This window comes from Aeromonas sp. FDAARGOS 1403 (assembly GCF_019047325.1).
In the GTDB taxonomy this organism is placed as follows: domain Bacteria; phylum Pseudomonadota; class Gammaproteobacteria; order Enterobacterales; family Aeromonadaceae; genus Aeromonas; species Aeromonas dhakensis.
Map to the genome: position 1 here is coordinate 3,276,619 of NZ_CP077249.1, position 115,343 is coordinate 3,391,961.

Annotated in this window: 93 protein-coding genes (1 of these 93 running past the window's edge); 55 read left to right on the forward strand and 38 right to left on the reverse strand. The window is 60.4% G+C overall.

The window, feature by feature from the left end:
- From I6L33_RS15345 to I6L33_RS15360, 4 genes are all read left to right on the forward strand, one after another.
- Positions 1-353, forward strand: the 3' portion of a protein-coding gene (locus I6L33_RS15345) for a YbaN family protein (protein WP_024941757.1). The gene continues 25 nt to the left of window position 1, outside the view; 353 of the gene's 378 nt are visible here — the last part of the coding sequence; its start codon lies off the left edge, out of view; its stop codon occupies positions 351-353.
- Positions 354-484: 131 nt separating this feature from the next.
- Positions 485-1,030 carry an adenine phosphoribosyltransferase gene (gene apt / locus I6L33_RS15350; RefSeq protein ID WP_005301034.1) on the forward strand — a complete coding sequence of 182 codons (546 nt, stop codon included), beginning with the start codon at positions 485-487 and terminating at the stop codon, positions 1,028-1,030.
- A gap of 184 nt (positions 1,031-1,214) precedes the next feature.
- Positions 1,215-3,761 (forward strand): DNA polymerase III subunit gamma/tau, encoded by a 2,547-nt coding sequence (dnaX, locus tag I6L33_RS15355; protein ID WP_216972854.1) that lies wholly within the window; start codon positions 1,215-1,217, stop codon positions 3,759-3,761.
- A 113-nt stretch (positions 3,762-3,874) separates the two neighbouring features.
- A complete protein-coding gene (locus tag I6L33_RS15360; RefSeq protein ID WP_005301028.1) occupies positions 3,875-4,204 on the forward strand; it encodes a YbaB/EbfC family nucleoid-associated protein in 330 nt (109 codons plus the stop codon).
- Positions 4,205-4,687: 483 nt separating this feature from the next.
- Here the strand turns inward: I6L33_RS15360 and katG are convergent, their stop codons facing one another.
- The 3 genes from katG to I6L33_RS15375 all read right to left on the reverse strand — a co-directional run bounded on the left by katG (position 4,688) and on the right by I6L33_RS15375 (position 11,270).
- Positions 4,688-6,874: a catalase/peroxidase HPI gene (katG, locus tag I6L33_RS15365; protein WP_216972855.1), complete on the reverse strand. Its 2,187-nt coding sequence runs from the start codon at positions 6,872-6,874 to the stop codon at positions 4,688-4,690.
- A gap of 801 nt (positions 6,875-7,675) precedes the next feature.
- Positions 7,676-9,364: a glycosyltransferase family 39 protein gene (locus I6L33_RS15370; protein WP_216972856.1), complete on the reverse strand. Its 1,689-nt coding sequence runs from the start codon at positions 9,362-9,364 to the stop codon at positions 7,676-7,678.
- A gap of 583 nt (positions 9,365-9,947) precedes the next feature.
- A complete protein-coding gene (locus I6L33_RS15375; protein WP_216972857.1) occupies positions 9,948-11,270 on the reverse strand; it encodes a YjiH family protein in 1,323 nt (440 codons plus the stop codon).
- A gap of 591 nt (positions 11,271-11,861) precedes the next feature.
- Between I6L33_RS15375 and I6L33_RS15380 the strand changes: the two genes are divergently transcribed.
- The 7 genes from I6L33_RS15380 (at position 11,862) to I6L33_RS15410 (ending at position 23,253) form a co-directional block, all read left to right on the forward strand.
- Positions 11,862-12,932: a transcriptional regulator gene (locus I6L33_RS15380; protein WP_005301015.1), complete on the forward strand. Its 1,071-nt coding sequence runs from the start codon at positions 11,862-11,864 to the stop codon at positions 12,930-12,932.
- A gap of 84 nt (positions 12,933-13,016) precedes the next feature.
- Positions 13,017-13,439, forward strand: a complete 423-nt coding sequence (locus I6L33_RS15385; protein WP_005301012.1) for a CBS domain-containing protein — start codon at positions 13,017-13,019, stop codon at positions 13,437-13,439.
- Positions 13,440-13,655: 216 nt separating this feature from the next.
- Positions 13,656-17,570 carry an ATP-dependent RNA helicase HrpA gene (gene hrpA, locus I6L33_RS15390; protein ID WP_216972858.1) on the forward strand — a complete coding sequence of 1,305 codons (3,915 nt, stop codon included), beginning with the start codon at positions 13,656-13,658 and terminating at the stop codon, positions 17,568-17,570.
- 63 nt (positions 17,571-17,633) lie between these two features.
- A complete protein-coding gene (locus I6L33_RS15395; RefSeq protein WP_216972859.1) occupies positions 17,634-18,485 on the forward strand; it encodes a hypothetical protein in 852 nt (283 codons plus the stop codon).
- Between the two features lie 106 nt (positions 18,486-18,591).
- Complete coding sequence (gene rplY, locus I6L33_RS15400) at positions 18,592-18,879, forward strand: 50S ribosomal protein L25 (protein WP_005301003.1); 288 nt, start codon at positions 18,592-18,594, stop codon at positions 18,877-18,879.
- A gap of 205 nt (positions 18,880-19,084) precedes the next feature.
- Positions 19,085-22,255 carry a response regulator gene (locus I6L33_RS15405; protein WP_216972860.1) on the forward strand — a complete coding sequence of 1,057 codons (3,171 nt, stop codon included), beginning with the start codon at positions 19,085-19,087 and terminating at the stop codon, positions 22,253-22,255.
- Positions 22,252-23,253, forward strand: coding sequence for an HD domain-containing phosphohydrolase (locus I6L33_RS15410; RefSeq protein ID WP_010633956.1), 1,002 nt, complete (start codon positions 22,252-22,254; stop codon positions 23,251-23,253). Before I6L33_RS15405 ends, I6L33_RS15410 begins: the two co-directional genes overlap by 4 nt.
- On the opposite strand, the gene I6L33_RS15415 is transcribed toward I6L33_RS15410, so the two are convergent.
- The 4 genes from I6L33_RS15415 to I6L33_RS15430 all read right to left on the reverse strand — a co-directional run bounded on the left by I6L33_RS15415 (position 23,243) and on the right by I6L33_RS15430 (position 27,620).
- Positions 23,243-23,887 carry an MBL fold metallo-hydrolase gene (locus I6L33_RS15415; RefSeq protein ID WP_216972861.1) on the reverse strand — a complete coding sequence of 215 codons (645 nt, stop codon included), beginning with the start codon at positions 23,885-23,887 and terminating at the stop codon, positions 23,243-23,245. The two genes, I6L33_RS15410 and I6L33_RS15415, sit on opposite strands and share 11 nt — an antisense overlap.
- 25 nt (positions 23,888-23,912) lie before the next feature.
- Positions 23,913-25,013 (reverse strand): tRNA 2-selenouridine(34) synthase MnmH, encoded by a 1,101-nt coding sequence (mnmH, locus tag I6L33_RS15420; RefSeq protein WP_017784306.1) that lies wholly within the window; start codon positions 25,011-25,013, stop codon positions 23,913-23,915.
- Positions 25,010-26,047, reverse strand: coding sequence for a selenide, water dikinase SelD (selD, locus tag I6L33_RS15425; protein ID WP_216972862.1), 1,038 nt, complete (start codon positions 26,045-26,047; stop codon positions 25,010-25,012). Before selD ends, mnmH begins: the two co-directional genes overlap by 4 nt.
- Positions 26,048-26,435: 388 nt before the next feature.
- Positions 26,436-27,620: an acyltransferase gene (locus tag I6L33_RS15430; protein ID WP_216972863.1), complete on the reverse strand. Its 1,185-nt coding sequence runs from the start codon at positions 27,618-27,620 to the stop codon at positions 26,436-26,438.
- A 254-nt stretch (positions 27,621-27,874) separates the two neighbouring features.
- Here I6L33_RS15430 and I6L33_RS15435 point away from each other — a divergent pair, with 254 nt between their 5' ends.
- Complete coding sequence (locus I6L33_RS15435; protein WP_213343406.1) at positions 27,875-28,519, forward strand: glutathione S-transferase family protein; 645 nt, start codon at positions 27,875-27,877, stop codon at positions 28,517-28,519.
- A 472-nt stretch (positions 28,520-28,991) separates the two neighbouring features.
- Here I6L33_RS15435 and I6L33_RS15440 read toward each other — a convergent pair whose 3' ends face one another.
- The gene (locus tag I6L33_RS15440) at positions 28,992-30,185 is read right to left on the reverse strand and encodes a class I SAM-dependent methyltransferase (protein ID WP_216972864.1); all 1,194 of its coding nucleotides are present in this window, start codon (positions 30,183-30,185) and stop codon (positions 28,992-28,994) included.
- Positions 30,186-30,532: 347 nt separating this feature from the next.
- Here I6L33_RS15440 and I6L33_RS22140 point away from each other — a divergent pair, with 347 nt between their 5' ends.
- Entirely contained in the window at positions 30,533-32,047 is a 1,515-nt protein-coding gene (locus I6L33_RS22140; RefSeq protein ID WP_216972865.1) for a flagellin, read from the forward strand.
- Between the two features lie 146 nt (positions 32,048-32,193).
- Here I6L33_RS22140 and I6L33_RS15450 read toward each other — a convergent pair whose 3' ends face one another.
- Entirely contained in the window at positions 32,194-33,624 is a 1,431-nt protein-coding gene (locus I6L33_RS15450; protein ID WP_213343409.1) for a methyl-accepting chemotaxis protein, read from the reverse strand.
- Positions 33,625-33,709: 85 nt separating this feature from the next.
- Between I6L33_RS15450 and I6L33_RS15455 the strand changes: the two genes are divergently transcribed.
- The gene (locus I6L33_RS15455) at positions 33,710-33,982 is read left to right on the forward strand and encodes an acylphosphatase (protein WP_005300975.1); all 273 of its coding nucleotides are present in this window, start codon (positions 33,710-33,712) and stop codon (positions 33,980-33,982) included.
- 89 nt (positions 33,983-34,071) lie between these two features.
- Here I6L33_RS15455 and I6L33_RS15460 read toward each other — a convergent pair whose 3' ends face one another.
- On the reverse strand, positions 34,072-34,707 hold the full coding sequence (locus tag I6L33_RS15460) for a glutathione S-transferase family protein (protein WP_010633965.1): 636 nt from the start codon (positions 34,705-34,707) through the stop codon (positions 34,072-34,074).
- Positions 34,708-34,904: 197 nt separating this feature from the next.
- Positions 34,905-36,938, reverse strand: coding sequence for a methionine--tRNA ligase (gene metG, locus I6L33_RS15465; RefSeq protein ID WP_201885018.1), 2,034 nt, complete (start codon positions 36,936-36,938; stop codon positions 34,905-34,907).
- Between the two features lie 186 nt (positions 36,939-37,124).
- Here metG and apbC point away from each other — a divergent pair, with 186 nt between their 5' ends.
- The 4 genes from apbC (at position 37,125) to I6L33_RS15485 (ending at position 41,476) form a co-directional block, all read left to right on the forward strand.
- Positions 37,125-38,207 carry an iron-sulfur cluster carrier protein ApbC gene (gene apbC, locus I6L33_RS15470; protein ID WP_216972866.1) on the forward strand — a complete coding sequence of 361 codons (1,083 nt, stop codon included), beginning with the start codon at positions 37,125-37,127 and terminating at the stop codon, positions 38,205-38,207.
- Between the two features lie 110 nt (positions 38,208-38,317).
- Complete coding sequence (gene udk / locus I6L33_RS15475) at positions 38,318-38,962, forward strand: uridine kinase (protein WP_005300963.1); 645 nt, start codon at positions 38,318-38,320, stop codon at positions 38,960-38,962.
- A gap of 63 nt (positions 38,963-39,025) precedes the next feature.
- Positions 39,026-39,607 (forward strand): dCTP deaminase, encoded by a 582-nt coding sequence (gene dcd, locus I6L33_RS15480; protein WP_005300960.1) that lies wholly within the window; start codon positions 39,026-39,028, stop codon positions 39,605-39,607.
- Positions 39,608-40,006: 399 nt separating this feature from the next.
- Positions 40,007-41,476, forward strand: a complete 1,470-nt coding sequence (locus tag I6L33_RS15485) for an inorganic phosphate transporter (RefSeq protein WP_216972867.1) — start codon at positions 40,007-40,009, stop codon at positions 41,474-41,476.
- Between the two features lie 731 nt (positions 41,477-42,207).
- On the opposite strand, the gene rne is transcribed toward I6L33_RS15485, so the two are convergent.
- Positions 42,208-45,315 carry a ribonuclease E gene (gene rne, locus I6L33_RS15490; RefSeq protein ID WP_216972868.1) on the reverse strand — a complete coding sequence of 1,036 codons (3,108 nt, stop codon included), beginning with the start codon at positions 45,313-45,315 and terminating at the stop codon, positions 42,208-42,210.
- A gap of 411 nt (positions 45,316-45,726) precedes the next feature.
- Here rne and rluC point away from each other — a divergent pair, with 411 nt between their 5' ends.
- The gene (gene rluC / locus I6L33_RS15495; protein WP_201880576.1) at positions 45,727-46,671 is read left to right on the forward strand and encodes a 23S rRNA pseudouridine(955/2504/2580) synthase RluC; all 945 of its coding nucleotides are present in this window, start codon (positions 45,727-45,729) and stop codon (positions 46,669-46,671) included.
- The gene (locus I6L33_RS15500; RefSeq protein ID WP_017782845.1) at positions 46,671-47,318 is read left to right on the forward strand and encodes an HAD family hydrolase; all 648 of its coding nucleotides are present in this window, start codon (positions 46,671-46,673) and stop codon (positions 47,316-47,318) included. Before rluC ends, I6L33_RS15500 begins: the two co-directional genes overlap by 1 nt.
- A 72-nt stretch (positions 47,319-47,390) precedes the next feature.
- Here I6L33_RS15500 and I6L33_RS15505 read toward each other — a convergent pair whose 3' ends face one another.
- Complete coding sequence (locus tag I6L33_RS15505) at positions 47,391-47,972, reverse strand: nucleoside triphosphate pyrophosphatase (protein ID WP_026141059.1); 582 nt, start codon at positions 47,970-47,972, stop codon at positions 47,391-47,393.
- Between the two features lie 246 nt (positions 47,973-48,218).
- Here I6L33_RS15505 and I6L33_RS15510 point away from each other — a divergent pair, with 246 nt between their 5' ends.
- From I6L33_RS15510 to I6L33_RS15585, 16 genes are all read left to right on the forward strand, one after another.
- The gene (locus I6L33_RS15510) at positions 48,219-48,884 is read left to right on the forward strand and encodes an START domain-containing protein (protein WP_043170170.1); all 666 of its coding nucleotides are present in this window, start codon (positions 48,219-48,221) and stop codon (positions 48,882-48,884) included.
- 250 nt (positions 48,885-49,134) lie between these two features.
- Positions 49,135-49,656 carry a 23S rRNA accumulation protein YceD gene (gene yceD, locus I6L33_RS15515; protein ID WP_010633974.1) on the forward strand — a complete coding sequence of 174 codons (522 nt, stop codon included), beginning with the start codon at positions 49,135-49,137 and terminating at the stop codon, positions 49,654-49,656.
- Between the two features lie 19 nt (positions 49,657-49,675).
- Positions 49,676-49,843 carry a 50S ribosomal protein L32 gene (gene rpmF / locus I6L33_RS15520; protein ID WP_005300935.1) on the forward strand — a complete coding sequence of 56 codons (168 nt, stop codon included), beginning with the start codon at positions 49,676-49,678 and terminating at the stop codon, positions 49,841-49,843.
- Positions 49,844-49,852: 9 nt separating this feature from the next.
- Positions 49,853-50,872, forward strand: coding sequence for a phosphate acyltransferase PlsX (plsX, locus tag I6L33_RS15525; RefSeq protein ID WP_017764487.1), 1,020 nt, complete (start codon positions 49,853-49,855; stop codon positions 50,870-50,872).
- A 7-nt stretch (positions 50,873-50,879) separates the two neighbouring features.
- The gene (locus I6L33_RS15530) at positions 50,880-51,839 is read left to right on the forward strand and encodes a beta-ketoacyl-ACP synthase III (protein ID WP_216972869.1); all 960 of its coding nucleotides are present in this window, start codon (positions 50,880-50,882) and stop codon (positions 51,837-51,839) included.
- 69 nt (positions 51,840-51,908) lie between these two features.
- Positions 51,909-52,844, forward strand: coding sequence for an ACP S-malonyltransferase (gene fabD / locus I6L33_RS15535; RefSeq protein ID WP_216972870.1), 936 nt, complete (start codon positions 51,909-51,911; stop codon positions 52,842-52,844).
- A gap of 13 nt (positions 52,845-52,857) precedes the next feature.
- A complete protein-coding gene (gene fabG / locus I6L33_RS15540; protein WP_005300916.1) occupies positions 52,858-53,592 on the forward strand; it encodes a 3-oxoacyl-ACP reductase FabG in 735 nt (244 codons plus the stop codon).
- A 157-nt stretch (positions 53,593-53,749) separates the two neighbouring features.
- A complete protein-coding gene (acpP, locus tag I6L33_RS15545; protein WP_005300909.1) occupies positions 53,750-53,986 on the forward strand; it encodes an acyl carrier protein in 237 nt (78 codons plus the stop codon).
- A gap of 82 nt (positions 53,987-54,068) precedes the next feature.
- Positions 54,069-55,310 carry a beta-ketoacyl-ACP synthase II gene (gene fabF, locus I6L33_RS15550; RefSeq protein ID WP_005300897.1) on the forward strand — a complete coding sequence of 414 codons (1,242 nt, stop codon included), beginning with the start codon at positions 54,069-54,071 and terminating at the stop codon, positions 55,308-55,310.
- A 19-nt stretch (positions 55,311-55,329) separates the two neighbouring features.
- Entirely contained in the window at positions 55,330-56,184 is an 855-nt protein-coding gene (gene pabC, locus I6L33_RS15555; protein WP_017785362.1) for an aminodeoxychorismate lyase, read from the forward strand.
- A complete protein-coding gene (mltG, locus tag I6L33_RS15560; RefSeq protein WP_005300892.1) occupies positions 56,174-57,175 on the forward strand; it encodes an endolytic transglycosylase MltG in 1,002 nt (333 codons plus the stop codon). The genes pabC and mltG overlap by 11 nt, the downstream gene beginning before the upstream one ends.
- Positions 57,175-57,816 carry a dTMP kinase gene (tmk, locus tag I6L33_RS15565; RefSeq protein WP_216972871.1) on the forward strand — a complete coding sequence of 214 codons (642 nt, stop codon included), beginning with the start codon at positions 57,175-57,177 and terminating at the stop codon, positions 57,814-57,816. The genes mltG and tmk overlap by 1 nt, the downstream gene beginning before the upstream one ends.
- The gene (holB, locus tag I6L33_RS15570; RefSeq protein WP_215269037.1) at positions 57,801-58,748 is read left to right on the forward strand and encodes a DNA polymerase III subunit delta'; all 948 of its coding nucleotides are present in this window, start codon (positions 57,801-57,803) and stop codon (positions 58,746-58,748) included. The genes tmk and holB overlap by 16 nt, the downstream gene beginning before the upstream one ends.
- Positions 58,749-58,765: 17 nt before the next feature.
- Positions 58,766-59,545, forward strand: coding sequence for a TatD family hydrolase (locus I6L33_RS15575; RefSeq protein WP_216972872.1), 780 nt, complete (start codon positions 58,766-58,768; stop codon positions 59,543-59,545).
- 308 nt (positions 59,546-59,853) lie between these two features.
- Positions 59,854-60,882 (forward strand): site-specific integrase, encoded by a 1,029-nt coding sequence (locus I6L33_RS15580; RefSeq protein WP_254204939.1) that lies wholly within the window; start codon positions 59,854-59,856, stop codon positions 60,880-60,882.
- Between the two features lie 180 nt (positions 60,883-61,062).
- Positions 61,063-61,344: a RepB family protein gene (locus I6L33_RS15585; RefSeq protein ID WP_099359436.1), complete on the forward strand. Its 282-nt coding sequence runs from the start codon at positions 61,063-61,065 to the stop codon at positions 61,342-61,344.
- Positions 61,345-61,560: 216 nt separating this feature from the next.
- Here the strand turns inward: I6L33_RS15585 and rsmF are convergent, their stop codons facing one another.
- The 4 genes from rsmF to I6L33_RS15605 all read right to left on the reverse strand — a co-directional run bounded on the left by rsmF (position 61,561) and on the right by I6L33_RS15605 (position 66,958).
- Positions 61,561-62,988: a 16S rRNA (cytosine(1407)-C(5))-methyltransferase RsmF gene (gene rsmF / locus I6L33_RS15590; protein ID WP_216972874.1), complete on the reverse strand. Its 1,428-nt coding sequence runs from the start codon at positions 62,986-62,988 to the stop codon at positions 61,561-61,563.
- A 130-nt stretch (positions 62,989-63,118) separates the two neighbouring features.
- Positions 63,119-65,671, reverse strand: coding sequence for an MlaD family protein (locus I6L33_RS15595; RefSeq protein WP_216972875.1), 2,553 nt, complete (start codon positions 65,669-65,671; stop codon positions 63,119-63,121).
- 68 nt (positions 65,672-65,739) lie between these two features.
- Positions 65,740-66,348: a paraquat-inducible protein A gene (locus I6L33_RS15600; protein WP_010633988.1), complete on the reverse strand. Its 609-nt coding sequence runs from the start codon at positions 66,346-66,348 to the stop codon at positions 65,740-65,742.
- Positions 66,326-66,958, reverse strand: coding sequence for a paraquat-inducible protein A (locus I6L33_RS15605; RefSeq protein ID WP_010633989.1), 633 nt, complete (start codon positions 66,956-66,958; stop codon positions 66,326-66,328). The genes I6L33_RS15600 and I6L33_RS15605 overlap by 23 nt, the downstream gene beginning before the upstream one ends.
- Positions 66,959-67,106: 148 nt before the next feature.
- Here I6L33_RS15605 and prpB point away from each other — a divergent pair, with 148 nt between their 5' ends.
- The 3 genes from prpB to I6L33_RS15620 all read left to right on the forward strand — a co-directional run bounded on the left by prpB (position 67,107) and on the right by I6L33_RS15620 (position 70,705).
- The gene (gene prpB, locus I6L33_RS15610) at positions 67,107-67,994 is read left to right on the forward strand and encodes a methylisocitrate lyase (protein WP_042051807.1); all 888 of its coding nucleotides are present in this window, start codon (positions 67,107-67,109) and stop codon (positions 67,992-67,994) included.
- Positions 67,995-68,002: 8 nt separating this feature from the next.
- Positions 68,003-69,130, forward strand: coding sequence for a 2-methylcitrate synthase (gene prpC, locus I6L33_RS15615; RefSeq protein WP_216972876.1), 1,128 nt, complete (start codon positions 68,003-68,005; stop codon positions 69,128-69,130).
- Positions 69,131-69,259: 129 nt separating this feature from the next.
- Complete coding sequence (locus I6L33_RS15620) at positions 69,260-70,705, forward strand: bifunctional 2-methylcitrate dehydratase/aconitate hydratase (RefSeq protein WP_216972877.1); 1,446 nt, start codon at positions 69,260-69,262, stop codon at positions 70,703-70,705.
- Between the two features lie 90 nt (positions 70,706-70,795).
- On the opposite strand, the gene I6L33_RS15625 is transcribed toward I6L33_RS15620, so the two are convergent.
- Entirely contained in the window at positions 70,796-71,539 is a 744-nt protein-coding gene (locus I6L33_RS15625; RefSeq protein WP_216972878.1) for a hypothetical protein, read from the reverse strand.
- Between the two features lie 211 nt (positions 71,540-71,750).
- Here I6L33_RS15625 and I6L33_RS15630 point away from each other — a divergent pair, with 211 nt between their 5' ends.
- Positions 71,751-72,128: a polyhydroxyalkanoic acid system family protein gene (locus I6L33_RS15630; protein ID WP_201880543.1), complete on the forward strand. Its 378-nt coding sequence runs from the start codon at positions 71,751-71,753 to the stop codon at positions 72,126-72,128.
- A 292-nt stretch (positions 72,129-72,420) separates the two neighbouring features.
- Positions 72,421-73,845, forward strand: a complete 1,425-nt coding sequence (locus I6L33_RS15635) for a wax ester/triacylglycerol synthase family O-acyltransferase (RefSeq protein WP_010633994.1) — start codon at positions 72,421-72,423, stop codon at positions 73,843-73,845.
- A gap of 66 nt (positions 73,846-73,911) precedes the next feature.
- Here the strand turns inward: I6L33_RS15635 and I6L33_RS15640 are convergent, their stop codons facing one another.
- The 4 genes from I6L33_RS15640 to I6L33_RS15655 form a co-directional block, all read right to left on the reverse strand.
- The gene (locus tag I6L33_RS15640) at positions 73,912-74,709 is read right to left on the reverse strand and encodes a hypothetical protein (RefSeq protein ID WP_216972879.1); all 798 of its coding nucleotides are present in this window, start codon (positions 74,707-74,709) and stop codon (positions 73,912-73,914) included.
- Between the two features lie 43 nt (positions 74,710-74,752).
- Complete coding sequence (locus I6L33_RS15645) at positions 74,753-75,403, reverse strand: TetR/AcrR family transcriptional regulator (protein WP_095592768.1); 651 nt, start codon at positions 75,401-75,403, stop codon at positions 74,753-74,755.
- A gap of 1 nt (position 75,404) precedes the next feature.
- Entirely contained in the window at positions 75,405-76,589 is a 1,185-nt protein-coding gene (locus I6L33_RS15650) for a patatin-like phospholipase family protein (RefSeq protein WP_216972880.1), read from the reverse strand.
- A gap of 82 nt (positions 76,590-76,671) precedes the next feature.
- Positions 76,672-77,256, reverse strand: coding sequence for a phasin family protein (locus I6L33_RS15655; RefSeq protein ID WP_206220059.1), 585 nt, complete (start codon positions 77,254-77,256; stop codon positions 76,672-76,674).
- A 248-nt stretch (positions 77,257-77,504) separates the two neighbouring features.
- On the opposite strand from I6L33_RS15655, the gene I6L33_RS15660 reads away from it, so the two are divergent.
- The gene (locus I6L33_RS15660; RefSeq protein WP_216972881.1) at positions 77,505-79,475 is read left to right on the forward strand and encodes an SDR family oxidoreductase; all 1,971 of its coding nucleotides are present in this window, start codon (positions 77,505-77,507) and stop codon (positions 79,473-79,475) included.
- Positions 79,476-79,524: 49 nt separating this feature from the next.
- Here I6L33_RS15660 and I6L33_RS15665 read toward each other — a convergent pair whose 3' ends face one another.
- On the reverse strand, positions 79,525-80,421 hold the full coding sequence (locus I6L33_RS15665) for a triacylglycerol lipase (protein WP_216972882.1): 897 nt from the start codon (positions 80,419-80,421) through the stop codon (positions 79,525-79,527).
- 169 nt (positions 80,422-80,590) lie between these two features.
- Here I6L33_RS15665 and I6L33_RS15670 point away from each other — a divergent pair, with 169 nt between their 5' ends.
- The 4 genes from I6L33_RS15670 to fabA all read left to right on the forward strand — a co-directional run bounded on the left by I6L33_RS15670 (position 80,591) and on the right by fabA (position 85,310).
- A complete protein-coding gene (locus I6L33_RS15670) occupies positions 80,591-80,905 on the forward strand; it encodes a YebG family protein (protein ID WP_017779038.1) in 315 nt (104 codons plus the stop codon).
- A 298-nt stretch (positions 80,906-81,203) separates the two neighbouring features.
- Positions 81,204-82,481: a site-specific integrase gene (locus I6L33_RS15675; protein ID WP_017779039.1), complete on the forward strand. Its 1,278-nt coding sequence runs from the start codon at positions 81,204-81,206 to the stop codon at positions 82,479-82,481.
- A 210-nt stretch (positions 82,482-82,691) separates the two neighbouring features.
- A complete protein-coding gene (locus I6L33_RS15680) occupies positions 82,692-84,671 on the forward strand; it encodes a Lon protease family protein (protein WP_005300832.1) in 1,980 nt (659 codons plus the stop codon).
- A 78-nt stretch (positions 84,672-84,749) separates the two neighbouring features.
- Complete coding sequence (gene fabA / locus I6L33_RS15685; RefSeq protein WP_005300828.1) at positions 84,750-85,310, forward strand: 3-hydroxyacyl-[acyl-carrier-protein] dehydratase FabA; 561 nt, start codon at positions 84,750-84,752, stop codon at positions 85,308-85,310.
- Positions 85,311-85,398: 88 nt separating this feature from the next.
- Here fabA and rmf read toward each other — a convergent pair whose 3' ends face one another.
- The 15 genes from rmf to I6L33_RS15760 form a co-directional block, all read right to left on the reverse strand.
- Positions 85,399-85,575 (reverse strand): ribosome modulation factor, encoded by a 177-nt coding sequence (gene rmf / locus I6L33_RS15690; RefSeq protein ID WP_010674759.1) that lies wholly within the window; start codon positions 85,573-85,575, stop codon positions 85,399-85,401.
- 163 nt (positions 85,576-85,738) lie between these two features.
- Entirely contained in the window at positions 85,739-87,376 is a 1,638-nt protein-coding gene (locus I6L33_RS15695; protein ID WP_017788056.1) for a DUF3466 family protein, read from the reverse strand.
- Between the two features lie 8 nt (positions 87,377-87,384).
- Positions 87,385-89,307 (reverse strand): ABC transporter ATP-binding protein, encoded by a 1,923-nt coding sequence (locus I6L33_RS15700; RefSeq protein WP_216972883.1) that lies wholly within the window; start codon positions 89,305-89,307, stop codon positions 87,385-87,387.
- 73 nt (positions 89,308-89,380) lie between these two features.
- Positions 89,381-89,611, reverse strand: coding sequence for a glutaredoxin family protein (locus tag I6L33_RS15705; RefSeq protein ID WP_017780103.1), 231 nt, complete (start codon positions 89,609-89,611; stop codon positions 89,381-89,383).
- Entirely contained in the window at positions 89,611-91,779 is a 2,169-nt protein-coding gene (rlmKL, locus tag I6L33_RS15710) for a bifunctional 23S rRNA (guanine(2069)-N(7))-methyltransferase RlmK/23S rRNA (guanine(2445)-N(2))-methyltransferase RlmL (RefSeq protein ID WP_216972884.1), read from the reverse strand. The genes I6L33_RS15705 and rlmKL overlap by 1 nt, the downstream gene beginning before the upstream one ends.
- 700 nt (positions 91,780-92,479) lie before the next feature.
- Complete coding sequence (locus tag I6L33_RS15715; protein WP_124249443.1) at positions 92,480-92,983, reverse strand: hypothetical protein; 504 nt, start codon at positions 92,981-92,983, stop codon at positions 92,480-92,482.
- A 270-nt stretch (positions 92,984-93,253) separates the two neighbouring features.
- Positions 93,254-93,790 (reverse strand): cell division protein ZapC, encoded by a 537-nt coding sequence (locus I6L33_RS15720; RefSeq protein ID WP_010634013.1) that lies wholly within the window; start codon positions 93,788-93,790, stop codon positions 93,254-93,256.
- A gap of 87 nt (positions 93,791-93,877) precedes the next feature.
- Positions 93,878-94,888: a quinone-dependent dihydroorotate dehydrogenase gene (gene pyrD / locus I6L33_RS15725; RefSeq protein WP_216972885.1), complete on the reverse strand. Its 1,011-nt coding sequence runs from the start codon at positions 94,886-94,888 to the stop codon at positions 93,878-93,880.
- Between the two features lie 47 nt (positions 94,889-94,935).
- Positions 94,936-99,777 carry an NAD-glutamate dehydrogenase gene (locus I6L33_RS15730; RefSeq protein WP_201971735.1) on the reverse strand — a complete coding sequence of 1,614 codons (4,842 nt, stop codon included), beginning with the start codon at positions 99,775-99,777 and terminating at the stop codon, positions 94,936-94,938.
- 278 nt (positions 99,778-100,055) lie between these two features.
- Complete coding sequence (locus I6L33_RS15735) at positions 100,056-100,277, reverse strand: DUF2835 domain-containing protein (RefSeq protein WP_005300804.1); 222 nt, start codon at positions 100,275-100,277, stop codon at positions 100,056-100,058.
- Between the two features lie 71 nt (positions 100,278-100,348).
- Entirely contained in the window at positions 100,349-102,973 is a 2,625-nt protein-coding gene (gene pepN / locus I6L33_RS15740; RefSeq protein ID WP_216972886.1) for an aminopeptidase N, read from the reverse strand.
- Between the two features lie 133 nt (positions 102,974-103,106).
- Positions 103,107-105,122 (reverse strand): carboxy terminal-processing peptidase, encoded by a 2,016-nt coding sequence (prc, locus tag I6L33_RS15745; protein WP_017780109.1) that lies wholly within the window; start codon positions 105,120-105,122, stop codon positions 103,107-103,109.
- Positions 105,123-105,130: 8 nt separating this feature from the next.
- Positions 105,131-105,769 (reverse strand): RNA chaperone ProQ, encoded by a 639-nt coding sequence (gene proQ / locus I6L33_RS15750; RefSeq protein ID WP_024941807.1) that lies wholly within the window; start codon positions 105,767-105,769, stop codon positions 105,131-105,133.
- A 101-nt stretch (positions 105,770-105,870) separates the two neighbouring features.
- Positions 105,871-106,329, reverse strand: coding sequence for a GAF domain-containing protein (locus I6L33_RS15755; protein WP_005300791.1), 459 nt, complete (start codon positions 106,327-106,329; stop codon positions 105,871-105,873).
- A gap of 109 nt (positions 106,330-106,438) precedes the next feature.
- A complete protein-coding gene (locus I6L33_RS15760; RefSeq protein ID WP_010634019.1) occupies positions 106,439-106,897 on the reverse strand; it encodes a hypothetical protein in 459 nt (152 codons plus the stop codon).
- A gap of 283 nt (positions 106,898-107,180) precedes the next feature.
- Between I6L33_RS15760 and ccoN the strand changes: the two genes are divergently transcribed.
- The 9 genes from ccoN (at position 107,181) to I6L33_RS15805 (ending at position 115,329) form a co-directional block, all read left to right on the forward strand.
- The gene (ccoN, locus tag I6L33_RS15765; protein WP_005300785.1) at positions 107,181-108,605 is read left to right on the forward strand and encodes a cytochrome-c oxidase, cbb3-type subunit I; all 1,425 of its coding nucleotides are present in this window, start codon (positions 107,181-107,183) and stop codon (positions 108,603-108,605) included.
- A gap of 16 nt (positions 108,606-108,621) precedes the next feature.
- Entirely contained in the window at positions 108,622-109,236 is a 615-nt protein-coding gene (gene ccoO / locus I6L33_RS15770) for a cytochrome-c oxidase, cbb3-type subunit II (RefSeq protein WP_005300783.1), read from the forward strand.
- 12 nt (positions 109,237-109,248) lie between these two features.
- Positions 109,249-109,428, forward strand: a complete 180-nt coding sequence (locus I6L33_RS15775) for a CcoQ/FixQ family Cbb3-type cytochrome c oxidase assembly chaperone (protein WP_005300779.1) — start codon at positions 109,249-109,251, stop codon at positions 109,426-109,428.
- Complete coding sequence (gene ccoP / locus I6L33_RS15780; RefSeq protein ID WP_017780111.1) at positions 109,428-110,417, forward strand: cytochrome-c oxidase, cbb3-type subunit III; 990 nt, start codon at positions 109,428-109,430, stop codon at positions 110,415-110,417. Before I6L33_RS15775 ends, ccoP begins: the two co-directional genes overlap by 1 nt.
- A gap of 118 nt (positions 110,418-110,535) precedes the next feature.
- Positions 110,536-111,024 (forward strand): FixH family protein, encoded by a 489-nt coding sequence (locus I6L33_RS15785; RefSeq protein ID WP_010634020.1) that lies wholly within the window; start codon positions 110,536-110,538, stop codon positions 111,022-111,024.
- A 92-nt stretch (positions 111,025-111,116) separates the two neighbouring features.
- The gene (locus tag I6L33_RS15790; protein WP_025201744.1) at positions 111,117-113,516 is read left to right on the forward strand and encodes a heavy metal translocating P-type ATPase; all 2,400 of its coding nucleotides are present in this window, start codon (positions 111,117-111,119) and stop codon (positions 113,514-113,516) included.
- 127 nt (positions 113,517-113,643) lie between these two features.
- Positions 113,644-113,835, forward strand: coding sequence for a cbb3-type cytochrome oxidase assembly protein CcoS (gene ccoS, locus I6L33_RS15795; protein WP_211029592.1), 192 nt, complete (start codon positions 113,644-113,646; stop codon positions 113,833-113,835).
- Positions 113,819-114,505: a sulfite exporter TauE/SafE family protein gene (locus tag I6L33_RS15800; protein WP_024945239.1), complete on the forward strand. Its 687-nt coding sequence runs from the start codon at positions 113,819-113,821 to the stop codon at positions 114,503-114,505. Before ccoS ends, I6L33_RS15800 begins: the two co-directional genes overlap by 17 nt.
- A gap of 68 nt (positions 114,506-114,573) precedes the next feature.
- Positions 114,574-115,329, forward strand: a complete 756-nt coding sequence (locus tag I6L33_RS15805) for an FNR family transcription factor (RefSeq protein ID WP_005300768.1) — start codon at positions 114,574-114,576, stop codon at positions 115,327-115,329.
- The last annotated feature ends 14 nt before the right edge of the window (positions 115,330-115,343 follow it).

Consider the following 115,343-nt stretch of genomic DNA (forward strand, 5'->3'; position numbering starts at 1 on the left):
TGGGCTGGCTTGCCTTCGCCACCGGGATAGTCGGGATAGTCCTGCCCCTGCTGCCGACCACCCCCTTCATGTTGCTGGCGGCGGCGTTGTTTGCCCGCACGTCCCCCCGCTTTCATGGCTGGTTGCTGGCGCACCCCTGGTTCGGCCCCCCCATCCAGGACTGGCAGCAGTATCGCGGCATTCGTCGCCATGCCAGGCGGCGCGCTATTTTCTTTATTCTGCTCTCCTTTTCGGTGTCGCTGGCAGTGGTGCCCATGATGTGGGTCAGGCTGCTGCTCATTGCCATAATGGTGATCCTGCTCACCTGGTTAATGCGCCTGCCGGTGCTGGAGCCAGTTGCAATGGAGAAGTGAAGTCCCTAAGCTATTGCGGCAATAATGCTATGGAGTCGGCCCGTCATTTTTGCGTGACGGGCCTTTTTATTTCCCGCTGGCGGGAAGCTGAGAGAAACGACCATCTGCGTCGAAAAACAAACGGTCAAACCATGAATCCGGAAACCCTGAAATTTATCGAAGCGAGCATCAAGACCATTCCCGACTATCCGAAGCCGGGCATTCTGTTTCGCGACATCACCAGCCTGATCGAGAATGCCGAGGCCTTCAAGGCCACCATCGATCTGCTGGCCAATCACTACCGTGATCAAGGGATCACCAAGATTGTCGGTACCGAAGCGCGCGGCTTCATCTTCGGCGCGCCGGTAGCCTTCGCCATGGGTCTGGGCTTCGTGCCGGTTCGCAAGCCGGGCAAGCTGCCCCGCGCCGTCATCGAGGAGTCCTACGCCCTCGAATATGGCACCGACACCCTGCAACTGCACACCGACGCCATCGTGCCCGGTGACAAGGTACTGGTGGTGGACGATCTGCTGGCTACCGGCGGCACCGTCGATGCCACCGTCAAGCTGATCCGCCGTGCCGGCGGCGAAGTGGCCGATGCCGCCTTCATCATCTCCCTGCCGTCGCTGGGTGGTGATGCCCGCCTGACCGCCGCCGGCGTCAAGGTGGTCTCCCTGGTCGAACTGCCGGGCGAATAAGCCGCCAGTCCGATCACGCAGACGGGCCTCGTCAGCCCGTTGCCTGCGTCCAAACCGGTGCCCGAGCGGGCATCGGTTTGAAATTCAAGCGATCCCTCCCGCCTCGGCCGATAGCCGATACAGCCCGCCCCGCATTTGTGTTAGCATCCAGCCTCAATGCCTTGTCATCCCTGCATCGAGATCTATGAGCTATCAGGTTCTGGCGCGTAAATGGCGCCCCCATACGTTTGAACAAGTGGTAGGCCAGCATCATGTGCTGACCGCCTTGGCCAACGCCCTGGATCAGGGACGGCTGCATCACGCCTATCTGCTGAGCGGTACTCGCGGAGTCGGCAAGACCACCATCGCGCGCATCCTGGCCAAGAGCCTCAACTGCGAGCAGGGGATCAGCAGCCATCCGTGCGGCGTGTGCGACACATGCCGCGAGATCGATCAGGGCAACTTCGTCGATCTGCTGGAGATAGACGCGGCGTCGCGCACCAAGGTGGAAGATACCCGCGAGCTGCTCGACAACGTCCAGTACCGACCGGCCCGTGGCCGTTTCAAGGTCTATCTCATCGACGAAGTGCACATGTTGTCGCGCCACAGCTTCAACGCGCTGCTGAAAACCCTGGAAGAGCCGCCCCCCTATGTGAAGTTCCTGCTGGCCACCACGGATCCTCAGAAGCTGCCCATCACCATCCTTTCGCGCTGCCTGCAGTTTCATCTGAAGAGTCTGGATCAGACCCAGATCGCCAAGCAGCTCGAATGGGTGCTGGATCAGGAGGGACAACCCTTCGAGCCGCGCGCCTTGCTGGCCCTGGCCAAGGCGGCGGATGGCAGCATGCGCGATGCCCTGAGCCTGACCGATCAGGCGCTGGCCCACGGCAATGGCAGCGTGCGCACCGACAGCGTGCTGGCCATGTTGGGGACCCTGGATCACCGCCATCTGCACCAGCTGCTGGAAGCTGTGCTGCGTCAGGATGCACCCGCCACCATGGCCAAGATCACCGAGATAGCGACCCTGGGCCCCGACTTTGATCAGCTCCATGCCGAGCTGGAAGGGCTGCTCCATCGCATCGCCATGGCGCAGCTGTTGCCCGCCACCGTGCAGGAGCAGGGGGCGGATGCCGATGCCCTGCTGCAGCTGGCCCAGGCCATGAGCCCGGAAGAGGTGCAGCTCTGCTATCAGATTGTGCTGGGTGGCCGCAAGGATCTGCCCTGGGCCCCCGATGGCCGCACCGCACTGGAGATGACCTGCCTGCGGATGCTGGCCTTCTCGCCCCGGCGCGAGGTGCTGCACCCCGCCAGCCTGACGGCGCTGCCTCCGGCACTCGGTGGCCTGCCCGCCGCCGGTGCGAGGAGCCCGGCCCCCGCCATGGGAAAGCCCGAGGGGGTTGAGCCACCCCCGGCCACCGGCATGATGCCGCAGGCTCCGTCAGCCGACGCCGCGAACTCGCCTGCGCCGGTTACTTCTTCTGCATCGGTCGAGCACCAAGGGGCGCAGGAGGCCGGACAGGCCGCCCAGCCTCACCCACAGTTGGCTGACATGGCGGAGCCGGAAGGCGGCGCCGAGCTGGATCCGCTGTTTGCCGAGCAGGCGGAGCTGCTGCGTGAGGCCGAGCAGATGGGTTATGAAGCCGCGCCCGAACCTATTGCGCCCACGGCTCAGCCTGCCGCTGCCCAGCCCGCGTCCTCCGTACAAGGCGCCGTACCAACGAATGTGGCTGACGAAGTGGCTGACAGCGGGGAGGGGTGTGTCTCTTCAACGGTGGCCAGCATGCAAAGTCTGCTGGGCAAGCGCAATCTGCTGCGAAGCCGCCTGCGCGGCGAGCCGAGCGGCAATGCGGCGCCAGCCCGGGCGACGCCGGTCAAGCCGATGGCGGCCGCCAAACCGGCACCGATGGCACCGGCTGCGGCCATGCCGCCCTCGACGCCCCACTCCCCGAGTGCCCCCCGGGTGCAGGCAGCTGCCCAGGCGGCCCAGTCAGGTTACGATGAATTGCCGCCGCTCGATGCCTATGAAGAGAGCGGCAGCGACTACGAAGAGTATCTGAATCAGGGTTTCAACGATGCGTTTGCCAGCGCTCCCTTGCCGGAGCGAACCACCCAGGTGATGCAGCCAGCGCCTGCCGCGCGTCCCCAGGCGGATGATCTGCCGCCCTGGGATCTGGATGGCAGCGCCGGCCGGCAGACGGTTGCTGCACCGAGTGTCCCGGCCGCCGTTGCAACGCCCCCTGAGGCGACCATCAGCGAGCCAGCCGCCTCGGTCATGGAAACCATCGACTGGAACGAGCTGGAGAGCGACAACCAGCCGCAGGGAAGCGAGGTGGCGGCCAGATTGATCCCCTCTTCGCTGCTGGCCAATTGCGGCGACCATTGGGCCGAACTGATTGCCCGCACCGGTGTGGGCGGCCGCCTGCGCCAGCTGGCCATCAATTCGGTGATGGAGCAGCAGGGTGACAAGGTGCTGCTGACCCTCAAACCCGAGCAGCGCCATCTGGTGAGCGACAGGGCGCGCGCCGATCTGGCCGAGATCATCGGCCCCGAGCTGGGGCTGGCGGTACAGGTGGACGTCACCCTGGGGGTGGTGCCCGAGCGGGAAACCCCGCTCGAGATTGAGCACCGCCTCTATCTCGGGGTGCGGGAGCAGGTCACCCGGGATCTGGAGCAGGATCCCAACGTGCAATTCTTGCAACAGCGGTTTGGCGCCATGCTGCACCACGACAGCATAGAGCCGCTGAGCAACTGATCACACCATCCGGGCCTGGTGCCCGGTTGAAAAACGGTTTGGCTGTCCCCATTTAGGACGGGTAAACCCACGGCCCGGCGCTGGATGCCGGATTTCAAGACGAGAGACGACATATGTTTGGTAAAGGTGGAATGGGGAACCTGATGAAACAGGCCCAACAGATGCAAGAGCGCATGCAGAAGATGCAAGAGCAGCTTGCCCAGATGGAAGTAGTCGGTGAAGCCGGCGCTGGCATGGTCAAGGTCACCATGGCCGGCAGCCACAGCGTGCGTCGCATCGAAATCGACCCGAGCCTGATGGAAGATGACAAAGAGATGCTGGAAGATCTGGTGGCTGCGGCTGTCAACGATGCCGTGCGTCGCGTCGAAGAGCAGAACAAGGCCAAGATGGGCGAGCTGACCGGCGGCATGCAACTGCCTCCCGGCTTCAAGATGCCCTTTTAAGGACTCATTTCCAGTCGCAGCAATAGGCTGCGCGTGATGGTCTGCCCGTCGGTCGTGATGGGGCACTTGCCCCGACTTCCCGGTCAACTCGCTCCGGTAACGCCGGAGCGTCGTTGCCGACCCATGGGCCAGGATGGGGCAGGTGATTCCCTCTCGTTGTCAGCCAGTGGCGTGTGCAACGATTCAAGGCCTTCACCATCCGGGTGCATAGCGAGTAGTCATGACGCAGCTGACACTTTTTCCTCGTGTCAGCTGCGTTTTTATGAGTAGGGGTCCACGTCTGTCACGCCGCCCACCACATCGAATTGGTGCAAGGCCTGTATTCTCTGCTTGTATCCCTTCCGCCCTCTCTTGCTTCACTCTTTTTCCGCTCTCCTGTACCCCGTTTGTGAGGGGGAGGCCGATGCACCGCCGCTGGCGGCGCGTGCCGACAAAAAAGAACGCCAGCCTCGCGGCTGGCGTTCTTTATACGGACCTGGTGAATTATTTCAGGTCGAAACGGTCGTTGTTCATCACCTTGACCCAGGCCTTGACGAAGTCGCGTACGAACTTCTCCTTGCCATCTTGCTGGGCATAGACCTCGGCGTAGGCACGCAGCACCGAGTTGGAGCCAAACACCAGATCAACCCGGGTGGCGGTCCACTTCACCGCGCCGCTCTGACGATCCACGATCTGGTAGCTGTTACGGCCAGTCGGCTTCCAGCTATAGGCCATGTCGGTCAGGTTGACGAAGAAGTCATTGCTGAGCACACCGACCCGATCGGTAAAGACGCCGTGGGCCGAGCCGCCATGGTTGGTGCCAAGCACCCGCATACCGCCGACCAGCACTGTCATCTCGCGGGCGGTCAGCCCCAGCAGCTGGGCACGGTCGAGCAGCATCTCTTCCGGCTGCACCTGGTAGTGCCCCTTCTGCCAGTTGCGAAAACCATCGTGCACCGACTCCAGGAAGGCGAACGACTCGGCATCGGTCTGCTCGGCGCCGGCATCGCCGCGACCCGGCGCAAAGGGAACGACGATATCAACGCCGGCCAGCTTGGCCGCCTGCTCTACCGCTGCGCTGCCGCCCAGCACAATCAGGTCGGCGATGCTGACCGGCTTGTTCAGGGTGGCCTGCAGGGCAGTCAGGGCGTTGAGCACCTTCTCGAGGCGAGCGGGCTCGTTGCCTTCCCACTCCTTCATCGGCGCAAGGCGGATACGAGCACCGTTGGCCCCACCGCGATAATCGGAGCCGCGGAAGGTGCGGGCACTGTCCCAGGCGGTGGCGATCAAATCGGCTGGCGCCACGCCACAGGCCAGCAGTTTGCCCTTGAGCTCGCTCACCTCCTGCTCGGAGAGCTGGTAATTCACCACCGGCACCGGATCCTGCCACACCATGACTTCGCTCGGTACCTCCGGCCCCAGGTAGCGGCTGCGCGGCCCCATGTCGCGGTGGGTCAGCTTGAACCAGGCGCGGGCAAAGGCGTCGGAGAAGAGGTCTTGATCCGCTGCGAAGCGCTCGGAGATCTCCCGGTAGACGGGGTCAAAGCGCAGTGCCATGTCCGCATCGGTCATGATGGGGTTGCAGCGGATGGAGGGGTCTTCCACGTCCACCGGGCGATCTTCCTCCTTGATGGCAATGGGCTCCCACTGCCAGGCACCGGCCGGGCTCTTCTTGAGCCACCAGTCATGGCCCAGCAACATCTTGAAGTAGCCGTTGTCCCAGCGAGTCGGGTTGCTGGTCCAGGCGCCCTCGATCCCGCTGGTGACCGTGTCGCGGCCGATACCGCGGCTCTCGTGGTTGATCCAGCCAAGCCCCTGCTCGTGCAGCTCGGCGCCCTCCGGGGCCGGCCCCAATTTGGCAGCGCTGCCGTTGCCGTGGGCCTTGCCGACGGTGTGGCCACCTGCGGTGAGGGCGACGGTCTCTTCGTCATTCATCCCCATGCGGGCAAAGGTGACGCGCATGTCGTGGGCGGTTTTCAGGGGATCAGGGTTGCCATCCACCCCTTCCGGGTTGACGTAAATAAGCCCCATCATCACCGCGGCCAGCGGGTTCTCCAGATCCCGTTCACCACTGTAACGGCTCCCTTCGCTGCCGCTCGGCGCCAGCCACTCCTTCTCGGAGCCCCAGTAGACATCTTTTTCCGGATGCCAGATGTCCTCGCGGCCACCGGCAAAACCAAAGGTCTTGAGCCCCATGGATTCATAAGCGACGTTGCCCGCCAGGATCATCAGGTCGGCCCAGGAGATCTTGTTGCCGTATTTCTGTTTGATGGGCCACAGCAGGCGGCGCGCCTTGTCGAGGTTGCCGTTGTCTGGCCAGCTGTTGAGGGGGGCGAAGCGCTGGTTGCCGGTGTTGGCACCGCCACGGCCGTCGGTGGCGCGATAGCTGCCTGCGGAGTGCCAGGCCATGCGGATCATCAGGCCGCCGTAGTGCCCCCAGTCGGCCGGCCACCAGGACTGGCTGTCGGTCATCAGGGCATGGAGGTCGGCCTTGAGGGCATCGTAATCGAGGCTGCTGAAGGCATCAGCATAATTGAAAGACTCATCCATCGGATTGGTCTTGCGGTCATGTTGGTGCAGGATGTCGAGGTTGAGGGCATTGGGCCACCAAACTTGAGGCTCCTGGCCGGCGGAAGTATTGGCTCCGTGTGCAAAAGGGCACTGACCGGCCCCATGAGTGTGTTTGTCCATTCACTATGTCCTCTTATTAACGTTATGACGGTGAAACAGTGCTCTTCGTTCCTAAGATCAATCTAACTCTGAAATAGCGTTACTGAACATAAGGTTAAAACTCTGACATTCATCGGCAATGACGATTGAAGATCAACTTTCATGCGACAGTTTCTGCTTGAACCCCCCGGCTCTCCTTGCACACAAGAGCGCCGGCGTGCAGACATGTGCGTCATCTCGGGCTGCCTGTCAGTATGACTAAATCGTGGAGACATAGATGATAGTTGAGCGTCGAACCGGCGCCTTGCCTCAGCCTGGTCATGGATGAGCGGGGGCGTGAAGAGTCTGCGCCTTATCGCAGGCCATCGGACCATGACTCTCTATTGAATGCTCAATGTCTGTAGCGTGAACCGAGGGCACTTGGTTGAATCGAATTGATGGCGGTGGGAGCTCTTCATTAAAAAGCCGGTCATGTTGATAGCTCGGGTAAACAATCATGGCCTGGTTTTCGGCTGTGACTCTTATTTGAAGGACATTGGCAAGGGAATATCGTGCAGGCGCGTCATGTTGACAGGCGTTGAGCACAGGTAAGCGCGTAAAAAGCAAAGAAGCCAGGAGTGCGACAGTCCTGGCTTCTTTGCTTTATGCTGCCTGATCTGGTGATGCAGGAGCAGGCTGTTCAGCTGGCGTTGGCAAATTGACTGGCCACCTTGAGCCGGTCTTGGCCATGATTCCTCGTCCGCCATTTGGTGAGGAACAGGAAAGCGTCAACATGAGCCAGTTTCAATTTCAATGGCCTTTCCCCGATGGCCGTGCAATTCATCAATGGTCGCAGCGCCCCTTGACCCAGTAGATGGCGCGGGCATCTCTGTCCACTCTGGGGTGCCCCGTGGCCAGCAACCGGTAGGTATGCCCGGCCAGCAAGCTGGCCAACTGGAAGTTCTTGTCGTCCTGATTGATGAGCAGGCTGGTGAAGATGGGGTCACGGCAAGTCAAGATGTCATGAAGCCGCGCCGTGTCGACGTTTTTGATCTGCCAGTCGCCGTACACCGAAAAGAGTCCCCGCTCGGTTTCACCAAAGTTCCAGCCGGCAATCCGGGCACGCTGCTCGATGGGGATCTTCAGCAAGAAACGCTCTGTATCGCCTTTCATCGCTTTGGCGGCATCAATGGCGGGGTAGGCCAGGGTAAATGCCAGCAAGAACATGATGCCGGATGCACTGGCCAGCAGGGTGGCTCCCTCAATTTCACGCCAGCGCCACAACTGTTCGGCCGCGAAAATAAGCAATACCGCCGCCAGCACATGACGCCAGCCGAGGGTGCTGATGACGGAAAGGGTCTGGTCGGGGATCTCCACCGGCAACAGCGGCAGGTAGAAAGGGGCCATGAGCAGGGCCAGAGCGAACAGGAACATGAACAGGGTCCAGCCACGGCCATAGCCATTCAGCCAGCGAGGCCAGCTGAGGCTCAGTTGCCCGATCATCAGGGCAAAGACCGGCATCAGCGGAAAGAGGTAGAGGGTCCGCTTGGTGGAGGCCACGCTGAGCAGCAGCAGGGTGCCCACTGTCCAGATGAGCAGGAACAGGCGGGAGACGCTCCACTGTTTCTGCCTGATGGTTTGCCAGCCCCAATAGAGCACGAGGGGCAGCCAGGGCAGGGTGTATTCTGCGATTCCTACAAGGTAGAAGAAGTATTCGCCGGACTTGATGTGGCCCAGTTCGGCAGAGCTGCCTGTCAACCTGCCCACCTGATTTTGCCAGAACCACTGTTGCCAGAGTGCGTCTCCCTCGGGATGCTGCCACAGGGTCAGCAGCCATCCTGCAATGGGCATGACGAACAGCAGGCTCATGCCGAGGTGCTGCATCACGAAACGGCCTCCCTCATTAGCGGCAAGATGACGCCTGAATGCCGGGATGAACAGTGCCAGCCAGCCAAAGAAGAGGGTGATGGGGCCGATGGGCCCCTTGACCAGAAAACAGAGGGAGAGACCGAGCCCTGCGAACCAGAGCATCCGAGATCGACCACCCAGGTACCATTCGGCGAAAGCCCACATGGTGAAGGCGACGAAAAAGGCGAGGCTGGTGTCTACCCGGATCCAGTGGCTGTTCATGATGAAGCCCTCCATGGTTCCCAGTGCAATGACCGACCAGAGCGCCGCAGTGCCGGAACCCAATACCCGCTTGGCCAGCAGGCCGGTGAACAGCAGTGTGCCCAGGGCCCAGAGGGCCCCCACCAGGCGCAACGTCACCGTAATACCCAGGGTATCGTGCAGCAGGGCCAGCAAGGGGATGGCAAGAATGTAATAGAGCGGGGGTTTTTCGATAAAGCTGCTGCCGGCCAGGGTCGGGATGGCCAGCTCACGGCTGTTGAACATCTCCCAGGCGATGGCGGCTTCGCGAGGTTCGTCTGGCGTCCATAGCTGGTGGCCAAACTGACCCATCAGCACGATGACGAAGACCATGATAAGCAAGGCACCGAGATGAGTCTCGACTGCGGGTCTAGTGGGCAGCATGGGACCCTCCTGACCGCATGAATTGCGGTTGCCTGTCGACCCTGTCGAAAAATGCATGGCGATGATGTGTCATGACAATATCCATATTTAATCTGTGTCACCAAAAATAAGAGATCGGCAGTCAACTGTAGTATCACAGCCATGGGGGAATGATAATGAGGAAGTTGTTACCAAATATTGCCTGTAAAAATAAAAATGGGGTACTGCTGTTCTGCTGTCAGGTTGGTTCGTCAACCTAAAAGACGGCTGCATTGAGGCCTGCTGCGGGGCTGACGTAGCTGTCACCGTGAGCTCGCGGGCGACATGACAGGCCTGATTCAAGACTTGCCTTGGTCACGCTCGCCATATTTTTTTAAATGGATTTCTATTGTTTATAAATTTTTCAAGCGGCCATCATGTGCCTGACCCATTGTTGTTCATTATTGGTGATGCTCAGACGGTATCAATTTGATGATCGTGAATGGGCTGGCCATGTATTATTTTCAGTGTTGGAGAGGGGGTCGATAAATTAAATAAACAGGGAGGCTTGCCTCCCTGTTTAGTGTTTCAGCCAACGTGCTGATGCGCGATCCTCTTCGAGTCTTCACGCCAGCCAGCCGAGTGCAATGGCAAGGCGACCGCAAAGCGCAGCCAGCACAATACCAAGTAGGGTACGCAGCAGCCAGATCACCACCAGTTGTCCCACACTCACCGGGATCCGGGTGGCTAGGATGCAGGGGATGGAGGCCGAGAAAAAGAGCACCGAGCTGACCGAGACCACGGCCGCGACATAGCGCACCAGCAAATCTGCATCCTTGAGCAGGATGGCCGGCAGGAACATCTCCGCCAGACCGGCCGAGAGCGCTTTGGCGGTAGCCAGCGGCTCTCCCAGATCGAGCAGCCAGGTGAGCGGCCAGAGCAGCCAGCCTATCAGATCGAACAGGGGGGTGTGCTGGGCCAGCAGCAGGCCCAGCAAACCGACCGACAGTATGGTCGGCACCACGGCGGCAGCCATGTGAAGACCGTCCCTGAGGTTGTCCCGCAGTTGGCTCAGCAAGGGTTCGGCCTGGCTGGATTGGGTGAGCCCGGCAGCCATGGCCGCTTGCCAGCGGCGTTGGCCGGCAGGCAAGGGTTCGTCGGTGTCGCCTTCATGAGCCATGGTGGCGATGGGAGGCACCCGCGCCAGGATGGCGGTGATGATGAAGGTGATGATCAGGGTGGACCAGAAGTAGAAATTCCACTGCGCCATCAGGCCAAGGGTCTTGGCCACGATGATCATGAAGGCGGCCGACACGGTAGAGAAGCCGGTGGCGATGATGACGGCTTCGCGCACCGTGTACTTGCCTGTCAGGAAAACCCGGTTGGTAATGAGCAGACCCACCGAGTAGCTGCCGACGAACGAGGCCACGGCATCGATGGCGGAGTGGCCTGGCGTGCGCCAGAGGGGGCGCATCACGGGCTGCATCAATACGCCGATAAGCTCCAGCAGACCGAAGCCGAGCAAAAAGGTGAGGGCCATGGCGCCGATGGGCACGATGAGGCCCACCGACATGGCCAGCTTGTCGAACAGAAAAGGCAGTCGATCCGGGGTCATCAACCAGGCCGGCCCGATCCCGGTGACATAGATCAAGGCCACTCCCAGGCCCAGCAGCTTGAACAGGCTCAATAGCCTGTCGATGGGGCGCGCACGCCAGCGGCCATCGAGCAAGGGCATCACAGCACCATACCCGATCAGCAACAGGATGAGGCCGGTCGCCAGGGGGCGTTGGGTCATCACCAGGCCGGCCAGATGATCCACCACTATGGTGCTGCGCCCCCCCAGCTCGACCGGAATGAAGAAGATGGCGATGCCCAGCAGGCTGGTCAGCAGCAGCTTGATGCCTGCGCCTGGCTTCATGGGGGTTAACAGTAGGTTGTCCGATTCCATACCTGCTCCTTGCGGTGGGTGTCAGTCCGTGTGTTGGGTTGTTATTTGTATATACATTAAGTGTTTCAGGAGTGAATTAAACACAAAATTAACTAAAATGAAACACCTTGAGCGGCGACGACAGCGCGTAAGCGATGAGGTTGGCGGCAAAGGGAGTCGGTTGGATTTGAGAAATGATCAGGGGCGCAGGGATCGGTCGGGCAGGGGGCCTGCATGGCCGAGGGCGAGAGGTGGCGGGCGCTTAGGCGTGGAGAGGCCCAGAATAACCAGGTCTGTGGAGTGACATAGTCGCGTTGATTGGCACCCCTGGGCAACTTGTCGCAGCAAATGGCATGAGAGGGCTGCTTTGTTGCACCATTGTCGCATCGATAGTGCCTGTGGCTTGCCACAGACAAGCACAACATCAGCGACAAAAATCATAAAAAACATTAACTTGGATTTAAGATTTTCGCTTTCGAGCGCTCTTATGTCGTTTCATCATTACTATTTATGGATCAGTTATAAAACCTTTGTTCATTTGACTACTTTTCGCGTTTCTCATTGCAGAGTAAGATGCCACTTCAATAAAAATAAGAAATTAGGAGTTCGGGTGTGAAGGCATTAGTAAAAGAAAGGGTATCGCCCTATATAAGCCAGTTATATGAGTGCGGTATTAATGATTCTGACATTAAGTTGGTGGTGGATCAGTTCCGCTCCGACGTGTCAGGCAGCTCGTCGCTGTTCTTGTTGCGGGATGACGACAAGAGCGACGGCATCAAGCTTTTTTCCAGTGGTTTGACCGAAGCCCAGCAGCAGTTCTATGTCCAGCACCATCGCCAGGATGTGTGGTTCAATCACTATCTGGACAAGGGCTGCCAGGGGATCGTCAGTGCCAACAGCCTCTCCAATTCGGCGGGTTTGCTGGCCAGTTTCGGCGCCCAGTTTGCGGCCGGCGGTGTCTGCCGGGTGAAGGGGCGGGGGCTGAGCAGCCTGTCTACCTATCGTGCGGCGACGCAGGATGATTTCAGCGCGCAGGAAATTTCTTCCCTTGGCGAAGTTTATTCTGGCCTGGCGGCCTGGAGCCAACATTATTGGAACTTGCTGGCCCTGGAAACCCAGAACTATCAGCTGCAACAGCTGGTAAAAAACCATAATAAACCCAGCGCCATCGTCGATGACAAAGGGCATATCCATTATTCCAACGTGGCCTTCAATCGTATTGCCGATGAGAACGTGGAACTGCGAGCGGGCAATGGTATTTTCTCGCTGCAAAATAAGGAGCAGCAGCGCCAGTTCAAAGAGATATTGAATGGCTTCGCCTATCTGCTGCCCGGCGCTAGCGCCTATATGTCCATTCCTCGTCAGCCCAATCTGCGGCCGTTGCTGATCCAGTGTACCCTGATGAGCGGTCTCAATCGCTTCGAGCGGTATGTGGAGGTGGTGCTGCGGGATCCCGAACACTCCTTCAACCCCGACATCGAAGCGCTGGCCAGCCTCTATCCGCTCACCATCGGCGAGAAAGAGCTGCTGGTGCTGATGAGCAAGGGTTACAGCAGCAACGACATCGCCGAGCTACGCGGCGTCAAGGTGGAAACCGTGCGCTCGACCCTGAAAGGGGTGTTCAAGAAGACCGACTGCCACAGCCAGAACGAGCTGCTGCTGTTGCTGCAATCCATCTCCTGATCCATGCGAGCTATGCTTGGAGTGAGCCGGACATAGTGCCCGGCTCGCGCCTCCCGCCCGGGAGGCAGGTTGGGGGAACGCACGATGGAATCACTCAAGGCAAAGGATTACATGCAGACTCGTCCCATCACCTTCAGCGCGGAGATGATGGTGCAGGCGGCAGTGGAAAAGTTTCTCAACAGTCGCCAGCTTGGCGGCCCCGTGGTGGACGAACGGGGCCACCTGGTGGGTTGGGTCTCCGAGCAGGACTGTATCGCCGTCATGTTGAAAGAGGCCTATCACTGTGAACAGGTGGCCCAGGTCAGGGATGTGATGCGCAAGGAGGTGCTGGCCGTCGGCCCCGATACCAGCATCCTCGAGCTGGCCGAGATGATGATGGGACAAAAGCCCAAGATCTATCCGGTCGTGGAGGAGGGCCATCTGCTCGGGGTCATCAGCCGCCACGATGTGATGCAGGCCATCCACGCCCAGCTGGGGACCTGTTTCGTACACAAGGCTCGTGCCTGAGGACGCTGTCTTCACCTCGTCAGCACGTTGGCAGCACAGAGCAGGCACCATGCCTGCTCTTTTATTGCCGCATGGGGAATGCCGATGTCCGCTGTGATACAGGCTTCATCCTCCTCGGCGCCGCTTTAAGGCTTGCACCGTCCAGCCTCGCTCTTTAGGATCTCCCCCAGCTATCGATATGGCCCTTGATGGGCACTCTTTTAAGGAATTCGTACCTTGTCTCTCTCTATCGAGGCGCTGCGCCGCCGTCTATCTGCCTGCATGAACCTCGACGCCCGCCGTCTCTCCAGCCGTCTGCACGGGGCCAAGAAGCTGCCGGAAGCCAAGCAGGCCGCCGTACTCGAGACCATCGCTGCCGATCTGGATGTGGCCGAGGCGCGCTATCAATCCCGTCTGGCCGGTGTGCCCAGGGTCACCTATCCGGACAATCTGCCGGTCAGCCAGAAGCAGGCGGAGATCGCCAAGGCGATCAACGAACATCAGGTGGTGATCATCGCCGGGGAAACCGGTTCGGGCAAAACCACCCAGATCCCCAAGATCTGCCTGGCGCTGGGGCGCGGGGTGAAGGGCTTTATCGGCCACACCCAGCCGCGGCGTCTGGCGGCCCGTACCGTGGCGGCCCGTATTGCCGAAGAGATGGAGTCCGAGCTCGGTCACTACGTAGGCTACAAGGTGCGTTTTACCGATCAGGTGAGCGAGCAGACCCACATCAAGCTGATGACCGACGGTATCCTGCTGGCGGAGATCCAGAACGACCGGATGCTCACCCAGTACGACACCATCATCATCGATGAGGCCCACGAGCGCAGCCTCAACATCGACTTCATCCTGGGTTACTTGAAGCAACTGCTGCCGAGGCGCCCCGATCTGAAGGTCATCATCACTTCGGCCACTATCGACCCGCAGCGTTTCTCCCGCCACTTCAACAAGGCGCCGGTGATCGAGGTGTCCGGCCGCACCTACCCGGTTGAGGTGCGCTACCGCCCGCTGTTTGTTGATAAAAAAAGCAGTGACAAGAGCGAAGGGCTGGAGGAGCGCGACGAGCTGCAGGGGATCTTCGATGCCGTCGAAGAGCTGGCCCGCGAAGGGCTCGGGGACATCCTCATCTTCATGAACGGCGAGCGGGAGATCCGCGATACCGCCGATGCCCTGCGCAAGCTCAACTTGCGCGACACCGAGGTACTGCCGCTCTACGCTCGCCTCTCCAACGCCGAGCAGAACAAGGTGTTCCAGCCCCACGCCGGGCGGCGCATCGTGCTGGCCACCAACGTGGCGGAGACCTCGCTGACGGTGCCGGGCATTCGTTACGTCATCGATCCGGGCACGGCCCGTATCAGCCGCTACTCCTGGCGTACCAAGGTGCAGCGCCTGCCCATCGAGCCAGTCTCCCAGGCCAGCGCCAACCAGCGTAAAGGGCGCTGCGGCCGGGTGGCGGACGGTATCTGTATCCGCCTCTACTCCGAGGAGGATTTCAACGGCCGTCCGGCCTTTACCGATCCCGAGATCCTGCGCACCAACCTGGCTTCCGTCATCCTGCAGATGCTGGCACTCGGCCTTGGCAACATGGAGGCGTTCCCCTTCGTGGAGCCGCCCGAGTCACGCCATATCAAGGATGGCCTGACCCTCTTGAAAGAGCTGGAGGCGGTGCGCGAGCTGCCCGCCACCGGCGATCGCGAAGCCAAGCTGCAGCTGACCGAAATTGGTCGCCAGCTTTCGCGCATCCCCCTTGATCCGCGCCTGGCGAAGATGGTGATTAGCGCCGCGCAGACCGGCTGTTTGAGCGAGGTGATGGTGATCACCGCCGCCCTCAGCATTCAGGATCCCCGCGAGCGGCCCATGGAGAAGAAGCAGGCCGCCGACGAGCAGCACAGACGCTTTGAAGACAAGGATTCCGATTTCCTCGCCTTTGTGAACCTGTGGAACTACCTGAAAGAGCAGCAGGATGCCCTTGGTAGCAACCCGTTCCGGCGCATGTGCCAGAAGGAGTTTCTCTCCTACCTGCGGGTGCGCGAGTGGCAGGACATTCACTTCCAATTGCGTCAGACGGTGAAAGAGCTGGGTTTTAAAGCCAACCAGGAGCCGGCGGATTTCAAGACGGTGCACTGCGCCCTGCTGACCGGCCTCTTGAGTCACATTGGCAACAAGGATCTGGAGAAGCCGGAGTTTTTGGGTGCCCGCAACGGCCGTTTCCATCTGTTCCCGGCCTCGGGCCTGTTCAAGAAACCGCCCAAGTGGGTGATGGCCGCAGAATTGGTGGAGACGTCGCGTCTCTACGCCCGCATCAACGCCAAGATTGAACCCGAGTGGGTGGAGCCGCTGGCGGGCCACCTCATCAAGCTGCACCACAGCGACCCCCACTGGTCGAAGAAGAACGGCGCCGTCATGGCCAAGGAGAAGGTGACCCTCTATGGCCTGACCCTGGTTGCCGAGCGCACCATCAACTTCAGCCGCATCGATCCGGCCCTGTGCCGCGAGCTGTTTATCCGCCGCGCCCTGGTGGAGGGGGATTTCGAGACCCGCCACCGCTTCTTCAGCGATAACTGCAAGCTGCTGGCGGAGGTGGAGGCGCTGGAGCACAAGTCGCGCCGTCGCGACATCCTGGTGGATGACGAGGATCTGTTCCGCTTCTACGACGCCCGCCTACCGGAGGATGTGATCTCCGCCCGTCATTTCGACAAGTGGTGGAAGGAGGCGCAGAAGCAGGACACCGAGCTGCTCAACTTCGAAAAAGAGATGCTGATGAAGGGGGATGCGGCCCACATCAGCGATCTCGACTACCCCAACTTCTGGCAGCAGGGGCGCCTCAAGCTCAAACTGACCTATCAGTTTGAGCCGGGGGAGGCCGCCGATGGCGTGACCCTGCATATTCCGCTGCCGCTCTTGAATCAGGTGGAGGTGAAGGGGTTCGAGTGGCTGATCCCGGGGCTGCGTCACGAGCTCTTGGTGGCCCTCATCAAGTCGATGCCAAAACCGATGCGCAAGAACTTCGTACCGGCCCCCAACTATGCCGATGCGCTGCTCGCCAGCATCAACCCCGAGCAGGGGCCGCTGCTGGATGAGATGGAGCGCCAGCTGCGGCGCATGACCGGCGTGGCCGTGCCCCGCGAATCCTGGGACTGGGCTGCGGTGCCCGATCACCTGACACTCACCTTCCGGGTAGTGGACGACAAGCACAAGAAGGTGGCGGAAGGCAAAGACCTGGAGGCATTGAAAGAGTCCCTGCGCGGCAAGGTGCAGGAGACCTTGTCACAAGTGGCGGACGACGACATCGAGCAGTCCGGCCTCACCCTCTGGAGCTTTGGCGAGCTGCCGAAGGAGTACAGCCAGAAGCGCAGCGGTTTCGAGGTGAAGGCCTATCCGGCGTTGGTGGATCAGAAGGATTCGGTCGCCATCCAGCTGGTGGAGAGCCCGGTGGTGCAACAGCAGCTGATGTGGGCCGGTCAGCGCCGGCTGGTGCTGCTCAATGTGCCATCTCCCATCAAGTACCTGCAGGAGAAGCTGCCCAACAAGGCCAAGCTGGGGCTCTACTTCAATCCGTTTGGCAAGGTGGCGGAGCTGATTGACGACTGCATCGCCTGTGGCTGCGACAAGCTCATCGAGCAGCACGGCGGTATGGCATGGGACGAGGCCGGTTTCGAGGCGCTCAAGGAGTATGTCCGTGCCGAGCTCAACGACGCCGTGGTGGAGGTAGCCAAGCAGGTGGAAGCCGTGCTGACCCTCTCCCATGAGATCAAGAAGCGACTCAAGGGCAAGATGCAGCTCGACACCGCCTTTGCCATGTCCGACATCCAGCAGCAGCTCGGCAACCTCATTCACAAGGGGTTCGTGACCGAGACCGGCTGGCAGCGGCTGCCGGATCTCTTGCGCTATCTGCGCGCCATCGAGCGGCGCCTGGAGAAGCTGGCCATCGACCCCAACCGGGATCGGGTCTACATGCTCAAGGTGCACAGCGTGGAGTCGGAATACAAGGCGCTGCTGGCCAAGATCCCCAAATCCCAGCTGGTGCCCACCGAGGTGGCCAACATCCGCTGGATGATCGAGGAGCTGCGGGTGTCGTTCTTTGCCCAGAATCTGGGGACCCCCTATCCGGTCTCCGATAAACGGGTGCTAAACGCCATCGCCCAGTGCTAATCTGCTGAGGAGAAAGGCCGCGGGTGCGCTACCGGCTGCCTGGACGCTGACGGAGGAGCAAGGATGCTTGGATTCTGGTTAGGGATGGCGATGGTCAACATCAGTGGCTATCAGCCCATTGCCGAGCAAACCTGGGTACAGTTGAACCCGGAGTACTACCCGCTGCATAGCACCCCGCCCGCCATGTTCGTGGCCTGGCGGGGTAATCAATTTCCCACCCTCGAGCTCAAGAAGAAGAAGGGACGCTGGCAGGTGTTGTTTCCAGCCCGGCTGGTGCCCCCCTTCGATCTGTTCGAGGGGGAGGCCGAGCTTTCCAAAGCTTATCTGGCAAGACTGCGGCGCATCGACGAAGCGGCCTACGGGCTGGCACCCATTACCCCGGCGGCCTATCAGCCTCATCCGACACAAGAGGTGGCGACCCTGGCCGTGCCCTTCATGGCGGAGTTTGCTGTGCCACCATCACCGGGCCAGCCGAAAGCAAGTGAGCAAGGGGAACCCCTGCTGGCCGCCTTGTCGCAGCAGGCCAGCTGGCAGGCGCCTGCTACCCGGTTGGCGCAATTTGTGTCATCGCAGGGGGATGGGCAGGGGATGATGGTGCCTGTCAGCAGCACGCTGACGCTGGCAGCGCCGGCGGCTGGCGGCAAGCGGGTCTGCCATCAGGTCGCCGCAGGGGAGACCCTCTGGCGCATCGCCGCCATGCTGGCCCAGAATGGGACCGTGACCGGGGTGGCGGGGGATACCTACAGCTATTTGCTGGCCATCGTCGATGACAACCAGGCGCTGATGGGTCAGGGCATCAAGGTGAAGGCGGGAGATACCCTCTACTGCCCGGCGCCGCAGACGCTGGCCCGTTTCGATGCCCTGAGTCCGGCCCAGCGATTGCAGCGTTTTGCCAGATTGGAACAGGGACGCTGAGGTCTCTTGTCACTGCTCGGGGCCCGTGATAGTATTCGCGCTCGTTTTGCGAGGTGCCGACCGGTCGCAGTCTGCACCATAAATTCATCTAAAAGAGATACATACTATGTCTTTCGTATTCCAAGCTGAAGTCCGTTCTGACCTGGGGAAAGGTGCGAGCCGCCGCCTGCGTCACGCTGACCAAGTTCCTGCCATCGTTTACGGTGCAGGTAAAGAAGCCGTGTCCATCACCGTTGACCACAAGAAATTCATCCTGGCCCAAGAAAAGCCGGAATTCTACGAGTCCGTACTGACTCTGGTTATCAACGGCGAAGAAGTTAACGTAAAAGTGAAAGCTATCCAGCGTCACCCGGTACGTTACAAGCTGCTGCACCTGGACTTCGTTCGCGTCTAATCGACCACGAACGTTCCTGTGAAGAGGCCACCCAATCGGGTGGCCTCTTTGTTTTTACGGCATTTTTCCCCGATAAAAATAAAATACTCAACTAGTGCTGTTAGTCTTTACTTGTAGGCATGATTGACAGCAGGACACCAATTGTGGTGCTCTGACATATATAAAGTATTCGAACAAGTCCAATCACGGGGTGGTGTTGACCGTCATGAAGGGAATCATACGGGGATATTTCCTGCTGTTCTCACCCATTCTGGTGCTGGTCCTGGTGGGGGGATACCTGCTGGGGGACGCACTGGTCGAGCGCGAGCTTTATCGTGTTCGCAGTGATGAGAGCACCTTCCTGGCGCTCGCCAGCAGTCGTCTCGATGACGAGCTGGCGGTGCCGTTGCGCCATGTGCGCAGCATGTCTGAAGAGCCCATTCTGCTCGAGGCGGCGAGTCGCGGCGAGCGTGACACCATGGCTGCCCAGTTTACCATTCTGATGAACCGCAATCCCGACTATGCCCAGGTGCGCTGGTTGGCGCCGGACGGCATGGAGCGGGTGCGTATCGATCGTCAGGGTCAGCATCTGCAGCGTGTGGCCGACGACCAGCTGCAAAACAAAGGGGAGCGTTACTACTTTCGCGATGCCATGGCGCTGCCCTGGGAGCGGGTTTACGTCTCGCCGCTCGATCTCAACGTCGAACACGGGGTGATCGATCGCCCCTTCAATCCCATGATCCGCATCGCCAAGCGCATGCGTCTGGGGGGCCGCGATCTGGGCTTGCTGCTTATCAACGTGCAGGCCGCTCGCATGCTCAAGGAGTTCACCAACAGCAGTGGCAAGGCCGCCGATCACACCATGCTGCTCAACCAGGACGGTTATTGGCTGCGCAGCCCGGATCCGGCACAAGAGTGGGGGTTCATGCTCGAGCGCCCTGACCTCACCTTGAAGCAATCTTCTCCCCGGGCCTGGCAGGCATTCTGGGGCGCCTCGAGCGGCCAGGTTGAGCTGGCCGACGGGCTGTGGAGCTGGACCACCCTGTACCCGGCACTCAATCACGATCAGCTGATCTGGAAAGCCGCCTCCATGGTGCCACGCAGCGAGCTGCTGGCCATTCGCACTCACATCTGGGGGCTTATCTCGGCCAGCTGCGCCACCTTGCTGCTGCTGTTCGGTGCCGGAGTGGCCTCGCTGGTGCACAGTCGGCATCGGGAGCAGTTGGCGCAGCAGGAGGCGGCCAGGCTCGCGCGGGTCAAAGGGGATTTCATCGCCAACATGAGCCACGAGATCCGTACCCCCATGAACGCCATCATGGGGCTGACCTACCTGCTCGAGCAGGGAGGGCTTGACGATGGCCAGCGGGCCCTGGTGCGCAAGATCCACCAGGCCGGGCAGGCACTGCTCGGGATCATCAACGACATCCTCGATTTCTCCAAGATTGAGTCGGGCCGGCTCGAGCTCGAGCAGGTGCCATTCAGTCTGGAAGAGGTACTCGATCACGTGGCGGCCATCATGTCCACCTGCGTGGGCGAAAAACACCTCGAGCTGGTGGTGAGCAGTGCCCCCGAGCGTGCCACGCACCTGATAGGGGATGCCTTGCGCCTCGAACAGGTGTTGCTCAACCTGACCGGCAACGCCATCAAGTTCACCGAGCGCGGGGAGGTGGAGGTCAAGGTCGAGCTGGAAGCCGAGCAAGATGGCACCGCCACTTTGCTGTTTCGGGTGCGCGACACCGGGATCGGCATTCCGCCCGAGCAGCAGGCCAACATCTTCAATGCCTTCTCCCAGGCCGACACCTCCACCAGCCGCCGGTTTGGCGGAACCGGGCTTGGCCTGACCATCAGCCGCCGTCTGGTGAGCCTGATGGGGGGCGACATCGGTGTCACCAGCGAACTGGGCAAGGGGAGCGAATTCTGGTTCCGTGTCCGGCTGGCTCAGGTAGAGCGACCCGAAGTGTTCCACGAACGGTTGCAGCACGTCTCGCTACTTATCGCCGACGACAACCAGGTGACCCGCGATACCCTGTCGATGACGGTGGGTTCCCTTGGCTGGCAGTCACGGGTGGTGGAATCGGGCGAGCAGGCCTTGCACCATCTGCTGCGCCAGGGGGAGCGTTTCGACGTGATCCTGCTCGACTGGATGATGCCGGGCATGGACGGGCTCGAGACCTGCGTGGCCATTCGCCGTGCCTTCGAACAGCAGGATCGCTCGCCGATCATCATCATGGCGACCGCCTATTCCCAGGAAGAGTTGATGCGCCGCCCCGGTTCGGAGCAGGTGGATCTGGTGCTGCACAAACCGGTCACCGGCTCCAGTCTCTACAACGCGGTGGCGCGCCTCATTCACGAGAAGCGCGAACATGTGGAGCCGCTGGAAAGCGGTCAGCGCCATCAGCGTCTGCCGGACGTGCACATACTGCTGGTCGATGACAGCGACATCAACCTGGAGGTGGCAACCCGCTTGCTGCAGCGGGAGGGGGCCGTGGTGATCACCGCCGTCGACGGGGAGCTGGCTCTGGCCTGCCTTGCCGACTCGGCGCAGCGCATCGATCTGGTGCTCATGGACGTGCAGATGCCGGTGATGGATGGCTACGAGGCGACCCGTCGTCTGCGCCAGCTGCCGGGACGGGAGGATATCCCCGTGCTGGCACTCACCGCCGGGGTGTTCAAGGATCAGCGCGAGGCAGCGCTGGCCTCTGGCATGAACGACTTTATCGCCAAGCCGCTCGACGTGGAGCAGCTCATCGCCACCCTGCTGCGCTACCTGCCCGACAGTGTGGCGCCGCTTACGGTCAGCGACGCGCCGCCAGCCCAGGAGCCGGTGGCCGGCATCGACATCGATACCGGCCTGCGCAACTGGGGCGAGGCGTCGGTTTATCTCAAATACCTGCGGCGTTTTCGCGATGACTACATGACGGTTGGTACCGTGCTGCCGGGTTACATCGCCCAGCACGAGACGGACGCGGCCGCGAGCCTGACCCACAAGCTCAAGGGGGTGGCGGGCAGCCTGTCGCTCACCGATGTGGCGCGCATCAGTGCGGAATTGAACGAGGCCATCGAACAGGGGGGAGACACCAGTCAGCTCATCGCCCCCTTGCTCGAGGCGCTGGAGCGAGCGCAGCAGGCCATCGACATCTATGCCGGGCGCGAGCCAGGTGCCGTCAGCTCCCCGCTGGCGCAGGGGGAGGCGCAGGAGGTGTGCCTGCACGCCCTGCGTCAGGCCCTCATGAGCGAGGATCTGGAGCTGATCGAGCCTGCACTGGGCCAGGCCAAGAGCTACTTGCCTGCTGAGCTGGTGAGCGAGATCAGTGCGGCCCTGGAGCTGTTCGATATCCAGCTTGCCACCTGCAAGCTGGAGGATTATCTGGAGAATCGGGAGGCACCTGGATCATGAACCGACCGCGTGTGCTGATCATCGACGACGAGCCGAGCAACCTCGGGCTGCTGCGACAAATCCTCAAGGAGGAGTACAGCCTCTTCTTCGCCAAGGGAGGCGAGGAGGGGCTGGCCGCCGTGGCGCGCCACGAGCCTGCCCTGATCCTGCTTGACGTGCGCATGCCTGACATGGATGGCTACGAGGTGTGCCGCCGGCTCAAGGCCGATCCGGCCCACGCCGGGATCCCGGTGCTGTTTATCACGGCGAGCGACAACGCAGACAGCGAGAGCCAGGGGTTCGAGGCGGGCGGGGTGGATTATATCTACAAGCCGGTCTGCCCGAGCACGGTGCGCGCCCGGGTGCGCAACCACCTCTCTCTGGTGCGCCTCGATCAGCTCGAGCACAGCTACCGCACCGCCATCGTGATGCTGAGCGAAGCGGGTCACTACAACGACACCGACACCGGGGTACATATCTGGCGCATGGCCGCCTACGCCCGCGCGCTGGCCAGTGCGGCGGGCTGGAGTCCGGAGCAGTCGGAGCTGCTGGAGCTGGCGGCCCCCATGCACGACATGGGCAAGATTGGGATCCCCGATCACATCCTCAAGAAGCCCGGTCCTCTCACCGAAGAGGAGTGGGTCATCATGCGCACCCACCCGCGCATCGGCTACGAGATCTTGAGCCGCTCAGACGCCCCCATCTTTCGGATGGCGGCGGAGATAGCCCTGCATCACCATGAGAAGTGGGATGGCTCGGGTTACCCCGCAGGGGAGACCGGCGAAGGGATCCCCGAGGCGTCGCGGATCGTGGCTATCGCCGATGTGTTTGATGCCCTGAGCGTGCGTCGCCCTTACAAGGAGCCCTGGCCGTTGGAGCAGGTGCTGGCCACGCTGCGTGACGGTGCTGGCCAGCATTTCGATCCCCGGCTGCTCGCACGTTTTCTCGAGATCATGCCGGAGATCTTGCGCCTCAAGAGCCAATGGGACACCCGCGAGGAGCGGGAGATCACCAGATAGGTTGCGTCAGGTAGGGATTGCTTGCCTTCTCGCGACCGAACGTCGAGCTGGGGCCGTGCCCCGGAATGAAGACGATGTCGTCCCCCAGCGGCAACAGGGTCTCGGTGATCGACTTGATCAGCGTCCCGTGATCCCCGCGCGGGAAGTCGGTCCGACCTATGCTGCCGGCAAACAGCACATCGCCCACCCAGGCAAGTTGCTCGGCCTGGCTGAGCAGCACCACATGGCCCGGGGTGTGACCCGGGCAGAAATAAACCTCCAGCTCGCACTTGCCAACCTGCACCTTGTCACCCTGTTCGAGCCAGCTATCCGGTGTAAAGGCCGGAGTATGGGAAAAGCCGAACATCTGGCTCTGCTGGGGCAGCATGTCGAGCCAGAAGGCATCTTCCCTGTGGGGGCCTGTGATGGTGACGCCGGTTCTGTCGCGCAGCTCGGCAGCGGCGCCCACGTGATCCAGATGACCGTGGGTCAGCAGGATGTGAGTGAGGGTCAGCCCCCGTTTGGCGATGGCGGCCAGCAGCTTGTCCGCCTCTCCGCCCGGATCGATGAGGGCGGCCTGATGGGTCTCGTCGCACCAGATGAGGGAGCAGTTCTGGGCAAACTGGGTGACCGGGATCACCTCGAATTTCAACATATGGGGTCCTCTTGTACGGTGAAGATCAGGCACGCTGCTGGGCAAAGAAGTCGAGGCAGGCCTGCTTGTCACCCTGGAAGATGACGCGCTCGCGCTTGTTGCCAAGCTGGTAGAGATACATGGGGTCGTAGTAGCGGGTCAACAGCAGGGTAATCCAGGCCAGGTGCAGCTCAGTGTGGCCACTGCGGCCTTGCTCTTCGAGGGCCACTTGCATCAACTGATCCAGCTCGCGATGGGCCTGATCACCGAGCCGGCGCTTGAGTCTGGCCAGGGCGTCGGTGAGGTAGGCGGCAAACAGCGGCCAGCCCTCTTCGGCGCCGAAACGCTCCTCATAACGCAGCCAGAGATCGTGTACATAGTCCTGGCGGATCTGCTCGGCGCGCTCCTCTTGCGGCACCTCGACCACCACCAGCGGGGCCTGGCTCATGGTGTCAAACAGCGAATTGGGCAGGCAGCAGCGGCCGATGAGGCGGCTTTCGTCTTCCACCACGAAACGCTGCTCCCCCTGCTGGCGGCGCTTGAGCAGCTCGATGGCCATGTTGTTTTCAAAGTTGATGTTGCTGGGCTGGCCGCCGGGCAGTTGGCCAAACGACGACCCCCTGTGATGGGCGTGTCCCTCCAGATCCAGCGCCTGGGCCACCTTGGCCAGCATGTGGGTCTTGCCGGAGCCAGTCATGCCGGTGAGCACGCTCCAGTGGCATTCGGCTGCCGCCCCGTCGAGCGTGTCGATGAGGAAGCGACGCAGATCCTTGTAGCCACCGGCCACCCGCGGGCGGGTGACTCCCGCCTCATGCAGCCACTGCTGCACCGTTTGCGAGCGCAGACCGCCGCGAAAGCAGTAGAGCACGGCATCCGGCTGCCGGCGCAGCTGGGCCAGCCAGCCTTCGAGGCGCTCGGCCCGCACCGCGCCACCGACCAGTTGATGGCCCAGTGCGATGGCGGCCGCCTGCCCCTGCTGCTTGAAGCAGGTACCGACCTGGGCCCGCTCATCATCTGTCATCAACGGCAGATTGGTCGAGCAGGGGAAGGCCCCCTCCTTGAACTCGATGGGGGCGCGCAGGTCGATGAGCGGAACGTCATCCAGAAAAATCCGGGCGTAATCCGTGGCCAGTGGCAGTGCACTCATTGGACAACCTCGATGAACTGGTTGCCGGTTTGGGCCTGCAGCTGGCCGATGGGGGAAAGGGTCAGCCCTGCCTGTGCGGCAATGGCTAGGAGCTCGGCTTCACTTTCTTTACCGACGGCTACCAGCAGGCCGCCGCTGGTCTGCGGATCGCACAGGATGTTGCGGGTGCGATCGTCCATGGCGTCCAGCTTGGCACCATAGGAGTCGAAGTTGCGCAGGGTACCGCCCGGTACGCAGCCCTCGCTCAGGTAGTAATCAACCTCGTCCAGCAGCGGCAGCGCCTTGAAGTCCAGGCGTGCACTGACGCCAGAGCCTTCGCACATCTCCAACAGATGGCCGGCCAGACCAAAGCCGGTCACGTCGGTCATGGCGTGCACGCCGGGCAGTTCGGCAAAGCGCTGGCCGATCTTGTTGAGGGTGCACATGGCGTTGGGGGCCAGCTGCTCGTGCTCGGACTTGAGTTTGCCCTTCTTCTGGGCGGTGGTGAGGATGCCGATGCCAAGCGGCTTGGTCAGATAGAGGGTGTCACCCACCTTGGCGGTGTCGTTCTGCTTGATGGCATTTAGCGGCACGATACCGGTCACCGCGAGGCCGAAGATGGGCTCGGGGGCATCGATGCTGTGGCCGCCGGCCAGAGAAATACCTGCTTCGTGGCACACCTGGCGGCCGCCGTCGATCACCTGCTGGGCCACTTCCGGCGCCAGGGTGTTGATGGGCCAGCCGAGGATGGCGATGGCGACGATGGGTTTGCCGCCCATGGCGTATATGTCGCTGATGGCGTTGGTGGCGGCGATGCGGCCGAAGGTGAAGGGATCATCGACGATGGGCATGAAGAAGTCGGTGGTGGAGACGATACCCTGACCGTTGCCGATATCGACCACGGCCGCGTCATCCTTGCTGCTGTTGCCGACCACCAGGGTCGGGTCGTCAAAGCCCGGGATCTGGCTCTTGAGAATGGTGTCGAGCACCTTGGGAGAGATTTTGCAGCCGCAGCCAGCGCCGTGGCTGTATTGGGTCAGACGAATGGAAGACATACTTTCCCCTTGTGTGTGCAAACGTGCGTGTACAAACAAAATAAGTGCAGCGGCTCTGTATAGCCGTCAAATGGGTGCGCATGCGCGCGAAATTCGGGTGGCACAGGCTGGCTGTGTGCGCAGCGATGCAAGGCTTGCCGTGCAAGACAGCCTGGCAGGACGGGGGAGGAGGGGCGACATCGCGCCGGCGCAGCCCCGCCAAGGGCCACAGGACGGGCCATTATGCCATAAATGGCCGCTCTGGTTCGAACTGGAATTCACACAAAGCGCAGGGAATTGGCGGCTTTAGAGGAAGGGGGCCGCTCTCGCCATGTCGCTGACAAGGCTCTCCCCAATGTAGCCCCGAAGGCAAGCCATGCTGCCATCGGGGCCATCTTTGGTGGGGAACTTAGCCGGCTTGCTCCATCACCGGCTGGCGAGTCTTGCCGAGCCGGCGCAGGCGCCGTTGCAGCGGCCGCTCCAGCAGGGTGTAGCTCAGCGCCGAGAGCCCGATCAGCACCGCCAGCATCAACAAGGTGGCCAACACACCCAGCAAGGGGTTGGTCTGGGCATACCACCACTCGGTGAGCCCCGGCGCCAGATAGTGGACAAGCTCGCAGCCGGTGAGCAGCACCAGGGCGTGCAGCAGGTAGATGGAGTAGGAGAGATCCCCCAGCCAGTTGGTGACGCGGTTATCCAGCAGGCGCAGCAGCGGGCTCTGGCGATCGCCCTGGCAGGCGGCAATCCAGATCAGCAACACGTAGGCGCTGATCAGCAGCAGGGTCAGCTGCGGCGTCATGGTGAACTGCATCAGCGCGAAGGGGAGCAGAAAGGCGAGCAGCAGCGGCAGATCCCGCTGCATCATGGGCCACTGGCGGGCAGCCTTCACCTTCGGCAGCAGCCAGAGGCCGAGCACGAATTCACTCACCCCGCGCCCGATGGCCAGCGCCCCGCTGGTGACATCCAGGGTACCCCGGCTGTGCACGATAAAGGCCAGCACCGTCAGGGCCAGCAGAGGGGCGAGGTTGCTCCAGCGGCTGCGGGTGACGGCGAGCGGAATTAGCAATGGGAACAGCAGATAGCTAATCCACTCCACGCTGAGCGACCAGGCGGCGAAGTTCCAGGTCAACCCGTGATCGGTCACCACCTGCAGCAGCAACAGGCTGCTTGGCAGCGCCTCGGCCGGGGTAAAGGGCGAGCCGAAAGGAGGCATCCCCTCCCACTCCCACATCTTGAACAGGGGGCCGGCGTAGAAGCCAATCCCATGGTGGGCCTTGTAGAGCTCCCAGCCAACCAGCAGCAGCAGGGTCACCAGGTAGAGGGGATAAACCCGGGTCAGTCGCAACCAGAGGAAGCGGCCATAACCGATGGTGCGAGGCGTGCGGGCAAAGGCATCCCCATAGACGTGGGCCAGCACCAGCCCGCTCAAAATAAAGAAGAGATCGACCCAGAGGTAGCCGTTCTCGATGAGTTGGGTGTGGCCGGCGATCGACTCCATCCACTGGGGAAAGAGCAGCAAGCGGGCGTGAAACAGCACCACCATCAGGGCAGCGATGCCCCGCAGCGGTGTCAACAGTGGCAATGATTGATTCATGACGGGATCCTTGATGATGTTCAGCTTGGCCTGACATCGATTTTTGTTGTGGTGCCGCTCATCAATGAGTCGGCGGCCCCGGCTTGGCGGCCGCAGGCGGGATCACCCTACCTAAAAGAGAGCCATACGGGTGTGATTGTCGTCATGAATGCGCACTTATCATCCAAAAACCAGCAAGGGATGAGCGCGGCATCGGAAGTGGAGAAGGGATCTAGACTAGGTGAGTCATCCATCCGCGTGCCAGGAGCATCCCGATGAAACTCTATGCCCATCCTTTCTCGTCCTACAGCCAGAAGGTGCTGATCGCCCTCTACGAGAATGCCACCCCGTTCGAGTACCGGAATCTCGAAGAGCCGGCGGCCAACGCAGAACTTGCCGCCCTCTGGCCGCTCAAGCGCTTCCCGGTGCTGCTGGATGACGGTCGCTGCATCCTCGAGAGCAGCACCATAGTCGCCCATCTGCAGGCGCACCACCCGGGCCCCGTCTGCCTGATCCCGCCTGGCGATGCGGGCTTGGAAGTGCATATGCTGGATCGCGTGTTCGACAACTATGTGATGACGCCGATGCAAAAAGTGGTGCTGGATATGCTGCGCCCGGCCGCTGAGCGTGACCGCTATGGCGTAGTGGAGGCCCGCGAGCTGCTCGATCAGATCTACCCCTGGCTCGATCAGCGGCTGGAAGGGCGCCACTGGATTGCCGGTGCAGACTTCACGCTGGCCGATTGCGCCGCCGCGCCCTCGCTCTTCTACGCCGACTGGGCCCACGAGATCCCCGCTAGCCATGGCTGCCTGCGTGCCTATCGCGCCCGTCTACTCAGCCATCCCTCCATCGTGCGGGTGGTGGAGGAGGCCAGACCATTTCGGCACTACTTCCCGCTGGGCGCGCCAGCGCGTGACTGAATGGAATGATGCATTCCTGCCGACCTGGTGCTTTGACGAGCCGGGAGAGGCATGGTGTGACAACCACAGGGGAAAACAACAATATTCACTCAGGTGAGTGAATATGCGTTTATTGCCGATATTTCCCCGAGATATTTTTAATGTTGATGCGTAACATTTCATGTTTTTGCATAAAACAAATGCCGGGCAGTCCCTGCTGGCGGGCTGTGTATGCCATGCCAAGGGTGAAAGAGGCATGAGAAGCGGGCTAACGATGGGGCAATTCCAGATTGAGGATGGCTGTAGTCAGTTGAAGAGGAGAGACAGGGGCACCCATCGCTGCTGGTGGCAACGTCGAGGGGAGGTTATCTCTTTGGCGGCCGCAAGAGCTGCATAAAAAAGCCCGCTTTGATCGCGGGCTTCTGGATGGCTTGCCTGACCCCGGCCCGGCTCTGGAGCCGGGGACAAGGGGGGCAGCGCTGGTCTGCTCAGCTTAGCGGGCGCGCACCACCAGCCCTTTGAGGTAGAAGCCTTCCGGATAGGCGGTACCTATGGGGTGATCGGAGGCCTGGGACAAGAGCTCCAGGATCTGGGCGTCGCGGCCGGCATCGAGCGCTGCATCGGCGACGATCTTCTGGAACAGGCTCTGTTCCATCAGGCCGGAGCAGGAGTAGGTCAGCAGCACGCCACCCGGCGCCAGCAGCTGGAACGCCAGCATGTTGATGTCCTTGTAGCCGCGGCAGGCGCCCAGCAGCTGGGCCTTGCTCTCGGCAAACTTGGGTGGATCCAGCACGATGACGTCAAACTTCTCGCCCTTCTCGCGGTATTCACGCAGCAGCTTGAACACGTCGTGACGGACAAACTGGGTGTTGCTGGTATCCAGCCCGTTCAGCTCGGCGTTCTGGCGGGCGATGTCCAGCGCATTCTGGGAGAGATCCACGTTGACCACCTCCTTGGCGCCGCCCTTGAGGGCATAAACGCCAAAACCACCGGTGTAGCAGAAGCAGTTGAGCACCCGCTTGCCTTCGGTGTACTTGGCGGCGGCCTGACGGTTGTCACGCTGATCCAGATAGAAGCCGGTCTTGTGACCGTTGCGGATGTCCACCAGGATCTTGACGCCGCCATTCTCCTCGATCACTACCGGCTCGTTCGGGGTCTCGCCATAGATGACGCCGGTGCGCTCTTTCAGCCCTTCCTTCTTGCGCACCGCCACGTCGGAGCGCTCATAGATGCTGCACTCGGGGTAGAGAGTGCGCAGCGCCTGGGTGATCAGCTCACGCTGGAACTCGGCGCCGGCGGAGAGGATCTGGCACACCAGAAAATCGGCGTAGCGGTCGATGGTCAAGCCTGGCAGACCGTCGGATTCGGCAGCGCACAGGCGATAGCCGGTGAGGCCCTGACGCTTGATGAGCCCGTCACGGGACTCCTGGGCGTATTTCAGGCGACGGATGAAGAAGTCGAGATCGATGGTCTCATCCTTGTCGAAGGTCCAGACCCGGGCGCGGATCTGGGAGCTGCCGGACCAGGCGCCACGGGCGAGCCATTTGCCGTCATGGGTGAGGATCTCGACGGTATCGCCGTCAATGGGGTTGCCCTGAACCCGCTCGATCCCCTTGGAGAAGATCCAGGGGTGGCGACGCAGCAGGGATTTTTCGCGGCCTTTGACGAGATAGATGGAAGCGCTCATGGGAGTTGCCAGATGGTCAAAAGAAAAGGGGCCACATTCTAAGGGCAAGAGGGCTGCTAAGCCAGTCTTTGCTGGCATACGACGCATGACTGCTCTCTGCCCTTGAGCAGCGATCAGGTACCGGCTTCACGTAATTTCATGAAACTCGGCGTTGGCGTATCTGGCTGCTCAGCTTATCAGTATTGGCCTTAAATGCTTTTTTTTTGCTCAAGCCCACTCCTTTAGTGCGCAAAATATATCCATATTGGTATTTTTATCTTTATTCTGTGCAATTTCCTATAAAGAGCCATTTGGTGATGTCGATAGTGTGGAGGCCATTTTGAATCTTTCCTTGTATCGAGCTGTTCATGTCACTCTCTATTGCGACCAATGTTTCCTCCCTCAATGCGTCTCGTCATCTTGGTCAGTCATCAAACACGCTGGATTCGGTCTATCGACGACTCTCATCCGGATTGCGTATCAACAGTGCTGCCGATGATGCTGCCGGCTTGCAGATTGGCAATCGTCTCACCAGTGAAGTAAACGGGACCAACACGGCGATCCGCAATGCCAATGATGGGATATCAGTTATCAATGTGGCTGATGGGGCACTCGATGAGTCGATGAACCTGATGCAGCGGATGCGTACTCTCGCGTTGCAGTCAGGGAGTGGTGCCAATACGACAGAGGATCGCATAGCCCTGAATGCTGAATTCAAGCAACTGCAGTTGGAAATGGACCGGATCGCCACAGGTACCCAGTTTGCCGGACAGGAACTGCTGGCGGGGAGTTATAAGGGGATCTTCTCGGTTGGAGCTTATGCAGGTCAGAATACCGTCATCACCGATCTCAATGCACAAACCAAAAATCTGGGGGAGATGGAGTGGCAAGCGCGCAGTCCGGCAGGCAGCAAGCCGGGGGCTTATGACATTTCTGATCTCAAACTTTCAGCTCAGCCCGTGACTCTCAACGGCGTGACCTTTGACAAGGATTATGCAACCCTGGAAGCGCTCGTGGCTGATATCAATGGCACAACCTTTCCCAATAATCAGGGGCCGGTAACAGCACGGCAACTGCCATTTTCCGTGGCCTCTTCCGTCGATTTGTCCGCCTTGCCATCCTATATCGATGTGGCGGGCCACTCTGTGGACTTGACCAGCGGGATTGATATGACTGGATGGGATCCGGTCAATCCGACCGCAAAAAATAGCGCCATCATGGCAACTGTGGTTCAACGCATCAACAGTACTGCGCAATCTGCAGGTTTAGGTTTTTATGTGAGTGCGTCCAACAGTAACAATCCTGCCAGCAATGCATTGACCGTTTATAGCTCACAGGGGAACAGTCTTGCGCTGGCCAATGGCACAACGCCCCCTCCGCAACCCGCACCACCGGCGCCGCCAGTGAGCAGCAATTCTTCTTTGAGCGCTCTTTTGCCAGATGTGTCCCCCACGACTTATATCGGCCAGATGGAATTGCACTCATCTGGTGACAAGTACTCCAACATCGACATGCAAGGGGCGAGCTTGCATGCACTGGGTTTCTATCAAGCAGACAAGAAGAAATATACCATTGATAATATTGATGTTCTTAATGATGACAATGCAAGCAGAGCGATCAAGACGCTGGATGTGGGCATGAAACAGCTAGGGGTTCAGCGTTCGCGGCTCGGGGCCCAGGCCAATGCACTGGACGCCAGGGTACGAAATCTGGCCAACGCCAATGAGAGCCTCAGTGCTGCCCGTTCACGGATCCGGGATGCCGACATAGCGAGTGAGTCGGCCCGCCTGGTGCGTACCCAGATATTGCAGCAGGCGAGCTCATCCATCTTAGGTCAGGCCAACAGCCGACCCAATATGGCTCTCAGCCTGCTGCAGTCATGATGATGGGGGAAGCGGGCAGCACCGCGATCAAATGAGTGGAGCGTCATTGAGCACAAATAGTTCGGTGACGCTATTTCAAACCCGTGTTAATGCTGAAACGACAGAGGCCATCCCTGGGATGGCCTCTGTCGTTATTGCGCGGAAAGTTAGATCTTCAGGCCTTTCAGGGCCTGGGTCAGCTCGGTGGCGGTGGCCTTGAGGCCGGCAGTGCCGGCCACCGAGGCGCTGGCGGACGCTTCCACCTGGCCCGCTTCATGGCGCACCTGATCCAGATTGCGGGTGATCTCTTCGGCCACCGAGCTCTGCTGTTCGCTCGAAGTGGCGATCTGGGTGCTCATCTCCAGCACAGCATCGCTGTGGTTGCTGAGCTTGTCGATGTCTAGCCCCACCTCGCTGATGAGCTGCTGACTGCTGGCCGCCCGCTCCACCGTCTTCTCCATGATGTCGTTCAGTGCCCCGGTGCCGGCCTGCAGCTCTTCAATCATCTGCTGGATCTCTACCGTGGCCTGCTGGGTACGGCTGGCCAGGGTGCGAACCTCGTCGGCCACCACCGCAAAACCACGGCCCTGCTCGCCGGCGCGGGCCGCTTCTATGGCAGCGTTGAGGGCCAGCAGGTTGGTCTGCTGGGAGATGGCGTTGATGACGTTGACCACTTCGTTGATGCGATTGGCATTGTGGGTCAGCCGCTCCACCGCGCCGGAGGCGTTGCCGATCTCGTCGGCCAGGGTGCGGATGGCGGTGATAGTGCGCGATACTCGGGAGGCGCCATTGGCTGCCTCTTCGCTCGACTGGCGGGTCTGCTGCAGGGTGTCGTTGGCGTTGCGGGCCACCTCGCGAATGGCGGCGGACATCTGCTCCATGGCGGCGGCAAGGGAGTCCATGTGCTGGCGCTGGGAGCGGGCCATGGTTTCGCCTTCGCTGGCATGATCGCGAAACTCGTCGGCTGCCATGGTCAGCGCCTCGGCGGACTCTTCCACCAGCTGTACTATCTTGTGCTGGCGGTCGGTGAAGCGGTCGATGCTGCCGGCCAGAATGGAGAACTCGTCGCGCACCGGGAAGAAGTTGAGGCGGAAGGTGAGATCGCCATCCGCCACTGTCTGCAGCGCCTTGTTGGTGGAGTAGAGCGCCCCCGACACGAAGGTCATCAGGTAGTGGGTCACCAGGGCCAGCAGGGCGGCCAGCACGGCGATGATGGTGAGGGTGGTTCCTTGGCCATCCCACAGGGAGTAGCGGGAGGCATCCAGGGTACCGGTGACGACCCCGGCCTGGCCGGCGCTGGCGCCGTATCGATAGATGTCGCCCTGCTGGGTTAACCCTGTGCTGCCGGTCGGGCTCAGCGTGAGCTCGGCGGGCAGGGTCAGATCGGCGTGCTGGCTGGCCAGCTGGGCGCTCAGTTCGACCCGCTGCTTGAGCTGATCCAGGCGCAGCTGCATCTCCTGCTGATGGCCGCCTGCCAGCAGGTACCAGCTGATAAAGGCGATGAACAACAGTGGGCACCAGAAGGTGATGAGAAATTTTTCGCTGATCGTGAGGTGAATGAGATAACGGTCAACCCACCGAAACTTTACTTCTTTCATAATGGTATTGCGTCCTGCAAGGGGATGAGAGTGTCGCGCTCATTATCGCCTTGGAGGGAAATTTCTTAAGGGGAAGGTGTGAGAAATGGGAGAGCAATCGTTTGTCGTGCGAGTGTGGGGCCTGGTGCAGGGGGTGGGGTTTCGTTACTTCACCCGGGAGCGGGCGCTGCAACTGGGGCTGCGGGGCCATGCCTACAACCTGGAAGATGGCTCGGTGGAGATCCTCATCTGCGGGCCGGAGCAGAGCGTGCAAATGATGCTGGGCTGGCTGGAGCGTGGCCCGCGCACCGCCGAGGTGACCCGGATGGAGTATGAAGTTGCGCCACCGCCCAAGGGGAGCGGCTTTCATACCAATTGAGCGCCTTGCCACGCCAATGATGCCAAACAGCCATAAAAAACGGGAGCCTTGCGGGCTCCCGTTTGCATTGACGGTTTCTTGTCCGCAGGTCAGCCGGCCTGAGCGGCATCGGCGATGGCCTGGGTCTTGGCCAGCACCGCCTGCAGGGCGGGGCGTTTGGCCAGACGATCCCGATAGGCCGCCAGCTTGGGCGGAATGGTCTGCTCGAAACGGGTGGCCCACATCAGGGTATGGGCCAGCAGCAGATCGGCGATGGTTACCTGCTCACCCAGCAGGTAACCCTGCTCGGGCACCCAGGATTCGGCGATGGCCGCCGCCTTGTCGAACTCCCACTTGGCGGTGGGGAAGATGGCCGGCAGGCGCTGGGCCTCGGGCAGGGCGAAGCGGTGCTTGCCGATGGTCCACAGCGGCTGTTCCAGCTCGCAGGTGATGAAACTGACCCACTGGGCGTGCAGTGCCGAGGCCTGGGTCCCTCTGGCCGGCAGCCAGTTCGGGCCATACACCTCGGCCAGGTACTGCATGATGGCGGCGGACTCGGTCAACACGAACTCCCCGTCCTTGAGCACCGGCATCTTGCCGCTTGGATTGAGGGTCAAAAACCAGTCGCTGCGATTCTCGCCCTTGGCGAAGTCGAGAAACTGGAACTGCCATGCCACGTCCAGCTCTTCCAGTAACCAGGATACGCGCAGGGCCCGGCTGACGGGGGTGCCATATAAGGTGATCATGCTTGCTCCTTGCCTGATGAATGGGCCATGGGCCCGAAGTGAATCGCCAGTCTAGGCAAATTGCTTGGGAGCAACAAGCACCCAAGGTGGGAGACAAAGCGCAAAACGGCGCAAGCGGTGGGAGAAGAGGAGGAGGAAAGAGGGAAAATAAAAGGGAGGCCCCAGGCCTCCCTCATTGTTAACGGCTACGGTAGCGTTTACTTGACGCGCATGCCAGGCTGGGCCCCTTCCTGCGGCTCCAGGATCCAGAGATCCTTGCCACCCGGGCCGGCGGCCAGCACCATGCCTTCGGACATGCCAAAGCGCATCTTGCGCGGGGCTAGGTTGGCCACCATCACGGTCAGCTTGCCTTCCAGATCTTCCGGGTTGTAGGCGGACTTGATGCCGGCAAACACCTGACGGGTCTCGCCGCCGATGTCCAGTTGCAGCTTGAGCAGCTTGTCCGCTTCCGGCACCGCTTCGGCCTTCGTGATCAGCGCCACGCGCAGGTCAATCTTGGCAAAATCGTCGTAGGCGATGGTTTCGCTGATGGGGTCATCAACCAGCGGACCGGTGGCTTTCGGTGCCTGCTCTTTGGCCAGATCCTCTTTGGAAGCCTCGATCATGGCTTCAATCTTGGCCGGCTCGATGCGGGAGAAGAGCGCCTTGAACGGGGCGACAGTGTGGTCGACCAGCGGGGCGGCGATACCATCCCAGCTGAGGGTCTCGGCCAGGAAGGCCTCGGCGCGCTCGGCCAGCAGCGGCATGACGGGCTTGAGGTAGGCCATCAGCACACGGAACAGGTTGATGCCGACGGAGCAGACCGCTTGCAGCTCGGCATCCGCCCCTTCCTGCTTGGCGATGACCCAGGGGGCCTTGTCGTCCACGTAGCGGTTGGCTTTGTCGGCCAGCGCCATGATCTCGCGGATGGCGCGGCTGAACTCGCGGCTCTCGTAGGCCTCGGCGATGGCGGTGCGGGCGTTGGCGAACTCGGCGTAGAGCTCGGGCTCGGCGCAGGTGGCGGCCAGCTTGCCGTCGAAGCGCTTGGCGATGAAGCCGGCGTTGCGCGACGCCAGGTTGACCAGCTTGTTGACCACATCGGCGTTGACGCGCTGCACGAAGTCTTCGAGGTTCAAGTCCAGATCGTCGATGCGGCTGTTGAGCTTGGCGGCGTAGTAGTAACGCAGGCACTCCGGATCCAGGTGGTTCAGATAGGTGGAGGCCTTGATGAAGGTGCCCTTGGACTTGGACATCTTGGCGCCGTTGACGGTCACGTAGCCGTGCACGTTGACCTTGGTCGGCTTGCGGAAGCCCGCGCCTTCCAGCATGGATGGCCAGAACAGGCAGTGGAAGTAGGCGATGTCCTTGCCGATGAAGTGGTAGAGCTCGGCCTCGGAGTCCGCTTTCCAGTAGCTGTCGAAATCGATGTCACCGCGCTTGTTGCACAGGTTCTTGAAGGAGGCCATGTAACCGATGGGGGCATCCAGCCAGACGTAGAAGTACTTGCCCGGGGCGCCCGGAATTTCGAACCCGAAGTAGGGGGCGTCACGGGTGATGTCCCACTGCTGCAGGCCGCTTTCGAACCACTCCTGCATCTTGTTGGCCATCTCTTCCTGAATGGCGCCGGAGCCGCGCACCCAGTCGGCCAGCCAGGTCTCAAACTGTGGCAGGTCAAAGAAGAAGTGCTCGGAGTCCTTCATCACCGGAGTGGCACCGGAGACGGCAGATTTCGGATCGATGAGCTCGGTCGGGCTGTAGGTGGCGCCGCAGCTGTCGCAGTTGTCGCCATACTGCTCCGGGGACTTGCACTTGGGGCAGGTGCCCTTGACGAAACGATCCGGCAGGAACATGGATTTTTCCGGATCGAACAGCTGGGAGATGGTGCGGCTCTTGATCTTGCCGCCGGCCTGCAGACGGCCGTAGATAAGCCCGGCCAGCTCACGGTTCTCGTCGCTGTGGGTGGAGTGATAGTTGTCAAAACTGATGTTGAACCCGGCGAAGTCGGCCTGGTGCTCCTGGGAGACGGCCGCGATCATCTCTTCCGGGGTGATCCCCAGCTGTTGGGCCTTGAGCATGATCGGGGTGCCGTGAGCATCGTCGGCACAGACAAAGTGCACCTGGTGACCGCGCATTCGCTGATAACGAACCCAGATATCGGCCTGGATGTGTTCCAGCATGTGGCCAAGATGGATGGAGCCATTGGCATAGGGAAGGGCGCAGGTTACCAGCATTGTACGAGGATCAGTTGCCATATAGTCGTTCTTGATGTGCTTGTTGGGATGATAGAGTGCCGTGCATGTTACCCGAATTGGGGGTAGCCTGCCTAGGGTTGTGGCTCGTCCTACCCGCCGGCGCACGCTGGTCGGCAAGCAGGCAAGCCACTGATTTGTGTGCGGTAACCGTTCACCTCAAGATAATGACAAGATAATGAGGAGTTAATGGTGATTGATTCAGTAAAACAGATCCTGGCCGAATTTAAGCCGACAGGGTGGGGCAAGGATCTGGTGGCTGCCGGCTTCGTGCGCAGCATCGACAAACAAGGTTCGGCGCTCACCATCAAGCTGGTGCTGCCCTTCGCTGGCCACTCCCTGTTCGAGCAGATCCAGCAGGACTTCGATGCCCGGCTGCGCAGCGTCACCGGCGCGACCCGTATCGACTGGGTCGGCGAGATCGAGGTGGCCAGCATGCCGCGGGCGCAGGGGCTGGCGGCGGTGCAGGGCATTCGCAACATCATTGTGGTTGCCTCCGGCAAGGGCGGGGTGGGCAAGTCCACCACCGCCGTCAACCTGGCGCTGGCACTGCAAAAGGAGGGGGCGCGGGTCGCCATTCTGGATGCGGACATCTACGGTCCCTCCATTCCGACCATGACCGGAACCCTCAAGGAGCGTCCCGTCAGCCATGACGGCAAGCTGATGGAGCCGGTGATGGCCTGTGGCCTCAAGAGCAACAGCATCGGCTATCTGGTCTCCGAGCAGGATGCCACCATCTGGCGCGGCCCCATGGCGAGCAAGGCGCTGGGCCAGATCCTCCACGAGACCCGCTGGGGCGAGGTGGACTACCTGGTGGTGGACATGCCGCCGGGCACCGGTGACATCCAGCTCACCCTGGCCCAGCAGGTACCGACCACGGCAGCGGTGATCGTCACCACCCCTCAGGATGTGGCGCTGGCGGATGCGCGCAAGGGGGTAGCCATGTTCAACAAGGTCAATGTGCCCGTGCTCGGCATCGTCGAGAACATGAGTTATCACGTCTGCAGCGCCTGTGGTCATCATGAGGCGCTGTTCGGTACCGGCGGCGGCCAGAAGATGGCCGAGCAGTATCAGGTGGCGCTGCTGGGTCAGTTGCCACTGCACATCGACATCCGCAAACACATGGACGATGGTTGCCCGACCGTGTTCGGCGCACCGAAAGGGGAGCTGGCAGAGGCCTATCTGAAACTGGCCCGTCGGGTGGGGGCTGAGCTCTATTTCAGCGGAAAACCGATTGCGACCCCGCTCTATGCCATGGCGCTGGATGAATAATCGGCGGTCGGCCGTTTGGGGTGGATTTGAGGGTGGGCAGGGCTCACCCTTTTTTATATAATGGATCGGTTTAAACAATCCCCACTGCTCTTCTCTTTAGGTATTTTTCAATGTCTGATACTCAACATTCGTGTGTGATCATCGGTATTGCTGGTGCATCCGCGTCCGGCAAAAGTCTTATAGCCCAAACCATCTATGAAGAGCTGGTGGCCGAGCTGGGAGCCGGTCAGATTGGCGTGATCACCGAGGATTGCTACTATCGCGATCAGACCCACCTGACCATGGAAGAGCGGGTCAAGACCAACTATGACCACCCCAACGCTCTGGATCACGACCTGCTGGTACAGCACCTGAGCCAGCTGGTGCAGGGGGATGCCGTCAATATTCCCCAGTACTCCTACACCGAACACACCCGCATGAGCGATGTGACCCCGTTTGCCCCGCGCCGGGTGATCATTCTGGAAGGGATCCTGCTGCTGACCGACAGCCGCTTGCGCGATCTGATGGATGCCTCCATCTTCATGGATACCCCGCTCGACATCTGCCTGCTGCGCCGCCTGGTGCGCGACGTGCAGGAGCGCGGCCGGACCATGGATTCCGTGCTCAAGCAGTACCAGAAAACGGTGCGTCCCATGTTCCTGCAGTTTATCGAGCCTTCCAAGCAGTACGCGGACGTGATTGTGCCCCGTGGCGGCAAGAACCGCATCGCCATTGACATGCTCAAGGCGCGGATCCGCCATATGTTGATTGGTTGAGAGATATCAAGCCGGGTGATGCCCGGCTTTTTTAAATGAACAATTTGTCAGGAGAGTCGCCCAATGCGTCTTTGTGATACCGATATCGAACGTCATCTGGATGAAGGCAAGATCGTCATTGAGCCAAGACCCGGTATTGAACGGATCAGTGGCGTCAGCGTCGACGTGCTGCTGGGCAACGAGTTTCGGGTGTTTCGCGATCACACCGCCCCCTACATCGACTTGAGCGGGCCGAGCAGCGAGATGGCCGATGCCATCGATCGGGTGATGAGCGACGAAATTCACATTCCCGATGGGGAAGCCTTCTATCTGCACCCGGGTCAGCTGGCGCTGGCGGTCACTTATGAATCGGTCACCCTGCCGGCGGATATCGTCGGCTGGCTCGATGGCCGCTCCTCCCTGGCTCGCCTGGGCCTCATGGTACATGTGACCGCACACCGCATCGATCCGGGCTGGTCCGGTCGCATCGTGCTGGAGTTCTACAACGGCGGCAAGCTGCCGCTGGCGCTGCGCCCCAAGATGAAGATCGGTGCGCTGAACTTCGAGATGCTCTCCGGTGTGGCGGCGCGCCCCTACAACAAGCGGGAAAACGCCAAGTACAAAAGCCAGCAGGGCGCCGTGGCCAGCCGCATCAACCAGGACTGATCTGGCCTGCGTGATCCTTGGCCGTCGACAAGAGACAATATGCTGAAGAAGGGCGCCCGCAACGGCGCCCTTATCCATGGTGGTGGCAACCTGCGTCGGCAGGGAAGTTGTCGGTTCCTTGTGCAATTTTCCCTTTTGGGTCGGTCCAAGATTGACGCAGCAGGCACCTGTGGAGGGAAATTGAAGGGGCCAGAGATGATGAATTGTTCCCGTTTGGGGACTGTTTTTGTCAGGCAAGGTCTGTTTAATTAATCCAAGACAAGCCGCATGGTGACTGGCGCTAAGCTATTTTTTGGCTGAATGCTCTTTTTTTTTCTTACTGAAATATTTCAACAACGGGTATGGCGTTATCAGCCTTCTGGCATAATCCGCCGCAACTCATAAACAGGTTCGTTTTTTATGTTTGAAATGTTTAGTGGTTTGGGTTTGTGGTGGTCAATCGGTTTGGTATTGGCCGTTTTTTTTGTGTTGGCCTATGAATTCATCAATGGCTTTCACGATACCGCCAACGCGGTAGCAACGGTCATCTATACCAAGGCGATGCCGGCACATACTGCTGTGGTGGCATCCGGTCTGTTCAACTTTGCAGGGGTCATGATGGGCGGCTTGGGGGTGGCTTATGCCATTGTTCACCTGCTGCCCATCGATCTGCTGCTCGGAATGGACTCTACCCAGGGTCTGATCATGGTGTTCTCCCTGCTGTTTTCCGCCATCGTGTGGAACCTGGGCACCTGGTTCTTCGGGATCCCCGCATCCAGCTCGCACACGTTGATCGGCTCCATCCTGGGGGTAGGCGGCGCCTATGCCTGGATCAACCATCAACCGCTGCAGGAAGGCATCAATGTCGGCAAAGCCATCGATATCATGCTCTCCCTCATTATCTCGCCCACCGTCGGTTTCATCATTGCGGCCATACTGCTGTTTGCCATGAAACGTGTCTGGCAGGGCAGCAAGATCCACAAAACACCGGAAGAGCGCCTGCTGGTGGATGGCAAGAAGCATCCGCCGTTCTGGGCTCGCCTCACGCTGGTAGCTTCTGCCATGGGGGTCAGCTTCGTGCACGGCTCCAACGATGGCCAGAAGGGTATCGGTCTGGTGATGCTGGTGCTGATCTGCATGGCGCCGGCCTACTTCGCGCTGGACATGAACAGCCGCTCCTACGATCTGGATCGCACCCAGGATGCCAACCAGCGCATCATGGAGATCTATCAGCGCAACCATGAGCTGGTTTCCAAGGTGGTGGACTTCAAGGTGCCTGCCCAGGCCCAGGAAGAGCTGATGACCCACTGCGTCGCCTCCGGAGCACTGCAGGCCATGGCCACCCTGGACAATCGTCTTGCCCAGGTGCGTACCTATGAAGAGATGGACCTGACCGATCGCCGTGAAGTACGTCGCCTGCTGCTGTGCATCGACGATACCGCCCGCAAGGTTTCCAAGCTGCCGCTGCCGGCCAAGGAGCTGACCGATCTCGCCAAATGGCGGAAGGATCTGACCGCGACCGCCGAATACGCGCCGACCTGGGTTATCGTCTCCATCGCCCTGGCGCTTGGCTGCGGTACCATGGTGGGCTGGCGTCGTATCGTCTACACGGTAGGCGAGAAGATCGGCTCCTCCGGCATGACCTATAGCCAGGGGATCGCAGCCCAGATCACGGCAGCTGCCTCCATCGGTATTGCCAGTCTGACCGGCATGCCGGTGTCCACCACCCATATTCTCTCCTCTGCGGTAGCGGGGACCATGGTGGCCAACAAGTCGGGCCTGCAGAGCCAGACCATCAAGACCATTCTGATGGCCTGGGTGCTGACCCTGCCGCTCACCATGCTGCTCTCCGGTGGTCTGTTCCTGATCAGCAACCATCTGTTCAGCTGAACCAGTTCCATCTGATTGTCAAAAGGGCCCCAAGGGCCCTTTTTTCATACCTTCAAAACTAAACGCTCTGCCATATCTTGGTAAGGTCGAGGACTCCAGTACCCCCATGATATGCCATCAAACTAAATATTTGAAAACAATGTAAAAGACTCGTCTCTGATCTCGCCCATATCACGACCTTCAAAAAAACCAGTATACAAAGCGGGAGGATGTCACATCGACAACACCGTGGCCCGTTAGACCAATCACTCAAGTAGTGGGGAGGCCAATCGGCGCGAGCCGCAGAGTTCAGATGATGTAACGAGGCAAAGACAAAGAGTACAAATGTGCGTTGGTGAATATCCGATAGAAGAAATGGACAGTGTGCAACGGCATGAGCAATGTTCTGCTCCGCTATCACAGCTGCACTGCTTGGAAAGCCGCCTGGAGTGGGGGAGCAAGCCGTGTTAACCGCGGTTTCAACTGACCATGTCTGCTGTCGTAAAACGACCCGGGTTTCAGGTCATATGGATGCATCAGCGGTATGAAGCCTGGATAGTGGGGTAGTGGGGTAGTGGGGTAGTGGGGTAGGGAAGCATGACGGGATCGGTTTGCACAGAGTGGCATAAAGAAGATGAGCAGACTGTAATGGACTGGGTTGCAGGCGCTGCTCCTGGGTCAATACGAGCTACATAGAGAGATAAAAAAAGAGCCACACAGTGTGTGGCTCTTTTATCAGGCTAGCGGGTCAATCAGGGACGACCGGCCGGGCTGGTTGAAACGTTGACGGCGGCAGTACTGCCACCATGACGGCCGGAAGTGGCCACTTCGCTGCGCACCAAGGGTGCATACTCGACCGGCTCGCGTGCCGGCAGGGCAGGGGCGGCGGCCGGAGTTGCCATCGGGGCAGAGGCCTTGCGGGCACCAGCCAGCAGGCTGCCACCGCGCTTGACCTGCTTGGCAGCCGGGGCTGCGGTTGCGGGTTCAACCTTGGCAGTCTCTGCAGCGACAACAGGCTCAACGGTCGGTGCGGCAACAACGTCTGCAACTGCTGGGACGGTTTCTACGGTCGCTTCCACAACCGGCTTGCTCTCGACAACCGGAGTCTCAACAGCCTGTACGGGCTCAACGACAGCCTCTGCCACGGTTTCCACTGCAACAGGTGCAGCTTCAACAGCAGCAATGACCGGTTCGGCCACCACGGGGGCAGTTTCGACGACGGTTGCTACCGGTTCAGCGGCGACAACGGCTTCGGCCTGCTCGCGGGCTTCTTCGGCGACGGCCTCGGCAACCACGTGCTCGGTCAGGGCAGAGGAGGCCTGCAGGGCAGCAGCAACGGCTTCAGCGCTCGGGATGGTGATCACGGGCACAGCCGGTTCTTCCACTTTGACCTGGGCTGCATCGGCTTGCGCGGCGGCAGTCAGAGTCGGTGCAGCGATTTCGGCAGTCTGCTCTTCATCGTCACGTTGGCTGCGAGCTTCTTCGTTGATGCGCTTGCGACGTTGACCTTCGATACGCTGATTGCGCGGAGTACGGCGGGAACGACGCTGGCCTTCTGCCTGCTCATCCTGCTGTTCAGTCGCGTCAACGGCATCGACGGCGGCAACCGGCGCTACATCGGCAGCGTGGGCAACAGCGGCGTCATCGGCAGGCGCATCGACGCGGATCTGCTTGCGCAGTTGGCGGCGTTCGCGGCGCTCGGCCACTTTCTGCTCTTTTTCCTGACGCTGTTCCACGTTGGTGGCAACGGCTTCTACGCTGTCCAGTGTGTCAACCACTACCTCGGCACGCGGTTCACGCGGAGCGCGGGGCTCACGAGCCTGACGTGGGGCACGAGGTTCGCGCTCCTGACGCGGCTCACGAGCCTCGCGAGGTTCACGTTCCATGCGCTGTTCGCGCACGTCACCACGGGCTTCACGTTCCTGACGCGGCTCACGCTCTTTGCGCGGACGACGGTTGCGGCCTTCGCCGTTCTCGCGGCTGGCCACGCCTTCGCGCTTCTCGCCGGCATCGCCGTTGCGGCTGCTACGGTTGTCGTCACGACGACCACGTTGACCACGGCTGCGGGATTCATCGCGCTGATGACGGTGACCGTCCTCTTTGCGAGCCTCGCGGGTTGCCGGTTTCTCGGCAGGCGCGGTGACCTCGGCGCTGTCAGCATTGCCGCCGAACAGGTTGGAGAGGCTCTTGAACAGCTTGCCGAACAGGCCCGGCTCTTCAGCAACCGGGGTTGCAACAGGGGCGGGGGCCGCCGGCGCAGCCGGTTGCGGTGCCTGGACGAAGCCTTGCAGCAGGGGCTGCTCGCGCTCGATGGTCTGGGCCTGTTTGGGCTGGTAGACCGGCTTGGCAATTTCGGTTTTCAGCTCGTAGCTGGCCGCTTCCGGGATCTCGTTCTGACGGATGCGGGTCACTTCGTAGTGCGGGGTTTCCAGGTGCTGGTTCGGAATGATGTAGACACGCACATCATTGCGTTGTTCCAGGCTGGCGATGGAGCTGCGCTTCTCGTTGAGCAGATAGGCGGCGACATCGACCGGCACCTGAGCATGCACCTGCTCGGTGTTGTCCTTCATCGCCTCTTCTTCGATGAGACGCAGGATGGACAGGGCCAGTGACTCGTTGTCACGGATCACGCCCTGCCCCTGGCAACGGGGGCAGATATGGCTGCTGGACTCGTTGAGGGAGGGACGCAGACGCTGACGAGACATCTCCAGCAGACCGAAACGGGAGATCCGGCCAAGCTGGATGCGGGCACGGTCCTGATGCACGGCTTCACGCAGACGGTTTTCCACTTCGCGTTGATGGCGAACCGGCGTCATGTCGATGAAGTCGATGACAATCAGACCACCCAGGTCACGCAGACGCAATTGACGGGCAATCTCGTCGGCCGCTTCCAGGTTGGTCTGCAGCGCAGTCTCTTCGATATCGCCGCCCTTGGTGGCGCGGGAGGAGTTGATATCGATGGAGGTCAGCGCTTCGGTCGGATCGATCACGATGCTGCCGCCGGAGGGCAGGCGCACTTCACGCTGGAAGGCAGACTCGATCTGGCTCTCAATCTGGAAGTGGTTGAACAGGGCAACTTCACCCTTGTACAGCTTCACGCGGTTGAGGAAATCGGGACGTACCAGCTCGATGTGCGACTTGGCGCGTTCGAAAATGACCGGGTTGTCGATCAGGATCTCACCCACATCGCGGCGCAGGTAATCACGGATGGCACGTACGATGACGTTGCTTTCCTGATGGATCAGCACCGGCGCGGAGCGGCTCTGTGACGCCTTGTGGATGGAGTCCCAGTGGTTGAGCAGAACGTTCAGATCCCATTCCAGCTCTTCCGGGGACTTGCCCACACCGGCGGTACGCACGATGAGGCCCATGCCGTCCGGCACGGTCAGGCCGCTCAGGGCTTCTTTCAGTTCAGTCCGTTCATCGCCCTCGATGCGACGGGAGATACCGCCGGCACGGGGGTTGTTCGGCATCAGCACCAGGTAGCTGCCAGCCAGACTGATGAAGGTGGTGAGGGCTGCACCCTTGGTGCCACGCTCTTCCTTGTCGATCTGGACGATGACTTCCTGGCCTTCGCGGACCACTTCTTTGATGTTAGGACGACCCTGATAGGAGTAACCGGAGGGGAAGTAATTGCGGGCGATTTCCTTTAACGGCAGGAAACCGTGGCGCTCGGCGCCATAGTCGACAAAAGCAGCTTCGAGACTGGGTTCTACGCGGGTGATTTTGCCCTTGTAAATGTTCGCTTTCTTCTGCTCGTGTCCCGGACTTTCAATATCTAGATCGTAGAGCTGTTGTCCGTCAACCAGCGCTACGCGCAACTCTTCTTCCTGAGTCGCGTTGATTAGCATTCTTTTCATTGAGTTCTCGTTATTTTGTCATTTTGATTTCCTCCACAGGATCCTGCCGGCGCCGGCCTCGGGTCTTCAGCATACTGGGGCAACCTCCCGGTTGGGGTATGCATGAGGCGCAAACTAAGGGCACTCTGGTTCAGCCTTCTCGAGAAGGCATGAAAAGGATACCGGTGTGGAGACAAATAGGCGGTTCTGTTTGCGTTCTCCATGCGCTGTACCTCGCACCCGGGAACCGTCATGTTCTTGTATACACGGTGTTTCGGGATTGGGTGGCATAATTTTTGGCCACTTAGTACAAGGCTTGAACACAATGACAAAACCTTGTTTATTATCCCATTTAAATCACTTTTATAGCAAGGCGCCATTTTTCAACAAAGCATGCAGCCAAGGGCCGTCGGCAGTGTTAAAATCCGCGCCATGACACAGATACAACAACAAGTGCAGCTGCTCACCATCGAAGCTGAGCATGACGGGCAGCGCATCGACAATTTTCTCAAGACTCAGCTAAAGGGCGTCCCCAAGAGCCTGATCTATCGCATCCTTCGCAAGGGGGAAGTGCGCGTCAACAAAAAGCGCATCAAACCGGAGTACAAACTCTGCACCGGTGACGAGGTACGGGTTCCCCCCGTGCGGGTCGCCGAAAAGAACGAATTGCCCTCGGCCAATCTCGGCAGCATCCAGCGTCTGGAGAGCCAGATCCTGTTTGAAGACGACGCCATGATCGTGCTCAACAAGCCGTCCGGCATGGCCGTTCACGGCGGCAGCGGGCTGAGCTTCGGGGTCATCGAAGGGCTGCGCGCCCTGCGCCCGGAAGCCCGTTTTCTCGAACTGGTGCATCGTCTCGATCGCGACACCTCCGGTGTGTTGCTGGTCGCCAAGAAGCGCAGCGCTCTGCGCAGTCTGCACGAGCAGCTGCGGGTCAAGACCATGCGCAAACAGTACCTGGCACTGGTGCGTGGCCAGTGGCAACCCCACGTCAAGGTGGTCAATGCGCCGCTGCGCAAGAATGATCTGCAATCCGGCGAGCGGGTCGTGCGGGTCAGTGCCGATGGCAAGCCGTCTGAAACCCGGTTTCGCATTGCCCGTCAATTCGCCGAGGCGACCCTGGTCGAGTGCAGCCCGATCACCGGCCGTACCCACCAGATCCGGGTGCATACCCTGCATGCCGGCCACCCCATCGCGTGTGACGACAAATATGGGGAAGCGGCATTTGACGAGAAAATGCGCAGCCAAGGCCTGAAACGGCTCTTCTTGCATGCCTGGCGGCTGACCTTCACTCATCCGGCCGATGGTCGCGAGATGCAGGTCGAAGCGCCCCTGTCGCCCGAGCTCGAGACCTTCCTCAACGGATTGGCACGCTGATGACGCAGATCCGGCTCGCCATTTTCGACTGGGACGGTACCCTGATGGACTCGGTGGGCCGGATAGTGGCCTGCGTGGCTGCCGCGGCCCGTGACTGTGCCGAGCTGGTGCCCACCGCCACCGAGACTCATCAGATCATCGGCCTCAGTCTGGAGGTCGGCATCCCCCGGCTGTTTTCCCTGGAGCAGGGCGGTGAGCGAGCCAATGCTCTGATCGCCCGCTATCGCCACCACTATCTGCACGATGCCACTCCCAGCCCACTGTTTGCCGGGGCGAGGGAGCTGCTGCACGGCTGGCACGAGCAGGGCATTGCGCTGGCGGTGGCGACCGGCAAGTCACGGCGGGGGTTGGACAGGGTACTGGATGAAACCGGGTTGCGGCCACTCTTTGCCGCCACGCGCGGAGCGGATGAGGCCAACTCCAAGCCTGATCCCCTGATGTTGACCCAAATCCTGACCGAGCTGGCGCTGATCCCGTCACAGGCGGTGATGATAGGTGACTCCATCCACGACATGGCGATGGCCGAAGCGCTGGCCATGCCGCGCATCGGCGTAAGCTGGGGCGTGCACAACCGGGGGCGCCTGCAGGCCCACCATCCGCTGGCGGTGGTCGATACCATGGCGGAGCTGAGGGCGCTGCTGGGTTGATGACAAGCACCGGGATGCAATAAAAAACGGAAGCCAAGGCTTCCGTTTTTTATTGCCAACATTCTGCCTTCATCAGGGCAGAGAGAGGCCGTGGCGCTCCAGCAGTTCGATCAGTCCGATCAGCGGCAAGCCGATCAGTGCATTGGGATCGCGTCCCTCCAGAGCCTTGAACAGCACGATACCCATGCCTTCACACTTGAAGCTGCCGGCGCAGTCGAGGGGACGTTCGGCCTCCACATAGCGGCGGATAGCCCCCTCATCCAGCTGGCGAAAATGGACGGTGAAAGGCTCAACCAGCTGCTCGACCCGGCCGGAGGCCGCATCCAGTACGCACAGGCCGGTATAAAAGGTGACGCTGCGCCCCTGGGCCGCCATCAGCTGGGCTACTGCTTGTTCGACCGTTCCCGGTTTCCCCAGGATCCGGCCATCGCAGACGCACACCTGATCCGAGCCGATGATCAGCCCTTGATCACGTAGGCCGGCAATGGCGCTGGCCTTGGCATGGGCAAGGCGGGCCACCAGCGCCTGTGCCTCTTCACCTGGCAGCACAGATTCATCTACTTCGGGCGCGGCGCACTCAAAGGGGAGGCCCAGCTTTTCCAGCAAGGCTTTGCGGTAACGGGAGGTGGAGGCGAGGATCAGGGGGCGCGACATGGCAATCAGTTATCCAGGTTCAGAAACGGGCAGGCGCCGATGGTATCGCCATCGTGCGGTGCGGGCAAATATCGCCGCGCTCGCAAGCGGGTGATCCTGCTCGATGCGCTGGCCTTGCTCAGAATACAGTGCGCGTCGGCTACATCTGGCTGATGGAGTGACTTGGTTTGGCTCCCCGTTCACCGACTGTCTCTGTCCCGTCCGAAAACGGCTATAAGCATAAGAGCGGGGTAACGGAGCGATGAGATGAACAAGCTGGGGGCATGGTTGTTGTGGCTGCTCTGTCTGCCCGTCTGGGGACAAGGCTGGCACCTGCAGGCAGGGGAGGAGGGCATACTGCTCTGGACCCGCCCTCATCCACCCGGCGCCTTTCTGGCCTTGCGACTGGAGATGTATGTGGCAGCGCCCCCTGCGGCGTTGCTCGCGGTGCTGCGTGATACCGGTCGACATCAGGAGTGGCTGCCCCAAAGCCTGGAGGTGAGGGTGTTGGCCAAGCCCGCCCCCGATGAGGATATTGTCTATACCCGCCTCGCGGCCCCCTGGCCCGTACAGGACAGGGAGCTGATCACCCACTCCCGCCTGCAACGGCTGCCAGATTGCGGCCTGGTGCTGAGCGTCTGGGCGGCCCCCGATGCTTTGCCGCCTTATCCCGGCCGGGTGCGGATCCACACCAGTGAAGGACGCTGGGAAGCGCTGCCTCAGCTGAACGGCACGACGCTGGTGCGCCTCGAAACCTATACCAACCCGGGTGACACGCTGCCAGCCTGGCTCGTCAATCCCATGGCTACTGACGCTGCGCTGCAGAGTTTTCGAGCCATTCGCCGCCTGATGGAGGCCGCCCCGGTGGGGATCTGTGCCTGTCTTCATCAGCGACCTAGTGGAAAGCATGGTGCTTGTAACGCCACCCCTTGACTGCAGCAGGGTGGGGAAGGCAGGGCGAATTGGACAAGCAAGTCACGGCGGGACTTCCTGACAACTGCCTGGGGCCTGACGCACCAGCAAATCCGGCCAGGATCCGGTGTCGGATCCGCAGGTTTGTGGCATAATCAGGCACCGGTGAGCGCAAGTTCCGCCATGTGCGGGGGTTGTGAGGTTAAAATCATCGGCGGTAAGGACTTTTTCCTTTGACTATCAGTTGTTGGACCTATAATATTCGCGCCCTATGCAAAAGGTGAAGTTGCCCGTAAAGGTTGATCCAGTCCGTAGTGCCTCGAAGCTGCTCGATTATGTCGGGATAGTGGAAAAGTCGCAGATGCCCAGGCTGGAGGAATCAACCGCAGGCTTGCGGAGTGATATCGATGTATCGCTGCACTTTGGCAAAGATGTCCAGAAGTTGACCGTTATGAAAGGCACTGCCCATGCCAAGGTTGACCTGGTTTGCCAGCGTTGTGGAGAGACATTCGAACATCTCTGTGAAGCTGAATTTATCTACACTCCGCTGTTCGAAAGAACAAACGAGGAAGAACTGCCGGAAGCTTATGAGCCCATTGAGTTGGACGAAAACGGCGAGATGGATCTTCATCAAATCCTGGAGGATGAACTCATCCTCTCGTTGCCGCAGGTGGCCATGCATCCCATGGATGCTTGCCCGCGCGGTAACATGGAGATGACCTGGGGTGAAATCGAACCTGCTGATGAGCGGCCGAATCCCTTTGCAGTTCTTGAAGAGCTTAAACGTAAGTGAATTTAGGAGTTAGCCTACAATGGCCGTACAACAGAACCGTAAAACCCGTGCCAAGCGTGGCATGCGTCGTTCCCACGATGCGCTGACCACCGCTGCCCTGACTGTTGATCAGACCAGTGGCGAAATTCATCGTCGTCACCACGTGACTGCCGATGGTTTCTACCGCGGTAAAAAGGTAATCGCTTAAGGATTGCCTTTGTCTACGCAAACTGTCGCGCTAGACATCATGGGGGGAGATATTGGCCCCTCGGAAACAGTGCCTGCCGCCGTGCAGGCACTGTCTCTTTTACCCCAGCTGAAATTGATCCTGGTCGGTGACCAGCACCAGACCACCCCCCTCCTGCAGCAACATGGTTTGCTCAATCACCCTCGTGTCCGTTTTGTACATGCCTCCCAGGTCGTTGGGATGGGCGACAAACCGATCGTGGCACTGCGCACCCTGAAAGACTCCTCCATGCGAGTCGTACTCAATCTGGTCAAGGGCGGCGAAGCCGATGCCTGTGTCAGCGCCGGCAACACAGGTGCACTGATGGCCATGGCCAAATGCGTGCTCAAATCCCTGCCCGGCGTCGACCGACCCGCCCTCATCAAGGCGCTGCCCACCCTGTCCGGCCAACGCACCGTGATGCTGGATCTCGGTGCCAACGTCAGCTGCGATGCCGACACCCTGCTGCAGTTTGCCGTGATGGGCTCAGTGGTGGCTGAAAAGGTGGAGGGGGTTGCCACTCCCAGGGTGGCCCTGCTCAACGTGGGGGAGGAGGAGATCAAGGGGAACGATCTGGTGCGCCACAGTGCCGAACTGCTGCGCCAGTGCCAGGCGCTCAACTTTGTCGGCTTTGTTGAAGGGGATCGAATTTTTAGCGGCGATTGCGACGTGATCGTCTGCGACGGTTTTGTCGGCAACGTCGCCCTCAAGACGGCGGAGGGGGTGGTGCGGATGATGGCCCAACTGGCCGGATATCCCCGCAAGAAACGCAGTTTTCTTGGCCGTATCGCCGGATTTATGTTCAAACGACGTTTTTCTTACCTGAACCCCGACCAGTATAACGGTGCAAGTCTGTTAGGATTGCGCGGCATTGTGGTAAAAAGCCATGGGCGGGCCGAACGGCGTGCCCTGTGTAACGCGATCCTGCTGGCCGCGCAAGAGGCCAAGCATCAACTTCCATTGCAAATCGCAGATCGCCTTGAATCTGTCTTTTCCGACAGGGATCTATAAGAACTCTATGCATAGCAAAATTTTGGGTACTGGCAGCTATCTGCCGCACTCAGTACGCACCAACGCCGACCTCGAACAGATGGTAGAGACCAGTGACGAGTGGATTGTGGAGCGTACCGGGATCCGTGAACGCCGCATTGCCGGTGCCGATGAAACCGTTGCAACCCTGTCTCACCAGGCAGCCCTGCGCGCACTGGAGGCCGCGGGCCTGACGGCCGCCGATCTCGACATGATAGTGCTGGCCACCACCAGCGCCGAAAACGCCTTTCCGGCCGCCGCCTGTGAACTGCAGGGGCTGCTCGGGGTGCAAGGGATCCCGGCCTTCGACGTGGCGGCCGCCTGCGCCGGCTTTACGTATGCGCTCTCCATTGCCGATCAGTTCGTCAAATCCGGTGCCGCCCGCCACGTGCTGGTCGTCGGCGCCGATGTGCTGTCGCGCATGTGCGATCCCGAGGATCGTGGCACCATCATCCTGTTCGGGGACGGGGCAGGGGCCGTGGTGATCGGTACGAGCGACACCCCCGGCATCCTCTCCACCCATCTGCATGCCGATGGTCGTTACGGCGAGCTGCTCAAGCTGCCGCAGCCCCGTCGCGGCATGCCGGGGGCCGAGCTCGAAGCCTACATGTACATGAAGGGCAACGATGTCTTCAAAGTCGCGGTCACCCGTCTGAGCGAGATCGTCACCGAAACCCTGGCCGCCGCCGGCATCGAGCCGAGCGAGCTGGACTGGCTGGTGCCCCATCAGGCCAACTTCCGCATCATCAGTGCCACCGCCAAGAAGCTTGGCATGGGGCTGGACAAGGTGGTGTTGACCCTCGACAAACACGGCAACACCTCTGCCGCCTCCGTGCCCATCGCCTTTGATGAAGGGGTGCGCGACGGCCGGATCAAACCGGGCCAGCTGGTCTTGCTGGAAGCCTTCGGCGGCGGTTTTGCCTGGGGCTCGGCGCTGGTTCGCCTCTGATCGTCAGCGGGGTGGGACGAGCGTCTCATCCTGCCGTTCTCATTTTTCTCTTATTTAAAGGAATCAATGATGACCCAATTTGCCATTGCCTTCCCGGGACAGGGCTCCCAAACCGTCGGCATGCTGGCCGAGCTGGCCGAACAACATGCCGTGATCAAGGAGACCTTCGCCGAGGCGAGCCAGGTGCTGGGTTATGACCTGTTTGCCCTGGTAATGGAAGGTCCGGCCGAAGAGCTGAACAAGACCTGGCGTACCCAGCCTGCACTGCTGACCGCTTCTGTCGCGCTGTGGCGCCTGTGGCAACAGCAGGGTGGGGCAACCCCCGCCGTGATGGCAGGCCACAGTCTGGGTGAGTATTCCGCCCTGGTCTGCAGCGGCGCGCTGGCCTTTACCGATGCGGTCAAACTGGTTGAGCTGCGTGGTCTGGCCATGCAGGAAGCCGTGCCGGAAGGCACCGGTGCCATGGCCGCCATCATCGGCCTGGACAACGACGCCATCGCCGCCAACTGCGAGAAAGCGGCACAGGGCCAGGTCGTCTCCCCGGTGAACTTCAACTCCCCGGGCCAGGTGGTCATCGCCGGTCACAAAGAGGCCGTCGAGCGCGCCAACGTGCTGATGAAAGAGTCCGGTGCCAAGCGTGCGCTGCCGCTGCCGGTTTCCGTGCCCTCCCACTGCGCGCTGATGAAACCTGCTGCCGAAAAACTGGCAGCTGCGCTGGACGGGATCGAGATCAAGGTTCCTGCCATCGCCGTCATCAATAATGTCGACGTATCCTGTGAGCAGGATCCGGCCGCCATCAAGCAGGCATTGGTGCGTCAGTTGTTCAGCCCGGTTCGTTGGACCGAGACTGTCGAGCGGATGGCCAACGAGGGGGTCACCCTCGAGATCGAAATGGGACCGGGCAAGGTACTGACCGGGCTCGCCAAGCGCATCGACAAGCGCGTGGAAGGTATTCATGCCAACGATGCCGCCTCTTTCGAGCAGGCGCTGGCCCAGATCAAGTAAACAGGAGCAATGAATGAGCTTTACCGATAAGGTTGTGTTGGTGACCGGTGCCAGTCGTGGCATCGGCCGTGCGATTGCTGAAACTTTTGCGGCCCGTGGCGCCAAGGTAGTCGGCACGGCGACCAGCGAGAGCGGCGCCGAGGCAATCAGCGCCTATCTGGGTGAACAGGGTTGCGGCATGGCGCTGAACGTGACCAGCCAGGAATCCATCGAAGCCGTCTTCGCCGCCATCAAGGCGCGTTTTGGCGACATCGACATCCTGATCAACAACGCCGGGATCACCCGTGACAACCTGCTGATGCGGATGAAGGATGATGAGTGGAACGAGATCATCGACACCAACCTCACCTCCCTGTACCGTCTGAGCAAGCCGGTGCTGCGCGCCATGATGAAGAAGCGCAATGGCCGCATCATCAGCATCGGTTCCGTGGTCGGCACCATGGGCAACGCCGGTCAGGTCAACTACGCGGCCGCCAAGGCGGGCCTGGTGGGGTTCACCAAGTCGCTGGCTCGTGAAGTGGCCTCCCGCGGCATTACCGTGAACGCGGTTGCCCCCGGTTTCATCGAGACCGATATGACCAAGGCGCTCAATGAAGAGCAGCGTGCCGGCATCATGAGCCAGGTACCTGCCGCTCGTCTGGGCGATCCAAAAGAAATTGCCGCTGCTGTGGTATTCTTGGCATCGGATGATGCCGCCTACATCACTGGCGAAACCCTGCATGTTAATGGCGGGATGTACATGGTGTAATCAATTTGTCGTGAGATCTGTTCAAATTTGCGATAGTACGCCGAAGTTTGGCGAATTTCGTGGTTTGACCAGCGGCAAGCTACTTGCAAACTCACGTCAATTGAATAAACTACCCCAACCAGACGCAATAGCGTATTTTTAAAGGAAAATTCAGGTCATGAGCAACATCGAAGAACGCGTAAAGAAAATCATCATCGAACAACTGGGTGTTAAAGAAGAAGACGTTAAGAACGCTGCCTCCTTCGTCGACGACCTGGGCGCTGACTCTTTGGATACCGTTGAACTGGTAATGGCGCTGGAAGAAGAATTCGATACCGAAATTCCTGATGAAGAAGCCGAGAAGATCACCACTGTTCAAGCGGCTATCGACTACATCACCGCTAATCAGGAATAAGTTCCTGTTCTGAAAGAAGCGGCCCAAGGGCCGCTTCTTTTATGTTTACTCCTTTTCAAAACACCTCTCGGAGACTACCTCAGTGTCAAAACGCAGAGTCGTGGTGACCGGCTTGGGGATGCTTTCCCCGGTAGGCAACACTGCCGAATCCAGCTGGCAAGCCCTGCTCAACGGGCAGAGCGGCATTTCTCCCATCGAACACTTTGACGCCAGCGAGTTTGCGACCCGCTTCGCAGGCCAGGTCAAGGATTTCGATCCCGAGCAGTACGGTATCAACCGCAAAGAAGCTCGCAAGATGGATCTCTTCATCCAGTACGGCATCGCCGCAGGCGTGCAGGCGCTGGATGATGCCGGTCTCGTCATCAACGAGGAGAATGCCGAGCGTGTCGGTGTGGCGATCGGTTCCGGCATCGGCGGTCTGGGTCTGATTGAGCAGAACCACAGCAGCCTGGTCAACGGCGGTCCCCGCAAGCTGAGCCCCTTCTTCGTACCGTCCACCATCATCAATATGGTGTCCGGTCATCTCTCCATAATGAGAGGCCTGCAGGGCCCCAACATCGCCGTCACCACCGCCTGTACCACAGGCACCCATGCCATCGGCATGGCCGGTCGCATGATCGCCTACGGCGATGCGGACGTGATGGTGGCCGGTGGTGCCGAGAAAGCCTCCACCCCGATGGGGATGGGCGGTTTTGCCGCCGCCAAGGCGCTCTCCAACCGCAACGACGAGCCCACCAAGGCCAGCCGTCCGTGGGATAAAGATCGCGACGGTTTCGTACTGGGTGATGGTGCCGGGGTGCTGGTACTGGAAGAGTACGAACACGCCAAGGCCCGCGGCGCCAAGATTTATGCCGAGCTGGTCGGTTTTGGCATGAGTGGCGATGCCTACCACATGACGGCGCCTCCCGCCGATGGCAACGGTGGCGCCCGCGCCATGCAAAATGCCATCAAGGATGCCGGCATCTCCCCCGAGCAGGTGGGATACATCAATGCCCACGGCACCTCCACCCCGCTGGGTGACGTCGCCGAGCTGCGCGGCATGAAGGCCGTATTTGGCGAACATGCCAAATCCCTGATGGTCAGTTCCACCAAATCGATGACCGGTCACCTGTTGGGTGCCGCCGGCGCCATCGAGGCGATCATCACGGTACTGGCGCTGCGCGATCAGATGGCGCCGCCCACCATCAACCTGGACAACCCGGATGATGAGTGCGACCTGGATCTGGTGCCTCATGTTGCCAAGGCCGGCAACTTCGAATATGCCCTCTCCAATTCCTTCGGTTTTGGCGGCACCAATGGCTCACTGATCTTCAAACGCGTATAATTCGCCCTGGGCGGATAGTATGGGCCCGATACGTCAGTATCGGGCCTTTTTTATCGGAGGGATCCTTTTGCTGATCAATGGAATACCGACAGACAGCGTGTCCGCCATGGATCGTGGTCTGGCCTATGGGGATGGTCATTTCACCACCCTGTTGGTCAAGGATGGCCGACCCGTCTGGTGGCCGGCACACCTGACAAGGTTGCAGCAAGCGAGCGCCAGACTCGGCCTTGCCGAGCTGGACTGGCAACAACTTGGCGATGAAGTGGCCCAATTGGCCCGCGATCAAGCGCTGGCGGTGATCAAGGTGATGCTGACCCGCGGCAGCGGTGGCCGGGGCTATGATGGCACAGCCTGCCATGCACCGACCCGGATCCTGTCGCTGGCCGCTTACCCGGCTCACTACCCGACATGGCAGCAAGATGGCATTCCACTCTTGGTATGCCGGCAGCGGTTGGGGGATGCCCCCATGCTGGCAGGCCTCAAGACCCTCAACCGGCTGGAGCAGGTGCTGCTGAAAAGCGAACTTGCGGCCCGTTCCGGGGTCGAAGGTATAGTCTTGAACAGTCGGGGATTTCTGGTAGAAGGGGTCAGTGCCAATCTGTTTTGGCGCCGTGGCAGAACGGTGTTTACGCCGGATCTCTCCCACTGCGGCATAGACGGCATCATGCGGCGCCATGTGATGGCAATGCTAAAACAGATGAGCATTGAACTGCGTGTCGTGGAGGCTCCGCTGGAGTCACTGTGGCAGGCCGAAGAGGTATGGCTGACCAATACCCTGATGGGCATAGTGCCGGTCACCGGCATCGGGGAGACCCAATATGCCAGTCAGGAATTGATCCGCCGTTTACAGGAGCGTTTGGTCATTGAAGTTTAATCGGCTTTACACCCTGCTCGCGGGCGCGGCGCTGACTGTCGCCGCTGCCGGGGGCTATGTACATTACAAGTGGCAACAGGTGGAGACGCTCACCAACAAGGGACCGACCCGTCTCTTTACCGTCGAGAAGGGAGCCCATGCGGCGCGTCTGATCGCCGAACTGGGGGAGGGGGAAACCAGCCCCTGGGCGGTGCGACTCTGGTTGCGCGGTCATCCCGAGCTGGTTGCCATCAAGTCTGGCACCTATGAGATCAAGGAAGGGGCACCGCTCAAGGATACCCTCTCCCTGTTTGCTTCCGGCAAGGAGTTTCACTTCAGCCTGACCTTCGTCGAAGGTTCCCGTTTCGAGGATTGGTTGAAGCAGCTGGCCAGCGCCCCTTATCTGGAGCGGCTGACCGTCGAGTTGCCCGAGACCGATCTGGCTCAGGAGCTTGGCATCGAAAACGGCAAGCTGGAGGGGTGGTTCCTGCCGGAGACCTACGCCTATACCACTCATGCCAGCGATCTCTCCATTTTGCGCCGTGCCCATCAGGACATGGAGACCTTCCTGCAGCAGAGCTGGGAGAAGCGTCAGGCCAATCTGCCCTACAAGACTCCCTACGAGGCGCTGATCATGGCCTCGATCATCGAAAAAGAGACGGGGATGCCGGAAGAGCGGGCGCGGATCGCCTCGGTGTTTGTCAATCGTCTGCGCCTTGGCATGAAATTGCAGACTGATCCCACCGTCATCTACGGGGTGAAGGACAGGTATGACGGCAATATCCGCCGCAGCGACCTGACCGACGTGAACCCCTACAACACCTATGTGATCGACGGCTTGCCGCCCACTCCCATCGCCATGCCGGGCAAGGCCTCCATCGAGGCGGCGCTCAATCCCCTGTCGACCGACTATCTCTATTTCGTCGCCAAGGGGGGCGGGGCCCACTATTTTTCCAAGACCCTCGATGAACACAATCGGGCGGTGCGTGAATACATTTTGAAGAAACCCTAATGTCTAAATTTATCGTGATTGAAGGACTGGAAGGCGCAGGAAAGAGCTCCGCGGTGCGTTACGTGACCGACTATCTGCATGCCCACGGGGTGGCGCGGATCGAGTGTACCCGTGAACCGGGCGGCACGCCGTTGGCGGAGCGGATGCGGGCCATCGTCAAGGAGGTGCACGACGAGCGGCTCACCATCGAAGCCGAATTGCTGCTGATGTACGCCTCCCGGGTACAACTGGTGGAGACACGCATCAAGCCGGCGCTGGCTGACGGCGTCTGGGTGGTGGGCGATCGCCACGATCTCTCCTCCCAGGCCTACCAGGGCGGTGGCCGTGGCATCGATGCCAACCTCATCGGCGCCATCAAGCGGGCCGTGCTCGGCGATTTCAAGCCGGATCTGACCCTCTATCTCGACATCGATCCCGCCATCGGCCTGCAACGGGCTCGTCATCGCGGTGAGCTGGACCGGATCGAGCTTGAGCAGCTCAGCTTCTTCGAGCGTACCCGCCAGCGCTATCTGGAATTGGCTGCCGCCGATGAGTCAATCAAGGTGATCGATGCCGGCCAAGCGCCGGAGCAGGTAAAGGCGGCCATCGAGGCTGCCTTGGCCCACTACCTGAAAGACGAGCCCTCATGTATCCCTGGTTGATCCCGGACTGGCATGCCTTGAGTCAGACTGCCGCCGCCGGCCGGCTCGGTCACGCCTGGCTGCTGCTGGGTGATCCCGGTCTTGGCAAGGAGCAACTTGCACAGCAGCTGGCCCGCCTGCACCTGTGCCATCAGCCTGATCGGGGCGAGCCTTGCGGTCATTGCCACTCCTGCCAACTGTTTGAGAAGGGTCATCACCCGGATCTGGGCACCCTCACCACTGAGGGCAAGACCATAGGGGTCGAGGCCATCCGCGAGATCTGTGCGCGCCTGCAAAACTCGGCCCAGCTTGGCCGCGGCAAGGTGGTGATCATCCCGGATGCGGAGCGTATGACCGAATCGGCCGCCAACGCCCTGCTCAAAACCCTGGAGGAGCCGGCTGGCGACAGCTTGCTGCTGCTGATCGCCTCCCAGGTTTCCCGCCTGCTGCCCACCATTCTCAGCCGTTGCCACAAGCACGTTTGCCAGTTGCCGGCGGAAGGGGAGACCCTGGCCTGGCTCGCCGAGCAGGGTCATCAGGCCACCCAGGCTCAGGTGCGGATCTGCCAGGGGGCACCGCTGCGAGTGCTGGATTACTTGATGCAGCAGCAGGACACGGATCGCCGTGATCTGCTTGAGAGTTTTCTCGCCCTCTCGCAAACCCCCACCCGGACCAACCATGTGTGCAGCCTGCTGGCGAGCGATACCCAGGTCAGACTGCACTGGGTGCAGCTGTTCTTGTGCGATGCGCTCAAGACGCAGGCCGGCTGTGGCCCTCACCAGCTGGCCATGCCGGATCTGGCCGCGCTCAGTCAACAACTGGCGGAGCGTCACTCCAGTGAAAAGCTGCTGGAGGCGGAGCAGCAGCTCGTTGGGCTCAAGGCGGCCTGCCAGCCCGGGCAGCTCTCCAACCCCACCATCCATTTGATGAACTGGCTCACTCGCTGGTTATAGATCCCAAAAGGTTTTGTATGTTACTCGTTGATTCCCATTGCCACCTCGATCGTCTGAGTTATGGCAGCAAGCAGACCGACATGGCCGATGTGCTGGCCAAGGCGGCCAGGCAGGACGTGGGATATTTTCTCTGTGTGAGCGTGACCCAGGCACAGTTCCCGACCATGCTGGAGGCGATCGCTCCTTACCCTCAGGTGTTTGCCTCCTGCGGCGTGCATCCTCTCAACCAGGAGCCTGGCGTCGATGCCGATTTGTTGTTGGCCCAGGCGGCGGATGAGCGAGTGGTGGCCATCGGTGAAACCGGGCTCGACTACTTCTATTCGCCTGAGAACAAGGAAGTACAGCAGGCTTCCTTCCGCGAGCATATCCGGGTGGCCCGTGCCCTGAACAAACCCCTCATCATCCATACCCGCGATGCCCAGCAGGATACCCTGCAGATCATGCGCGAGGAGGGGGCAGATCAGGTCGGCGGGGTGCTGCACTGCTTCACCGAGTCACTCGAAATGGCAGAGGCGGCCATGGCGATGGGCTTTTATATCTCCATCTCCGGCATCGCTACTTTCAAGAATGCGGCTGCACTGCAAGCGGTGGTCAAGGCGCTGCCGCTGGAGCGACTGCTGGTTGAAACCGACTCTCCCTATCTGGCACCGGTTCCGCACCGGGGCAGGGAGAACGAGCCGGCCTTCGTGCGCGACGTGGCCCAGTTCATCGCGGATCTGCGGCAAATGCCGCTGGCCGAATTGGCCCAAGCGACCAGTCACAACTTCTTTGAATTGTTCAAGTTGGCAAAGCGATAAAACAATAAAACAAACAACACCCCGCATAGCGGGGCGTTTTACTATGACAATCGGCACTATCATGACCCATCCCAAAACGATCATGGCAGATCGTTATCTCTCACTTGGTATGGTGGATGCTGATGAGATCAAATCCCCAACCCTGATAAAACGGAGCAGGGATCAGAGGGAGCTGAGGAATAAATGAGGAGGCTGAAATAGGCTAAAAGCATTCCTCATAAGTATCGATAATATTCATTATCGATACTTGATAGATCTGCAAGATCCTGTAAGATCCAACGAAACTCCGCATTAAATCATAGAGTTAAGTGAACTACCCACGCATTTCAAACCCAGTTCAGCAGCCCTTGCAGAGCGTCTTCGATCCTCAGCTGAACAGCCGGGCCAGACGTTTCCTGCGCAGCGCCAAAGCCGACTCCACCCTCAATGCCTACCAGGCCGATACCCGCATCTTCGTGTTCTGGTGCCAGCTGCATGGGCTCGATCCGCTGCAGACTACCCATCATGACATCATGAACTTTCTGGCGGATCAGGCCGGCGGTATCCTGGCCGACTGGGTCTGGCTGGACAAAGAAGAGGGGAAGGGGGAGCTTCGCAACGGCGATCCCCGCAAGCCAGCCACCCTGGTAAGACGGCTCGCCGGCATCCGTTATGCGTTCAAGCAGAAGGGGATCCACCCCATGCCGACCGAGCATGCGGAGATAAAGGAGATGATGCGGGGCATAGTGCGGCTCGGTGACAACCGCAAACGTAAAACGGGGGCGCTGACCCTGCAACCGCTGGCCTGTGTGCTTGACGAAATCGACACCGGCAATCTGGCGGGACTGCGGGATTACACCCTGTTGTTGCTGATGTTCAGCGGCGCCTTGCGACGCTCGGAGGCCGCAAGAATTGAGGTGGATGATCTCGATTTTGTGGGCCAGGGGATCCGCCTTCGGCTCAAGCCCAGCAAACATCAGCTGCATGAAACGGAGATCGCCCTGGTGCCCGGCAAACAATATTGTCCGGTGTCGGCACTGGCACGCTGGCTAAAGCAGAGCAGGATTAGCGAGGGCGCCCTGTTTCGCCGGATGAATCGCTGGGGTCAGCTCATGCAAGAGCCGCTCGGCCCGCAAGGCATCAACCTGATGATCAAACGCCGTACCGGTCAGGCCATCGATGATCTCCAGGTCAGCGGCCACAGTCTGCGCCGCGGCTTCATCACGTCGGCGGTGACCGCCGGCAAACCGATGAACAAGATCATCGAGGTCACCCGCCACAAGGACATCCGTACCTTGCAGGAGTATTTCGACGATGCTCACAAGTTCTCGGATCACGCCCTGGATGGCCTGCTGTAATATAACCGCGCCACTCACTTTTTTATGTTAAATGATATCTTGTTGATCCAATGATATATTTGCAGCGCACTGGACCTCACCCCATCAAGAAGGGGAGAGTCAGGCTCCTCACGTTGGTCAGCGAATATTGAAGACTTGGTGAGAGATAACGGGCTGTAAAAATTAAAGTTGCAAGGTGATATGAGCCAGGAAATAGAAGTGAGCGGGGCGCAAGATAACGCCGAGCGGCAGCGCCAGCACGTGAAACGCAAACAGGAAACTCACAGCCGGTTGCAATGCTGGATCAGCAATCGCCATGCCGAGCGGCTGGCCATGTTGGGACAGTTGCTCGAAGACAGCCAGGCATCCCTCATCGAACAGGCTATCGATCTGCTCTATCAACAAGAGCTGCAACATGAGCAGCAACAGAAACAGGACAGGGCACAGATTGATGCGCAAGCACCGGCGGAGCTGCTCGAGTAAACGTGCCAGCAACTGAGGCAAAGATCGAGAAACAGGGACATAAAAAAAGCCAGGTACGAATTCCTTGTACCTGGCATAGGGGAATTGGCTCCTTGCAGAGCCGTGCGCTAACTGGTGTTCGGATTGCCTTTAAGCTTAGACAAGGCTCAAGGCTTTTCAAGATCCGCGCAAAGGTTCAACCGGAGTGTGGGTTTTCCTGCTTCGGGACGCCACTTGCTACACGAACAGATTGTTGTCGCGCACCAGCTCGCGGGGCAGGGCATTCTTGACCCGGCTGCCCACCCATTTCCCCATGCCCAGGGTATGCCCCTGATAGCGGACGATCACCTCACCGCTACCGGCGGCTTGCTCCGGCCACACATCCCGCCCCATCATGAACTCCCGCGCATTCGCTATATCGAGCTCGACGAATCCCTTGTTCGCACCATCGCCATAGGCCAGTGCCCACTCATGGGTCAGCCGATACCCTTTCTTGAAGGTCTCCGCCAGTTTCAGCCCGATGCGATCGAAACGCAGCTTGCCCTGTACCTGTTCGAACAGCTGGGGGAAGAGCCAGATCTCCTCGCTGCGGCCAAACAGATTTCCCTGCGGCACCACCCCGAAGGCAGCTTCAATCTCGCGCAACATGGGTTCGGACTCCTTGGCCGGCAGAGGCGAAAAGGGGAATTTTCCGAGTTTGCCCGGTTTGAACATGGTGTTGGGCACTGAGTGGTGCTTGCGCAATCTGGCGACGAAAAAGCCCTCACTGTCGAAGATCTGGGGCCAAACGTGCAGATATCCCTCTGGCGTACAGGCTTTCTCCGCAGCGGGGAAGAGATCGGCCAGCGAGTCAAAGCTGAAGGCATCGCCGAACTTGTCTTGCAGTGACTGACAGACGGCCTGGTTCTCCTGCAGGCTCAGGGTACAGGTGGAGTAGACCAGTACGCCGCCCGGTTTGAGAGCATGGAAGGCGCTCTCCAGCAACCCTTGCTGCACGGCGGCGATCTCGTCAATGCTCTCGATGCTCCAGTTGCGCAGGGCGTCTTCATCCTTGCGCACCGTGCCCTCGCCAGAGCAGGGGGCGTCCAGCAGGATGGCATCGAAGGTTTCCGGCAACCACTGGCCGAAGACCTTGGCATCGAAATGGGTCATCCCCACGTTGGTCACACCGCAGCGTTGCAGATTGGCACTGAGCACCTTGAGCCGGCTGCTGGAGTACTCGTTGGCAACCAGCATCCCCTGGTTCTCCATCAGGGCCGCAATCTGGGTGGTTTTGGAGCCGGGGGCCGCCGCCGCGTCCAGCAACATGCCGTCACGCCGAGTCTGCTCACAGGCAAACAGGGCGGTAACCGGCAGCATGGAGCTCGCCTCCTGAATGTAGAAGAGGCCGCTTAAATGCTCGGCGGTGTTGCCAAGGGGCACGCTCTCGTCTTCGCGACTGAGCCAGAAGCCGGTGTCGCACCAGGGCACGGGATCGAGCTGCCAACCGAGCGGCTGCATCCGCGCTACAAATGCCGCCACCGATATCTTCAGGGTGTTGACCCGGATGCTGCGCCGCAGCGGTCGTCGACAACTGGCCACGAACTCATCCATGGAGAGGTGCGCCGGCATGATGGCCGCAATATGGCGCAAGAAGTGATCGGGAAGATAGGTGTTGTCGTGCACGGAGCCGTCTCATTGACCGAAAAAGAGGGGCGACATCTTATCACAAGGGCAGGAATATTCTGAAAGCGCAGCGGCTAAAAACAAGCCCGACACAGTGCCGGGCTTGAGTGAGCGTGGGTGAGGGGAGCGATCAGGGCTGGATGCGGGGGCTCCACTCCTGCCACTCTTTCTCTGCCTTGGCATGCAGCGGGTAGCTGTGGCCGGCCTTGACGGTCGGCCCCATCTCTTTCTCTGGAGTGTTGAAGGCGATGCCGCCGGCGAGCAGGCTCTGCACCGTCTCCACCTCGATGGTGCCACCGGTCAGGCCGATATCCGCCTTGACCCCGGAGACGTTCCAGAAGCGGGTGTTGGCCCGCACCAGATGGGCGTACTCCTGCTCCACGTTGACGTCGATCAGCACCTCGCTGCCATCGCGGGCCAGCGCCACCTTGGTCACGCTGCCCACCACCATCTTGCGAAACAGCAGTGGGCTGCCGACGCTCAAACCGTTGACCGATGCGCTCTTGAGGGTGAGCGCCAGGCCGGCCGGGCCGCTCTGGCTGAGGGGGAAGCGCTCCTTGCCTGCGCCCTGACCGGGCTGCGCCTCCACAAAGGCGCCCTTGATCAGGGTATCGAGATGAGCCACGCCGCCCAGCCCCAGCTTGGCCTGCACCAGGGTGAAGCGGGCACCGGACTGCAGGAAGCGCGCGGCATACTGGCCATCCAGCTCGGCCTTGAAGATCACCTGCCCCAGGGCCGGCTCCAGCTCAATCTGTTCAATCTTGCCGATGTCGACCCCGCGGTAGCGGATCGGGCTGCCGACCCCGAGCCCCGGGTTGCTGTCAGCCACCAGGGAGAGGGTCCGTACCTTGGCCTTGGCCTGCTCCTTGCTGTCAAACAGCTGATGACTGCTGCGGCCTGTGCCGAGCCGATCGAACTCGATGGCGCCGCGCAGCAGGGTGGCGAGGTTCCCCACCTTGACCTGCACGCCATCCACCCGCACCCGGGTATCCAGCGCCGGCTTTTTCCAGAATTGCGGCTGCTGCTCCAGCAGGGGGGCATAGACACCGGCGATCTCGAGTTCGATCTCCACCCCCTCCCTGGCGGCGCGCAGCGCGTTGACCTTACCGGCCTCGAGCCCCAGATAGAGCACCGGGGAGCCGATACCGATGCCATCGGCTTGTTCAGCCTTCAACATCCAGCGACGAGGCTTGGCATCCCGGGTACCGAGCAGGGCCAGCTCCTGGCTGGGATAGAGCCGGTTGACCCGCTCGCCAGAGGGAGCCTGCACCAGCTTGATGCCGCCGCCAATCCAGGCGCTGGCCGGGCTGGTTTCCACCTTGATACCGCTCAAGTCGGCATCGATCTGCAGCGGCGCCGCCCGATAGAAACGGGCCCGGTTGAGCAGATGCTGATACTGGCTCTGCACGACCAGAGCCACGCTGGCGTTGCCACCGCCATCCAGGGTGAGCTGGCTGATCTGGCCCACCTGCAAGCCCTTGTACCAGAGCGGCGCCCCTTCGTTGAGGCCGGCCAGATCGTCGGCCTGCAGCACCAGCTTGATGCCGCCCGGTTGCTCCTTGCTGCTCAGGGTCATGGCCTTGACCCGCTCGCCCGCCACATAGTCGAGGCGAATGGCCGGGCCCGCCAGCAGGCGATCCGCATGCTTGATGCCGCCGGCGCCGAGGGAGACGCTCTCCCACACCAAGCGGCTGTTGCCGGTGATCCGAAATGCCTGCTCCGGGTTGATCAGTGCGGTCACAACCCGGCCCTTGTCGGTCAGGCGAATGGAGTCGATGCGGCCGATCTCGATGCCTTCAAACAGGATGGGCATCCCCTCCTTGATGGGCAGATCCCCCGCCTGGATGTCAATTCGCTCGCCGCGGGCCGCCTCGGCCAACCCTTTGTAGAGGGTGAAGACCTGGCCTTTCTCCGGCTCCGGGGAGTCCTTGGGAGAGTCGAAGGCGATGCCGCCGCTCAGGATGGAGGTGAGGCTGCCGGCCTCCACATTGACCCCGGCCAGGCTGAAGGAGCCCTTGATGCCGCTGATGTTCCAGAAGCGGGTGTCGGCCTTGATGAGGTGTTCAAAACGCGGCTCGATCACCAGATCCAGGATCACGTTCTGGTTCTCTTCGCCAAGGCGGGTGTTGATGACGCTGCCCACCTCGATGCCGCGAAAATAGAGCTTGGCGCCGATGCCGACCGAGCCGAGCGAATCGGCGGTCAGGTGCAGCATCCGCCCCTGGGCCTGATAACCGGGGGGAGGGCCGTCCAGCGCGTCGAACTCCTCCTGCAGCGGGTTGTTGTCACGCCCGGGCTGCAGGTTGATGTAGTTGCCGGAGACCAGGGTATCGAGGCCGGAGATCTCGGTGAGCGACGCCTTGGGGCTCACCAGCCAGAAGTCCGAGCCTTTGCGGATGAGCGGGCGGGCCCGACTGTCTATCTTGGCCAGCACGGCTATCTTGCGGCCATCCTCGGCCAGCGCCAGCTCCTGTACCACCCCGATGGCGACCCCCTGGTAACGCACCTGGGTCTTGCCCGGCAAGATGCCGTTGCCCTGGGCGAAGTTGATGCGAATAAGCTGGCCACTGCTGACAAACTGCTGGTAGATGAAGCCCCCCGCCAGCAACAGGGCGATAAAGGGCAGCAACCAGACGGGTGACAACCAGCGACGCTTCTCAATGACGGGTTCAGCCCCGATCATACCGACTCCTTAATTGGCTGAGATAAACAGCATTCAGATAGAAGAAAACAGGTTAACACTGCCGCGCCCTAGCGGGCCGCCTTGTCCCACAGCAGGCGCGTGTCCAGCATGCGGGCCGACATCATGGTCAGCACCACCACACCGGCAAAGGCGGTGGCGCCGGGGCCGGCCCGCACGTTGAGCAGCACCCCGCGATCCACCAGGGCCACCATCAGCGAGATGACGAACAAGTCCAGCATGGACCAGCGCCCGATGAAGTCGATGATGCGATACATGATGAGCTGGCGTTTGCGCCGCACCGGCTTGCTGCGCTGCAACTGCCAGCAGATCCAGCCCAGCCCCAAAATCTTGCCCACCGGCACTATGATGCTGGCGGTGAGGACTATGGTGGCAATCCCCGACATCTTGCTGCGATAGAGCATCATGATACCGCTGAAGATGGTGTCGGACTGCAACAATCCCTTGTTGTAGAAATGAGTGATGGGCAGAAGGTTGGCGGGCAGCAGCATGAAGCTGGCCAGCGCCAGCAAACCCCAGGACCAGGCCAGGGAGTGGGGAATGCGCACTTGCAGCCGGCTGTGGCAGCGGGGGCAGACGCTGCCCGCCTGATAGCGTACCAGCAGGCCGCAGGTGTGGCAGCGGCAGAGCCCCAGTTCACGGGCGCTGGTCTGGGACATGGTCCGGCTCCTCCAGCGGTACCCGCTCCCAATAGGGGGCGGGGTCAAACAGGATCAGCAGGGTCAGGTTGAGCAGCATCAGGATCCCCAGGCTAAGCAGGCCGCCGCCGAGGCGCACGTCGGCGATGTCGACCAGCTTGAACAGGGCGACCAGCAGGCTGACGATGTAGACCTCCAGCATGGCCCAGTGGCGAAACACCTCCACCGCCTGCAGGGTCGGCGCCAGTATGTGCCAGCGTTTGGCGAGGCCCGAGGCCAGCGCAAAGATCCCGAGCAGCAAGCCCACCGGCGCCAGCACGGCGCACCAGAACACCAGCCCCGCCACCCAGATCTCGTGTTCGAGCAGCAGCACCAGGATCCCTTTGAGCAGGTTGGCGTCCGAATTGACGCCAGCCAGGCGCAGGTAGATCAGCGGCTCGAAGAAGGCGGACGGGAGCAACAGGAAACCGGTGATGGTCAGCGCCATCAGCTGGGAGGGGCGAAATGCGTAGCGCCCGTACAGATGCTGATGACAGCGGGGGCAGTGGGCGTGGCGCCCAAGCGGCAATAACTTGCGTTCGATCAGCAAGTCGCAAGCCGGGCAGACGATCACGGGATTGGGATCCGACATTACGATTCAACCTGTTGAAGGAATTGGTGAAATTTACCCTAAAAGCCGCGTCCTGTCTTGCCTGGCAGGGGTCTGCCACGAAAGTATGATTGACGTTAACGTAAACGTGATATTAGATAGTCAAACCAGACAAGTGAAAGGAGTCATGATGTCCAGCCTTACCCCCTCGGCAGGTCTGCGCTTTCGCACTGCCCTCGCCAATGAACGCCCCCTGCAGATCGTCGGTACCATCAATGCCTACATGGCGCTGATGGCGGAGCGCAGCGGCTTTCAGGCCATTTACCTCTCAGGCGCCGGCGTGGCCAACGCCTCCTATGGCCTGCCGGATCTTGGCATGACCAGCCTGAACGACGTCTTGACCGACGCCGAACGCATCACGGCGGCGACCCGTGTGCCGCTTTTGGTCGACATCGACACCGGCTGGGGCGGGGCCTTCAACATCGCCCGCACCGTGCGCGCCTTCGAGCGAGCCGGGGTAGCGGCCGTGCACATGGAAGATCAGGTGGCCCAGAAGCGCTGTGGCCACCGGCCCAACAAGGCGGTGGTCTCGCAGGAGGAGATGTGTGATCGCATCAAGGCGGCGGTGGATGCCCGCGAGAATGGGGAGTTCGTCATCATGGCGCGCACCGACGCGCTGGCGGTGGAGGGGATTGGCCCGGCGCTGGAGCGCGCCGCCGCCTACGTGGCCGCCGGGGCCGACATGATCTTCGCCGAGGCGGTGACCGAGCTCGGTCAGTATGACCTGTTCAAGCAGGCAGCCGGAGTCCCCATTCTCGCCAACATGACCGAGTTCGGCAAAACCGAGCTGTTCGACAAGGAGGCGCTCGCCGCCCACGGCGTCGACATGGTGCTCTATCCCTTGAGCGCTAGCCGGGCAGCCAACCAGGCAGCCCTCAACGTCTATCAACACCTTCGCCAGGATGGTCATCAACGGGCCGTCGTCGACACCATGCAGACACGGGAGTCGCTCTATGACTTCCTCGGTTATCACCACTACGAGCAGACGCTGGACCGTCTGTTTACATCCAAGGATTAGGAGGAAGAATGGGACAGCAAAAACCGTTGGGTGGCGCCGGCCTGCGTGGCCAGAGCGCAGGGGAGACCAGCATCTGCACCGTTGGCAAGAGCGGCACCGGGCTCACCTATCGCGGCTATGACATCCAGGAGCTGGCCGACGGCGCCCAGTTCGAAGAGGTCGCCTACCTGCTGCTCAAGGGAGAGCTGCCGGACGAGCAACAACTCGAGGATTACAAGCGGACGCTGCGCAGCCTGCGCACCCTGCCTGCCGCCTTGCTGGAAGTGCTCGAGCGCATTCCTGCCGACGCCCACCCCATGGATGTGCTGCGCACCGGCTGCTCCATGCTCGGCGATCTGGAGCCGGAGGACGGCTTCGAGCATGAGCATGAAGTGGCGGATCGGCTGCTGGCTGCCTTCCCGGGCATTCTCCTTTACTGGTACAAGTTCAGCCACGACGGGGTGCGCATCGCCCTCGACACCGACGAGGAGTGCATCGGCGGCCACTTCCTGGCGCTGCTGCACCAGAAGGCGCCGAGCGAGCTGGAGCGCCGGGTGATGCACGTCTCCCTCATTCTCTACGCCGAGCATGAGTTCAATGCCTCCACCTTTGCGGCGCGGGTCTGCGCCTCGACGCTCTCGGACATGTTCTCCTGCGTTACCGCGGCCATCGGCACCCTGCGCGGCCCGCTGCACGGCGGTGCCAACGAAGCGGCTATGGCGATGATCGAGCCCTGGCAGGATGAGGCCCAGGCACGGCGCGAGCTGCAAGCCAAGCTGGCAGCCAAGGAGAAGATCATGGGCTTTGGCCACGCCGTCTATCGCACCTCGGATCCGCGCAACGTCATCATCAGGGGGTGGTCGGCCAAGCTGGCCGAGGCGGTGGGGGATGACCGGCTCTATCGCGTCTCCTGCGAGGCGGAGAAGGTGATGTGGGAGGAGAAAGAGCTCTTCCCCAACGCCGACTTCTTCCACGCCAGCGCCTACCACTACATGGGGATCCCGACCAAGCTGTTCACTCCCATCTTCGTCTGCTCGCGGGTCACCGGCTGGTGCGCCCACGTGATGGAGCAGCGCGAGCACAACCGGATCATCCGCCCAAGCGCCGATTACGTCGGCCCGGCGCCCCGGCATTTCGTCTCGCTGCAGCAGCGATAACCATGGGCGGCCCTGTCACCCCATTGCGTCACCCGACACCGGCAACAGCGGGATCGATGTGCGCAGGCGGGCGGGCAGGGCGCCGTTTCATCACCCCGTTTCATTCACTACAACGATAAGGAAGTCACGATGTCCGCCAACGTCGACGTCAACCACAGACCAGACCCCGATCAGGTGCTGGTCGATATTGCCGATTACGTCTGCAATCACCCCATTACCAGCCAGGCCGCCCTCGATACCGCCCGTTACTGCCTGATGGATACCCTGGGCTGTGGCCTCTTGGCCCTGCGTTTTCCCGAGTGCACCAAACACCTTGGCCCCATTGTGCCAGGTACCCTGGTACCCCATGGTGCCCGGGTGCCCGGTACCCAGCTCTGTCTCGATCCGGTCAAGGCCGCCTGGGATATCGGTGCCATCATCCGCTGGCTCGATTACAACGACACCTGGCTGGCCGCCGAGTGGGGTCACCCCTCCGACAACCTGGGGGGGATCCTGGCTACCGCCGACTGGCTCTCCCGTACCCGGGTGGCAGAAGGCAAGGCGCCGCTCACCATGAGCGATGTGTTGACGGCCATGGTGAAGGCCCATGAGATCCAGGGGGTACTGGCACTGGAGAACTCCTTCAACCGGGTCGGTCTCGATCACGTGGTGTTGGTGAAGGTTGCCAGTACCGCCGTGGTGACCCACATGCTGGGCGGTAGCCGCGATCAGGTGATCGATGCGGTCTCCCAGGCCTGGGTCGATGGCCAGAGCCTGCGTACCTACCGTCATGCACCCAATGCCGGTTCTCGCAAGAGCTGGGCGGCGGGGGATGCTACCTCCCGGGCGGTGCGCCTGGCGCTGATCACCATGAGCGGCGAGATGGGTTATCCCGGCGCTCTGACGGCTCCCAAGTGGGGCTTCTACGACGTGCTGTTCAAGGGCAACCAGTTCGCCCTGCATCAGAGCTACGGCAGCTATGTGATGGAGAACGTGCTGTTCAAGATCTCTTACCCTGCCGAGTTCCATGCCCAGACCGCGGTGGAGTGCGCCATGAAGCTGCATGAGCAGGTGAAGGGGCGGCTGGACGAGATCGACCGCATCGAACTCACCACCCATGAGTCGGCCATTCGCATCATCAGCAAGGTGGGCGCCCTCAACAATCCGGCCGACCGGGATCACTGCCTGCAGTACATGGTAGCGGTGCCGCTCATCTTCGGACGCCTCATCGCCGAGGATTACGAGGACGCCGTGGCTGCCGATCCCCGCATCGATGGACTGCGCGCCAAGATGGTGGTGCAGGAGGACAAGCGTTACAGCCGCGAGTATCTGGAAGCGGACAAGCGATCCATTGCCAACGCCATCCAGGTCTTCTTCAAGGACGGCACTCACACCGCCAAGGTGGAGGTGGAGTATCCGGTCGGTCATCGCCGCCGCCGCGAGGAGGGGATCCCGCTGCTGGTAGAGAAGTTCCGCCACAACCTGGCCACCCGCTTCCCGGCCAAACGGTCCGAGGCGATCCTGGCCCTCTGCCAGGATGGCAAGCAACTGGCCGCCACCCCGGTGCACACCTTCATGGATCTGCTGGTGATCTGACCGCACTCCTGTCCAACGATAAACGAAAAGCGGGCCACTCGGCCCGCTTTGTCATGTTTTACGGCATGTGTGCCTGCATGACTCCCAAGGTCAATCCAGCACTGTGTCATCGCCAGCCAGCAATGCCTGCATGATCGCCGTCTCGCGGCTGGCGATGGTCTCGAGAAACTCGCTGGCCCGCCCCATGTGGTGACACACCCGGTAACCCCGCTCGACAAAGGAGAAGAGCTCGCCCAACCCCGCCAGATGGGCCGGCCCCGATATCAGCTTCAAGGTTGCTCCGAGCAGCGGCTTTCTGGCCAGCCGGTCCAGGGTCATCCCCAGCTCGTTGACCAGTAGCAACTGATGACGGCGACGCGCTTCTTCACCCACCTCCTGATAGGCGAGGGCATAGGCCTTGGCGTTTAGGCGCGCCATGCTGCCGCCGCGACGCAGCGCCACCACCATCAGGTAGTCGAGCTCCTCGGAGAGGGCATCGAGTTCAATGGCCTGCGCCAGCACCTTGAGGCCGGATTCCGGTAACAGCCGCTCGGCGGTCGGCATCACCCGCATCACGTCCGCATCGCGGCGGGCACAATCCCCCGGCCCGTAGAGGTCGGTCAGGAAAAACTGCGCAGCCGGGCCGTAGCGCTTGCTCTCCAGCAGATCGCGGTGAGTGCGCCCCAGCCGATCGGCCTGCCATTGGCGCAATGCATCCCTGTCTTGCTGATCCTGCGGGTGGGTGCGCATCTGCTCGCGCAAGGCGGCCACCTGGTTGAGCTGACGGTAGAGTCGCCCCAGGGTGCTCTCTTCATCCATGTGGTGGTCATCGGATGGTTGTTTCTCTTGGGTCATCTGCTGCTCTCTTGACCTGTGTTCTCTGGTGTATCCCATGGCCTGTGACGGATAAAACGGGCGGCCGGTGAGGGGCGGGAGTCACTCGTCACGAGCCGCCAGACTAGTGTAACGCGGCGGCAACCCAGGCGGAATCGATGGAGCTTTTACTCGACAGCCTTTGTTAAGTGAGTCCCAAATATGTTGCAAATCACTTTCACTTGTTTGATTCATGTGTTTAATATCAGTAAATGTCGTCACCGCTCAGAGAGTTAGCATGTTTCTATACGATCCCCTTGCCGGCAGCAGCCTGTCGACCATCCAGGTCAGCCGTCAACACCCGCTCGGCCTCGCCGGTGCTCGGCTCGCTGCCGAAGCCATCGCCCAGGACATGAGCGAAGAGTACGAGCTCGACTGCGAGTGGGAAGACGAGGAGGAGACCCGCTTGCTGTTTCGCGGCGCCGGGGTCAATGGCTCCCTCTGCCTCACCGAGGATACCCTGTCGCTGGAAGTGCGCCTCGGCCTGATGCTGTTACCGGTACGCAGCGTACTGGAGCAGGAGATCCTCGAATATGTCGATCAGCGTCTGCCTTGTCCCACGCGGCGATAACCAATCCAATAAAGACTGATCCAGCGCAATAAATAATGGTGAAATAGTGCGATTTATATTCTTTTGACGAAACAGCCGACCTGGAGGTTATTATTCAGGCGGCATATCACAAGTCGTATTTTTAAATTTTACGGGGCAACAAGAGCCTCTGCTTTTGTCATGGATGGCTGGCGTGAATTAATCGCCGTGCAGTTTCACCAACATAAGAAAACATTGTTTATTGCCTCCGTTTTGGTCGCCGACGTCCAGAACGAAATGTGGCACAAATAATGCGAAACGATAGGGATAATACATGTCTGTGTGTGAACTCATCTCCTGTGTCGATACCGCCTGGCTGCGGATGGACAGGCCCAACAACTTGATGCAGATCGTCGGCGTGCTGATGTTCGACGGTCAGCTGGATGAAACCAGATTGCGCGAGAGCCTGCTGCACACCGTACGGGTACAGCCGCGCTTCGCGCAGAAAGCCTGCCTGGAAGGGGGAGAGTACTACTGGCGTACCGACCCCGATTTCGATCTCGACCTGCATCTCAAGCGGGTGATCCTGCCGGGCAAGGCCGGCAAGGCCGAGCTGGAGCGGCTGGTGGCCGACTTTGCCTCCACCCCCCTCAACCACCAGCGTCCGCTCTGGGAGATGCACCTGGTAGACACCTCCCTCGGCGGCCAGGCGCTGGTGGTGCGCTTTCATCACGCCATGGGGGACGGCTTCTCCCTGGTGCGGGCCATGCTCACCATGATGGACGAGAGCCCGGTTGCCCCTCCCAGACCGCAGCCCGAGCCAGTGGCCAACGACGACGGCGACGAAGAGCACGATCAGCAGGGCAGTCGCCTGCTGCGGGCCGGCCTCAAGCTGACCGGCACCCTCTGGTCCAAATACGTCGAGGTGCTGACCCACCCCACCAAGGCGATGGACTACCTCAAGACCAGCCGGGACGTGACCGCCGAGCTCTACACCATCGCCACCCTCTCCGATGATGCCGATACCCGGCTCAGAGGAGAGACCGGCTGCACCAAGCGGGTAGCCTGGTCAGAACAGATCCCGCTGCCGGATGTGAAGGCGGTGGGGCGGGTGCTCGGCTGCTCGGTCAACGACCTGCTGATCGCCGCCACCGCCGGGGCCTTTCGCCACTATCTGCTGGAGAAGGGAGACGAGGCCGACGTCGACATCCGGGCCCTGGTGCCGGTCAACATGCGCGCCCCGGACGACAAGGGGGCCCTTGGCAACCGCTTCGGGCTGGTGGCCCTGGATCTGCCCCTCAACATCGAACATCCACTGCAACGCCTCTATGCGGTGCGGGATCGGATGCAGGCGCTCAAATCTTCCCTGCAGCCGGCGGTGGTGCTCAACCTGCTGGAAGTGATGGGCATGGCCCCCAAGGCGGTGCAGCAACAGGCCATCGACATCCTCTCCGCCAAGGCCAGCGCCGTCATCACCAACGTACCTGGCCCGCAGCAGACCCTCTATCTGGCCGGCGCCAGGTTGCGCCAGCCGCTGTTCTGGGTGCCCCAGGCCGGCGATATCGCGGTCGGCGTCTCCATCCTCTCCTATGACAACAAGGTGCAGGTGGGCCTGATCACCGACAAGAAGCGGGTGCCGGACCCGGATCTCATCGTCGAGCGCTTCGCGGTGGAGTTTGAGCAGTTGCTGCTGCTGGTACTGATGGAGCCGGACCTGCTCTACGACCCCGCCATGCTGGATCAGCTGCTGCACGGCTGATCCGCCGCGCTTCAAACGCAAGAGGCCAACCCGGGGGTTGGCCTCTTGTTTTATGAGTCTGGCGAATTACTCCTCCTCCAGCTCCTCACGGGCGGCTTCCACATCGAGCCGCTCCATGGCATCCAGCGCCTCGCACTCTGCAGCCTCGCCGTAGAGTGCCTCGGCCGCCGCCATCTTGCTCTTGCCGTGCATCATTACCATGGCGTTGGCGTACTCCATGCGGGCGATGGCTGAGTGGGGGATGATGGCCAGCGCCGCCTTGAAGTGACGCTCGGACTCATCTTTTTTGGCGCCGTAGGTGATGCCGCCGATCATGGCGCCCAGCTTGTCGATGATCTCCGCATGCCAGGCACCGAAGGCGATATGGGCTTCCCCGTGGTCAGGTTCAAGCGCCAGTGCCTTCTCCAGGCTGCTCTTGATCTTGTCACCTATGCCGATGGAGAGTGCCTTGGAGACCGAGATCACCTGGCTGTAGCGACCCAGCGCCAGGGCGTGGAAGTACCAGGCGTTGACATTGTCTGGCTGACGTTTTTGCAGTTTTGCAGCGTTGCTGGCGGCCAGCTCGAACGCCTCGCGCTTGGCATATTTGTCATCCAGCAGGTAGCTGGCATGGATCACCAGCGCCTTGTTCGCCACGTTGAGGCCATCCTCGCCGGCGGCCAGCCCGAGGCTGACGGCCCGGGCGAAATCACCGGCGTGATAGGCGCGCCAGGCTTCCTGTACCTGTTCATCTTCGGGCCAGGGCTCGGCATCCCCCTGGTGCAGCCGCTCCCAGTGCTGCTCAAGGCGCTCCCCGGTATAGTCATAGGTGGCTTCCGGCCAGGGGAAGGGGGTGAAATCGAAGTTGGGCTGTGCAGTGGTCATATGATTCTCCCTGTTAAAAACACAATCAAAAAACACGGTTCGGTCAACCCGCCACGGTGGCGGGACGATAATGGCTGGCAATGGCATCGAGCGCGGCGCGGGCATCGGCTCGCAGCCTGGGGGCCACCAGCTCCATCACCTGAAAAACGCCGAGGGCGATGTCGGCATCGGCCCGCGGATGCAGCGCCCGCTGATAGGAGATCCAGAAGGTCCCCACCAGTGCAATATTGGCGGCCAGCGCCGTCACCTGCGCTTCGTCGCCTTCTAGCAGACCGCTGCGCCAGAGGTGGTGACAGATGGCGGCGGCGGTCAGCTCCTTGCGCCGCAGCAGGGCCGAAAAGCGCTGCTCCACCTTGTGGTTGCCGTTCATCAGGGTGCTGATGTCGTAATAGAAAAAGCGGTACTTCCAGATGAGTTCGAACATCAGGTGCAAGAAGAACCAGATGTCCTCCGCCTCGTTCAACGGCGGGGTAATGGTGTCGAGCAGGTGGGCCATCTCCTGTTCGAACTCGCCGAACAGGGCGTTGACTATCTCCTCCTTGTTGTGAAAGTGGTAATAGAGGTTGCCCGGGCTCATCTCCAGCTCGGCCGCGATGGCGGTGGTGGTGACGGTCGGCTCGCCCAGCAGGTTGAACTGGGCGAGGGCGGTGGCCAAGATGCGATCCCTGGTACGCCGCTTGGGTTTGCGATCCATGCTACTCCTTCGGTTGACGCCGGCCCTTGTCGCCATAGCGACGGGTCAGCCAGTGCTGCAACTGGGTCAGTGAGGCATCCAGCGCCGCCACCGCACCGATGCCCGGGGTCAGCAGGGAGCGCTGCTCATCGGCCAGCGCGTCAAGATCCAACGCCAGCCCGTGTCTGGCGAGGATGGGACCAAGCTCGGCCCGCCGCTGCCACAGATCCCGGCGGGTATGCTGGAAGGCGTGCTCGCACAGGTGGCGCCGGTCCCGATAACTGAACACATTGGTGAAAAACATCTCGCCATCGGCCGGGGAGGGCTCGAACAGCAGGGCATCCGCCTCTGGGTACTGGTGTTTGTAGCGATCCATCCCCACGTGCATGCGCGAGTGGATGATGGCGCGAAACGTCTGGGCCAGCACCAACGGCAGGCCGCTATCCACCAGCTTGGCGGGGCGCTCGCTGGCCAGGCCAGCATCAAAGGGCACCAGCGGGTTGATGCAGAACACCAGATCGGCCCCCTCCTGCAGCGCCACCGAGGCGTGCAGCGTCTTAATGAGCGCGCCGTCCACGTAGTAACGGCCATCGATGAGGGAGGGCGGGAACAGGCCGGGCAAGGCGGCAGAGGCCTGCACCGCGGCGGAGATGGGCACCTGGTCGAGCCCCGGGCTGCCGAAGGCCACCGCCCGACCGGTGTCGAGTTCGGTGGCGATGACGAACAGCCGGCTGGCCAGCTCGCGAAAATCGTTGCTGCGACCGGGGCGCGAGAAGAACTGGGTCAGGATCCGATCCACCCCGCGGCTGTCGAACATGCCGGTGGGGATCGCCTTGGACAGCCCCTGCAGCGAGCCGAGCAGGCTCTTGTTCCAGGGGGAGGAGAGGTAGTCGGCCAGACACGCCAGCGCCAGGGGCGGCAGCGAGGTGAGCCGCTCAAAATACTCCCCGAAGGCGGGGCGCAGCAGGGTAGAGGGGTCGAAGAACTCGCCACTGTCGTCGCTCAGCAGGATCCGCACCAGCTTGTCGGGGGAGATGCCGTTGGCCAGCGCCGAGGCGATCACCGCCCCCGAACTCACCCCCACATAGATGTCAGCCTGCTCGAAACGCACTCCCTTGATGCTGTCGGCCAGGGCGGCGCAGGCACCGATCTCGTAGATCCCCCCCAGAGGTCCCCCCCCGGCGAGGGCAACCGCAATCGTGCTCATGATTTGCCTCCCTTATCACGCAAAACCGGCCCAGCAGAGGGCATGGGCCGGTGGATCATCAGTCAGAACAAGCCGGTCAGGATCAGAAGAGTGCGGTTTCACCCTTCTCCTTGATCTCCTTGGCCACGTTTTCTACTTCCGTTGCCAGCTCCTTGACCTCTTCCTTCACCTTGGCGACGGGGGCGGGTGCAGGTGCGGCTTTCTTGACCGGCGGCTTCTTGGCAACAACCGGCTTCTTGGCCGCTGCCGCAGCAGGCTTGGCCTCGTCAGCCGGGGCAGTGTCGTCCTGGGCATCGATCAGCTGCTGCACCACTTCGGTCAGTTCAGCCATCCGCTTGGAGAGCTTGTCGATGTCCTTGCGGGTCGGGATGCCGAGGCTGGCGACGGCGCGGGCCACGCGATCCTCGAATACCTGCTCCAGACGGCCCCAGGTACCGGCAGTCTTGTCGGTCATGGCCGCGATCTTTTCATCGGCGCTCTGACGGGTACGGGTTTGCAGGGCTTCCCCTTCCTGAACCAGGGCTTCAAAGATCTTGCCGCCTTCCTCTTGCGCCTTGGCATAGGCACCCAGGCCAGCCAGCCAGATCTGCTGGGTGGACTCTTTGATGGTGGAAGTGAGGTGGTTGTCGGTCACCGAACTTGCCAGTGCTTTCAATTTTTTGGCCATGACAGTCTCCTTACTCGTGATATAGATGATGGTAATGACAACAACCTTGGTATATTCGTTGTGGCATTACTTAACTTTCATCCTCAGTCTAGGGAGAAAAAATAGAGGGTTCTACCTAATAACGGAACAGGCAACCCTGGTAATTTTGGACTGGGTCACGAAGAATGATATTCGAATGAATATTTTCAGTAAAAGCGTGATATATCTAACAACAACTAACAGCCCAATCAGTAAGGGATATAAATACCATGGATTATTTCATCACAGGTGGCAGCGGCTTCATCGGCCGCCGGCTGATTAAAAAATTGCTGCAGCGTCCAAATAGTCGGGTGCATTTCCTGATGCGGGCAGCCCATCTCGAGCGGGTACCCTACCTGCTGGCCTACTGGGGCGTTGGTGAGGATCGCGCCATTGCCGTGGTGGGCGACATGACCCACCCCTTGCTCGGCGTCGGCAACGGCGAACTGGAGCCCCTCATCGGCAAGGTTGATCATTTTCTGCATCTCGCCGCCATCTATGATCTCAACGCCAAGGCGGGCATTCAGCAGCAGGTCAATGCCGAGGGCACCCGTCAGGCCCTGCTACTGGCCGAGCGGCTCCAGGTGCGCTGTTTCCATCATTGCAGCTCCATCGCGGTGGCCGGCCTGTTTGACGGCCTGTTCCGGGAAGACATGTTCGATGAGGCCGAACACCTCGACATGCCCTATTTCCAGACCAAGCACGAGGCCGAAGGGATAGTGCGCAAGGAGAGCACCATCCCCTGGCGCATCTACCGACCCGGCATAGTGGTCGGCGACGCCAATACCGGCGAGATGGACAAGGTGGACGGCCCCTATTACTTCTTCAAGACCATCCAGAAGCTGCGTCGCATGCTGCCGCCCTGGATGCCCGCCATCGGGGTCGAGGGGGGACGCATCAACCTGGTGCCGGTCAACTTCGTGGTGGATGCCATCGATCACATCGCCCACCTGGAGGGGGAGGACAACAAGGCGTTCCACCTGACCGACTCTCACCCCATGCGGGTCGGCGACATGTTGAGCACTTTCTCCCGGGCGGCCCATGCCCCCGAACCGGCCATTCGCATCAATGCCGCCCTGTTCAGCTTCATTCCCCGCCATCTGATGACCATGCTGATGGCGCTGACCCCGGTGCGACGCATTCGCGATGCGGCCATCGCCGATCTCGGCCTGCCCAAGGACATCTTTCGGCTCATCAACTATCCGACCCGTTTTGACAACCGGGAGGCCCAGCGGGTGCTGAAGGGGACCGGCATCGAAGTGCCGCCGCTGCACAGCTATGCCTGGCGCCTGTGGGACTACTGGGAGCGTCACCTCGACCCGGACCTGTTCATCGACCGCACCCTGCGCGGCCGGGTCGAGGGCAAGGTAGTGCTGGTCACCGGAGCCACTTCCGGCATAGGCAAGGCCACCGCGAAGAAACTGGCAGAGGCGGGCGCCAAGGTGCTGACCATCGCCCGGGATGAGCACAAGATTGCCGAAACCCAGGCCGAGTTTGCCGAGCTGGGATTGACCCTGCAGGTCTATCAGGGGGATCTGGCCGATCTCGCCCAAGGGGAGGCGATCACCCGCCAGATCGTGGCCGAGCATGGCGGCGTGGATATCCTGGTCAACAACGCCGGTCGCTCCATCCGCCGCGCCATCGAGGACTCCTTCGACCGTTTCCACGATCTGGAGCGCACCATGCAGCTCAACTACTTCGGCACCCTCAAGGTGATCATGGGGGTACTGCCCACCATGATCGAGAAGAAGAAGGGGCACATCATCAACATCTCCTCCATCGGGGTGCTGACCAATGCGCCGCGCTTCTCCGCCTACGTCGCCTCCAAGTCGGCGCTGGATGCCTGGGTGCGTACCGCGGCCTCCGAGTTTGCCGACAAGGGGGTCAACTTCTCCATCATCAACATGCCGCTGGTGAAAACTCCCATGGTGGCGCCCACCAAGGTATATGAACAGGTGCCCATGATGACGCCGGAAGAGGCCGCCGATCTGGTGTGCGACACCATCATCAACAAGCACGTGCGCCTCGCCACCCGGCTCGGGGTGTTCGGCCAGGTGATCCATGCCCTGGCACCGCGGGTGGCCCAGGTGATCATGAACACCAGCTTCCGCACCTTCTCCGACCCCAAGGAGGGCAACGAGTCCAAGGCCTCGGCGGATCAGATGGCGGTCTCCACCCTGATCAAGGGGATCCACTTCTAGTGGTGACCACAACGAGTTGATGTAGCAAAAACGGAAAGGGCCTGAGCAATCAGGCCCTTTTCATTTGCGGTTGCGGGCGGGAGAGCAGGGTCAGCAGCAGGGCCGTGGTGCGACGGGAGTAGAGCAAGGAGAGGTGGCCAAGGGCGGCAAGCTCCACGTCCTCCATGCCATCGAGACGCTGGCGGGACTGGGGCAGCACGAAGTTGTCGTGGCTGGTACGCACCGAAACGCCTGGTACGCAAAGCGGCACGGCGGCAAAGCGCTGCAACCAGCCGGAGCCTGGCTCCATCTCGCGGGCATTGTCGCCGAGTCCCAGGGTGGCGAGCTGGCTGCCCTGATGAGGGGTGGCCAGGGTGATGAGCTGCGCCACCTTGTCACCCCCCGTCACCGCCAGATAGTCGCGGCACACCAGTCCGCCCATACTGTGACCGATCAGTACCAGCTGCGATGCGCCGGTGGCGACCAACACCTCGTCGATACGCCTGGCCAACAGCGGCACCATGTCGTCGAGATGGCCAAAGGGAGGAGTCAGGGTGACGGTTGCCACCGTGTGACCGGCGGCCTCCAACCGTGCCCGCTGCACCCGCCAGATGCCGCGACTGCAGCCATAACCGTGGATCAGCAGCAGGGGCAGGGGAGAAGGGGTCAACTTGTCAGGCGGCATCAGCCAGCGCTCGAACGGCAGCAGCCAGGTGAAGGTCAGCAGGTAGGCCGCTATCTCGCGCCCCACCATGGGCAGCCAGGCTCGCCAGCCGATGGCAGGCACAGGATAGAAACGGGAAAAGCCCCAGGTCAGCAATACCACCAGGGTGCGCAACCCCAACAGGGCCACCACCACAAACAAGATGGAGGGCGCCCAAGAGAGGCCGATGGCAAGGTGGGCGATGCTCCCAAGGAGCGTCACCTCAACCAGCAGCAGGATCAGTAATTGCTTTGTTATCGTCATGGCCCAATCATCCGACCAGTTTGGCGTGGAAGTCAAATGACACTTTCATCAATGTGACGGCCAACCCGCTATCGGTCAGTCTCGGCTCAAGCCTACCTGCCTGTGGCTATTTGCAATACTGTATATCCATACATATACTTGTATTCACCATCAGAAGGAGGACGCCACTATGGCCGTTGAGATCAAATATGTTGTGGTTCGTGGGGGAGTGGAGAAGATGACCTTTACCAGCAAGAAAGAGGCTGACGCCTATGACAAGCTGCTGGACACTGCCGATGAGTTGATGACGCTGCTGGCCGCGGCTCCCATTGCACTCGAGCTGGAACAGCAGGAGAGCCTGGCCTTCTATCTGGCCGAACAGCGGGACGCACTGCAGAGCGTATTGCGCGGTGGAAAGGGGCAGGGGAGCAACAAGGCAGAGAGCCAGGAAACCCAGAGTGAAGCAACCGAACCCAAAGGCAAGTCACTCAAGCGGGTTGCGTAGCAAGGCGTCTGGATAACAGGGTGAGGAAGGACAGGGAAAAGGGGCGAGCCGTCACGGCCAAACACTTTCTTATTCAAAAATAAAGAATTAACAGTCAATTTTCAGACTATTTACCCCGAGAATTTTCTGACAAGAGTGCATATTCATTGAATGGGATAAGAATGTGTTCGCAGTGATTCAACGTGGCGACTGCATCCATGTTTCCTGACAATGTCCCCACCACCGATGATGCCGATAACCCCATTTATCGGCATTACCCTTGAGCAGGCCGCAAGCCAGAACCATTTCAAGCAAGACCATGACCACAACCATACTTCCACCCGCCATGCCGCTGTTCGATGGCTTAGCATACCTGGAGGCGGGCAACCCCCAGGTCAATCAGTACCTGGCCAACCTCAGCCTCACCGACGTACCCGATGCCGGGATCGTCTACGAGCTCGCCGTCGACTGGCTGCTGGAGCAGCGCAACAACGAGAACAACTACAAGACCTATCGCAGTGAGCTGACCACGTTCTTGCACTGGTGCTTCAGCGAGATGCGCATCAGCCCAAAGGATCTGACCCGGCGCATCATGATGCGCTACCTCGACTACTGTCAGTCGCCGCCAGCGGCCCTGATTGCCTATCGCAACGTGGCGCAGTTCGTGCTCGACAAGGAGTGGGGAGAGCGTCTGCCCAATCCCCAGTGGCGACCCTTTCTTGGCAAACGGGAGCTGGGCCGTGAACTGCCGTACCGCCTCAGTGAACAGGCCATGAAGACCAAGCTCGCCATTCTGTCTGCCTTTTTCCAGTTTTTGATCCAGGAAGAGTACATGGACCGCAACCCGGCGCTTCTGCTGCAACGGGTGAAGCGCTGCGTCCAGCAGGAGCCGGATGACCAGGGCCAGGCCTTCAGCGAGCTGCAATGGTCCTATGTGATGCAGGCGGCCGATCGGCTGGCCACCGAGTCACCGGAGCAGCACGAGCGCAGCCGCTTTCTGATCAGCCTGATGTATGCCTGCTACCTGCGCATCTCCGAGGTGGCGGCAAGGCCAGGTTTTACCCCCGTCATGGGGCAGTTTCGCCGCGATGGGAAAACCGGCGTCTGGGGCTATTACATTCCCCGCAGCAAGGGTGGCAAGCGCCGCACCGTGGCGGTCTCCCATGCCTTGCTGGAGGCCCTCAAACGCTACCGGACCTTTCTCGGTCTCTCGCCACTGCCGGTACCCGATGAACAGACGCCACTGTTTGTGCGCCACAAGGCCGCAGCCCACGGCCGTGAACAAGGTGAACTCAATGCCAACCTCGGCATCCGTCAGCTGCGCGAGCTGGTGATGGCCGTGATTCAGGCGGCTGCCACGCTGGCGGAACAGGATGGCTTTGCCCAGGATGGCGCCGAGATGCGCAACCTGACACCGCACTCCATTCGCCATACCGGCATCACTCACGACATCAACCTCAACGGCCGGCCCTTGTCCCATGTGCAGGCCGATGCCGGCCACGACAGCATCGATACCACCTCCAAATACCTGCACACCGGCAACAGCGAACGTCACGAGAGTGCCAATCACAAACCACTGGATCGGTTACATGATTAAGTTAAACAGTGAGAGATAACAGAAAAGGAAAGATTCGTTCTTGGCAAACCAACCCAGTGTTGTTGAACCAATCCAGAACACTCAATTGCTCCACATTCAAAACCGCGCATAATGTATATTATGTTAAATGAAATATCTTGTTTCCTGTTACCACTTATTGAACTGTGTATAATGGCAACAATTGATCCTATCTCCGACCGGATGTCTTAAGTGGCTGAATTAACATCAGAACAATTAAAACCTGCTTTTGCGATTGAACAGTTTCCTGCCCTCAGCGAGCTCGAACCCATTCCGTTTGCCGCGCTGCAACCCAGGGCCATCTCCGGCATCAAGCGTCTTGCCAGTTTTGATGGCGACTGCCCGGTCATGCTGCTCAACGGTTTCCCCGGGGTCGACTATGAAGATGTCTGCCAGACGCTGATCGCCGCCTCTAATGGCAAGGATGGCGACCTGTTCGATCTCTGCTACACCGAAAACCTGAACAATCCGTTCAAACCCATCTGGCTGCGCCTGCAACCCGGTACCGGCATCGAGTTTTGTGAAATGGTCGGTGAACTGCTCAAGCTGATGAGCCACCATCTGGATGCCGAGCGTCTGGTCACCCGCATCATGCGCAAGCAGAACAATGATCCAAAGATCGATGACTTCCTCTCCGATCTGGCCGCCCATGTGGCACAGGGGCTCGAATTTCAGCACCCGGTCCTCATCAACCTGCTGATCCATCATGAGGAGCAGGAAGCCCCCGTGGTGTATGGCCGCGATCTCAACTGGGACACCCTGTTCGGCTCCATCAACTACCAGACCGAGCAAGGTTCCGTCTATGCCAACCAGCACCTGCTGGAACCTGGTCTGCTGCGTCAGGCCAACGGTGGCTACCTGATCCTGCAGCTGGATGAGTTGCTGGATCAGCCCCATCTCTGGTTCAAGCTCAAGAACGCGATGCAAAAAGGCGAGCTGGACTGGAACGCCTATCAGGAAGGCAAGACCCTCACCCCCTTCTTTACGCCGGAAGCCACCCCCATCAAGCTCAAGCTGATCCTGGTCGGTGACCGGCTCGATGTGGCCGAGTTCCAGATGCTGGACAGAGACATGTCGGAGCGCATCTTCCTGCGCGCGGACTTGGTCTCCGAGGTGAACATCGAAGAGGAGCTGCCTGACTATCTGCAATATCTGGCCTGGCTGCGCGAGCGCTGGAACCTGCTGGACTTCACGCCGGCCGCCCTCGCCGCCCTCTGCCGCCATGCCAGCCGGCTCTGTGATCATCAGGAGTGGCTCTCGCTCTCCGAGGTGCAGCTCTCAGCCATCATGCGCATGGCCGACAGCCTGGCACGTGAGCTGGAAGCGGACGTCGTCACCGACGAGCACATCCGCGGAGCACTGGAAGAGCAGGATTATCGGCTCAACTACCTGGTCGAGCAGTCCGATCAGGGGGTCATCGACGGCCAGATCCTGCTGCAGACCGATGGTGAGGAAGTGGGTCAGATCAACGGTCTCTCCGTCATTCAGGTCTCAGGGCACCCCTATGATTTCGGCGAGCCGGTGCGCCTCACCGCCACCGTGCATCTGGGGGATGGTGATGTGGCGGACATCGAGCGCAAGGCGGAGCTGGCAGGTCATATCCACGCCAAGGCGATGATGATCATTCACGGTTATCTCTCCAACAAATTTGGTGCCGAGAATCCCTCCCCGCTGTCGGCCAACCTGGTGTTCGAACAGTCCTACCATGAAATCGATGGTGACAGCGCGTCTCTGACCGGTCTGTGCGCCCTGCTCTCCGCCCTCGCCCGCCAGCCTATCTACCAGCACTTTGCGGTTACCGGCGCGGTCGACCAGTTTGGCAACGTGCAGGCCGTCGGCGGCGTCAACGAGAAGATCGAGGGCTTCTTCCGGGTGTGCAAGATCCACGGCCTCACCGGCAAACAGGGGATCCTGCTGCCCGGTACCAACGCCCAGCAGCTCAACCTCTCTGATGAAGTGATCGCGGCAGTAGAGGCCGGCCAGTTCCATATCCACCCGGTGGATCATGTGGAAGAGGCCATCGAGCTGCTGACTGGTTGTGTTGCAGGTGAGCCGGACATGCCGGATACCCTGTTTGGCCGCATCCAGCAGCGCCTGGATGAGCTCAACGGCACCGAGGCCGTCAAGGGGGGCGTGCTGCGCCGCCTGTTTGGCAGGCTGTTCGGGGTATAAACGAAGTGATCGGAGTTGTTTAGCGAACATCTGTACGCTAAATTGGCCCCGCTTTGACCAATTTTAAGGATAACCAGCGTGACCGTAGACAATTCCACCATTGATGCCCGCCTTTCCCTGTGTGAACAAGGCAAAGACTCGTTTACCCGTGAAGAGCTGCTCGCCTGCAGCCGTGGCGAGCTGTTTGGTGAGGGCAACAGCCAGCTGCCCGCCCCCAACATGTTGATGATGGATCGCATCGTCAAGATCAATGACCATGGTGGTGAGCACGGTAAAGGCGAGATCCTGGCAGAACTCGATATCACACCGGATCTCTGGTTCTTCGATTGCCACTTCCCGGGTGACCCCGTCATGCCTGGCTGTCTCGGTCTGGATGCCATGTGGCAGCTGGTTGGTTTCTTCCTCGGCTGGAAAGGCGGCCCCGGCAAAGGCCGTGCACTGGGGGTTGGCGAGGTGAAATTCACCGGTCAGATCCTGCCGACTGCCAAGAAAGTAACCTACAAGATCACCTTCAAGCGCGTCATCAATCGCAAGTTGGTGATGGGAATTGCCGATGGCGTGGTGGAAGTGGATGGTCGCCCCATCTACAGCGCCACCGACCTGAAAGTGGGCCTGTTCAAGGACACCACCGCATTCTGATGAGCTGACTGACCACCTGGTCAGACCACACAACGTAAAGGGGCCGCCATGGCCCCTTTCCTTTTTGCAATGTGTGATGAAGTACCGACTACTTCATGAAGAGGCCTGAGCCCCGCCCTTCCATGGCATCACGCCAACCACCAAGCCAGTGCCCACGTGCATCCAGGCATTGATACGGACACGCTTCTTTCTGTTTGCCGACCACGCCAGCCTGATAACCACGAGCACGAGCTCTTTCCAGACGGTCCCGTTTTTGTCTCTTCATCATCTACGACCCTCTTCCGTGGAACAAAAAAAGCGACCAATTTTTCATCGGTCGCTTTCATCTTTACCCCAGGGGGTTGGCAGGGTCAAACAAAAAATTTCATGCTATCCGCTCATTGTGACACAAGACACTGAACCGCATTAATTTTTAGTGACACAACTTTTTAGCGCTGGAAACGGCGCAGCCAGGCGAATGGCAGGGCCAGCAGAGTCAACCAGAACAGGCTGCCACCACCGCTGCCACCATCCTGACCGGTCTGGTTGTTGACCGGTGCGTTGGCGACCACATAACCGGCCGGATCGTTGTTCTTGTAGTCGGTCACGACCGGTGCCAGCTTGACGCTGACCACGGTAGCGTTGGTGCGGTTGTTCAGATCGCTCTCGCTGTTGTAGCGATAGGCGGTCGCGGCCACAGTCCCATTCTCGCTGATGCCGCTGGCATAAGCGATGTGATAGTAGTAACCGTTCTGGGCACACTGCTTGGCACCCGCATCATCCAGACCACAGATGAGATCGTTCAGGTACCAGTTGTTGCCGGTCGCCGCGTTGAGCAGGAAGCCTTCCTGCATGCGGTTGGTGCCGTTGACCACGGGTTGGGTCTGATGGCGGGAATCACGCCAGCCAACCACCATGTTGTGGTTGTTGATGGCGGCCGCTTCCGAGCCGGAGCCGCTGAGCGGCTTGTCCTGCAGGGAGACCACGGCGTTGGTGGTCGGCGTGTTCAGGTTGAACACGAACATCTCCACCGGGCGGTTCTGGCCCTTGTTGATACGATAGAGCTGGTTGCCGACCACATAACCGTTGTCGTTGACCCCCACGGCCCAGCTGTGTTGCAGCTTGGCGTCATCCTTGCCGGGCTCGCCTTCTGCCAGCGGGATGATCTGGGTGGTGCCCACCTTGCTGCCATCCAGATCCAGTGTCCAGTAGGCGGCCAAGTTGCGGCCATCCAGGTAGTTGGTGCCGATCTCGCCGGTGGAGGAGTACCCTACCCCATACAGTGTGCCGTTAAATTTGCCCACGCCGAGCGCGGAAGCGGTCTGCACCACTTCGTTGCGGCCCCGGGCATACTCGTTGGCCTGCAGCAACTTGTTGAAGGTACCGGTACTGTTGACCAGCCAGAAGCTCGCCTGGGTGTTGAGGCCCGGGCAGTAGCGGTAGTCACCGTACTGGCCGTCGTTACCGGCAAAGCACCAGTTGTAGGTTTCGGAGTTGACGGCGATGTTCTTGCCGGTGGCAGCGGTACCGGTCACCAGATACTGGCCGTTGTCCAGCTTCTTGATGCTGGTCGGCACACTCAGGCTGTGAGTACCGGCGCCATCTTTCAGCTCGACGGGGTTGCCCTCCTCAACCACGGCAAAGGCGGTACGCACCTTGCCACTCATCTTGTAGCCCGCCCGGGTGCCGGGTACATCACCCAGCGCGGTCACCAGGCCGTCGGTCTCGCCCAACTGCACATAGCCTACGTTGTTGCGCTGATCGACACCGTCGAGGAAGTCACGACGCCACTGGTAGGCGAAGTTGCTGTTGTCGTTCCAGAAGGAGTTGCAGACCGAGTTGGAGAGCATGCAACCCTGCTCGAAGCGGAAGCGGTCAACCAGGAAGTCGGCGAAACGCACGGTCGAGAAGTGTTCGGCCATGTTGTTCTTGGTGTTGATCCCGATGAGCCCGTTGCCGTCGCCGCTGATCCCGCTGGCGTAACCCTTGTCGGACGCATCGACAATGGTGAAAAAGGGACTTTGTGCCGCCTGGGCGTTCAGGCTGGCGCTGACCAGAATGGCCAGCATGGATAATTGCTTTTTCATCTACTTCCTTAGTCCTGATGTTTCAACGCTTCCAACTCCTCCCAGCGGGAGAAGGCTTGTTCCAATGCCGCCTCTGCGGCATTCAGGGCATCCAGTTTGGTCTGGGTTTGCTCCGCAGGCAGGGAGAAGAAACCGGGGTGGTTGATCTCCGTCTGCAGGGCATCCAGCTCCGCCTCCAGCTGTTCCAGCCGGGCTGGCAGATTATCCAGCTCCAGCTGCAACTTGTAAGAGAGTTTCTTCTGTTTTGCCGCGACCGTCGCCTGCGTCACGACAGGCTCTGGCGCCTTGCTCTGGGGCTGCTTCGCCGCCGGCTGTGCGGCCAGCTGAGACTGCTGCTGGGCACGGGTGGCCATCATGTCGGCATAGCCCCCCACATAATCACTGATCCGCCCATCCCCTTCAAACAACCAGCAACCGGTCACGGTATTGTCGATGAAACGACGATCGTGGCTCACCAGCAGCAGGGTACCGGGATAGTCCGCCAGCAGCTCTTCCAGCAGTTCCAGCGTTTCGACATCCAGGTCGTTGGTTGGTTCATCGAGGATCAGTAAATTACTGGGCTTCAAGAACAATTTGGCCAACAGTAAACGGTTTTTTTCGCCCCCTGACAAGGCTTTCACCGGGGTGCGTGCCCGTTTTGGCTCAAACAGGAAGTCCTGCAGGTAGCCGAGGATGTGACGGGAGCGGCCGCGCACCATCACCTCCTGCTTGCCCTCGCCGACGTTGTCCACCACCGTCTTCTCGGGGTCGAGCTGTTCGCGGTACTGATCGAAGTAGGCCACTTCCAGGTTGGTGCCCTGCCGCACCGAGCCGCGGGTTGCCTCGAGCTGGCCGAGCAGCAGCTTGATCAGGGTCGACTTGCCACAGCCGTTGGGGCCGACCAGCGCAATCTTGTCGCCACGCAACACCTGCAGATCCAGCCCCTGAAACAGGGTGCGATCGCCAAAGTCGAGACCCAAGCCTTCACTTTCAAATACCAGCTTGCCGGAGCGGCCCGCTTCGTCCAGTTGCAGCTTGGCCTTGCCCTGCAGCTCACGGCGCTGGGTCCGCTCCATGCGCATCGCCTTGAGGGCACGCACTCGTCCCTCGTTGCGGGTACGGCGGGCCTTGATCCCCTGGCGCACCCACACCTCTTCCTGGGCCAGCTTGCGATCGAACTCGGCATTTTTCAGCTCCTCGACCCGCAGCCACTCCTCCTTGCCCTGCAGGTACTCGTCGTAATTGCCGGGCCAGGAGGTGATCACGCCGCGATCCAGATCGATGATCCGGGTCGCCAGCTTGTGGATGAACTCCCGGTCGTGGGAGATGAAGACGATGGCACCGCGAAAATCCTTGAGAAACTCTTCCAGCCAGTTGATGGCATCGATGTCCAGGTGGTTGGTCGGCTCGTCCAGCAGCAGCAGATCCGGATCGCAGGCCAGCGCGCGGGCCAGGGCCACCTTGCGCAGCCAGCCACCGGAGAGGCTGTCGAGGGTCACGTCGGGATCCAGACCGAGCAGGGTCAGCACCTGGTTGATGCGGGTCTCGAACTGCCAGCCGTTCTGGTAGTCGAGCTGCTCCTGCAACTGGCTCATCTTGCGAATGTTGGCATCGGAGGCATCGTGTGCCAGCTCCATGGAGATATGGTGATACTGCTTGAGCAGCACCCCTACCCCGGCCAGCCCTTCGGCGGCGTAGTCAAACACGGTGAGCTCGCTCGAGGCGGGGGGATCCTGCTCGAGGCGGGTCACTTTCAAGTCTTGCTGCAGTACCAGACGGCCGTCATCGAGCGGCAGTTCGCCGGCGATCACCTTCATCAGAGTGGACTTGCCCGCCCCGTTGCGCCCCACTAGACAGAGGCGCTCGCCCCGCTCGATGGTGAGCTCGGCCTGGTCGAGCAGCGGAAAATCACTGAACGACAGGGAAGCGCCGTGCAATGTCAAAAGAGCCATTCTTGTTCCTTCTTGCTAATGAAAAAACGGGCGGCAGACTGAGTCTCCCCCCGTTTCATCGTCAAATCGCCCACTACTCCCGGGCGGCAAGCCACGCTTGCAGCTCCGCCAGGGTAAAGGGCCAACCCAGTTCACGCCCGGCCTCGTCGCGCACGACCGGAATGCGCACCCGGTAGGCCTCGAGCCAGTCGGCGTCATCCAGGATGTCGCAGCGGCGGGTCCTGCCGGCAAGGCCGGCCTGCTCCACCAGCCCCCACGCCTGTTCGCACAGGTGGCAACCGTCGGTGTGAAACAGGGTCAGCATCAGCCTTGGGCCTCGGCATGAGTGATGATCCAGCAGTTGTGGATATGCTGGTTGCGCTCGAAATCCTTCGGCCGGGTCTTGCCGGTGATGTTCTGGGCCTTGAGACCGATGGCCTCGAGACCGGCCAGATCCATCTTGAAGTGGCGCTTGTTGTTGGAGAACACCAAGGTGCCACCCGCGGCCAGCAGACTCTTGAGATGCTGCATCAGCAACAGGTGATCGCGCTGTACGTCGAAGCTCTCGTCCATCCGCTTGGAGTTGGAGAAGGTGGGCGGATCGATGAAAATGAGGTCGTACTGCTCGTCCGCCTCGGAGAGCCACTTCAGGCAGTCCGCCTGCACGAACTTGTGTTCGCGGCCCACCAGCGAGTTGAGGCGCATGTTGTCCTGCGCCCAGTTCAGGTAGGTGCGCGACATGTCCACCGTGGTGGTTTCGCTGGCACCGCCCAGACCCGCGTGCACGGTGGCACTGCCGGTGTAGGCAAAGAGATTCAGGAAGCGCTTGCCACGGGCCATCTCCCCCAGCATGCGGCGGGTCTGACGGTGGTCGAGGAACAGGCCGGTATCCAGATAGTCGTAGAGGTTGACCCACAGACGGGCACCGTACTCCTGCACCTCCATCCGGTGCTGCTCTTCGGAGAGCTTCTGGTACTGCTGTTTGCCTTCCTGACGCTCGCGCACCTTCAGGATCACCTTCTCGCCATCCATGCCGGTCACCTTGATGGCGGCCTGTACCATGTCGAGCAGGCGCTGACGGGTCTTCTGGGCGGGGATATCCTTGGGCGCCGCGTACTCCTGCACCACCAGGTAGTCCTGATAGCGGTCGATGGCGGCGTTGTACTCCGGCAGATCGGCGTCGTAGAGACGGTAGCAGTCGAGGTTCTCTTTCTTCGCCCACTTCTCGAGGGCCTTCAGATTCTTGCGCAGACGGTTGGCAAAGTCCTGCGCCACCTCTTTTTGGGAGGCCACGGAGTCCAGCGCGATCTGGTAGTTGCGCAGCTGACACTCGAGCGCCCCGTTGAACAGGCGATATTGCTTGTCGGCGCGCAGGCGCAGACAGCTGAGCAGCTCGGGGGAGGCAGAAAGGATCGAGACTTTCCACCCCTGGAAGCTGCGACGCAGGGCATCGCCAAGGGCCTGGTGCACCTCCAGCAGCGCCGGGAACTCACCGAGACGCTCGCCATAGGGCGGGTTGGAAATGAGCATGCCGACCTGACGGGTCTCCCCTTCCGCCGCCATGGGCAGCGGGTTTTCCAAGGCGGTCGCATCGGCCTGTTTGAAGGTGATGAGATGAGCCACGCCGGCGGCTTTGGCGTTGTCACGGGCTTTGAGCAACACGCGGGAGTCGGCATCACAACCGAACAGCTTCACCTCGCAGCGCTGCATGCCTCGTTTGGCGCGCACTTGCGCCTCCATCATCAGGCTTTGCCACAGTTCGCTGTCATGCTGCAGCCAGCGATCGAAACCGAAGCGCTCGCGGCGCAGGGCCGGCGCCATGTCGGCGGCGATAAAGGCCGCTTCAATCAGCAGGGTACCGGAACCGCACATGGGGTCCATCATGGGCTCACCGGCCCAGCCGCTACGGGCGATCATGGCCGCGGCCAGGTTCTCTTTGAGCGGTGCCTCACCGGTGCCCTGACGATAGAAGCGCTGGTGCAGCGCGGGGCCTGACAAGTCCAGCGTGATATTGGCCTTGCCCTTGCCCAGATGGGCCATGATGCGAATGTCCGGGGATTTCTTGTCCACGTCCGGGCGCACATGACCACGCTTGGTGAAGCGATCGACGATGGCGTCCTTGATCTTGAGCGCGCCGTACTGGGTGTTGCGAATGGAGGCATTGGTACCGGTGAAATCCACCGCTATGGTGGCGGTGCCGGAGAAGTGCTCTTCCCAGGGAATGGTATGGGCGCCCAGATAGAGGTCCAGATCGTCGTTCATCTGGAACTCGGAGAGCACCAGCACGATGCGGGAGGCAAAACGGCTCCACAGACAGGCCTTGTAACCGATGGCCAGCTCGCCGCAGAAATGGACGCCGGCCACGGTCTCGCGGACCTGCTCTGCACCCAGATTGGTCAGCTCGACGGCCAACAGGTTTTCCAGCCCCTTGGGGCAGGTTGCAAAAAATTCTTTCATCACGCTCACGGGGAAGCCATAAAAATAGTGCCGCATTATACCTTAAGCGGCGATCCGGAGCAGCAAAAGCTTGGGCATGTCTGCATAAAGAGCGCGCAGTTGACCCTGAGGCTGTGGTTGAGCCTGTGCAGGATGAAGGCCGGTAATGGTGACATTGATGACAAGCGAGTGACTCCGTAACGACAGCACACGCAACGTCAATGCGAGTGATGGCACAAAAAGCAGCATCGGCTATTTTGCGAGCAAGTCTTGATCCGTTATCCGGATATATATTCCCCCTTTCCCTCTTCTAAATTGCCACATCTGACAGGAGTCAAACAAAGCTCAAATCGTTATTATTCTTCACGACAGAGCAAGTCCTTTCTGTAAACCCCGTGCTTTGCCCTCCCGTTATCGTCCGTAAACGGGAGGGCTATTTTTTTACATCCCCTCCCCGTTTATGCCGACATTGCCCCGCCTGTCATATCTATCAGGTTTCAAGAGAAACTACAGGTTTTAGAATAGTCCCGTGTTGTTGATACAACAGCTTATTCCTCCTGTAGTGTGTGTTTGTCGCCCTCGCCTCGAATTGACGTGAGGGCATTTTTATTGGTCTTTATTCACTGGCGCCAGAATGAAAAAATAACTTCCTGTATTTGACGCTATTGACCGCGACAAGCGGGTATCCAGATGACAAACAAGATAACGTAAAATGAAAAGACCCGCTTGATGCGGGTCTGTCATCGGTCTGGTTGCCTTAAATTGCCCAGCGCAAACCAAATGAAGTCACTGCAGCATGTTTTCTGCCGGGGACGTGGTCCATCTTGGGAGCGTATCCTATTTCCAATGCCACATTCTTGTAACCCAGGCTGACAACGGGCAGCACGGCGAAGCCATTCATGCCAGAGCCATCAAGATAACCGGCCTGCAACCCGAGACCAGCAAAGAAGCTCTCGGTCAAATACCACTCCTTGCGGTACATAAAGCCGGCAAATGCTGCCAATTTTTCATAAGAGTCTTCATAAGCCCCACCACGCAATGAGAGCTTGCCGGTATCCTGATCCCCCAAGAATACCCAGTCAACGCCCAAACCAGGGTTGATATTGTTGAAGTCACAAGTCTTCCCGTGTGGCCCTTTGGCCTTCTCACACCCGCTGTGTATTGATGCTCCATAGATGAGAACTGACAAATCTTCTGCCGCCGAGGTAGTCAAGGGGAGAAGGAATAGACTGCTGGCCAATAGATACTTGTTTATTTTCATGAGTCATTTCCTTGATCATGCTACTTACACGTATCAACCAGATACACGCACATTATTACACTCGCATTTTGAGATTACGTAGTTTATGGAAAAGCCTCAAGTGGCACAGTTCACATTTCCACCGGCCACAACGGTCAACGATTAAATTAAATATCGTTCGGCCTTGTGAACGTTCAGACCAGGTTCAGAATGGAAATGAAAGTGATGACAACTGGCAATCTATTGTCAGTTGCCCTCCTCAGATGGCAGGTAACGTTATGCGGGAATATATCAACCGACTTGGCGATATTGCGCCTGAGCCGCGGGTCTTGGGCTCATGCGATTGTTCATCACCTTGATGACGCCAAACCGGGGCAGTGTCTTGCTGGTGGTCAATATCAGATCGTCGGTCAGGTTCAAACAGACGCTAGCCTGATCGCCGGCTTCAATCACCAGAAACTCCCCCTTGCCATGAGGCGTCCCCATGCACACCAGTGCACCGGTTTCCGGAGTGATAACCGGATGGGTTTCGCCAAAGAACCAGCTTTGTGGCATCAAGGGTTTGTAAAAGCGGCTGACGGCGATGGCATTGAGGACCAGCTGCACCTGATGTGGCACGCTCCACTCCAGTTCTGCCACTCTGTCCATCAGCTGATAATAGAGCGCGGCATCATCCACACAAAACGGCTGGGTGGTGAAGGAGCTAGGCACCAATTGCCGCCCTTTATATTCGGTGGCAAATATCATGCGATCGGATAAATCCAGCATCAGACGATCGTCATGAGCATCATAATGCCACTGCCAATTGTCATTGGGTTGGATACACATGGAGGTGCCCTTACTGGAAGTCGTTACTCGACTTTATTCCATGTCGAGAATTTCAGCAACTTTAAATAAAGGGCACCGATTTATTTCTTATATATGGGTCACAATCTCTTTGACCAGATCCGGGCCTTTATAAATAAAACCGCTATAAATCTGGACCAGACTGGCACCCGCCGCCAGCTTCTCGCGGGCCGCCATGGCGCTGTCGATGCCGCCGACCCCGATAATGGGCAGCGCACCATCCAGCGCCTTGGCCAGCTGGCGGATCACCTCGGTACTCTTGTGCTGCAGAGGACGACCGCTGAGTCCCCCCGCTTCACCGGCATGAGGCATGTCATAAATCATGTCGCGCTCGAGGGTGGTATTGGTGGCAATCACGCCATCGATGCCATTTTTTATCAAGGATGCGGCGACTTGATTAATTTCATCCGAGGTCAAATCTGGCGCAATTTTAACGGCCAGCGGCACGTACTTCTTATATTGCGCGGCCAGCTCCTGCTGACGAATCTTGAGGGCGGCCAACAGTTCATCCAGTGCCTCGCCATATTGCAGCGAACGCAGCCCAGGGGTATTGGGGGAAGAGATATTGACGGCAATATAACCGGCATGGTCATACACCTTGTCCATGCAGATCAGATAATCATCCTTGCCCTGCTCGATGGGGGTGTCCTTGTTCTTGCCGATATTGATGCCGATCACCCCCTGATATTTGGCCTGCTTGACCTGAGCAACCAGGTGGTCGACCCCTTTGTTGTTGAAGCCCATCCGGTTGATGATCCCCTCGGCCGGAATGACCCGGAACAGACGGGGTTTGTCATTGCCGCTCTGGGGTCTGGGGGTGACAGTACCGACCTCGATAAAACCGAACCCCATGGCCCCGAAGGCATCGATACACTCACCGTCCTTGTCGAGCCCGGCCGCCAGACCCACCGGATTGGCAAAAGAAAGCCCCATGACGGTGACGGGGCGTTTTGGCAGGGAGTGGCGGAAGAAACAATCGAGCGGTGTACCGAGAAGGCGGGGCAAATATTTGATGGAGAGATCGTGCGCCTGTTCCGGATTGAGCTTGAACAGGAAATGCCTGGCGAGAGGGTACAGCATGTTTGCTCCTTAAAAAAAGCCCCGGCAACTGGCCGGGGCTTTTGGGGTTATGCCGAGGTTCGGCAATTCAACTGGAGCAGGTTCAACTCTCGCAAGGCCACCGAGAACTTGGCGAACTCGTGAGTGCTGGTGGTCTTGAAGTCGGCCAACATGTGGGTCCAACGGGACAAGAGTTGCTCATGCTCCGAAATCCAGTCGGCCAGTATGGTAGCGCATTCTCCCTGATCTTTGCACCCTTCCAGTACAACGGAAGTGAGACTGCGTTGCTGCCAGTCCAGATCTTCGCGGAAGGAGGCCCGCGCCATCGCCTGCCAGTGGTTGCCCACCGGTTGATGATTGATCTGATCGAGGAACCAGTGCAGATCCAGCTTGGCGCCGAGGCGATAGTAGACGTTGGCGGCGCGCAGGATGTCGGTCTTGTGCTCCGCGGCAATCTGCGCCAGATCCAGGCTGGAGAAGAGGCTGCTCATGTGGGCCACCTGACGGGCGATGGCTTGTGGCACCTGCTTGGCCACCAGGGCGGCGACCGCCTGCTGGTGCTCGGCTACTTCGCTCTCGTCCATCACCTCGTAGAGGTGCTGACCCAGCGTCTCGAAGGCCGGACGGAAGAAGGCGATGTTCTCGCTGATGCTCCAGCTGCGGTTGCGGGCGCGCAGGAACCAGCGGGTGGCACGGCGCACGATGCGACGGCTGTAGAACATCAGTTCGAGCTGGGTCTGGGCATCCACCAGGTTGTCACACCCTTCGATGTCGCGCCACAGCTGGTTGAGGCCAAACACCTCGCGCGCCATGGCGAAGCAGCAAGCCACTTCCGCCACCGAGGCACCGGTCTCGTCCTTCATCCGGCTGGCGAAGTTGAGCCCCATGTCGTTGACCAGCATGTTGGCCACCCGGGTCGCGATGATCTCGCCGCGCAGCGGATGCTGGGCAAGCGCCGCCCCGAACTGCTGCTGCAGCTTGGCCGGGAAGCTGGTCACCAGCATGTTGGCGAGGAAGGGCTCGTCGGTCACTTCCGGGCAGTTGAGCTGCTCTTTGAGCACCATCTTGCCGTAGGCCACCAGCACCGCCAGCTCGGGTCGGGTCAACCCCTGCCCTGCCGCCATCCGCTCGGAGAGCTCCTCGTCGGAGGGCAGGAACTCGAGGCCACGGTCTAGCTTGCCTTCCCGCTCCAGCCCCTGAATGAAGCGCTGCTGCTCCTTGAGCTGCTCGGCGCCGCGGAAGCTGGTCACCGAGATAGACTGGGACTGGCGATAGGCGTTGGTGATGACAATCTGCGCCACATCGTCGGTCATCTCGTAGAGCATCTGGTTGCGCTGCTTGAGGGTCAGATCGCCAGCCGCCACCAGCTGGTTCAGCAGGATCTTGATGTTCACCTCGTTGTCGGAGCAATCCACCCCGCCCACGTTGTCGGTGAAGTCGGTGTTGATGCGACCACCCTGGCTGGCGTACTCCACCCGGCCGAGCTGGGTGAAGCCGAGGTTGCCGCCCTCACCCACGATGCGGGCCCGCAGATCGCGACCGTTGACCCGCAGCACATCGTTGCTGCGATCGCCCACTTCGGCATCGCTCTCGCGGGCACTCTTCACATAGGTGCCGATGCCGCCGTTCCACAGCAGATCGACGTTCAGGCAGAGCAGCGCCTTGATCAGCTCGTTCGGGGCCATGCTGGCCTTGTCGGTGCCGAGCAGGGTCTGCATCTCGGGGCTCAGCTTGATGGACTTGGCCGAGCGCAGGAAGATGCCGCCCCCTGCCGAGATCAGTTCCCGGTTGTAGTCATCCCAGCTTGAGCCTGGCAGCTCGAACAGGCGCTTGCGCTCGACGAAGCTCTTGGCCGCATTGGGGGTCGGATCGACGAAGATGTGCATGTGGTTGAAGGCGCCCACCAGCTGGGTGTGCTCGGAGAGCAGCATGCCGTTGCCAAACACGTCCCCCGCCATGTCACCGATGCCGACGCAGGTGAAGTCGGTGGTCTGGCAGTTGACGCCGATCTCACGGAAGTGGCGCTTGACCGACTCCCAGGCGCCACGGGCGGTAATGCCCATCTTCTTGTGGTCATAACCGACCGAGCCGCCGGAGGCAAAGGCATCGCCCAGCCAGTGGCCGTATTCGAGGCTTATCTCGTTGGCGATGTCGGAGAAGGTCGCAGTGCCCTTGTCGGCGGCCACTACCAGGTAGTAGTCATCCTCGTCGTGACGCACCACGGATTTGGGCGGGATCACCTCACCACCGATGATGTTGTCGGTCACGTCCAGCAGGCCACGGATGAACAGGCGATAGCAAGCCTTGCCCTCCTCTTGGATGACGGCACGGGGCGCCCCCGCCGGCATCTGTTTGCAGTAGAAACCGCCTTTGGCTCCCACCGGCACGATGACGGTATTCTTCACCTGCTGGGCTTTTACCAGACCCAACACTTCGGTACGGAAGTCCTCCTTGCGATCGGACCAGCGCAGACCGCCACGGGCTACCTTGCCCCAGCGCAGGTGCACCCCTTCCACCCGCGGCGAGTAGACGAAAATCTCGAACTTCGGCAGCGGCAACGGCATGTCGGTGATGCTGGAGGGGGCCAGCTTGAAGGAGACGTAGGGCTTGATGTTGCCCGCCTTGTCCAGCTGGTAGTAGTTGGTGCGCAGGGTGGCGTCGATCATCTCCACATAGCGGCGGATGATGCGATCGTCGTCCAGGTTGGCAACCTGATCGAGCTTGGCGGCGAGCTGCTCGTGCAGCTTGGCCTGTACCTTGGCGTCCTGCTTGCCGGCCGGATCCAGGCGCTGTTCGAACAGGGTGAACAGCAGCTGGGCGATATCCGGGTAGCGGGTCAGGGTCTCTTCGATATAGGACTGGCTGAAGGAGACGCCGGTCTGACGCATGTATTTGGCATAGGCGCGCAGCACGGATACCTGACGACCGGTGAGGCCGGCGCCCAGCACCAGCCGGTTGAAGCCGTCATCTTCCAGTTGCTTGTTCCAGATGGCCGCGAAGGCCTGCTGGAAGCGCTGCTGGCTCTGCTCCAGATCGAACGGCTGCTCCCCATGCAGCAGCATGGAGAAGTCGAGGATCCAGAAGATGTCGCCCGCCGGGGTGCGCACCTGATACGGGGTTTCGCCGATGACCCGCAGCCCCATGTTTTCCAGCATGGGCAGCACATCGGAGAGGTGGATGGGTTCGGTGCGGTGGAACAGTTTGAGGCGGACCCGGCGATCGTTCTCTTCCTCCTGGGCGCGGTAGAACAGCATGCCGAGCGGATTGGCCTCGCTCAGGTTGTCCAGCTCCATGATGTCGGCCACGGCGGAACCCGGCAGCACGTCTTCCTTGTAGGCGCGGGGGAAGGCGGTGCTGAAACGGCGGCGCAGTTCGTTACCACGGGCTTCACCGTAGTGAGAGAGCAGCACGGAGTCCAGACGGTCATCCCAGCTGCGGGCCGCTTCAATCAGGTTGTTCTGTACTTCGTTCACATCCACATCCACGTTGTTGTTGTTGACCCGCACTATGTAGTGGGTCCGTGCCAGCACGCCCTCGGTGAAGTAGACGTTGAACTCCACCTCTTCGTTGCTGCCGAAATACTTCTGCAGGATCTGCTGGGTCTTGACCCGCAGCGCCGTGTTGTAGCGCTCCTTGGTGACATAGACCATGCAGGAGAAGAAGCGGCCGTAGACGTCGCGGCGCACGAACAGGCGCAGCATGTCGCGCTCCTGCATCTCCAGCACCCCGAGACCGGTGGCCAGCAGCTCCTCTTCGCGAGCCTGGATCAGCTCATCGCGCGGGTAGGTTTCCAGTACGTTCAGCAGCGCCTTGTAGGCATGGGAACCCTTCTCGTGACCGGAGGCGGCCATGATGCGCTCGAGGCGGTGGCTGATGAGCGGGATCTGGGTCGCGCTGGTGTTGTAGATGGAGGAGGCATAGAGGCCGATGAAGCGATCTTCGCCTACCACCTTGCCATGCTCGTCGAAGCGCTTGATGCCGATGTAGTCCACATAAGCCGGGCGGTGCACCCGTGATTTGCTGTTGGACTTGGTGAGGATCAACAAAGAGGAGCTCAGGGCTGCGTGACGGGCACTGGCCGGCATGGTGCCCAGGCGCTGCCCCTCATCCTTGATGGAGTTCTTCATCAGACCCAGGCTCGAATCCGGTTGCGGCAGGATCTCGTGATCCCCCTCCACCGCCTTGACGTCGTAGCGACGATAGCCCATCAGGGTGAAGTTGTGAGCGGCCACCCATTTGAGGAAGGCGACGCAGGAGTCCACCTCGGCCTTGCTGACCGGGTGTTTGCGTTTGGGCAGCTCGTCGATGATCTCGTTCAGGCGTGCCAGCATGGGCTGCCAGTCACCGACCGCCAGGGCCACTTCACCGGCGACGGAGTTGAGCTCGGCGGTCAGCCCTTCCATCTGCTCCTCACTGGTGAGGTGATCGATTTCGATGAGGAAGGCAGTCTCGACGGAAGTCTGTTCGGCCGTGTTGTCCAGATCCAGAATGGCGCTGATCTTGCCTTCACTGCCGCGAATGAGGTGCAGCGGCTGGTGCAGCATCATGTGCGCCGTGATGCCCCGGCGCTTGAGCGCCATGCGGATGGAATCCACCAGGAAGGGGGAGTCCTGCAGGATGATTTCGACGATGGTATGGGGAGACTGCCAGCCGTGGCGGGTCAGCTCGGGATTGTAGACCCGGATATAGGGCTCTGTGCTGGTGCGCTGGTTGAGCGCATTCCACAGGCTGAGCGCGGCGCCATAGAGATCGCTGTCATTGCGATCGTGCAGATCGGTGCTCGCCATGTTGCCGTAGAACTTGGCGACGAAGCACTCGACTAGGGAGGCACTCTTCTTGGGCAACTTCTGATGGATCAGGCTGAGAACGTTTTCGAGCAGAACTGAGGTAGGGGCGTCTTTCAATGCCATTTCTATATTCCTTATCGGACGACATTAACCACCGACACAGAGACATCCACCCTGGATGCCCACCGGTACAGAGTTGCTGCGAAGTGTAATGTCTTGGATCAAGGAAGGCGAGCAAAGGTGATAATGAGTTGTTAAAAACAAGGGGCAGATCACGCCTTAAGCTGTGAAAAATTTTGCCGTTCTGGCAAAAAACAGAAAATCCCACTGGATGGTTACGGATTTACCGGATAGATAGTGACTGAAAGCAGTGAATTACGCGGAAATATGTTCGAGTTTTGTTAATTTATGCGTTCGAGGCTGATAAAGCGGTAATCGTCCTGGGTTTTGAGGCGAAAGTAGCCATGTACCCCGCTGATGGCGACGAAGGGCCGGATTTTCTCAATGCCCAGTTCCAGGGTCAGCCCCTGCTCGCTGCGCACCACCAGCCGTTTGGCATGGCCCTGGTACATCAGCATGACCTCGTCATGGCTAAGTGAAAGGCGAAAGGTAAACTGCTTCACGATGACTCCTCTGGTCGTGGTTGAAGACTCACGGTAAAAGGGCGGGAGATGACTCCCCCGCCCGCTCGTGCTTACTGCTGCAGCGCCTTGCTCACCTTCTCGAACAGATCCCGCGCCAGCCCCTCGAGGTTGGCCAGACGGGTCAGCTCGGTGCGGATCAGCGCCTTGCGCCCCTCATCGAGCCGCTTGAACTGGATGAGCGGAGTGATGAGGCGGGATGCCACCTGCGGATTGACCTCGTTGAGCTCGATCAGCAGATCGGTCAGGAAGCGGTAGCCGCGACCATCGCGCGCATGGAACTGCACCTGGTTGTTCATGGCAAAGCTGCCCACCAGCGCCCGCAGCCGGTTCGGGTTGCGAATGCTGAAGGTGGGGTGCGCCATCGCCTGCTTCACCTCTTCCAGCACGTCTTCCGCCGGCTTGGCACCCACCAGCCGCAGCCAGTTGTCCAGCACCAGTCCGTCCTTGGCCCACTTGCCCTCAAAGTCGGCCAAGAGCTCGGCACGGCACGGCAACAGGTGGCTGTTGGCCACCTGCAGTGCCGCCAGGGTGTCGGTCATGTTGTCGGCGGCCGCATATTGCTGGCGCACCAGCAGATCGGCACTGCCGGCGTCGAGGGCCGCCAGATAGCCCAGCACGACGCCCTTGAGCGCCCGCTTGGCCATGTCGGCGTGCACCACCTGATAAGCCGGCAGGCGCAAACTCTCGTAGCAGGCCACCAGACGGGCCCCGAAGGCCTGGGCCAGCGAGGTCTGGATCTCGTTGCGTACCTGATGGATGGCATCGACATCGGCCACCTCGAACAGCTCGGCCAGGGTCGCCTCACCCGGCAACGCCAGGATCTCCGCCTTGAGGGCAGGGTCGAGCCCCTCGTCGTCGAGGATGGCGACAAAGGCCGCCAGCAGGGTCCGGGAGACATCAACCCCCTGCCCTTGCTGAGTCCGGGCCACGCCGTCGATCACCGCCTTGTTGATCAGCATCTGCGCCGCATCCCAACGGGCAAACTCGTTACGGGCATGGCGCATCAGGAAGGCCAATGCCTCGTCGCTGTAGTCAAAATGCAGTTTGACCGGCGCCGAGAAGTCCCGCAACAGGGAGGGCACCGGCTTGACCGATACCTTGTCGAACACGAAGGTCTGCTGTGCTTCCAGCACGTCCAGCACGTTGCCGATGGCCTTGCCCTGGTACTGCAGCGGGATGACGGCCCCCTGCTCATCATAGAGTTCGATGTCGAGGGGGATATGCAGCGGCAGTTTCTGCGGCTGATCCTGGGTCGGCGGGGTGTGCTGGCTCACGTGCAGGCGATAGACGCCGCTGTCGGCATCGTACTCGTCGGTCACGGTGAGCTCGGGAGTGCCGGACTGGCTGTACCAGCGGCGGAAGCGGCCGAGATCCACCCCGGAGGCATCTTCCATCGCCTGCACGAAGTCATCACAGGTAACGGCCTGACCGTCAAAGCGCTCGAAATAGAGGCGCATGCCCGCCTGGAAGGCATCCTCACCCAGCAGGGTGTGCAGCATGCGGATCACTTCCGAGCCCTTCTCGTAAACGGTCAGGGTGTAGAAGTTGTTCATCTCGATCACCACATCCGGGCGGATGGGGTGGGCCATGGGGCCGGCATCCTCGGCAAACTGCGGGCCGCGCACGGTGCGCACGTTGTTGATGCGATTGACCCCGCGCGAACCCAGATCGGAGGAGAACTCCTGATCCCGGAACACCGTCAGCCCCTCTTTCAGGCTGAGCTGGAACCAGTCGCGGCAAGTGACGCGGTTGCCGGTCCAGTTGTGGAAGTATTCGTGGCCGATCACCCGCTCGATGCCGTGGTAGTCGCTGTCGGTGGCGGTAGCCGGGTTGGCCAGCACGAACTTGGAGTTGAAGATGTTGAGCCCCTTGTTCTCCATGGCGCCCATGTTGAAGAAGTCCACCGCCACGATCATGTAGATGTCGAGGTCATACTCGAGGCCGAAGCGCTGCTCGTCCCAGCGCATGGAGTTGATGAGGCTCTCCATGGCGAAACCGGCGCGGTCCAGGTTGCCCTTGTCGACGAAGATCTCGAGGGCTACCTTGCGGCCGCTCTTGGTGGTGTAGTGGCTGCGCTCCACGTCGAAGTCCCCGGCCACCAGCGCAAACAGGTAACTCGGCTTGGGGAAGGGATCCTGCCACTGCACGAAGTGGCGACCGTCACCCAGATCGCCGCTGTCAACCTTGTTGCCGTTGGAGAGCAGGAAAGGATACTTGGCCTTGTCGGCGGTGATGCGGGTGCTGTAGCGGGCCAGAATGTCGGGCCTGTCCATGTAATAGGTGATGCGTCGAAAGCCCTCCGCCTCGCACTGGGTGCAGTAGGCATCGCCGGACTTGTAGAGCCCTTCCAGCGCGGTGTTGGCGGCCGGGTTGATGTCGGTGACTATGGTCAGCACGCATTCTGCCGGCAGGTTGAACAGGGTCAGGCTGCTCTCCCCCTGCTCGTACTGGCTAAAGGCAACTCCGTCCACGCTGATGGCGTGCAGGACCAGCCCTTCGCCATCCAGCACCAGCGGCTCCTTGTGGTCGCCGTTGCGACGCAGCCGCGAGATGGCGGTGACCCGGGTCTGCGGCTCCTGCAGCTGGAAATCGAGGTCGATGCTGTCGCACCAGTAGAGCGGCGCCTGGTAATCCTGGCGATATTTGGCCGTCATGGCCTGGGAGTGATCGGTCATTATTGTTTGCTTCCACGCTTGTTATTGACGTGTCAGAGGCTGTCATAACCGGTTGGCAGGGTCAAATAGTTTGCATTCAGGTAAAGGAAAGGGCGACCTAAGTCGCCCTTGTTGATTAATTGGCTGTCCCTGTTCAGCCGCGTTTGCTGAGCTTGGCCAGATCCGCCGTGATGTTGGCAGCCTCGACCAGATACTCGTCGGGTGCCTCAAAATCGGCAGGCAGATCGTCCAGGCTCTTCACCGTCGGCTTGCCCAGGCGAGTCAGGCGTTCGTTGGCGCGCTTGAGCGCCTTCTCGTCCTGCTTGGCCTGATCCGCCAGACGCTCCGCCTCGTTCAAGGAGACCGACTTCTTGTCTTTCTCCTCCTTGTACTCGGCGATGTCCTGCATCACGTAGGCAAACTCCGGATCCTTGTTGATCCGCGCCTCGTGGGCCGCCTGCAGCTTGGGCAGCAAGCTGGCAAAGTTGCCGAGCTTGTCGTACTTGGCCGACGCTATCTTGTCCCACGGCAGGGCGTTGAACTCGCGGCTCTCGCCCGTCTCTTCCGGTGCCACCGCGGTGGGGAAGCTGATGTCCGGGGCGACGCCCTTGTTCTGGGTGCTGCCACCGTTGATCCGGTAGAACTTGGCGATGGTGTACTGCACGTGACCCAGCGGCTGCTCGTAGAAGTCATAGACCTTGGCGAGGCTGCGATGCTGCTGCACCGTGCCCTTGCCAAACGAGTTCTCGCCGAGGATCAGGGCGCGGCCGTAATCCTGCATGGCAGCGGCGAAGATCTCGGAGGCCGAGGCGCTGTAGCGGTCGATCATCACCGACATGGGGCCGCCGTAGTAGACGTTGCCGTCGTCATCACCGTTGACGGTGATGCGGCCCATGTGATCCCGGATCTGCACCACCGGGCCGCTCGCGAAGAACAGGCCGCTCAAGGCAGAGGCCTCGGTCAGCGCACCGCCGCCGTTGCCGCGCAGATCGACGATCAGCCCCTCGATCTTCTGCTTGTTGAGGCTGGAGAGCTCCTTGATCACGTCGTCGTGCAGGTTGACGTAGAAGCTCGGGATCTCGAGCACACCGATCTTCTTGCCCTCGGCGGTGATCACCTTGGACTTGGCGGCCCTGTCTTCCAGACGCACCTTGTCACGTACCAGCTCGATCTGCTCGGTCTTGGCGCTGGCGCCCTTACCGCGCTGGATCTCCAGCTTCACCTTGCTGCCCTTGGGCCCCTTGATGAGCTCGACCACGTCATCGAGACGCCAGCCGATCACGTCGACAATCTTGCCGTCGTCCTGCCCTACCCCGACGATCTTGTCGTCCGGTTTCAGGTGGTTGGACTTGGCAGCAGGGCCGCCGGGCACCAGGGAGCGAATGACGGTGAAGTCATCTTCGGCCTGCAGCACGGCCCCAATCCCCTCCAGCGAGAGGTTCATCTCGGTGTTGAAACGATCGGCGCTGCGCGGAGACAGATAGCTGGTGTGCGGCTCAATGGCGCGAGCGAAGGAGTTCATGAAGAGCTGGAATACATCCTCGCTCTCGGTCTGGGACATCCGCTTGATGGCGTTGTTGTAACGCTTGCCGAGCAGCTCCTTGATCTCGGGCCACTCCTTGCCGCTGAGCTTGAGGCTCAAGGCATCGAACTTGACCCGCTGGCGCCACAACTCGTTGAGTTCGGCCTCGTCTTTCGGCCAGGCCGCCCCTTCCCGATCAAACACGTAGTTGTCGGGCTGGGTAAAATCGAAAGGAGTATCGAGCAGTTTGAGGGCGTATTCGAACCGCTCATAACGCCGCTGCTGACTCAGGTTGAACATCTCGTAAGCCGGTGCCAGCCGCCCTCTTTCGAGGTCGGTGTCAAAGCCGGTACGGTACTTTTCAAAACGGCTGATGTCAGAGGCCAGAAACAGGTTGCGGCTGTAATCCAGATTCTCCAGATACTTGTCAAAGATCACGGAGGAAAAGGCATCGTCCAGCTTGAACTGCTTGTAATGCGAGCGGGTAAACAGATTGGCAATTCGCTTGCTAGCCGTAGCATGTTGGCTCTCCTGAGCCAACACAGGCAAATCACTTTCCTTGAGCACCGGCTCGATGGCCTGTGCAAGCCCGGCAAGCGCCAGGCTACAGGCAACGAGGGAAAAACGAATTACGCCATGCTTCAACATTTGTCTCCTTAGAGAACCAGGTGCTCGAATTTGACCCGCAGCATCATGCCGGTCTGCAATTGAACCTGAACGTCATCCTTGGTCACTTCCTTGATGGTGGCCGGTACCGGCGACTTGCCCAGCACCACGCGCACACCCTGCTCTACTTTCAGGGTAGCGGCATCCACCTTGACCAACGGGGCCTCGTCAGCAACCGGAGCAGCCTTGGGAGCGGCTTTCGGCTTGCTGGACTTGGTGGCGGCATCGGCCTTGCGCGGAGCAGGACGACGCGGCTGCTTGGCCTTCTCTTCTTTATTGTTGGTACGACGGCTGGCAAAGACGCGCTCTTTGCTCTCCTTCAGGGCTTGCTTGGCGTGCTCGATGTGCTCTTCGGTGAGCAGCTCGCCCGGGTTGCCGTCCAGATCGACACGGGCCTGGCCGGCCTTGAGGCCATGCAGGTAACGCCAGCTGGAGGTGTATTGACGCAGAGCGGAGCGCAGCATGGTCTTGGAGACTCTGGCGTCGTCAGCAAGACGCTCGGCCAAATCCTGGAAGATGCCAATCTTGAGCGGCTTGGCCTCTCCTTCAGCAATGAAGCAGGCCGGGAATTTCTCGACCAGGTAGGCAACGATCTCTTTACTGTTCTTCAGCTTCTCAGTGTTTTCCATGTATAACCTTGGCTTTCATATAAACGCGCGGGCACGCCCGAGCACAACAAAGGCCCCATTATAGAGAGCTTGGGGCCTTTTGCGAACCATCAAGCAATGACTTAGAGCATGCTTTCCAAAATTTGCACCGTTTCTTCGAGGCCAATCCGGTCCTGCTCGTCAAAGCGGTTAAAGATTGGACTATCGATATCCAGTACGCCAATGATCTCGCCACGCCGACGCAGCGGGATCACGATTTCGGCATTGCTGGCACCGTCGCAGGCGATATGCCCCTCAAACTGGTGCACATCGTCGATGAGCTGGGTCTTGCCCTCGGCCACCGCCGTGCCGCATACCCCGCGCCCGACCGGAATGCGTACGCAGGCCGGCTTGCCCTGGAACGGGCCGAGCACCAGGGTCTCCCCCTGCAACAGGTAAAAGCCGACCCAGTTGATGTCGGTCAGCTCCTGATTGAGCAGGGCGGACAGGTTGGCCAGGTTGGCGATGAGATCCGGCTCTCCCTCCAGCAATGCCTGGGCCTGCTGGTTGAGCGTGCGATAAAATGCTTGTTTTTCAATCATGATTAAATGAACTTCACTCCCTGACAATCAGTGCAAGGTAACGCCCTGCCTGAAAAATTCAAATCAATTTTCACCTTGCCCCCTCCTTTTGCACCTCAGAAGGAGGCTCTCAGCGGGCGACGGAGAGCGCCAGTTGCTGGCGCTGGCCATTGCTCCACTCGATATTGAGCAGCCAGACCATCATCGGCGAGGTGCAGGATCCCACCAGGGTCGTCCCTTGCCAGCCCTGGGCTGTGGCCTCAAAAGTGACCGGAATGGTCCCCATGAACATGTCCCGCCCCTCCAGCCACGCCTTCACCGGCGTGACGGCCGGATCGCCGCCCTGAAGCTGTATCACGAAGTCACGTTCGGCCTGTACCGGCAGCGAGGCGATGCGGGCGGTCAGCGGCTTATTCCCCGCCTGCAGAGGGCATGAGCTGTGGGACAGATCACAAATCTGATCTTTTTCCGAGCTTGCCATCGCCGTCTGCGCGCCATCGAACCAGGTTCGATAGGCAACCAAACCGAGCAAAATAGTCAACACGATCGCCAAATGGATAATTTTGCGTGAAGTGAGTCTCTCTTTCATGAAAAAACAACCTTGTAAGATGTCTGAAAAATGACATTTTCGTGATCTCGCGCAAGGTAAATAATTGAACAGGCGAGACCCAACGGAGCCAAATATATCACTGTTTATACTGTTATTTTACCTGTCAGTTCAGTATCATTCCCATTGAATTTTCATTTAGCTACTTTTTGCTTTTCCTTTTATTAACAGTTGTTAACAAGAGAAAAGGCAGTAGCCAATGAAGTCGGTCCACCTCACTGGACACAAAATCAAACAACAGCAGCATCGGAAGCGGAATACAACGATGAGCCATACAACTAACCATCCTGAGTACAACTACACCGTTGTTCGCCAGTTCACCGTTATGACGATTGTCTGGGGAATTGTCGGCATGTCGGTTGGCGTACTGATTGCAGCCCAGTTGATCTGGCCTGCCCTCAACTTTGATACTCCCTGGCTGACTTACAGTCGCCTTCGCCCTCTGCACACCAACGCGGTCATCTTCGCATTTGGCTGTAGCGCCCTGATGGCGACCTCCTTCTATGTGGTGCAACGCACCTGTCAAACCCGACTGTTTGGTGGCCCGCTGGCGACCTTCGTGTTCTGGGGCTGGCAGGCCATCATCCTTTCTGCCGCCATTTCGCTGCCGCTGGGATACACCACCTCCAAGGAGTACGCAGAGCTGGAATGGCCGATTGATATCGCCATCACCATCGTCTGGGTCGCCTATGCCGTGGTCTTTTTCGGCACCCTGGTCAAGCGCACCACCTCCCACATCTATGTGGCGAACTGGTTCTTCGGTGCCTTCATCATCACGGTGGCCGTGCTGCACATAGTCAACAACATGGAAGTGCCGCTTTCGGGCATGAAGTCCTACTCCATGTACTCCGGCGCCATGGATGCCATGGTGCAGTGGTGGTATGGCCACAACGCGGTAGGCTTCCTGCTGACTGCCGGCTTCCTCGGCATGATGTACTACTTCGTACCGAAACAGGCGGGTCGTCCGGTCTACTCCTACCGTCTCTCCATCGTCCACTTCTGGGCGCTGATCTCCCTCTACATCTGGGCCGGTCCGCACCACCTGCACTATACCGCCCTGCCTGACTGGGCACAGTCCCTCGGCATGGTAATGTCCCTGATCCTGTTCGTCCCCTCCTGGGGCGGCATGATCAACGGCATCATGACCCTTTCCGGTGCCTGGCACAAACTGCGTTACGACCCCATCCTGCGCTTCCTGATCGTGTCCCTGTCGTTCTACGGCATGTCCACCTTCGAAGGCCCCATGATGGCGATCAAGACCGTCAACGCCCTCTCCCACTACACCGACTGGACAATCGGTCACGTCCACTCCGGCGCGCTGGGCTGGGTTGCCATGGTCTCCATCGGTGCCGTGTATCACCTGATCCCGAACCTGTTCGGCCAGGGCCGCATGTACAGCATCAAGCTCATCAACGTCCACTTCTGGCTGGCAACCGTGGGTACCGTGCTCTACATCGTCGCCATGTGGATTTCCGGTGTGATGCAGGGTCTGATGTGGCGTGCGGTCAACGACGACGGCACCCTGACCTACAGCTTCGTAGAAGCGCTGCAGGCCTCTTATCCCTTCTACTTCGTGCGCTTCCTGGGTGGCTGCTTCTTTGTCACCGGCATGTTGCTGATGGCCTACAACGCCTATCGCACCATCACTGCGCCCAAAGGTTCCCTGGAACCTGTCGCACAGCCAGCATGATTGAAGAGGTCAAAGCATGAGCAACAATAACCGTCACGAGATCTTTGAAAAGAGCGTTCCCATGCTGGTGGTCGGCATCATATTTGCCATCAGCCTGGGGGGCCTGGTGGAAATCACCCCGCTGTTCTTCCAGAAGCAGACCACTGAGCCGGTCGAGGGCCTCAAGCCCTACACCGCCCTGCAGATGGAAGGGCGCGACATCTTCATCCGCGAAGGCTGCACCGTCTGCCACAGCCAGATGATCCGTCCGTTCCGCGCCGAAACCGAGCGTTACGGCCACTACTCGGTCGCCGGTGAGAGCGTGTGGGAGCACCCCTTCCTGTGGGGCTCCAAGCGTACCGGTCCGGATCTGGCCCGGGTTGGCGGTCGTTATTCCGACGACTGGCACCGTGCCCACCTGATCAACCCGCGCGACGTGGTGCCCGAGTCCAACATGCCTGCCTTCCCCTGGCTCGACACCAACGTGTTGACCGGTGAGCTGACCGGCAAGAAGCTGGCCCTGTTCCGCGATCACTTCGGCGTACCCTACACGGATGCCGACATTCAAGGGGCCGGTGAGGCCGTGAAGGGCAAGACCGAGCTGGATGCGCTGGTAGCCTATCTGCAATCACTGGGTCATGCCCTGAAATAAAGGAGTCAGGATATGGATTACGGCACTTTTCGCGGCCTGTATACCCTGCTGTTGATGGCCATCATGATCGGCATCATCGTCTGGGCCTACAGCAAACGCCGCAAGACCTCCTTCGACGAGGCTGCCAATCTGGTATTTGCCGACGACGAGCAACCCAGTGCTGATAACAAGAACGCAGGAGCGAAACAATAATGAGCACTTTGTTTAGCATTTTTGTGACCGTCATCAGTCTGGGGACCATCCTCGGCTGCTTCTTGCTGCTGGTATGGTGCCTGCGCGACAAGATGGGCGTGGAAGAGGGCAAGTCCATGGGGCACGCCTTCGACGGTATCGAAGAGATCAACAACCCGTTGCCAAAGTGGTGGACCTACATGTTCCTCTTCTTCATCGTCACCGGTCTGGTCTATCTGATTGCCTTCCCGGGCCTTGGCAACTTCAAGGGCGTACTGGGCTGGCAGAGCTCCAACCAGGACATACGCTCGCTGGCCGAGTCCAAGGCAGCGGCAGCCTCCGCCAAGGCTGAAGGGCGTGCGGTGGAATACGATCGCGAGCTCGTCAAGGCTGACGAGATCTACGGCGCCAAGTTCCGTGAGCTGGCCTATCAGGCCGATGGCAAGACCTATCGCGCCATCGAGGAGATCGCCGCCGATCCGGAAGCCCGCAAGGTGGGTCAGCGTCTGTTCCTGCAAAACTGCTCCCAGTGCCACGGCTCCGATGCCCGCGGCGGTCGCGGTTTCCCGAACCTGACCGACAGCGAATGGCAGTGGGGCGGCGCGCCCGACCAGATCAAGACCACCATCATGGGCGGTCGTCAGGGCGTGATGGCAGCCTGGGGCGAGATCCTCGGCAAGGACGGGGTCCGCGAAGTGGCCTCCTACGTGCTGAGTCTCTCCGGTCGCAAGGTGGACATGGTGGAAGCCAAGAAGGGTGAAGCGCGCTTCACCATCTGCGCCGCCTGCCACGGTCCGGACGCCAAGGGCGGCATCGCCTTCGGGGCACCGGATCTCACCAACAACACCTGGCTCTACGGCGGTTCCCGTCAGGTGGTTGAGCAGACCATCACCCACGGTCGTCACGGCGTGATGCCGGCCTGGAAGGATATTCTGGGTGAAGACAAGGTGCACTTGCTCGCCTCCTACGTTTACAGCTTGTCCCACAACGACCAGCAAAATAAGCAGTAACATGTGATAAACACGTGATTACTCAGCAAAAAGCCTCGACTCTTCGAGGCTTTTTGTTATCTTGTGTTGACTGAAATTCCTCTGTTTCGTTAACCACTGGTTTCACGGTAGTAGCACTATGTCCCAACCTTGGTATCGCCAATTCTGGCCCTGGTTCATCATCGCCCTCCCGACCGCAGCCGTGATCGGCAGCATCAGCACGGCGATCATCGCCAGCAAGGATGGCGTCAATCTGGTGGCCGAAGACTATTACAAGCAAGGCAAAGAGATTAATCAGGATCTCAGCAAGTTTGATCGCGCCGACGCCCTCAACATCCACATCGCGCTGGAGGTCAACGGCAACGAGCTGACCCTCAAGCCGCTGTCGGGGGATATCCCGGCCGGCCAGGCGCTCTACCTCTCCCTGTTTCACCCCACCCTCGCCGGCATGGACAGCGAGCACATGGTGACCGCCGACGGCAACGGCGTCTATCGCCTGCTGCTCGACAAACCGCTCACCGGCAAGTGGCACGTGCGGGTGGATGCCTTCAACCACGAATGGCGGCTGCAAGAGACTGTCCAGCTCCCCACCAAGGCCCCCGTCGAACTCGATCCCAAAGGGCGCTGAGTCATGAGCCGTCCTGTTCACCATGACACGCCGGCAGCAACCGGCGCTTCACTGTTTCTGCCGACAGGCCGGGTAGCCTGCGGCCAGCTGTCATGAGCGGCTGCTTTCACTGTGGTGAGCCGGTCCCCGCCGGCAGCCGCTATGCCCTCGAGATAAAGGGCATAGTCCAACCCATGTGCTGCCCCGGTTGTCAGGCGGTAGCGGAAACCATTCTGGAGTGCGGCCTGGCCAGCTACTACGAGCACCGCACCGCCCCCGGCACCAAGGGCGAGCTGGTGCCCGAGGAGCTCGCCGCCCTCACCCACTACGATCTGGCCGAAGTGCAGCAGGATTTCGTCACCGACAGCGCCACCGGCAGCCACAAGGTGCGCGAGATCCAGCTGACGGTGGAAGGCTTGACCTGCGCCGCCTGTGCTTGGCTCATCGAACGCCATCTGGGCAACCTTGCCGGGCTGCACTACATCAACGTCAACACCACCACCCACAGGGCCCGCATCAAGTGGGATCCGGACCGGCTCTCGTTGAGCGACATCCTCAAGGGCTTTGCCAAGATTGGCTATCGCGCCTATCCCTTCCAGACTCACCAGCAGGAAGCGCTCTACGCCAAAGAGGTGCGCAGCTACATGTTCCGGCTGGCACTGGCGGGGCTCGGCTCCATGCAGGTGATGATGTGTGCGGTGGCGCTCTACATGGATCTCTTCATCAGTGTCGAAGAGGAGTTCATGGTCTACTTCAAGTGGATAAGTCTGCTGCTCTCTACCCCCATCATGATCTACTCGGCCCAGCCCTTCTACGTGGGCGCCTGGCGCAGCCTCAGGCAGGGGCACCTCTCCATGGACGTGTCGGTGTCGCTGGCGCTGATCGGTGCCTTCGTCGCCTCCATGTGGGCCACCGTGTTCAACACCGGCGAGGTCTATTACGACTCCATCACCATGTTCGTCTTCTTCCTGCTGCTGGGGCGCTTCCTCGAGCTGCGGGCCAGACGCAAGGCATCCGAGTCGAGCTCCAACCTGGCGCGGCTGGTGCCCATCATGGCCACCCGGCTCGATGAGGATGGCGAACACGAGGTGGCGGCCAAGACGCTGCAGGTTGGCGATCGGGTGCGAGTGCTGGCGGGGGCCACCTTGCCGGCGGACGGCATCATCCTGCTTGGGCAGGCCAGTCTCAACGAATCCATGCTGACCGGCGAACAGCTGCCACTGCTCAAGCAGGCGGGAGATGCCGTCTACGCCGGCACCATCAACACCGACGCCCCATTGGAGATCCGGGTCAGTCATCGTATCGAAGAATCGCGCCTAGCCCAGATCATGCGGCTGCAGGATCACGCGCTGGACGACAAACCGGCCATCGCCCAGATGGCGGATGTGCTCTCCCGCCATTTCATTCTGGTGCTGCTGTTCATCGCCGCTGGCGTATGGACCTTCTGGCACTTCCATCAGCCGGAGCAGGCCTTCTGGGTCACCCTGGCGGTGCTGGTCGCCACCTGCCCCTGCGCCCTGTCGCTGGCCACTCCCACCGCGCTCACCTCGGCCACCGCCCGCCTGACCCGTGCCGGCATCCTGCTGCGCCGCGGCCACGTGCTGGACGTGCTGACCCGGGCCAACCGCATCGTGATGGACAAGACCGGCACCCTGACCACGGGCAACATCAGCCTGACCAGCACGGAGGCCCTGGGCAATCTCGACGAGGCGCGCTGCCTTGCCATCGCCCGCGCCCTGGAGGCCTATTCCGAACACCCCATCGCCCGCGCCTTTCGCAGCAACGCCGCAGACGACGCCGTGCTGCTGGCGGCCAGCAAGGTGACCCCCGTCATCGGACACGGTATCGAGGGGGTGATCGAGGGACGTCACTATCGCCTCGGCAGTGCCCGCTGGCTCGGCATCAGCGATGCCCAAGAAACACAAGCGGACGGGCTGGTCATCTATCTGGCCGACGAGGATCGGGCGCTCGCCCGTTTCCTGCTGACCGACACCCTGCGCCCGGATGCGAAAGCGCTGATCCAGGCCTTCAAGGCGGCCGGCCTCAAGACCACCATTCTCACCGGCGACAGCTCGGCCCAGGCCGACGAGGTGGCCCGCGAACTGGGGGTCGACGAGCTGGTCAAGGGCGTCACCCCGGATGGCAAGCTGGCCTATCTCAAGGAGCACGAAGCCCGCGGCGACATCAGCATCATGGTGGGAGATGGCATCAACGACGCCCCTGTGCTGGCCGGCGCTCATGCCTCCTTCGCCATGGCCGGCGGCACCGATCTGGCCAAGAACAGCGCCGACGCCATCTTGCTGGCCGACGATCTCTCCCGCCTGCTGGATGCCCGCGCCCTGGCGCTGCGCACCCGCAAGATCATCAAGGAGAACTTCGCCTGGTCCATCGGTTACAACCTGCTGGTGCTGCCGCTGGCGGCGAGCGGCTGGCTGCCCCCCTATGTGGCGGCGGCGGGCATGTCGCTGAGCTCCCTCATCGTGGTCACCAACTCCATGCGGCTCAACCGCTGAGCCGTGGCCACAGGGACAGACAGGGTGAAGGGAGCGGGCTCCGGTCAGGTTCCCTTCACCATCGAATCGACGGGTCTGCGGCCACCAACGGGTGTACCATGACCCCTTTCATTGCAAGGCTTGCTGCATGAACATCATCTTCGTCCTCATCCCCATCGCCATCCTCTTCGTCATCATCGCCGGCGCCGTCTTCTTCTGGGCCATTCGTTCCGAGCAGTTTGAAGATCTCGACCGCCAGGGTTCCAATATCCTGTTCGATGAAGAGCAACCCGCCCCCAAACACGTCGAACACGAGCACAAAAATGACGGCCACCCTTGATCTGCTGGGCGCCCTGCTGGTGGGACTGGCTGGCGCCGGCCACTGCATCGGCATGTGCGGCGGTGTCTCAGCCGCCCTCTCCATGGCCATTCCTGCCGAGAAGCAGCACTTCTGGGGTCGGCTCGGTTACCTGCTCAACTACAACCTCGGCCGGATCTTGAGCTATGTGATTGCCGGCGCCCTGGTCGGGGGCTTGCTGGCCACCACCAGTGAGCTCGGCGCGGGCAAGCACGCCATTGCCGGCCTGCGGCTGGTAGCGGCCTTCCTGATGATTGCCCTCGGGCTCTATCTCGCCGGCTGGTGGCAGGGGGTGTTGCTGCTCGAGCGCATTGGCGCCAGGTTGTGGCCCCGCCTCAAGCCGCTGGCGGGCAAGTTCATCCCCTTCACTTCGGCCTGGCAGGCACTGCCGTTTGGCATGGTGTGGGGCTGGCTCCCCTGCGGATTGGTCTACTCCATGCTGACCTGGAGCGCAGCGGCGGGATCCGCTGGCGGTGGAGCGCTGATCATGCTCTTTTTCGGCCTCGGCACCCTGCCGACCCTGTTTGCGCTGGGAGGGCTGGCGGATCGGCTGCGCTACTGGCTGACCCTTCGCAGTTTGCGCCTTGGCGGGGCCCTGCTGCTCATCGCATACGGGCTGCATACCCTCTGGATCGGGATTGCATCCTTTTGAAACCCTATCCAAAACGGATGAGTTGATGGTAAACTTGTTTGATATAAATCAATTATTCGTATGAGCCTATGATCCCGGAAAAGAAACCTGGCAGACGTATTCAGAGCGGTGGCTGTGCAATTCATTGCCAGGATTGCAGCATCAGCCAGCTCTGCATTCCCTTCACTCTGAACGACAACGAGCTCGATCAGCTGGACAGCATCATTGAGCGCAAGAAGCCGATCCAGAAGGGTGAAGAGTTGTTCAAGGCCGGCGACGAGCTCAAATCGCTCTATGCCATCCGTTCCGGGACCATCAAGTCATACACCATCACCGAGCAGGGTGACGAGCAGATCACCGCCTTCCACCTGGCTGGCGATCTGGTCGGCTTTGACGCCATCCACAAACAGGCGCACCCCTCCTTCGCCCAGGCGCTGGAAACCGCCATGGTGTGCGAGATCCCGTTCGACGTGCTTGACGATCTCTCCGGCAAGATGCCGAAGCTGCGTCAGCAGATCATGCGGCTGATGAGCAACGAGATCATGGGCGACCAGGAGATGATCCTGCTGCTCTCCAAGAAGAATGCAGAAGAGCGCCTCGCTGCCTTCCTGCACAACCTGTCGGTGCGCTTCTCCGAGCGTGGTTTCTCCGCCAAGGAGTTCCGCCTCTCCATGACCCGCGGCGACATCGGCAACTACCTCGGCCTCACCGTCGAGACCATCAGCCGTCTGCTGGGCCGTTTCCAGAAGTCAGGCCTCATCAGCGTCAAGGGCAAGTACATTACCGTGCTGGATCACGTCGCCCTCGGCGTCATGGCCGGTGCGACCCGCCCCCCCTGCGGCTAAGCCTCCTCTCTCCG

Coding starts and splice junctions, on each gene's coding strand:
- apt (WP_005301034.1), top strand. CDS start 485: ATGAATCCGGAAACCCTGAAATTTATCGAAGCGAGCATCAAGACCATT.
- dnaX (WP_216972854.1), top strand. CDS start 1,215: ATGAGCTATCAGGTTCTGGCGCGTAAATGGCGCCCCCATACGTTTGAA.
- I6L33_RS15360 (WP_005301028.1), top strand. CDS start 3,875: ATGTTTGGTAAAGGTGGAATGGGGAACCTGATGAAACAGGCCCAACAG.
- katG (WP_216972855.1), bottom strand. CDS start 6,874: ATGGACAAACACACTCATGGGGCCGGTCAGTGCCCTTTTGCACACGGA.
- I6L33_RS15370 (WP_216972856.1), bottom strand. CDS start 9,364: ATGCTGCCCACTAGACCCGCAGTCGAGACTCATCTCGGTGCCTTGCTT.
- I6L33_RS15375 (WP_216972857.1), bottom strand. CDS start 11,270: ATGGAATCGGACAACCTACTGTTAACCCCCATGAAGCCAGGCGCAGGC.
- I6L33_RS15385 (WP_005301012.1), top strand. CDS start 13,017: ATGGAATCACTCAAGGCAAAGGATTACATGCAGACTCGTCCCATCACC.
- I6L33_RS15395 (WP_216972859.1), top strand. CDS start 17,634: ATGCTTGGATTCTGGTTAGGGATGGCGATGGTCAACATCAGTGGCTAT.
- rplY (WP_005301003.1), top strand. CDS start 18,592: ATGTCTTTCGTATTCCAAGCTGAAGTCCGTTCTGACCTGGGGAAAGGT.
- I6L33_RS15405 (WP_216972860.1), top strand. CDS start 19,085: ATGAAGGGAATCATACGGGGATATTTCCTGCTGTTCTCACCCATTCTG.
- I6L33_RS15410 (WP_010633956.1), top strand. CDS start 22,252: ATGAACCGACCGCGTGTGCTGATCATCGACGACGAGCCGAGCAACCTC.
- I6L33_RS15415 (WP_216972861.1), bottom strand. CDS start 23,887: ATGTTGAAATTCGAGGTGATCCCGGTCACCCAGTTTGCCCAGAACTGC.
- mnmH (WP_017784306.1), bottom strand. CDS start 25,013: ATGAGTGCACTGCCACTGGCCACGGATTACGCCCGGATTTTTCTGGAT.
- selD (WP_216972862.1), bottom strand. CDS start 26,047: ATGTCTTCCATTCGTCTGACCCAATACAGCCACGGCGCTGGCTGCGGC.
- I6L33_RS15430 (WP_216972863.1), bottom strand. CDS start 27,620: ATGAATCAATCATTGCCACTGTTGACACCGCTGCGGGGCATCGCTGCC.
- I6L33_RS15435 (WP_213343406.1), top strand. CDS start 27,875: ATGAAACTCTATGCCCATCCTTTCTCGTCCTACAGCCAGAAGGTGCTG.
- I6L33_RS15440 (WP_216972864.1), bottom strand. CDS start 30,185: ATGAGCGCTTCCATCTATCTCGTCAAAGGCCGCGAAAAATCCCTGCTG.
- I6L33_RS22140 (WP_216972865.1), top strand. CDS start 30,533: ATGTCACTCTCTATTGCGACCAATGTTTCCTCCCTCAATGCGTCTCGT.
- I6L33_RS15450 (WP_213343409.1), bottom strand. CDS start 33,624: ATGAAAGAAGTAAAGTTTCGGTGGGTTGACCGTTATCTCATTCACCTC.
- I6L33_RS15455 (WP_005300975.1), top strand. CDS start 33,710: ATGGGAGAGCAATCGTTTGTCGTGCGAGTGTGGGGCCTGGTGCAGGGG.
- I6L33_RS15460 (WP_010633965.1), bottom strand. CDS start 34,707: ATGATCACCTTATATGGCACCCCCGTCAGCCGGGCCCTGCGCGTATCC.
- metG (WP_201885018.1), bottom strand. CDS start 36,938: ATGGCAACTGATCCTCGTACAATGCTGGTAACCTGCGCCCTTCCCTAT.
- apbC (WP_216972866.1), top strand. CDS start 37,125: ATGGTGATTGATTCAGTAAAACAGATCCTGGCCGAATTTAAGCCGACA.
- udk (WP_005300963.1), top strand. CDS start 38,318: ATGTCTGATACTCAACATTCGTGTGTGATCATCGGTATTGCTGGTGCA.
- dcd (WP_005300960.1), top strand. CDS start 39,026: ATGCGTCTTTGTGATACCGATATCGAACGTCATCTGGATGAAGGCAAG.
- I6L33_RS15485 (WP_216972867.1), top strand. CDS start 40,007: ATGTTTGAAATGTTTAGTGGTTTGGGTTTGTGGTGGTCAATCGGTTTG.
- rne (WP_216972868.1), bottom strand. CDS start 45,315: ATGAAAAGAATGCTAATCAACGCGACTCAGGAAGAAGAGTTGCGCGTA.
- rluC (WP_201880576.1), top strand. CDS start 45,727: ATGACACAGATACAACAACAAGTGCAGCTGCTCACCATCGAAGCTGAG.
- I6L33_RS15500 (WP_017782845.1), top strand. CDS start 46,671: ATGACGCAGATCCGGCTCGCCATTTTCGACTGGGACGGTACCCTGATG.
- I6L33_RS15505 (WP_026141059.1), bottom strand. CDS start 47,972: ATGTCGCGCCCCCTGATCCTCGCCTCCACCTCCCGTTACCGCAAAGCC.
- I6L33_RS15510 (WP_043170170.1), top strand. CDS start 48,219: ATGAACAAGCTGGGGGCATGGTTGTTGTGGCTGCTCTGTCTGCCCGTC.
- yceD (WP_010633974.1), top strand. CDS start 49,135: ATGCAAAAGGTGAAGTTGCCCGTAAAGGTTGATCCAGTCCGTAGTGCC.
- rpmF (WP_005300935.1), top strand. CDS start 49,676: ATGGCCGTACAACAGAACCGTAAAACCCGTGCCAAGCGTGGCATGCGT.
- I6L33_RS15530 (WP_216972869.1), top strand. CDS start 50,880: ATGCATAGCAAAATTTTGGGTACTGGCAGCTATCTGCCGCACTCAGTA.
- fabD (WP_216972870.1), top strand. CDS start 51,909: ATGACCCAATTTGCCATTGCCTTCCCGGGACAGGGCTCCCAAACCGTC.
- fabG (WP_005300916.1), top strand. CDS start 52,858: ATGAGCTTTACCGATAAGGTTGTGTTGGTGACCGGTGCCAGTCGTGGC.
- acpP (WP_005300909.1), top strand. CDS start 53,750: ATGAGCAACATCGAAGAACGCGTAAAGAAAATCATCATCGAACAACTG.
- pabC (WP_017785362.1), top strand. CDS start 55,330: ATGGGCCCGATACGTCAGTATCGGGCCTTTTTTATCGGAGGGATCCTT.
- tmk (WP_216972871.1), top strand. CDS start 57,175: ATGTCTAAATTTATCGTGATTGAAGGACTGGAAGGCGCAGGAAAGAGC.
- holB (WP_215269037.1), top strand. CDS start 57,801: ATGTATCCCTGGTTGATCCCGGACTGGCATGCCTTGAGTCAGACTGCC.
- I6L33_RS15575 (WP_216972872.1), top strand. CDS start 58,766: ATGTTACTCGTTGATTCCCATTGCCACCTCGATCGTCTGAGTTATGGC.
- I6L33_RS15585 (WP_099359436.1), top strand. CDS start 61,063: ATGAGCCAGGAAATAGAAGTGAGCGGGGCGCAAGATAACGCCGAGCGG.
- I6L33_RS15595 (WP_216972875.1), bottom strand. CDS start 65,671: ATGATCGGGGCTGAACCCGTCATTGAGAAGCGTCGCTGGTTGTCACCC.
- I6L33_RS15600 (WP_010633988.1), bottom strand. CDS start 66,348: ATGTCCCAGACCAGCGCCCGTGAACTGGGGCTCTGCCGCTGCCACACC.
- I6L33_RS15605 (WP_010633989.1), bottom strand. CDS start 66,958: ATGTCGGATCCCAATCCCGTGATCGTCTGCCCGGCTTGCGACTTGCTG.
- prpB (WP_042051807.1), top strand. CDS start 67,107: ATGTCCAGCCTTACCCCCTCGGCAGGTCTGCGCTTTCGCACTGCCCTC.
- prpC (WP_216972876.1), top strand. CDS start 68,003: ATGGGACAGCAAAAACCGTTGGGTGGCGCCGGCCTGCGTGGCCAGAGC.
- I6L33_RS15620 (WP_216972877.1), top strand. CDS start 69,260: ATGTCCGCCAACGTCGACGTCAACCACAGACCAGACCCCGATCAGGTG.
- I6L33_RS15625 (WP_216972878.1), bottom strand. CDS start 71,539: ATGACCCAAGAGAAACAACCATCCGATGACCACCACATGGATGAAGAG.
- I6L33_RS15630 (WP_201880543.1), top strand. CDS start 71,751: ATGTGTTTAATATCAGTAAATGTCGTCACCGCTCAGAGAGTTAGCATG.
- I6L33_RS15635 (WP_010633994.1), top strand. CDS start 72,421: ATGTCTGTGTGTGAACTCATCTCCTGTGTCGATACCGCCTGGCTGCGG.
- I6L33_RS15640 (WP_216972879.1), bottom strand. CDS start 74,709: ATGACCACTGCACAGCCCAACTTCGATTTCACCCCCTTCCCCTGGCCG.
- I6L33_RS15645 (WP_095592768.1), bottom strand. CDS start 75,403: ATGGATCGCAAACCCAAGCGGCGTACCAGGGATCGCATCTTGGCCACC.
- I6L33_RS15650 (WP_216972880.1), bottom strand. CDS start 76,589: ATGAGCACGATTGCGGTTGCCCTCGCCGGGGGGGGACCTCTGGGGGGG.
- I6L33_RS15655 (WP_206220059.1), bottom strand. CDS start 77,256: ATGGCCAAAAAATTGAAAGCACTGGCAAGTTCGGTGACCGACAACCAC.
- I6L33_RS15660 (WP_216972881.1), top strand. CDS start 77,505: ATGGATTATTTCATCACAGGTGGCAGCGGCTTCATCGGCCGCCGGCTG.
- I6L33_RS15665 (WP_216972882.1), bottom strand. CDS start 80,421: ATGACGATAACAAAGCAATTACTGATCCTGCTGCTGGTTGAGGTGACG.
- I6L33_RS15670 (WP_017779038.1), top strand. CDS start 80,591: ATGGCCGTTGAGATCAAATATGTTGTGGTTCGTGGGGGAGTGGAGAAG.
- I6L33_RS15675 (WP_017779039.1), top strand. CDS start 81,204: ATGACCACAACCATACTTCCACCCGCCATGCCGCTGTTCGATGGCTTA.
- rmf (WP_010674759.1), bottom strand. CDS start 85,575: ATGAAGAGACAAAAACGGGACCGTCTGGAAAGAGCTCGTGCTCGTGGT.
- I6L33_RS15695 (WP_017788056.1), bottom strand. CDS start 87,376: ATGAAAAAGCAATTATCCATGCTGGCCATTCTGGTCAGCGCCAGCCTG.
- I6L33_RS15700 (WP_216972883.1), bottom strand. CDS start 89,307: ATGGCTCTTTTGACATTGCACGGCGCTTCCCTGTCGTTCAGTGATTTT.
- I6L33_RS15705 (WP_017780103.1), bottom strand. CDS start 89,611: ATGCTGACCCTGTTTCACACCGACGGTTGCCACCTGTGCGAACAGGCG.
- rlmKL (WP_216972884.1), bottom strand. CDS start 91,779: ATGCGGCACTATTTTTATGGCTTCCCCGTGAGCGTGATGAAAGAATTT.
- I6L33_RS15715 (WP_124249443.1), bottom strand. CDS start 92,983: ATGAAAATAAACAAGTATCTATTGGCCAGCAGTCTATTCCTTCTCCCC.
- I6L33_RS15720 (WP_010634013.1), bottom strand. CDS start 93,790: ATGTGTATCCAACCCAATGACAATTGGCAGTGGCATTATGATGCTCAT.
- pyrD (WP_216972885.1), bottom strand. CDS start 94,888: ATGCTGTACCCTCTCGCCAGGCATTTCCTGTTCAAGCTCAATCCGGAA.
- I6L33_RS15730 (WP_201971735.1), bottom strand. CDS start 99,777: ATGGCATTGAAAGACGCCCCTACCTCAGTTCTGCTCGAAAACGTTCTC.
- pepN (WP_216972886.1), bottom strand. CDS start 102,973: ATGACCGATCACTCCCAGGCCATGACGGCCAAATATCGCCAGGATTAC.
- prc (WP_017780109.1), bottom strand. CDS start 105,122: ATGTTGAAGCATGGCGTAATTCGTTTTTCCCTCGTTGCCTGTAGCCTG.
- proQ (WP_024941807.1), bottom strand. CDS start 105,769: ATGGAAAACACTGAGAAGCTGAAGAACAGTAAAGAGATCGTTGCCTAC.
- I6L33_RS15755 (WP_005300791.1), bottom strand. CDS start 106,329: ATGATTGAAAAACAAGCATTTTATCGCACGCTCAACCAGCAGGCCCAG.
- I6L33_RS15760 (WP_010634019.1), bottom strand. CDS start 106,897: ATGAAAGAGAGACTCACTTCACGCAAAATTATCCATTTGGCGATCGTG.
- ccoN (WP_005300785.1), top strand. CDS start 107,181: ATGAGCCATACAACTAACCATCCTGAGTACAACTACACCGTTGTTCGC.
- ccoO (WP_005300783.1), top strand. CDS start 108,622: ATGAGCAACAATAACCGTCACGAGATCTTTGAAAAGAGCGTTCCCATG.
- I6L33_RS15775 (WP_005300779.1), top strand. CDS start 109,249: ATGGATTACGGCACTTTTCGCGGCCTGTATACCCTGCTGTTGATGGCC.
- ccoP (WP_017780111.1), top strand. CDS start 109,428: ATGAGCACTTTGTTTAGCATTTTTGTGACCGTCATCAGTCTGGGGACC.
- I6L33_RS15785 (WP_010634020.1), top strand. CDS start 110,536: ATGTCCCAACCTTGGTATCGCCAATTCTGGCCCTGGTTCATCATCGCC.
- I6L33_RS15790 (WP_025201744.1), top strand. CDS start 111,117: ATGAGCGGCTGCTTTCACTGTGGTGAGCCGGTCCCCGCCGGCAGCCGC.
- ccoS (WP_211029592.1), top strand. CDS start 113,644: ATGAACATCATCTTCGTCCTCATCCCCATCGCCATCCTCTTCGTCATC.
- I6L33_RS15800 (WP_024945239.1), top strand. CDS start 113,819: ATGACGGCCACCCTTGATCTGCTGGGCGCCCTGCTGGTGGGACTGGCT.
- I6L33_RS15805 (WP_005300768.1), top strand. CDS start 114,574: ATGATCCCGGAAAAGAAACCTGGCAGACGTATTCAGAGCGGTGGCTGT.